Origin of the sequence: Cohnella hashimotonis, from assembly GCF_030014955.1 — a bacterium.
GTDB lineage: Bacteria > Bacillota > Bacilli > Paenibacillales > Paenibacillaceae > Cohnella > Cohnella hashimotonis.
Map to the genome: position 1 here is coordinate 1960200 of NZ_JAGRPV010000001.1, position 115343 is coordinate 2075542.

General features: G+C 59.5%; 105 protein-coding genes, 1 other RNA gene and 2 other annotated features (2 of these 108 cut by a window edge). Of the genes, 93 read left to right on the forward strand and 13 right to left on the reverse strand.

Annotated elements, in window-relative coordinates; genetic code table 11:
- From ispG to hemB, 13 genes are all read left to right on the forward strand, one after another.
- Window positions 1-855, forward strand: partial view of a flavodoxin-dependent (E)-4-hydroxy-3-methylbut-2-enyl-diphosphate synthase gene (gene ispG, locus KB449_RS07660; RefSeq protein ID WP_282907809.1) — the 3' portion only. Its footprint begins 285 nt before the window's first position; 855 of the gene's 1140 nt are visible here — the last part of the coding sequence; its start codon lies beyond the left edge, outside the window; it ends in the stop codon at window positions 853-855.
- A gap of 193 nt (window positions 856-1048) precedes the next feature.
- The gene (locus tag KB449_RS07665) at window positions 1049-1423 is read left to right on the forward strand and encodes a four-helix bundle copper-binding protein (protein ID WP_282907810.1); all 375 of its coding nucleotides are present in this window, start codon (window positions 1049-1051) and stop codon (window positions 1421-1423) included.
- Window positions 1424-1548: 125 nt separating this feature from the next.
- Window positions 1549-3336 (forward strand): ATP-dependent protease LonB, encoded by a 1788-nt coding sequence (lonB, locus tag KB449_RS07670; protein WP_282907811.1) that lies wholly within the window; start codon window positions 1549-1551, stop codon window positions 3334-3336.
- A 172-nt stretch (window positions 3337-3508) separates the two neighbouring features.
- Window positions 3509-5932, forward strand: a complete 2424-nt coding sequence (lon, locus tag KB449_RS07675; RefSeq protein ID WP_282907812.1) for an endopeptidase La — start codon at window positions 3509-3511, stop codon at window positions 5930-5932.
- Window positions 5933-5951: 19 nt separating this feature from the next.
- Window positions 5952-6596: a ribosome biogenesis GTP-binding protein YihA/YsxC gene (gene yihA / locus KB449_RS07680; protein WP_282907813.1), complete on the forward strand. Its 645-nt coding sequence runs from the start codon at window positions 5952-5954 to the stop codon at window positions 6594-6596.
- Window positions 6597-6749: 153 nt separating this feature from the next.
- Window positions 6750-7340: a non-ribosomal peptide synthetase module gene (locus tag KB449_RS07685; RefSeq protein WP_282907814.1), complete on the forward strand. Its 591-nt coding sequence runs from the start codon at window positions 6750-6752 to the stop codon at window positions 7338-7340.
- 289 nt (window positions 7341-7629) lie between these two features.
- A complete protein-coding gene (gene speD, locus KB449_RS07690) occupies window positions 7630-8028 on the forward strand; it encodes an adenosylmethionine decarboxylase (protein ID WP_282907815.1) in 399 nt (132 codons plus the stop codon).
- Between the two features lie 282 nt (window positions 8029-8310).
- The gene (gene hemA, locus KB449_RS07695; protein WP_282907816.1) at window positions 8311-9717 is read left to right on the forward strand and encodes a glutamyl-tRNA reductase; all 1407 of its coding nucleotides are present in this window, start codon (window positions 8311-8313) and stop codon (window positions 9715-9717) included.
- Between the two features lie 49 nt (window positions 9718-9766).
- Window positions 9767-10588, forward strand: coding sequence for a cytochrome C assembly family protein (locus KB449_RS07700; RefSeq protein ID WP_282907817.1), 822 nt, complete (start codon window positions 9767-9769; stop codon window positions 10586-10588).
- A gap of 15 nt (window positions 10589-10603) precedes the next feature.
- Window positions 10604-11254 carry a precorrin-2 dehydrogenase/sirohydrochlorin ferrochelatase family protein gene (locus KB449_RS07705; protein ID WP_282907818.1) on the forward strand — a complete coding sequence of 217 codons (651 nt, stop codon included), beginning with the start codon at window positions 10604-10606 and terminating at the stop codon, window positions 11252-11254.
- Between the two features lie 141 nt (window positions 11255-11395).
- Window positions 11396-12334: a hydroxymethylbilane synthase gene (gene hemC, locus KB449_RS07710; protein WP_282907819.1), complete on the forward strand. Its 939-nt coding sequence runs from the start codon at window positions 11396-11398 to the stop codon at window positions 12332-12334.
- 2 nt (window positions 12335-12336) lie between these two features.
- Entirely contained in the window at window positions 12337-13887 is a 1551-nt protein-coding gene (cobA, locus tag KB449_RS07715) for a uroporphyrinogen-III C-methyltransferase (RefSeq protein ID WP_282907820.1), read from the forward strand.
- A gap of 19 nt (window positions 13888-13906) precedes the next feature.
- Window positions 13907-14896, forward strand: coding sequence for a porphobilinogen synthase (gene hemB / locus KB449_RS07720; protein ID WP_282907821.1), 990 nt, complete (start codon window positions 13907-13909; stop codon window positions 14894-14896).
- Between the two features lie 719 nt (window positions 14897-15615).
- On the opposite strand, the gene KB449_RS07725 is transcribed toward hemB, so the two are convergent.
- The gene (locus tag KB449_RS07725) at window positions 15616-16278 is read right to left on the reverse strand and encodes a Crp/Fnr family transcriptional regulator (protein WP_282907822.1); all 663 of its coding nucleotides are present in this window, start codon (window positions 16276-16278) and stop codon (window positions 15616-15618) included.
- Between the two features lie 80 nt (window positions 16279-16358).
- Here KB449_RS07725 and hemL point away from each other — a divergent pair, with 80 nt between their 5' ends.
- The 40 genes from hemL (at window position 16359) to yajC (ending at window position 58363) form a co-directional block, all read left to right on the forward strand.
- A complete protein-coding gene (hemL, locus tag KB449_RS07730) occupies window positions 16359-17660 on the forward strand; it encodes a glutamate-1-semialdehyde 2,1-aminomutase (protein ID WP_282907823.1) in 1302 nt (433 codons plus the stop codon).
- Window positions 17661-17827: 167 nt separating this feature from the next.
- Window positions 17828-19504 carry a LysM peptidoglycan-binding domain-containing protein gene (locus KB449_RS36445; RefSeq protein WP_282907824.1) on the forward strand — a complete coding sequence of 559 codons (1677 nt, stop codon included), beginning with the start codon at window positions 17828-17830 and terminating at the stop codon, window positions 19502-19504.
- A gap of 154 nt (window positions 19505-19658) precedes the next feature.
- Window positions 19659-19905 (forward strand) — a binding site (T-box leader).
- A 145-nt stretch (window positions 19906-20050) separates the two neighbouring features.
- On the forward strand, window positions 20051-22702 hold the full coding sequence (locus KB449_RS07740) for a valine--tRNA ligase (protein WP_282907825.1): 2652 nt from the start codon (window positions 20051-20053) through the stop codon (window positions 22700-22702).
- A 17-nt stretch (window positions 22703-22719) separates the two neighbouring features.
- Complete coding sequence (locus KB449_RS07745) at window positions 22720-24156, forward strand: bifunctional folylpolyglutamate synthase/dihydrofolate synthase (RefSeq protein WP_282907826.1); 1437 nt, start codon at window positions 22720-22722, stop codon at window positions 24154-24156.
- Between the two features lie 7 nt (window positions 24157-24163).
- Window positions 24164-25552, forward strand: coding sequence for a UDP-N-acetylmuramate--L-alanine ligase (murC, locus tag KB449_RS07750; RefSeq protein WP_282907827.1), 1389 nt, complete (start codon window positions 24164-24166; stop codon window positions 25550-25552).
- A gap of 1133 nt (window positions 25553-26685) precedes the next feature.
- On the forward strand, window positions 26686-27576 hold the full coding sequence (locus KB449_RS07755; protein WP_282907828.1) for an SPOR domain-containing protein: 891 nt from the start codon (window positions 26686-26688) through the stop codon (window positions 27574-27576).
- A 209-nt stretch (window positions 27577-27785) separates the two neighbouring features.
- Window positions 27786-28028: a DUF4321 domain-containing protein gene (locus tag KB449_RS07760; RefSeq protein WP_217596194.1), complete on the forward strand. Its 243-nt coding sequence runs from the start codon at window positions 27786-27788 to the stop codon at window positions 28026-28028.
- Window positions 28029-28077: 49 nt separating this feature from the next.
- On the forward strand, window positions 28078-28689 hold the full coding sequence (locus KB449_RS07765) for a Maf family protein (protein WP_282907829.1): 612 nt from the start codon (window positions 28078-28080) through the stop codon (window positions 28687-28689).
- Between the two features lie 133 nt (window positions 28690-28822).
- Window positions 28823-29512 (forward strand): RadC family protein, encoded by a 690-nt coding sequence (gene radC / locus KB449_RS07770; protein ID WP_282907830.1) that lies wholly within the window; start codon window positions 28823-28825, stop codon window positions 29510-29512.
- Window positions 29513-29551: 39 nt separating this feature from the next.
- The gene (locus KB449_RS07775) at window positions 29552-30577 is read left to right on the forward strand and encodes a rod shape-determining protein (protein ID WP_282907831.1); all 1026 of its coding nucleotides are present in this window, start codon (window positions 29552-29554) and stop codon (window positions 30575-30577) included.
- An 87-nt stretch (window positions 30578-30664) separates the two neighbouring features.
- Window positions 30665-31489, forward strand: coding sequence for a rod shape-determining protein MreC (gene mreC / locus KB449_RS07780; RefSeq protein ID WP_282907832.1), 825 nt, complete (start codon window positions 30665-30667; stop codon window positions 31487-31489).
- Complete coding sequence (gene mreD, locus KB449_RS07785; protein WP_282907833.1) at window positions 31486-32022, forward strand: rod shape-determining protein MreD; 537 nt, start codon at window positions 31486-31488, stop codon at window positions 32020-32022. The genes mreC and mreD overlap by 4 nt, the downstream gene beginning before the upstream one ends.
- 85 nt (window positions 32023-32107) lie before the next feature.
- On the forward strand, window positions 32108-32770 hold the full coding sequence (locus KB449_RS07790) for a septum site-determining protein MinC (protein ID WP_282907834.1): 663 nt from the start codon (window positions 32108-32110) through the stop codon (window positions 32768-32770).
- Window positions 32771-32774: 4 nt separating this feature from the next.
- Window positions 32775-33569 carry a septum site-determining protein MinD gene (gene minD / locus KB449_RS07795; RefSeq protein ID WP_282907835.1) on the forward strand — a complete coding sequence of 265 codons (795 nt, stop codon included), beginning with the start codon at window positions 32775-32777 and terminating at the stop codon, window positions 33567-33569.
- A 6-nt stretch (window positions 33570-33575) separates the two neighbouring features.
- A complete protein-coding gene (locus tag KB449_RS07800) occupies window positions 33576-34724 on the forward strand; it encodes an FtsW/RodA/SpoVE family cell cycle protein (protein WP_282907836.1) in 1149 nt (382 codons plus the stop codon).
- A gap of 141 nt (window positions 34725-34865) precedes the next feature.
- Window positions 34866-36059 carry a M23 family metallopeptidase gene (locus KB449_RS07805; RefSeq protein WP_282907837.1) on the forward strand — a complete coding sequence of 398 codons (1194 nt, stop codon included), beginning with the start codon at window positions 34866-34868 and terminating at the stop codon, window positions 36057-36059.
- Window positions 36052-36927 carry a M50 family metallopeptidase gene (locus KB449_RS07810; RefSeq protein WP_282907838.1) on the forward strand — a complete coding sequence of 292 codons (876 nt, stop codon included), beginning with the start codon at window positions 36052-36054 and terminating at the stop codon, window positions 36925-36927. The genes KB449_RS07805 and KB449_RS07810 overlap by 8 nt, the downstream gene beginning before the upstream one ends.
- 81 nt (window positions 36928-37008) lie before the next feature.
- Window positions 37009-38244, forward strand: a complete 1236-nt coding sequence (locus KB449_RS07815) for an Rne/Rng family ribonuclease (protein ID WP_282907839.1) — start codon at window positions 37009-37011, stop codon at window positions 38242-38244.
- 77 nt (window positions 38245-38321) lie between these two features.
- Window positions 38322-38406, forward strand: a sequence feature (ribosomal protein L21 leader region).
- Between the two features lie 11 nt (window positions 38407-38417).
- The gene (rplU, locus tag KB449_RS07820) at window positions 38418-38729 is read left to right on the forward strand and encodes a 50S ribosomal protein L21 (protein ID WP_090115596.1); all 312 of its coding nucleotides are present in this window, start codon (window positions 38418-38420) and stop codon (window positions 38727-38729) included.
- A gap of 10 nt (window positions 38730-38739) precedes the next feature.
- Complete coding sequence (locus tag KB449_RS07825) at window positions 38740-39057, forward strand: ribosomal-processing cysteine protease Prp (RefSeq protein ID WP_282907840.1); 318 nt, start codon at window positions 38740-38742, stop codon at window positions 39055-39057.
- Window positions 39058-39082: 25 nt separating this feature from the next.
- Window positions 39083-39391: a 50S ribosomal protein L27 gene (gene rpmA / locus KB449_RS07830; protein WP_090115598.1), complete on the forward strand. Its 309-nt coding sequence runs from the start codon at window positions 39083-39085 to the stop codon at window positions 39389-39391.
- A 123-nt stretch (window positions 39392-39514) separates the two neighbouring features.
- On the forward strand, window positions 39515-40288 hold the full coding sequence (locus KB449_RS07835; protein ID WP_282907841.1) for a Spo0B domain-containing protein: 774 nt from the start codon (window positions 39515-39517) through the stop codon (window positions 40286-40288).
- Between the two features lie 52 nt (window positions 40289-40340).
- Window positions 40341-41684, forward strand: coding sequence for a GTPase ObgE (gene obgE, locus KB449_RS07840; RefSeq protein WP_282907842.1), 1344 nt, complete (start codon window positions 40341-40343; stop codon window positions 41682-41684).
- A gap of 169 nt (window positions 41685-41853) precedes the next feature.
- Window positions 41854-42291: an ACT domain-containing protein gene (locus tag KB449_RS07845; RefSeq protein WP_282907843.1), complete on the forward strand. Its 438-nt coding sequence runs from the start codon at window positions 41854-41856 to the stop codon at window positions 42289-42291.
- Between the two features lie 62 nt (window positions 42292-42353).
- Complete coding sequence (locus KB449_RS07850; RefSeq protein WP_282907844.1) at window positions 42354-43640, forward strand: homoserine dehydrogenase; 1287 nt, start codon at window positions 42354-42356, stop codon at window positions 43638-43640.
- 45 nt (window positions 43641-43685) lie between these two features.
- On the forward strand, window positions 43686-44696 hold the full coding sequence (gene thrB, locus KB449_RS07855; protein ID WP_282907845.1) for a homoserine kinase: 1011 nt from the start codon (window positions 43686-43688) through the stop codon (window positions 44694-44696).
- Complete coding sequence (pheA, locus tag KB449_RS07860; RefSeq protein WP_282907846.1) at window positions 44693-45589, forward strand: prephenate dehydratase; 897 nt, start codon at window positions 44693-44695, stop codon at window positions 45587-45589. The genes thrB and pheA overlap by 4 nt, the downstream gene beginning before the upstream one ends.
- A gap of 24 nt (window positions 45590-45613) precedes the next feature.
- Window positions 45614-46495: a branched-chain-amino-acid transaminase gene (gene ilvE / locus KB449_RS07865; RefSeq protein WP_282907847.1), complete on the forward strand. Its 882-nt coding sequence runs from the start codon at window positions 45614-45616 to the stop codon at window positions 46493-46495.
- A gap of 233 nt (window positions 46496-46728) precedes the next feature.
- A complete protein-coding gene (locus KB449_RS07870; RefSeq protein ID WP_282907848.1) occupies window positions 46729-47601 on the forward strand; it encodes an SPFH domain-containing protein in 873 nt (290 codons plus the stop codon).
- A gap of 12 nt (window positions 47602-47613) precedes the next feature.
- The gene (locus tag KB449_RS07875) at window positions 47614-47805 is read left to right on the forward strand and encodes a type II toxin-antitoxin system antitoxin (protein ID WP_282907849.1); all 192 of its coding nucleotides are present in this window, start codon (window positions 47614-47616) and stop codon (window positions 47803-47805) included.
- Window positions 47806-47982: 177 nt separating this feature from the next.
- A complete protein-coding gene (locus tag KB449_RS07880) occupies window positions 47983-50145 on the forward strand; it encodes a LysM peptidoglycan-binding domain-containing protein (protein WP_282907850.1) in 2163 nt (720 codons plus the stop codon).
- A gap of 66 nt (window positions 50146-50211) precedes the next feature.
- Window positions 50212-50919, forward strand: coding sequence for a BofC C-terminal domain-containing protein (locus KB449_RS36450; RefSeq protein WP_282907851.1), 708 nt, complete (start codon window positions 50212-50214; stop codon window positions 50917-50919).
- 160 nt (window positions 50920-51079) lie between these two features.
- Complete coding sequence (gene ruvC / locus KB449_RS07890) at window positions 51080-51583, forward strand: crossover junction endodeoxyribonuclease RuvC (protein WP_282907852.1); 504 nt, start codon at window positions 51080-51082, stop codon at window positions 51581-51583.
- Entirely contained in the window at window positions 51580-52197 is a 618-nt protein-coding gene (gene ruvA, locus KB449_RS07895) for a Holliday junction branch migration protein RuvA (RefSeq protein ID WP_282907853.1), read from the forward strand. The genes ruvC and ruvA overlap by 4 nt, the downstream gene beginning before the upstream one ends.
- A gap of 23 nt (window positions 52198-52220) precedes the next feature.
- Window positions 52221-53228 carry a Holliday junction branch migration DNA helicase RuvB gene (gene ruvB / locus KB449_RS07900; protein WP_282907854.1) on the forward strand — a complete coding sequence of 336 codons (1008 nt, stop codon included), beginning with the start codon at window positions 52221-52223 and terminating at the stop codon, window positions 53226-53228.
- Entirely contained in the window at window positions 53225-53689 is a 465-nt protein-coding gene (locus tag KB449_RS07905) for a thiol-disulfide oxidoreductase DCC family protein (protein ID WP_282907855.1), read from the forward strand. The genes ruvB and KB449_RS07905 overlap by 4 nt, the downstream gene beginning before the upstream one ends.
- On the forward strand, window positions 53686-55794 hold the full coding sequence (locus KB449_RS07910; RefSeq protein ID WP_282907856.1) for a SpoIID/LytB domain-containing protein: 2109 nt from the start codon (window positions 53686-53688) through the stop codon (window positions 55792-55794). Before KB449_RS07905 ends, KB449_RS07910 begins: the two co-directional genes overlap by 4 nt.
- Window positions 55791-56840 (forward strand): tRNA preQ1(34) S-adenosylmethionine ribosyltransferase-isomerase QueA, encoded by a 1050-nt coding sequence (gene queA, locus KB449_RS07915; RefSeq protein WP_282907857.1) that lies wholly within the window; start codon window positions 55791-55793, stop codon window positions 56838-56840. The genes KB449_RS07910 and queA overlap by 4 nt, the downstream gene beginning before the upstream one ends.
- Before the next feature lie 42 nt (window positions 56841-56882).
- Complete coding sequence (gene tgt, locus KB449_RS07920; protein WP_282907858.1) at window positions 56883-58019, forward strand: tRNA guanosine(34) transglycosylase Tgt; 1137 nt, start codon at window positions 56883-56885, stop codon at window positions 58017-58019.
- Window positions 58020-58048: 29 nt separating this feature from the next.
- Window positions 58049-58363, forward strand: a complete 315-nt coding sequence (gene yajC / locus KB449_RS07925) for a preprotein translocase subunit YajC (RefSeq protein WP_282907859.1) — start codon at window positions 58049-58051, stop codon at window positions 58361-58363.
- A gap of 598 nt (window positions 58364-58961) precedes the next feature.
- Here yajC and KB449_RS07930 read toward each other — a convergent pair.
- Window positions 58962-59834: a phosphatase PAP2 family protein gene (locus KB449_RS07930; RefSeq protein ID WP_282907860.1), complete on the reverse strand. Its 873-nt coding sequence runs from the start codon at window positions 59832-59834 to the stop codon at window positions 58962-58964.
- An 88-nt stretch (window positions 59835-59922) separates the two neighbouring features.
- Entirely contained in the window at window positions 59923-60330 is a 408-nt protein-coding gene (locus KB449_RS07935) for a TIGR04086 family membrane protein (RefSeq protein ID WP_282907861.1), read from the reverse strand.
- A gap of 173 nt (window positions 60331-60503) precedes the next feature.
- Here KB449_RS07935 and KB449_RS07940 point away from each other — a divergent pair, with 173 nt between their 5' ends.
- Window positions 60504-61190: a DUF421 domain-containing protein gene (locus KB449_RS07940; protein WP_282907862.1), complete on the forward strand. Its 687-nt coding sequence runs from the start codon at window positions 60504-60506 to the stop codon at window positions 61188-61190.
- Window positions 61191-61199: 9 nt separating this feature from the next.
- Here the strand turns inward: KB449_RS07940 and spoVB are convergent, their stop codons facing one another.
- On the reverse strand, window positions 61200-62798 hold the full coding sequence (gene spoVB / locus KB449_RS07945; protein ID WP_282907863.1) for a stage V sporulation protein B: 1599 nt from the start codon (window positions 62796-62798) through the stop codon (window positions 61200-61202).
- A 217-nt stretch (window positions 62799-63015) separates the two neighbouring features.
- On the opposite strand from spoVB, the gene KB449_RS07950 reads away from it, so the two are divergent.
- The 16 genes from KB449_RS07950 to KB449_RS08025 all read left to right on the forward strand — a co-directional run bounded on the left by KB449_RS07950 (window position 63016) and on the right by KB449_RS08025 (window position 81278).
- On the forward strand, window positions 63016-63285 hold the full coding sequence (locus tag KB449_RS07950; RefSeq protein ID WP_282907864.1) for a post-transcriptional regulator: 270 nt from the start codon (window positions 63016-63018) through the stop codon (window positions 63283-63285).
- A 167-nt stretch (window positions 63286-63452) separates the two neighbouring features.
- Window positions 63453-64703 (forward strand): protein translocase subunit SecD, encoded by a 1251-nt coding sequence (gene secD, locus KB449_RS07955; protein WP_282907865.1) that lies wholly within the window; start codon window positions 63453-63455, stop codon window positions 64701-64703.
- Window positions 64693-65601 carry a protein translocase subunit SecF gene (gene secF, locus KB449_RS07960; protein WP_282907866.1) on the forward strand — a complete coding sequence of 303 codons (909 nt, stop codon included), beginning with the start codon at window positions 64693-64695 and terminating at the stop codon, window positions 65599-65601. Before secD ends, secF begins: the two co-directional genes overlap by 11 nt.
- Window positions 65602-65632: 31 nt before the next feature.
- Window positions 65633-66562 carry a cation diffusion facilitator family transporter gene (locus KB449_RS07965; RefSeq protein ID WP_282907867.1) on the forward strand — a complete coding sequence of 310 codons (930 nt, stop codon included), beginning with the start codon at window positions 65633-65635 and terminating at the stop codon, window positions 66560-66562.
- 67 nt (window positions 66563-66629) lie between these two features.
- Window positions 66630-69056, forward strand: a complete 2427-nt coding sequence (gene recJ / locus KB449_RS07970; RefSeq protein ID WP_282907868.1) for a single-stranded-DNA-specific exonuclease RecJ — start codon at window positions 66630-66632, stop codon at window positions 69054-69056.
- A 38-nt stretch (window positions 69057-69094) separates the two neighbouring features.
- The gene (locus tag KB449_RS07975; RefSeq protein ID WP_282907869.1) at window positions 69095-69607 is read left to right on the forward strand and encodes an adenine phosphoribosyltransferase; all 513 of its coding nucleotides are present in this window, start codon (window positions 69095-69097) and stop codon (window positions 69605-69607) included.
- Window positions 69608-69816: 209 nt separating this feature from the next.
- Entirely contained in the window at window positions 69817-70500 is a 684-nt protein-coding gene (locus KB449_RS07980) for a response regulator transcription factor (protein ID WP_282907870.1), read from the forward strand.
- A complete protein-coding gene (locus KB449_RS07985; RefSeq protein WP_282907871.1) occupies window positions 70497-72074 on the forward strand; it encodes a sensor histidine kinase in 1578 nt (525 codons plus the stop codon). Before KB449_RS07980 ends, KB449_RS07985 begins: the two co-directional genes overlap by 4 nt.
- 338 nt (window positions 72075-72412) lie before the next feature.
- Window positions 72413-74125 (forward strand): efflux RND transporter periplasmic adaptor subunit, encoded by a 1713-nt coding sequence (locus KB449_RS07990; protein ID WP_282907872.1) that lies wholly within the window; start codon window positions 72413-72415, stop codon window positions 74123-74125.
- 1 nt (window position 74126) lies between these two features.
- A complete protein-coding gene (locus KB449_RS07995; RefSeq protein ID WP_282907873.1) occupies window positions 74127-74831 on the forward strand; it encodes an ABC transporter ATP-binding protein in 705 nt (234 codons plus the stop codon).
- Window positions 74828-75994 (forward strand): ABC transporter permease, encoded by a 1167-nt coding sequence (locus KB449_RS08000; RefSeq protein ID WP_282907874.1) that lies wholly within the window; start codon window positions 74828-74830, stop codon window positions 75992-75994. The genes KB449_RS07995 and KB449_RS08000 overlap by 4 nt, the downstream gene beginning before the upstream one ends.
- A 35-nt stretch (window positions 75995-76029) precedes the next feature.
- Window positions 76030-76710: a response regulator transcription factor gene (locus tag KB449_RS08005; RefSeq protein ID WP_282907875.1), complete on the forward strand. Its 681-nt coding sequence runs from the start codon at window positions 76030-76032 to the stop codon at window positions 76708-76710.
- Window positions 76707-78149 carry a sensor histidine kinase gene (locus tag KB449_RS08010; protein WP_282907876.1) on the forward strand — a complete coding sequence of 481 codons (1443 nt, stop codon included), beginning with the start codon at window positions 76707-76709 and terminating at the stop codon, window positions 78147-78149. The genes KB449_RS08005 and KB449_RS08010 overlap by 4 nt, the downstream gene beginning before the upstream one ends.
- Before the next feature lie 117 nt (window positions 78150-78266).
- Window positions 78267-80465 carry a RelA/SpoT family protein gene (locus KB449_RS08015; RefSeq protein ID WP_282907877.1) on the forward strand — a complete coding sequence of 733 codons (2199 nt, stop codon included), beginning with the start codon at window positions 78267-78269 and terminating at the stop codon, window positions 80463-80465.
- Between the two features lie 76 nt (window positions 80466-80541).
- On the forward strand, window positions 80542-80985 hold the full coding sequence (gene dtd, locus KB449_RS08020; protein WP_282907878.1) for a D-aminoacyl-tRNA deacylase: 444 nt from the start codon (window positions 80542-80544) through the stop codon (window positions 80983-80985).
- A 149-nt stretch (window positions 80986-81134) separates the two neighbouring features.
- On the forward strand, window positions 81135-81278 hold the full coding sequence (locus tag KB449_RS08025; protein ID WP_282907879.1) for a hypothetical protein: 144 nt from the start codon (window positions 81135-81137) through the stop codon (window positions 81276-81278).
- 218 nt (window positions 81279-81496) lie between these two features.
- Here the strand turns inward: KB449_RS08025 and KB449_RS08030 are convergent, their stop codons facing one another.
- A complete protein-coding gene (locus tag KB449_RS08030) occupies window positions 81497-82546 on the reverse strand; it encodes an NAD(P)/FAD-dependent oxidoreductase (RefSeq protein ID WP_282907880.1) in 1050 nt (349 codons plus the stop codon).
- 571 nt (window positions 82547-83117) lie between these two features.
- On the opposite strand from KB449_RS08030, the gene hisS reads away from it, so the two are divergent.
- The 7 genes from hisS (at window position 83118) to KB449_RS08065 (ending at window position 92126) form a co-directional block, all read left to right on the forward strand.
- The gene (gene hisS / locus KB449_RS08035; RefSeq protein WP_282907881.1) at window positions 83118-84398 is read left to right on the forward strand and encodes a histidine--tRNA ligase; all 1281 of its coding nucleotides are present in this window, start codon (window positions 83118-83120) and stop codon (window positions 84396-84398) included.
- Window positions 84399-84400: 2 nt separating this feature from the next.
- Complete coding sequence (gene aspS / locus KB449_RS08040) at window positions 84401-86248, forward strand: aspartate--tRNA ligase (RefSeq protein ID WP_282912759.1); 1848 nt, start codon at window positions 84401-84403, stop codon at window positions 86246-86248.
- Between the two features lie 32 nt (window positions 86249-86280).
- Complete coding sequence (locus tag KB449_RS08045) at window positions 86281-87039, forward strand: tRNA threonylcarbamoyladenosine dehydratase (protein WP_282907882.1); 759 nt, start codon at window positions 86281-86283, stop codon at window positions 87037-87039.
- A 222-nt stretch (window positions 87040-87261) separates the two neighbouring features.
- Window positions 87262-87732: a hypothetical protein gene (locus KB449_RS08050; RefSeq protein WP_282907883.1), complete on the forward strand. Its 471-nt coding sequence runs from the start codon at window positions 87262-87264 to the stop codon at window positions 87730-87732.
- A 308-nt stretch (window positions 87733-88040) separates the two neighbouring features.
- Complete coding sequence (locus tag KB449_RS08055) at window positions 88041-89084, forward strand: CotH kinase family protein (RefSeq protein WP_282907884.1); 1044 nt, start codon at window positions 88041-88043, stop codon at window positions 89082-89084.
- 101 nt (window positions 89085-89185) lie between these two features.
- Complete coding sequence (locus KB449_RS08060) at window positions 89186-90502, forward strand: replication-associated recombination protein A (protein WP_282907885.1); 1317 nt, start codon at window positions 89186-89188, stop codon at window positions 90500-90502.
- Between the two features lie 283 nt (window positions 90503-90785).
- A complete protein-coding gene (locus tag KB449_RS08065) occupies window positions 90786-92126 on the forward strand; it encodes a hemolysin family protein (RefSeq protein ID WP_282907886.1) in 1341 nt (446 codons plus the stop codon).
- Window positions 92127-92359: 233 nt separating this feature from the next.
- Here KB449_RS08065 and KB449_RS08070 read toward each other — a convergent pair whose 3' ends face one another.
- Window positions 92360-93520 carry an MFS transporter gene (locus KB449_RS08070; RefSeq protein ID WP_282907887.1) on the reverse strand — a complete coding sequence of 387 codons (1161 nt, stop codon included), beginning with the start codon at window positions 93518-93520 and terminating at the stop codon, window positions 92360-92362.
- Window positions 93517-94857, reverse strand: a complete 1341-nt coding sequence (locus KB449_RS08075) for a multi antimicrobial extrusion protein MatE (RefSeq protein WP_434082490.1) — start codon at window positions 94855-94857, stop codon at window positions 93517-93519. The genes KB449_RS08070 and KB449_RS08075 overlap by 4 nt, the downstream gene beginning before the upstream one ends.
- A gap of 167 nt (window positions 94858-95024) precedes the next feature.
- Here KB449_RS08075 and KB449_RS08080 point away from each other — a divergent pair, with 167 nt between their 5' ends.
- The 3 genes from KB449_RS08080 (at window position 95025) to pfkA (ending at window position 97446) form a co-directional block, all read left to right on the forward strand.
- Complete coding sequence (locus KB449_RS08080; RefSeq protein ID WP_282907889.1) at window positions 95025-95348, forward strand: hypothetical protein; 324 nt, start codon at window positions 95025-95027, stop codon at window positions 95346-95348.
- An 83-nt stretch (window positions 95349-95431) separates the two neighbouring features.
- Window positions 95432-96457, forward strand: a complete 1026-nt coding sequence (locus KB449_RS08085) for a tetraprenyl-beta-curcumene synthase family protein (RefSeq protein WP_282912760.1) — start codon at window positions 95432-95434, stop codon at window positions 96455-96457.
- Between the two features lie 20 nt (window positions 96458-96477).
- Window positions 96478-97446, forward strand: a complete 969-nt coding sequence (gene pfkA / locus KB449_RS08090; RefSeq protein ID WP_282907890.1) for a 6-phosphofructokinase — start codon at window positions 96478-96480, stop codon at window positions 97444-97446.
- A gap of 95 nt (window positions 97447-97541) precedes the next feature.
- On the opposite strand, the gene KB449_RS08095 is transcribed toward pfkA, so the two are convergent.
- Window positions 97542-98756, reverse strand: a complete 1215-nt coding sequence (locus KB449_RS08095; RefSeq protein ID WP_282907891.1) for a putative glycoside hydrolase — start codon at window positions 98754-98756, stop codon at window positions 97542-97544.
- 516 nt (window positions 98757-99272) lie between these two features.
- Between KB449_RS08095 and cshA the strand changes: the two genes are divergently transcribed.
- From cshA to KB449_RS08115, 4 genes are all read left to right on the forward strand, one after another.
- Window positions 99273-100928 carry a degradosome RNA helicase CshA gene (gene cshA, locus KB449_RS08100; RefSeq protein WP_282907892.1) on the forward strand — a complete coding sequence of 552 codons (1656 nt, stop codon included), beginning with the start codon at window positions 99273-99275 and terminating at the stop codon, window positions 100926-100928.
- Window positions 100929-101009: 81 nt separating this feature from the next.
- The gene (locus KB449_RS08105) at window positions 101010-101768 is read left to right on the forward strand and encodes a YesL family protein (protein WP_282907893.1); all 759 of its coding nucleotides are present in this window, start codon (window positions 101010-101012) and stop codon (window positions 101766-101768) included.
- A gap of 85 nt (window positions 101769-101853) precedes the next feature.
- A non-coding RNA gene (gene ssrS / locus KB449_RS08110) (6S RNA) lies at window positions 101854-102036 on the forward strand.
- Between the two features lie 78 nt (window positions 102037-102114).
- Window positions 102115-102498 carry a DUF1499 domain-containing protein gene (locus KB449_RS08115; protein WP_282907894.1) on the forward strand — a complete coding sequence of 128 codons (384 nt, stop codon included), beginning with the start codon at window positions 102115-102117 and terminating at the stop codon, window positions 102496-102498.
- A 93-nt stretch (window positions 102499-102591) separates the two neighbouring features.
- Here KB449_RS08115 and tpx read toward each other — a convergent pair whose 3' ends face one another.
- Window positions 102592-103110, reverse strand: a complete 519-nt coding sequence (gene tpx, locus KB449_RS08120; RefSeq protein WP_282907895.1) for a thiol peroxidase — start codon at window positions 103108-103110, stop codon at window positions 102592-102594.
- Between the two features lie 107 nt (window positions 103111-103217).
- Here tpx and KB449_RS08125 point away from each other — a divergent pair, with 107 nt between their 5' ends.
- Together KB449_RS08125 and gltC are read left to right on the forward strand one after the other, a co-directional pair.
- Window positions 103218-103820, forward strand: a complete 603-nt coding sequence (locus tag KB449_RS08125) for a rhomboid family intramembrane serine protease (RefSeq protein WP_282907896.1) — start codon at window positions 103218-103220, stop codon at window positions 103818-103820.
- 23 nt (window positions 103821-103843) lie between these two features.
- Window positions 103844-104746: a glutamate biosynthesis transcriptional regulator GltC gene (gltC, locus tag KB449_RS08130; protein WP_282907897.1), complete on the forward strand. Its 903-nt coding sequence runs from the start codon at window positions 103844-103846 to the stop codon at window positions 104744-104746.
- 79 nt (window positions 104747-104825) lie between these two features.
- Here the strand turns inward: gltC and KB449_RS08135 are convergent, their stop codons facing one another.
- Together KB449_RS08135 and KB449_RS08140 are read right to left on the reverse strand one after the other, a co-directional pair.
- Window positions 104826-105506: a zinc metallopeptidase gene (locus KB449_RS08135; protein WP_090115650.1), complete on the reverse strand. Its 681-nt coding sequence runs from the start codon at window positions 105504-105506 to the stop codon at window positions 104826-104828.
- A 50-nt stretch (window positions 105507-105556) separates the two neighbouring features.
- Window positions 105557-106015: a MerR family transcriptional regulator gene (locus KB449_RS08140; RefSeq protein ID WP_282907898.1), complete on the reverse strand. Its 459-nt coding sequence runs from the start codon at window positions 106013-106015 to the stop codon at window positions 105557-105559.
- Between the two features lie 398 nt (window positions 106016-106413).
- On the opposite strand from KB449_RS08140, the gene KB449_RS08145 reads away from it, so the two are divergent.
- The 3 genes from KB449_RS08145 to KB449_RS08155 all read left to right on the forward strand — a co-directional run bounded on the left by KB449_RS08145 (window position 106414) and on the right by KB449_RS08155 (window position 109672).
- On the forward strand, window positions 106414-107793 hold the full coding sequence (locus KB449_RS08145) for an ammonium transporter (RefSeq protein WP_434082491.1): 1380 nt from the start codon (window positions 106414-106416) through the stop codon (window positions 107791-107793).
- Window positions 107794-107855: 62 nt separating this feature from the next.
- Window positions 107856-108929, forward strand: coding sequence for a DUF294 nucleotidyltransferase-like domain-containing protein (locus tag KB449_RS08150; protein ID WP_282912762.1), 1074 nt, complete (start codon window positions 107856-107858; stop codon window positions 108927-108929).
- Between the two features lie 5 nt (window positions 108930-108934).
- Window positions 108935-109672, forward strand: a complete 738-nt coding sequence (locus KB449_RS08155) for an exonuclease domain-containing protein (protein WP_282907899.1) — start codon at window positions 108935-108937, stop codon at window positions 109670-109672.
- On the opposite strand, the gene KB449_RS08160 is transcribed toward KB449_RS08155, so the two are convergent.
- Window positions 109669-110088 carry a M67 family metallopeptidase gene (locus KB449_RS08160; protein ID WP_282907900.1) on the reverse strand — a complete coding sequence of 140 codons (420 nt, stop codon included), beginning with the start codon at window positions 110086-110088 and terminating at the stop codon, window positions 109669-109671. The two genes, KB449_RS08155 and KB449_RS08160, sit on opposite strands and share 4 nt — an antisense overlap.
- Before the next feature lie 146 nt (window positions 110089-110234).
- Between KB449_RS08160 and KB449_RS08165 the strand changes: the two genes are divergently transcribed.
- Window positions 110235-110825 (forward strand): TlpA family protein disulfide reductase, encoded by a 591-nt coding sequence (locus KB449_RS08165; protein ID WP_282907901.1) that lies wholly within the window; start codon window positions 110235-110237, stop codon window positions 110823-110825.
- Window positions 110826-111059: 234 nt separating this feature from the next.
- Here the strand turns inward: KB449_RS08165 and cimA are convergent, their stop codons facing one another.
- Window positions 111060-112673 (reverse strand): citramalate synthase, encoded by a 1614-nt coding sequence (gene cimA / locus KB449_RS08170; protein WP_282907902.1) that lies wholly within the window; start codon window positions 112671-112673, stop codon window positions 111060-111062.
- A gap of 189 nt (window positions 112674-112862) precedes the next feature.
- Between cimA and KB449_RS08175 the strand changes: the two genes are divergently transcribed.
- The 3 genes from KB449_RS08175 to KB449_RS08185 form a co-directional block, all read left to right on the forward strand.
- Window positions 112863-114146 carry a DNA polymerase IV gene (locus KB449_RS08175; RefSeq protein ID WP_282907903.1) on the forward strand — a complete coding sequence of 428 codons (1284 nt, stop codon included), beginning with the start codon at window positions 112863-112865 and terminating at the stop codon, window positions 114144-114146.
- A gap of 144 nt (window positions 114147-114290) precedes the next feature.
- Complete coding sequence (locus KB449_RS08180; protein ID WP_090115658.1) at window positions 114291-114527, forward strand: ferredoxin; 237 nt, start codon at window positions 114291-114293, stop codon at window positions 114525-114527.
- A 167-nt stretch (window positions 114528-114694) separates the two neighbouring features.
- Window positions 114695-115343, forward strand: partial view of a CHASE2 domain-containing protein gene (locus tag KB449_RS08185; protein WP_282907904.1) — the beginning only. Its footprint extends 1232 nt past the window's final position; only the first 649 of its 1881 coding nucleotides appear in the window; the start codon lies at window positions 114695-114697; its stop codon lies off the right edge, out of view.

The window sequence follows — 115343 nt, forward strand, 5'->3', positions numbered from 1 at the left end:
GGCATCGACAAGGTCCGGATCAACCCGGGCAACATCGGCCGCCGCGAGAAGGTCGAGGCCGTCGTCAAGGCGTGCAAGGAGCGGGGGATCCCGATCCGGATCGGCGTCAACGCCGGCTCGCTCGAGAATCATTTGCTGGAGAAGTACGGCTACCCGACAGCCGAGGCGATGGTCGAGAGCGCGTTGTTTCATATCGGCATTCTCGAAGAACTGGATTTCCACGATATTATCGTTTCTCTTAAGGCATCCGACGTTCCGATGGCGATCGAGGCTTATACCAAGGCGGCCCAGGTCATTAAATATCCGCTTCATCTGGGCATTACCGAAGCGGGCACGCTGTTCTCGGGCACGGTCAAGAGCGCGGCGGGGCTCGGCGTTCTGCTGAGCGCCGGCATCGGCAACACGATGCGTATCTCGCTCAGCGCAGATCCGGTCGAGGAGATTAAGGTAGCGCGCGAGCTGCTTAAGACCTTCGGTCTGATCACGGACGCGCCGACGCTGATTTCCTGTCCGACATGCGGGCGTCTGGACATCGATCTGTTCTCCGTCGCCAATGAGGTCGAGGAGTATTTGTCCAAGCTTAAGGTGCCGATCAAGGTATCCGTGCTCGGCTGTGCGGTCAACGGTCCGGGGGAAGCGCGCGAGGCCGATATCGGCATTGCGGGCGCCCGCGGCGAGGGCATGCTGTTCCGTTACGGCGAGATGATCCGCAAGGTCCCCGAGGCCGAGCTCGTAGGCGAGCTTAAGAAGGAAATCGACCATATCGCGGCCGTATATGCCGAGACGGGCGAGATTCCGGGCCGCAAACAGCATGCGCCGAAGCCTGGCGTCGCTGCCGGTACCGTCACCCTTTAAGGACGATTGGCCATGATTTGCGCATGAACGCTGCTGCCAGCCAGAGACGAGGGAGCCCCGCTTGCTTTTTGCGGGGCTTTTTTTGCATGCTGCTGACGATGTAAGCCGTTGCCAATCGATTCGGACGGTTTTGGGTAAAAAGGAGTAAGACATACCCTTCGACTTAAGTTTCGAAAAGGAGGAATGCGACATCATGAGTGAAGCGTCGATCGAAAGCATGTCATCCTGCATCGAAGACTGCCTGGCCTGCGTAATTGCGTGCAACGATTGCTACAGCGCATGTCTGGAGGAACCCGATATCGCTAAAATGCGTGATTGCATCCGTCTCGATCGGGAATGCGCGGACCTGTGCGCATTTACCGCGCAAGCGTTGACGATAGGCAGCAGCTATCGCGCGGAGCTCGTGCTGCTATGCGCGGAGGCTTGCCAACGCTGCGGCGAGGCTTGTGCCAAGCATGATCATGCCCATTGCAGGCGTTGTGCCGAAGCTTGCTTCAAATGCGCGGCGTCCTGCATCGGCCTGGCGCAAGAGCTTAGCATCCGCCAACGGGAAGCCTCGGGCGTATAAACTGCCATCCTCATCCTCGCATGACTATATCCGCCTACAACCGGGCAATACTAAGAATTATGCTGCCAGCTTGCCGGTTGGACGGACGTGGGAATCCACGACGCTAGTAGAGAGGATGAGGTTATATGGCACTGGGCACCGTTTTGATGCTCGTACAGGTGTTTTTCGCCGTCGTAATCGGGATTTACTTTTGGAATCTGCTTCGCAATCAGAAAACGAACAAGACAGCCGTCGATCGGGAGTCGCGCAAGGAGATGGATAAGCTGCGCAAGCTGAGATCCATCTCGCTGACGAAGCCGCTCTCCGAAAAGACGCGCCCCGTCTCGATGAACGATATCGTCGGGCAGCGCGAGGGATTGCGCGCGCTCAAGGCCGCGCTGTGCAGCGGCAATCCGCAGCACGTGATCGTGTACGGGCCTCCGGGCGTGGGCAAGACGGCCGCCGCGCGCGTCGTGCTAGAAGAGGCCAAGAAAAATCCTTCGTCGCCGTTCAGGCTCGAAGCGAAGTTCACGGAGATCGATGCGACGACCGCCCGCTTCGACGAGCGAGGCATTGCCGATCCATTGATCGGCTCTGTACACGATCCGATCTATCAGGGCGCAGGCGCCATGGGCGTAGCGGGCATTCCGCAGCCCAAGCCGGGCGCGGTCACCAAGGCTCACGGCGGCATTCTGTTCATCGACGAGATCGGCGAGCTGCATCCGATCCAGATCAACAAGCTGCTCAAGGTGCTCGAAGACCGCAAGGTGTTCCTCGAGAGCGCCTATTATCATGCGGAGGATCCGAATATTCCGCTCTATATCCATGACATCTTCCAGAACGGGCTGCCTGCCGACTTCAGGCTCGTCGGCGCGACGACAAGGTCGCCGAGCGAGCTGCCGCCCGCGCTGCGCAGCCGCTGCATGGAGATTTACTTCCGACCGCTGCTGCCGTCAGAGATCGGCGAGATCGCCCAGAACGCGGTCGCGAAGATCGGGCTGCCGGCCGATCCGGAAGCCGTCGAAGTCGTCAAGCATTATGCGACTAACGGCCGTGAAGCCGTGAATATGATCCAGCTGGCGGCGGGGCTTGCGCTGTCGGAGAATCGTCAGCGCATCTCGGCTGCCGACCTCGAATGGGTCGTCAACAGCAGCCAGCTGCCGCCGCGCCCGGACCGCAAGGTGCCCGACAAGCCTGCGGTAGGTTTCGTGAACGGCCTCGCGGTGTTCGGGCCGAGCATGGGCACGCTGCTTGAGATCGAAGTGACGGCCATCCCTGCGCTGCCGGGCAAAGGCGTCTATACAATCACCGGCGTCGTCGAGGAGGAAGAGATCGGAGGCGGGCAGCGCACGCTGCGGCGCAAGAGCATGGCTAAGGGCTCGGTCGAGAACGTGCTGACCGTGCTGCGCTCCTTTAATCTCAGGCCGGAAAATTACGACCTCCACATCAACTTCCCGGGCGGCACGCCGATCGACGGACCTTCGGCAGGGATTGCGATGGCTGTGGCGATCGCGTCGGCAATCACCGGCCAGCCGATCGACAACAAGCTTGCGCTCACCGGCGAGATCAGCATCCACGGACGCGTGAAGCCGGTCGGCGGCGTGCTTGCGAAGGTCGAGGCGGCCTTCCAGTCCGGCGCGGATACGGTGCTTATCCCGAAGGAAAACTGGCAGGCGATTTTCGAAGGTCTGCAAGGCGTCACAGTCGTTCCGGTCGAAACGGTGGAGGAAGTGTTCGTGCGCGTGTTCGGACCGGCGCCGCTCCGTCTTCCGGGCGAGCTCGAAGCCGCGGATCGGCCGATTCCGGCCGACGGCTATGCTGCCGCGCCTCTGTCGATCCTTCATGCCGGTTCGCCCGCGTCCGCGAACACGCAGGAGAGCGTGCGCGCGCCCCATCATGGAGACAGCCGTCCCGCACCAGGGGCAGGCGTCTAAGCCGCAATTCCGACTGCCGGTATAAGCGCCGTCCTTCGGGGCGGCGCCGCTCGTTTTTGCGGCGCGCAATTTCTTTTGATACAATAACTGAAGGGTTTGCCGCCGGCTACTGGCTACCCTAACCATACCGGGCCACGCCGATATCGGCTAGGCTTGAGGAGGTGCCGTCCTTATGGCTTCTAACAAGACGAAGAGCCGTTCACTGCCTTTGCTCCCTCTACGCGGGCTGCTCGTCTACCCCAGCATGGTGCTGCATCTGGACGTAGGCCGCGAGAAGTCGATCAAGGCGCTAGAGCAATGCATGATCGACGACCACATGATCCTGCTCTGCTCCCAGTCGGAGATCAATATCGAAGAACCGACGCAGGAGGACATTTACCGCGTGGGCACCATTGCCAAGGTCCGGCAGATGTTGAAGCTGCCGAACGGCACGATCCGCGTGCTGGTCGAAGGCGTCGTCCGCGCGGAGATCGAGCAATATTTGCCCAATGACGGCTTCTATGAAGTTGTCGCCCGGGAGCTCCCGGAGCCGGATTCGAACGATTCCGAACTGGATGCGCTCATGCGCGCGGTATTAAGCCAGTTTGAGCACTATATCAATCTCTCAAAGAAGGTCACGCCGGAGACGCTCGCCGCCGTATCCGACATCGACGAGCCTGGCCGCCTGGCCGACGTCATTACCAGCCATCTGTCGCTTAAGATCAAGGACAAGCAGGAGATTCTCGAGACGGTCGAAGTGCGCAGCCGTCTGGAGAAGCTGCTCGATTTCCTGAACAACGAACGCGAGGTGCTGGAGCTCGAACGCAAGATCAGCCAGCGCGTCAAGAAGCAGATGGAGAAGACGCAAAAGGAATACTATCTGCGCGAGCAAATGAAGGCGATCCAGAAGGAGCTCGGCGAGAAGGAAGGCCGGGCGGGCGAAGTCGAGGAGCTGCGGAACCAGCTTGAGGAGAAGAAGCTCCCCGAGAAGATCGCCGCCAAGGTGGAAAAGGAAATCGATCGCCTCGAAAAGATGCCGGCGTCGTCCGCGGAAGGCGCCGTCATCCGCAATTATATCGAGTGGCTGCTTGCTCTGCCGTGGAATAACTTCACGGAAGACCACCTGGATCTCTCGAAGGCCGAGCAGATCCTCGACGACGCGCATTCCGGCCTTGAAAAGCCGAAAGAACGCGTGCTCGAATATCTCGCCGTTCAGCAGCTCGTGAAGAAGCTGAAGGGACCGATTCTCTGCCTCGTAGGCCCGCCCGGCGTCGGCAAGACGTCGCTCGGCCGCTCAATCGCGGCTTCTCTCGGCCGCGAATTCGTGCGCATCTCGCTCGGCGGCGTACGCGACGAAGCCGAGATCCGCGGCCATCGGCGCACATACGTCGGCGCGATGCCCGGCCGCATCATTCAGGGGATGCGCACCGCAGGCTCGATGAACCCGGTCTTCCTGCTCGACGAGATCGACAAGATGGCGAGCGACTTCCGCGGCGATCCGTCGTCCGCGATGCTCGAGGTGCTCGATCCGGAGCAGAACGCGACGTTCAGCGATCACTACATCGAGACGCCGTTCGACCTGTCCAACGTCATGTTCGTGACGACGGCCAACGTCGCTCACCAGATTCCGCGTCCGCTGCTCGACCGGATGGAGGTCCTCTACATTCCGGGCTATACCGAGCTCGAGAAGCTGGAGATCGCCAAGCATCACCTGCTGCCGAAGCAGAAGCGCGATCACGGTCTCGAGGAGGATCAGCTTCAGATCGACGAAGAAGTACTGATGCAGCTCGTGCGCGGCTACACGCGCGAATCTGGCGTGCGCAACCTGGAGCAGCAGCTCGCCGCGATCTGCCGCAAGGCGGCCAAGATCATCGTCGGCGATTCGGAGGTCAAGTCCGTCGTGGTAGACGCCGCGAAGCTCAAGGAGTTTCTGGGCCCCTCCAAGTTCCGCTACGGGATGGCGGAGCTGGAGGACCAGATCGGCGCCGTTACGGGCCTGGCCTGGACGGAGGTGGGCGGGGATACGCTCGTCATCGAGGTGACGGTAATGCCCGGCTCGGGCAAGCTGACGCTGACCGGCAAGCTGGGCGACGTCATGAAGGAATCCGCGCAGGCCGCGTTCAGCTATACGCGCAGCCGGTCGATCGCCCTTGGCATCGATCCTCAGTTCCACGAGAAAAACGATATTCACATTCATATTCCCGAAGGCGCGATTCCGAAGGACGGACCGTCGGCCGGCATTACGATCGCCACGGCGTTGATCTCGGCGCTTACGAACCGGCCGGTCAACCGCGAGGTCGCCATGACGGGCGAGATCACGCTCCGCGGACGCGTGCTGCCGATCGGCGGCCTGAAGGAAAAGTCGCTCGCCGCCCACCGGGCCGGCATCAAGACGGTGCTGCTGCCCAAGGACAACGAGCGAGACCTTCGCGACATTCCGGACAGCGTGCGCAGCGAGATGACATTTATCCCGGTGGCGCATATGGACGAGGTGCTTGAGCACGCAATGGCGACCAAGCTTAGCGATCTGCCTAGCGGAGACGAGCCGATCACGGCCGAAGTAGCGATGTCGCGCGAAGGCGATAGGGAAGAGCTTCCCCCGATGGGGACGCATTGACGGGAGTGTACCGCTTCATATGAAGATCAAGTCCAGCGAATTTATTATCAGCGCAGTAGGACCCAAGCAATATCCCGTTGACGGCTTGCCGGAGATCGCTCTGGCAGGCCGTTCCAACGTCGGCAAGTCTTCGCTGATCAACCGCCTGCTGCTCCGGCGCAATCTGGCCCGTACGAGCTCGCAGCCCGGCAAGACGCAGCAATTGAATTATTATAAGATCAATGACGAAATGTACTTCGTGGACGTGCCGGGCTACGGTTATGCAAAAGTGTCCAAGTCCGAGCGCGAGGCGTGGGGCCGCATGATCGAAAATTATTTGCGTCAGCGGGAGGAACTTAAACTCGTGATCCAGCTGATCGACCTGCGCCATCCGCCTACCGCGCTAGACATTTCCATGTACGAGTGGCTGTCCCACTACGGCATTCCGCTATGCGTCGTCGGCACCAAAGCCGACAAGCTATCGCGCAATCAGGTGGCCAAGCACGGGCGTATCATGCGGGAGACGCTAGGCATGCCGAAGGGGGCGCCGCTCGTTTTGTTTTCATCGGAGACCGGAGAGGGTAGAGATGATTTATGGCGCATTATCGCCCACGCCGCTGATATTCCCACTGCTTCCCCTCCTGAATCGCAGCATGAACGGCAGGAAACCGAGGATAACGGTTAATTATGCGGTCCAATGCCGGGAGGAATCGATTTTTACGGCTTTTTTCGGCTAAATCGGGTTTTGTTGAGAAGATAAGATCGAGCCGAGTGTCGTATAATTAAAAAGGCAAGGAATCATCACCTTCGTGAACAAAATGGAATTGAGGAGATTTTTATGGCTAAGCGGGTAGCCACAGAGTATGTAAACGCCAGTCTGACATTGACAGAAGCCGAGATGCGAAGCTTAACCTCCCTGTGCGGAACGCAGCAGCTGCGCCAGCAGATTTTCGTGCTGGAGAACGGCAACCAAGAAATGGTTCTAGAAGACGAAGCTGGCGGCGAGACGATCCGCTTGACGTTCGAGCGTCGCGGCGGCCGCTACCGTTGCTCTTTATCCTGCAGAGTCGTCCAGCCCGGTCTTACCGACGCGCTGCGCAAGATGGTGTCCTCGTTCAAGGGGGATGCCGTCGTCAACCGTATTTATCCCGGTTTTACGATGGTTTATCATTACTTAGGCGGCAAGGTCGTGCGTATCGTCGAGTGCAAGGGCGACGCCATCCGCACCGTTTTCGAGCACGAGAGCGCTTTGTCGGCGATGGAGTCCCGTTACAAGCTGTGCGCGGTCGAAGAAGAGATTGCGATCGTACGCGGCGCCGTCAACGAACTGCTCGATCTGCGCAACGCCCTTACGGACGCAGACCGCATCGCGGAGATCGACGAGCGGCTGAGGCATCACAGCCGATTGCTGTTCGCGCTTGAAGCTTAATCTACCTATACGAATCCAGTGAGGAACCTGCCTTAGTCCAAGGCGGGTTTTTTATTATGACGGGCGTGCATGTACGAGGGCTCCTTTTCGTGATATTTTGCTTAAAAAAGTAGTTGCAATTCAACCCGATAGATGTTATTTTTAGTTTCGTTGACAAAACAATAGGAACCAGGATTCACTCAGGAATGGAATGCGATTGTTTTGCAGATTCCCTCGAGAAGTGAATGACGTAGGTCCTAGCGGATGAAATCAGCTTCACATTTTATTCCTAGGAAGGGGGAACCGAACAGTGGAATACTCTACTTTCGGACGGCACGTTGCGGTTGATACCTGGGGGGTCGATTTCGATCTTCTGAACAGCGCTGAACTTCTCCAATCGCACATGGTGGAGGCAGCCGAAGCTTGCGGAGCAACCGTTCTCTCGGTTCAAGCCAAACAATTCGAGCCGCAAGGCGCGACGGTTCTCGTTATGCTGTCGGAGAGCCATCTCTCCATTCACACGTATCCTGAGCGGGGTTTTGCCGCAATCGATTGCTACACCTGCGGCGAGACGGTCGATCCGCAGCTCGCGATCGACTACATGGTTAGTGTACTTAAGCCAAAGAACACATACGCCAAGAAGCTGATTCGCGGCGTCGGCGAGATGCAGGTCGAAGAGCCTGCTATCAAACAAGCCGAACTGGTGTAAGAGTAGTAGAGCCTACAGACGATGATGCATGTTAGCCATGGGGCCGCGTCCCCATGGCTTTTTAAATGCGATTTGCGGCAAATCGGCCGCCGAGAATAGAATGCGGTTCCGACGACGACAATAGGAAGAAACGGAATCGACTGGTTGTCGCAAAATATTCATCAAATCTTCAGGGCCGGCACGCCCGGCTATGCTATAATGAATGCTAGTTGGCGGGCAAGCCGGACGCGCTTTGCTTCGCATGAACGGCATCCAGACTCAGGAAAAGGCAGGTGAAGTCCCGTGCATCTTATAGTCGTCGGTTTGAATTACAAAACGGCACCGGTAGAAGTCCGGGAACGCTTCGCGATTCCGGACGAGGAACTGCCGCTGGCACTGGACGCGCTGAAGGCGACGACGGGCATTTTGGAGTGCGTCATCGTCGCCACCTGCAACCGCACCGAATTGTATGCTGTCGTCGATCGCCATACGCTGTGCGGGCATTATATTCGCGCTTTTATGGAGCAATGGTTCAACCTGCCCCGCGAGATGTTCAACCGTCATCTCTATATGTACGAGGACGACCTCGCGAACCGTCATCTGTTCCGCGTTGCCTGCGGTCTCGATTCGATGGTCATCGGCGAGACGCAGATTCTCGGACAGGTCCGCGACGCCTTCTTCCTCGCACGCGAGCGCAAAACGACCGGTACGTTGTTTAATCGTCTTTTCCAGCAGGCGATTACGGTCGCCAAGCGCGCGCATACCGAGACGTCGATCGGCGAGAGCGCCGTATCCGTCAGCTATGCGGCCGTGGAGCTCGGCAAGCGGATTTTCGGCCGCTTCGACGACAAAAAGGTGATGATTCTGGGCGCGGGCAAGATGAGCGAGCTTACGGCCCAGCATCTGACCGCAGGCGGGGCCAAGGAAGTGTTCGTCGTCAACCGCACGTTGTCGCGCGCAGAAGAGCTCGCGGACAAGATGGGCGGCAAGGCGATGGGGATGGACGAGGCGTTGCGCCGGATCGACGAAGCCGATATCGTCATCAGCAGCACCGGGGCGCAGCGGTTCGTGCTGGAGCGGGACGTCGTCGCACGCGCGATGAAGAGCCGCAAGAAGAGACCGCTGTTCCTGATCGATATCGCGGTTCCGAGAGACATCGATCCCGCATGCGGCGAGCTGCCCGGCGTTTACCTGTACGATATCGACGATCTCGAAGGCATCGTGGAGAACAATCTGGAGAAGCGCAGGCAGGAGACGGCTGCGATCGACGTCATGATCGACGCCGAGATGGAGTCTTACCGGCAGTGGTACGCGACGCTCGGCGTCAGCCCGCTGATCCGCGGCCTTCAGGAGAAGGCCGCGGCGATCCATGAAGAGACGCTGGACAGCCTGTTGCGCAAGCTTCCGGAGCTCGACGAGCGGCAGGTCAAGGTTATTCGCAAGCTGAGCAAGAGCATGCTGACGCAGATGATCCACGACCCGATCCTGCGGGTCAAGGAGCTGGCTGCGGAGAAGCGCAGCGAAGCTTCGCTGGATCTGTTCGTCCAGCTCTTTGCGCTCGAGGAGGAAGTCGCGCGCCTCAAGAACGAGGCGAAGGAGGCGGAGAAGGCGCGCACGGCCGGGCAAGCTGCTGCAGCGGGACCCGACAAGCAAGCCGCCTCCGCGGAGCCTCAGTCATTCCTGGCTCAGCTGGCCGGCGCGCTTCGCTGACCGGATCGCCGGCCTGGCCGGATTCGAGAGAAGCCGGAGGCGGTGCTGCATGTTAACGAACAATTGGCTGACGGATGCCATTATGTATATTTACGCCCTGAGTCTGCTGTTTTTCGTGTCGGACGCCGCCTACGGCAACCGAAACGGGAAACGGATCGGCACAGGGCTGCTTGTTTTTGTCTGGGTGCTGCAGACGGGCTTTCTCGTCGATTTGCTCCTTCGCCGCTTTGCGGTTCCCGATGTGACGCTGCACGATTACGTTTTTTTCGTATCGTGGCTGCTCGTCTCCGTGTCGTTCGCCGTGAATCGGATCGTCCGCGCCGAGCTGCTCGTCCTGCTCGTCAACGTCGTCGGGTTTGCAATACTCGGTCTTAATCTGATGGAGCGTTCCGGGCGGGAGATCGCCTTGGCCCCGTCGGAGGTGGCGAGGCGGCTGCTCGTGCTCCATGTGAGCCTGATTACCGTCGCCTTCGCCCTCCTTACCGTTTCCGCCGTGTGCGGCGCCATGTACCTTTTTCTAAACTACAGGTTAAAGAAGAAGAAGTGGGGCAGCGTGATGAACCGCATGCCAAGCCTCGAAGCGATCGACAAGTATGCGTTCAGATCGGGCTTGTTCGGCGTGCCCCTGCTGCTGCTCGCGTTGTCGACGGGAACGGCCGCTTTGCTCGTCGACGGTCATAATGCCAAGCTGCTTGACGAGAAAGTGCTTTTGTCTTTTGTCGCCGGCGCGGTTTATATAGTCTATCTGCTGCGCCGATGGATCGGAAGAGACGACGCCAGGCGATGCGCGATATGGAACTTGATCGGCTACATTCTGCTCGTTTTAGATTTTTTTGCGAATTCGCTATCGTCCTTTCATCGTTGGTTATAGAAAGGAGATTACGGCATGCAGCGCTATTATCCGATCATGTTATCCTTAGAGCATAGCCGATGCGTCGTAGTTGGCGGCGGCGCACTCGGCGAGCGCAGAACCGGCGGACTGCTGGAGGCGGGAGCGGAAGTCTTGCTCGTCTGCCCCGAGATCGTCTCGGCACGCCTGCGAGAATGGAAGGAAGCGGGGGCGATCCGTCACTTGCCGAAACCGTTCTCGCCGGACGATCTCACGGGCGCCGCGCTCGTCGTCGCGGCGACCGGCGCCGATGAGTTGAACGGCTGGATTTGCGACGAAGCGAAGCGTCGGGGCATCCCGGCGAACTCGGCTTCTGACGGCTCGCGGGGAAGCTTCATCGTGCCGGCCGTGGTCCGCAGAGGCGGATTGCTCTTGACCGTAAGCACCTCTGGCGCGGGACCGGCATGGTCGGCACGCATCGCAGGCGAGCTCAAGGCGCGATACGGGCCCGAGTATGCCGAGTTGACAAAGCGGCTTGGAGACGTGCGGCTGCGCGTGCTGGCGGAGGTTGACGAGGCATCCGAACGACGCAGGCTTATGCACGCGGCCGTTACGGATCAAGCTGTCGAGACTTGGTTATCGATGACTGAGCTGCCCGACACGGAAGCGCTAGTCGCGATGCTGCGCTGTTGGGCCGACGAAGCCTAACGATACTGACCGATTTCGACCGATGGAGGGCTCGCAGCGTTTGGGTCGGATGCCGGAATATGAGACAATAGGAATCAATTACAGCTTATTAGCCCAGATCATGTCCGATTTGAAAAGAAATACCGAGGAGTGTTACAGCGAATGCGCAAGATCAAGGTTGGAACAAGACAAAGCGCGCTGGCGATGACGCAGAGCGGACAAACGCTCGATGCGCTCAAGGCCATGGCCGCAGAGGCAGGGCTGCCGCTTGACTTCGAGGTCGTGCCGATCGTCACGCGGGGTGACCGGATTTTGGACGTGACGCTGTCCAAGGTTGGAGGCAAAGGCCTGTTTGTCAAAGAGATCGAAGAAGCGCTGCTTGGCGGCGAGATCGATATTGCAATCCACAGCATGAAGGATATGCCTTTCGAGCTGCCCGCGGGCCTCGTGATCGGATGCGTGCCGCAGCGCGAGGACCCGCGTGACGCGCTTGTGAATTTGACCTCCAGCACGCTGTCGGATCTGCCGCCGGGCGCCAGAATCGGCACGAGCAGCCTTCGCCGGTCCGCGCAGCTGCAGTCCCGGCGCCCCGATTTTCGAATCGAATCGCTCCGCGGCAATATCGATACTCGTCTTCGCAAGCTGGAATCCGAAGGGCTTGATGCGATCGTGTTGGCGGCGGCCGGCTTGAAGCGGATGGGGTGGAGCGACCGCATTACGACCTATATCGAGCCGGAGGATTGCCTGCCTGCCGTCGGACAAGGCGCGCTTGCCATTGAATGCCGGGCGTCGGACGAAGAGGTGCTGGCGCTGCTGGCAAGGCTGAACGATACAGCTGCCGAGCGCGCGGTAGCTGCCGAGCGCACATTTTTGGGATTGCTGAACGGCGGCTGTCAGGTGCCGATCGGCGCTTACGCGACCGCCGAGTCGGCGGCGCCCGATGCGGTCGTCTCCATGACGGGCATGGTCGCGGCACCCGACGGCAGACTCGTATTAAAAGCCTCGGCTTCCGGCAGCGATCCGGTCGAGGTCGGACGCCGTGTGGCGGAGGAGCTGCTGGCCAAGGGCGCGGATGCCTTGCTCGCGGAAGCGAGGGAATAGCGATGGCGCAGGGGAAAGTATATCTAATTGGCGCCGGGCCGGGAGATCCGAAGCTGATCACGGTGCGCGGACTGCGCGCGCTTCAACGCTGCGACGTCGTCGTTTACGATCGCTTGGCCGGTCCCCAGCTGCTGCAGGAGACGCGGCCCGGAACGGAGCGCATCTATGTCGGCAAGCGTCCGGACCGCCATACGATGAAGCAGGAGGAGATTAACCGGCTGCTGCTCGATCTGGCGCTCTCGGGCAAGGTCGTTTGCAGGCTCAAGGGCGGCGATCCGACCGTATTCGGACGCGTGGGCGAAGAGGCCGAGCTTCTCCGTCAGCATGAGGTGCCCTTTGAGATCGTTCCCGGCATTACGTCAGCGATCGCGGTGCCGGCCTATGCCGGCATCCCGGTGACCCACCGGGATCTGGCCTCGTCCTTTTCGATCGTGACCGGCCACGAGAGCCCGGACAAGCTGGACCGCATGATTCAATGGGATAAAGTAACAAATGCTACAGGTACGCTGCTATTTCTGATGGGCGTCGCCAAGATCGGCTATATTAGCGAACAGCTGATGAAGTTCGGTCGTTCGGCGGAGACGCCAGTGGCGCTTGTCCGCTGGGGCACGCGCGCGGAACAGGAGACGTTGACCGGTACGCTGGGCGACATCGAGCAAAAAGTGCGCGAGGCGGGCTTCCAGCCGCCGGCGGTCATCGTCGTCGGCGATGTCGTGCGGCAGCGCGAAAAATTAAAATGGATCGAAGCGAAGCCGCTGTTCGGCTGGCGCGTGCTCGTCACGCGGGCGCGTGCGCAAGCAAGCGAACTGGCCGAGCGGATCGACGACCTCGGCGGAGAGCCGTACGTTTTTCCCGTGATCGACACGGTCAAGCAGTCGAATCCGGACGAAACCCGGCGGATCGAAGCGGCGCTGAGGGATGCAGAGCGCTTTGACTGGGTCATGGTGACGAGCGCGGCTGGAGTCGAGTACTTTTTCTCCTGGCTGGCTGAAGCGCGCGTCGATATCCGCCGGTTTGCGCGGGCGCGCTTTGCCGCGGTCGGTCCGAAAACAGCCGAGGCGCTGGCGGCTCGCGGCGTCGTTGCGGACGTGATTCCTTCCGATTTCCAGGCCGAAGGCTTGCTCGACAGCTTGGCGGACAAGCTGGAGCCGGGTCAGCGGGCGCTGCTGCCAAGGGGCGACCTCGCTCGCGGCTTGCTGCCGGCAGAGCTCGCTAAAGCCGGTGTCGAAGCCGTAGAGCTCGACGTGTACGAAAACCGGCTAGTCGTTCATGAGGACGACACGATCGTCGAAATGCTGCAAGCCGGCGAGATCCACGCAGTGACTTTTACGAGCTCGTCGACGGTGGTCAACCTGCTCGAAGCACTGCGTCGGCTTGGCGCCGAGCGTCCGGTCGACCTGCTGCAGGGCTGCGTGATCGCTTGTATCGGACCGATTACCGCACGCACGGCGGAAACGCATGGTCTGCGCGTGACGCTGACGGCCGAACAATCGACGATCGAAGGCTTGCTGGCGGCGATGCTGAACCATCGCGGCGGCAACGAAATTCATTAAAGAAAGGTTCTGAAATGGAATGAATACTTCTATTGTGCGCCATCGAAGGCTCCGGCGGACAGCAGGCATCCGCAATCTGGTCAGGGAGACGCATCTGCACGTGTACGATCTGATCATGCCGATCTTTGTCGCTCATGGCGACAACGTCAAGACGGAAATTTCCTCCATGCCGGGCGTCTTTAATTTGTCGCTCGACCGTTTGGACGCGGAGATTGAAGAGATTGTGTCCCTGGGCATCCAGGCCGTCCTGCTGTTCGGCATACCGGCATCCAAGGACAGCGTCGGTACGGGCGCATATGCGGAAGACGGCATTGTGCAGCAGGCCACGCGCAGGATTAAAAAGCTGGCGCCGGATCTGGTCGTGATCGCGGATACTTGTCTGTGCGAGTTTACGGATCACGGGCACTGCGGCGTCGTACACGAAGGAGACTGCGGCGCGGTCGTGGACAACGACGAGTCGCTGGCGCTGCTGGTACGCACGGCCGTGTCCCAGGCGCAAGCGGGGGCTGACATTATCGCACCGTCGAATATGATGGACGGCTTCGTCGGCGCAATCCGGCAGGGGCTCGACGAGGCGGGGTTCGAGGACCTTCCGATTATGTCCTATGCGGTCAAATATTCCTCGGCCTATTACGGTCCGTTCCGCGAAGCCGCCCAGTCCGCGCCGAAGTTCGGCGACCGCAAGACGTACCAGATGGACTCCGCGAACGCGCGCGAGGCGCTCAGAGAAGCCGAGACGGACGTTCGCGAGGGAGCGGACATGCTGATGGTCAAGCCGGGGCTCGCGTATCTTGACATCGTGCGGCTGCTGAAGGAGCGCTACGATCTCCCGCTCGTCGTGTACAACGTGAGCGCCGAATATGCGATGGTGAAGGCTGCAGCGATGCAAGGCTGGATCGACGAGCGCGCGATCGTGCTGGAGACGCTGACCGGCATGAAACGTGCGGGCGCTGATTTGATTATTACGTATCATGCGAAGGACGCCGTGCGGTGGATGAACGGTCAGTAAAACGGTTGTGGGAGCTAGGCTTGGGTGGCATAGCGGCAAAAAGTGCCGCTAATGTGCACGGCGAGCGGTCGCGGAAGGTCATAGCGGCAAAAAGTGCCGCTAATGTGCGCGGCGAGCCGGTCGTGAGCGTCATAGCGGCAAAAAGTGCCGCTAATGTGCGTGGCGAGCCGGTCGTGAGCCTCATAGCGGCAAAAAGTGCCGCTAATGTGCGCGGCGAGCCGGTCGTGAGCCTCATAGCGGCAAAAAGTGCCGCTAATGTGCGTGGCGAGCCGGTCGTGAGCGTCATAGCGGCAAAAAGTGCCGCTAATATGCGTGGCGAGCCGGCCGTGAGCGGTCATAGCGGCAAAAAGTGCCGCTAATGTGCACGGCTAGCCGGTCGTGAGCGTCATAGCGGCAAAAAGTGCCGCTAATGTGCGCGGCGAGCCGGCCGTGAGCGGTCATAGCGGCAAAAAGTGCCGCTAATGTGCACGGCTAGCCGGTCGTGAGCGTCATAGCGGCAAAAAGTGCCGCTAATGTGCGCGGCGAGCCGGCCGTGAGCGGTCTTAGCGGCAAAAAGTGCCGCTAATGTGCGTGGCGAGCCGGCCGTGAGCGGTCTTAGCGGCAAAAAGTGCCGCTAATGTGCCCGGCGAGTGGGTCGCGGAAGGTCATAGCGGCAAAAAGTGCCGCTAATGTGCTTGGCGAGCCAGACGGCTTAGCCAGGATTAGCGGCACACCGCGCTTCAGCCCCGCAGCTTGGTCAAGTTAAGGGTGTACTGGTTCAACCCGAAGGCGAGCACGCCTTTGGCTTCGAGCTCTCGGAGCACCTCGGACAATACTTGCTTGGATACGCCGGCCATTTGCGAGAGCTCGTCGTAGTTGAGCGCGAGATGGATGCGGATGAAGATGCCGTCGCGCTTCCCGTGCTGGTTGGCGAGATTGATGAGGTTTTTCAGCACGCGCGTACGGTCGTCCAGGAAGGTGAGGTCGTTCACATGCTCGTTCGTTTGCCTGAGCCGCCGGCTTAATTCGGCAAGGATGCACTTGGTGATATCGAAGTGCGATTCCAGCAGCCGCATAAAATCGTCGCTCGCGATCTCCAGCACGAGCGACGGCTCGAGCGTGCGGGCGGATGCAGACCGCGGCAGCCCGTCGAGCAGGGCGAGTTCGCCGAAGCTGTCGCCTCCGGCTACGACGGACAATACCTTTTCGTCGCCGCCGGCGCTGCGCGTGAACAGCTTGATCGATCCGCTAAGCACGACGTAGAAGACGTTGCCCGGATCTTTTTCCTGGAAGAGGATGCTGCCCGCGGATATGCTGCGCCGCCTCGCGATGCGCGATATATGTTCAAGCTGCGAATCGCTGAGTTTGTCGAATAAAGACACCTTTTTCAGCCATTGAATCATGATGGAGCCCCCATTGCCGCGCATTTGTTGATTCAGTTTACCATAGACTTTTCCATTCCAGATAGCAGAGGTGTGCAAAAATGAGCGAATCGCGCCAAATCCGCTCGGACGCTAAGTCCAAAGCCGCATTCGAGCGGGCCAAAAGATCTATCCCCGGCGGCGTTAACAGCCCTGTCCGCGCGTTCAAGTCCGTTGGCTTGACGCCAGTCGTCATCGATCGCGGCCAAGGCAGCCGGATTACCGATATTGACGGTCAGAGCTACATCGACTACGTGTTGTCCTGGGGCCCGCTGATCGCCGGTCATGCCCATCCGGAAGTGGTCGAAGCGATCAAGCGGACTGCGGAAAAAGGAACGAGCTTCGGTGCGCCGACCGAGCTGGAGACGGAAATGGCAGAACTGGTTTGCGCCCGCGTGCCGTCAATCGAGGTCGTCCGCATGGTCAACTCGGGCACCGAGGCGACGATGAGCGCCATTCGGCTGGCACGCGGTTATACCGGCCGCAGCCGGATTTTGAAGTTCGAGGGCTCGTATCATGGCCACGCCGACAGCCTTCTGATCAAGGCGGGCTCCGGCGTAGCGACACTTGGACTGCCGGATAGCCCTGGCGTGCCGGAGAGCATCGCCTCTCATACGATTACGGTTCCGTACAACGATCTCGATTCGGTCAAGCTCGCATTCGAGCGATACGGCGAGGAGATCGCTGCGGTTATCGTGGAGCCTGTTGCCGGCAACATGGGCGTCGTCCCTCCGCTTCCCGGTTTTCTGCAGGGCTTGCGGGACGTAACGAAGCGGCATGGCAGCCTGCTCATTTTCGATGAGGTCATGACTGGCTTCCGCGTACACTTGAACTGCGCACAAGGATTGTATGGCATCACGCCAGATCTGACTTGCCTCGGCAAGGTCATCGGCGGCGGTCTTCCGGTCGGCGCCTATGGCGGCCGGCGAGAAATAATGGAGCGGATGGCGCCGGTCGGACCGATCTATCAGGCGGGAACGCTGTCGGGCAACCCGCTCGCTATGGCGGCGGGGCTTGCCACGCTCAAGCTGCTGGATACGTCCGCTTATCAGCGTTTGGAGCGTCTTGCGATGCGCCTGCAAGCGGGCCTCGACGCCAATGCGCGCGAATTCGGCATCGAAATGACGATCAACCGGGTCGGCTCGATGGTTTGCCCATTTCTGACGGGCAAGCAGGTCGTCAACTTCGAGACGGCGAAGCAGTCCAACACGGAGCGATTCCGGACGCTGTTCGGCAGAATGCTCGATTTGGGCGTCAACCTGCCGCCTTCCCAGTTCGAGGGCTGGTTCCTGTCCATCGCCCATAGCGAGGACGACATCGACGAGACGATCGCGGCCCATCGCGCTGCGCTTAGCAAGTTTTAAGCCGGATGCCACCAAAGTCCGTAGGCATGCCCACCTTTTTAGAGCATATAGATAGATAGGGAGTGAAGCCTGCCTCCGGGCGGTTCGGGCTGCGGATGATCCAGAGCATGCGGGAAAAGAGGCTTGAACCGGCCTCTCCGCGTCTGCGCCGGAGATCTTGGAATCGCGTGTCGGGCATTCGGCAGTTGCTGACCGTAGTGGCGGAGCAGTCGGTGCTGCCGGGGAGGCGGGGACTCTATGCCGAGAGGGGGAGACCTGTCGTGACGGAATCGTCGAACGGATTGAGATTCGATATTTATGAACGGGTGCAGCTGGCCAGCGACGCCTTGTCCATCGACACGCTCGAAGAGATCGAGCTGTCGCCGCACATCGAGGCGTTGGAACAGGAAGATAGCGTGCTGCTTAGGGGATATTTGTTGCTGAGCGGTACTTACCGGGCGATCGGCGAAACGGAGGCGGCCGGCACGCTGGAGCATCGCATCCCGGTCGAAATTTCTTTGCCGCAGAGCCGCGTGCGCCAATTGGAGGAGCTGGACGTCGAGATCGACCACTTCGACGTCGATCTGCTCACCGAGCGCTCGCTGAACGTGACGGGCGTATTAGGCTTGCGGGGCGTGCAGACAGAAGTCCGCGAAGCGCCGGTATGGCGCGAGGACGAGTTCACGGTCGCGCACGACGCGCCGGAGCTGATATCGGCACCGGAGGCGGAGCGGCGCGACGAAGTCAGCCAAGCCTTGGCGCTGCCGCCGCTTGGCACTGCCGCATTCGAACCGGCGAAGGAAGCCGGGGAGATCGATTATGGCAGAGCGCAGGAAACCGGACGGACGGACATCCCGTTTTCCGCCGGAAGTCAGCCTCAAGCGCCCGTCTATTCGCAGCCGGGGCCGGTTTATTTGCCGCCTGCCTGGACGGACCCGAACGCCGTTCAGGAAGCGGCCGCTTCGCCGGTCTGGTACGAGCAGCAGCGAGCGCGCGCCGAAGCGGAGGCGCGCGCTCGCGAAGAGGCGCTGCTCCGGCAGCAAGAGCTCGCCCAGGTCGCCGCCGAGGCATTGGAGCGGCAGCTCGCCGAAGCGACGAGGGCGGAGGCGGAGGCTCGCGCCGCCGAGGAAGCACGCGCGTTTGAACTGGCGGAGCGGGAAAAAGCCGAGCGTGAAGCGCTTGAGGCGTCTGCGTTGGCGGAACGCAACAGGCAGCTGGCGGAAGAACGCGACAGGCGGGAAGAGGCCGAAGCCTGGGAACGGCTGCTCGCCTATCAGCGTCTTGAGGAGGAGCCGGCGGAGTTCATCGAGCCAGCCGAGACCGTTCCTCCGAAGTCCGAAGCCCCTAGCTATCCGCAGGTGTTTGAGACGAACATCTCTGCACCGCCCCTGTGGCCGGGCGTGGAGAGCGACGCTGGTGCGCAAGATCAGACGGAAGCGGCCGAAGCCGACGATACGTCCAAGACCGAACAACGCCAGCCTGACCCGACCGGACCGAAGCTGGGATTGTCCAGCAAGGGATCGGGCGGAGCGGAGTCGTCTTTTGGCGTCGGCATCCTTTCTCAGCTGGGAGACAAAGGAGCGATCCGCGAGGCCGGTCTGAAGGCGGCCGAAGAGGCGAGGCTGGCCGCGCCGCCCGAGACGCCGCAAAACCGTGCCACAGGGGACGAGATCGAGTGGACGCGTCTCTTTCTCGCCAAAGATGCCGGCCAATCGTTTCGCAAGGTGAAAATGGTCATCGTGCAGCGGGAGGATACGCTCGACGGCATCGCGGGCAAGTACCAGCTCCAGTCCCGCGAGCTTCAGCTGTACAACAGGCTTCCCGATCCGCATCTGGCGGAAGGGCAAGTGCTCTATATCCCTTAAGCTATCAGCAGCTCGCCCTGCGGCCGCAACGGCCGCGGGCGTTTTTTGCGTTCCGCCGCCGATCTGCTCTCGTCCCTCCGGGGTCCCGCGCCTCCGGGTCCCCGACGCTGCCGCGGCAGGTTGACTGCATGTAGCCGTACGGGTATGATAGGGAAATAAGACATGGATAGGGATCAGTAAGCAGTCGTACCCTTCAGAGAGCGGAACCGCTGCCTTGCAGCGCTGCGAGGTTCCGCAGGAAGTAAGCTGCCGAAGTCGCCCTGGAGTTTCCCGTTCGAACCGAGCACGCCGTAGAACGGGACGGCCGCAGCCGTTATCTTGCGTTCGAGAGCCGCATGTCGTCCGAATGGAAGATGCGGAATGAAGGTGGTACCACGGAAGTTCAACCTTTCGTCCTTTGCGGCGGGAGGTTTTTGCTTTTTTTCGGGGTCTCGCCCTGAATCCGAGCGCGCTTCGGCAGCGCCGTCCCCGTGCGAACGGGGGGCGCGAAGAGCCGAAGGCGGATCGCCAATCGTCTGATCCACGTCCCTGGAGGTTGTGAACTTAATGAGCGACATCAATCAAAGCAAATCCCTTGAGCTGCCGACGACGTACGACCCGACCGGCGCCGAACAAAAATGGTACGAGGCCTGGCTTGAAGGCGGATATTTCAAAGCCGGATTGAGACCGGAAGCGCCCAAATACACGATCGTCATCCCGCCGCCCAACGTGACGGGCATGCTGCATATCGGCCATGCGCTCGATCTGACGCTGCAGGACATCCTGATCCGCTTCAAGCGGATGCAGGGCTTCGACGCGCTTTGGGTGCCGGGAACGGACCATGCGGGCATCGCCACGCAGACGAAGGTCGAGAGCACGCTTCGCGAGGAAGGCCTGTCCCGCTACGATCTCGGACGCGAGAAGTTCCTCGAGCGCGTTTGGGACTGGAAGGAGCAATATGCCGGTTCGATCCGCAAGCAGTGGTCGAAGATGGGGCTCAGCCTGGATTATTCCCGCGAGCGCTTCACGCTCGACGAAGGCTTGTCCAAGGCGGTTCGAGAGGTGTTCAAGCGCCTCTACGACAAGGGGCTTATCTATCGGGGCAAGCGCATCATCAACTGGGATCCGGCCGCCAAGACCGCGCTATCCGACATTGAAGTCGAATACAAAGAAGTGAACGGACATTTGTATCATCTGCAGTATCCGCTGTCCGACGGCAGCGGGCATCTGACGGTCGCGACGACGCGTCCCGAGACGATGCTCGGCGATACGGCGGTAGCCGTGCACCCCGAGGACGAACGCTACAAGCACTTGATCGGCAAGACGCTCCGGCTGCCGATCATCGGCCGCGAGATTCCGGTCATCGGCGATGAGTACGTCGACAAGGACTTCGGCAGCGGCGCGGTCAAGATCACGCCGGCTCACGATCCCAACGACTTCGAGGTCGGCGCCCGTCACGATCTGCCGCAGATCATCGTGATGGATGAGAGCGGTCGGATGAACGACCAAGCGGGCCCTTACGAAGGTATGGATCGCGCCGAATGCCGCAAGGCGATCGTCAAGGACCTGCAGGAGCAAGGCGTCCTGATCCGGATCGAAGATCACGTTCACCAGGTCGGCCACAGCGAGCGCAGCGGCGCCGTCGTCGAGCCTTACCTTTCGACGCAGTGGTTCGTCTCCATGAAGCCGCTCGCCGAAGCCGCGATCCATGCGCAGCGCTCCGGCAAGGGAGTCAATTTCGTGCCGGACCGTTTCGAGAAAATTTATCTGCACTGGATCGAGAACGTACGCGACTGGTGTATCTCCCGCCAATTGTGGTGGGGACACCGCATTCCGGCCTGGTACAAGGAAGGCACGGACGAGATTTACGTTGGCACGGAGGCGCCTGAAGGCGATGGCTGGATACAGGACGAAGACGTGCTGGACACATGGTTCAGCTCTGCGCTATGGCCGTTCTCCACGCTCGGCTGGCCGGACAATACCGAGGATCTCAAGCGCTATTATCCGACAGACGTACTCGTTACGGGCTACGACATCATCTACTTCTGGGTTGCCCGGATGATTTTCACCGCACTGGAGTTTACGGGAGAATCGCCGTTCAAGGACGTGCTTATCCACGGTCTCGTGCGCGACGCCGAGGGCCGCAAAATGTCCAAATCGCTCGGCAACGGCGTAGACCCGTTCGAGGTCATCGAGAAGTACGGCGCCGATGCCATGCGCTACATGCTGTCCACGGGCAACACGCCGGGACAGGATCTTCGTTTCCGCTGGGAGAAGGTCGAGCAGGCGCGCAACTTCGCCAACAAGATCTGGAACGCTTCGCGCTTCGCTTTGATGAATCTTGAAGGCTTCAAGGCCGAGGATATCGATCTGACCGGCAGCCTGTCCACGGCCGACCGTTGGATTTTGCACCGGTTCCACGAGACGGCGCGCGACGTGACGCGGCTTATGGAAACGTACGAATTCGGCGAAACGGGACGGCTGCTGTACAACTTCATCTGGGACGATCTGTGCGATTGGTACATCGAGTTCGCCAAGCTCACGCTGTACGGAGAAGACGCTGCCGCGAAGGCGAGCACGCAATCGGTCATCGCCTACGTCCTGGATCGTACGCTTCGTTTGCTCCATCCGTTCATGCCTTATCTGTCGGAAGAGATCTGGCAGCATCTGCCCCATGAAGCTGGCGAGACGATCACGCTGGCTGCCTGGCCGACCTACGACGCCGCGTTTGACGCGCCGGAAGCGGTCGCCGAGATGGGGCTGCTCATGGACGCGATCCGCGCGGTTCGCAACGTCCGCGCAGAGGTCGGCGTAACGCCGGGCAAAAAGATCGAGCTGCTCGCGAGGCCGACGACTGAAGCGTCCGCAGGCATACTGAAGCGCAACGAAGAGTACTTGAGAAGGTTCTGCAATACGTCGAGCTTGACGCTGGACGCGAGCCTTGCTGCGCCGGAGAAGGCCATGACCGCCATCGTGACGGGCGTCGAGCTGTATCTGCCGATCGCCGGCCTGATCGATATCGGACAGGAGATCGCGCGGCTGACCAAGGAGCTTGCTTCGCTGAACGCCGAAGTCGAGCGCGTGGAGAAGAAGCTGGCGAACGAAGGGTATATCGCGAAGGCGCCGGCCCATGTCGTCGAGCAGGAGCGCGCGAAGGGCGCCGACTATCGCGACAAGCGCGACAAGGTGCTGGCCCGGATCGAAGAGCTTAAAAACTAATGGAGGCGAGCGCAGGCATGACAACTTCGCAAGACGCGTCATCTCAGAACGCTCATGACCTGACATCCGCCAATGACGGCGGGGAAGCTTCCTTCCGTACCGCCGCCGAGGCCGTCGGCTGGATCTCCGGTCTCGCGCCGGTCGTCGGCATCAAGCCGGGTCTCGAGCGAATGGAGCTGCTGCTGGAAAGGCTGAACTATCCGCACCGCCGGCTCAGATTCATCCATGTGGCGGGCACGAACGGCAAGGGATCCGTATGCGCCATGCTGGCCTCTGTCCTGCGGCAGAGCGGCTACGATGTCGGTTTGTTCACGTCGCCCTACCTTACGTCGTTCGCGGATCGTATCGATTACAACGGCGAGGCGATGCCCGAAGAGGCTATCGTTCGCCTTGCGAACCGGTTGAAGCCGCTCTCCGACGAGCTGGCGGATTCCAAATGGGGCCCGCTGACGGCGTTCGAGCTGACGACGGCCATGGCGATTCTCTACTATGCGACGGTGACTTTTCCGGATTATGTCGTATGGGAAACGGGACTGGGCGGACGCCTTGACGTGACTAACGTCGTCACGCCGGTCGTCAGCATCATTACGAATGTCGGGCACGATCATATGGATCTTCTTGGCGATACCATCGCGGACATTGCCCGGGAAAAGGCGGGTATCGTCAAATCCGGCGTCCCCGTCGTATCCACCGTACTTCAGCCGGAGGCGGCTGCGATCGTCAAGGAAACCGCAGCATCGCGCCAAGCGACGCTCTATCAGCTGGGCGAGCAGTTTTCCTATGAAAGCCGAGGCGCGCAGGAAGAAAACGAGGCGCAAGCCTTCGATTTTCGGGATTTGTTCCGGGGACTCGACGATGTCCGGATCGGCTTGGCAGGCATGCATCAACAGACCAATGCCGCCGCCGCGATCATGGCGATCGACGTGCTGCGGACGTACTATGCGCTGATCGTCGACGAGGCGGACCTGAGAGAGGGGCTAGGCCGGGCCGCATGGCCGGGCAGGCTTGAACTTATCAGCCGCGAACCGCGCATTCTGCTTGACGGCGCGCATAATCCCGAAGGCATGGCCGCGCTCGCGGAGGCGCTTCGGCAGGGGTATCCCCGCGACAAGCTTAATGTGCTGCTCGCCATGATGCCCAACAAGAATCATGAAGGCGCCTTAAGGCATATACTACCAATGGTGAGTACGCTTGTCGTTACGGAACCGGACCATCATCGCAAGATGGGGGCTGAAGCGCTGGCGGATGTCGCCCGGCGTGCGGGGCGGGATGCGGTCGGCGCGGCATCCGTCATCGTCGAACCGGATTGGCGCAAAGCGCTCGAAAAAATACAAAGCCTCGCGGCCGCCGATCCCGAGGAAAATACGTTGACACTCGTGACGGGCACGCTCTATTTGATCGCGGATGTCCGTTCATGGCTGCTCGAACGCAAGACTTCTGACAAAGGCTGGTGAAGCGTCGTTGGCAACGGCTGAACACGTACATTTTATCGGTATCGGCGGCTATGGGATGAGCGCAATCGCCAGAGTTATGCTGGAGATGGGCTATCATGTGACCGGGTCTGACGTGGCCCGGCAAGAATTGACGGACAAACTGGCCAGCAAAGGGGCCGAGATCTACATCGGACACGAGCCAGGCAACGTCCGAGGCGCCAATCTTGTCGTCTACTCGACGGCACTGGCCCGGGACAACGTAGAGCGCGTGGAGGCAGAGAGCCTTAACATTCCGACGCTGCACCGCGCGCAGATGCTGGCCCGACTGCTTAACAGCCGTACCGGCATCGCGGTGGCAGGCGCGCACGGCAAGACGACGACCTCCTCGATGATCGCGCTCGTCATGGAGCTGTCCGGCCTGGATCCCACTTATATCATCGGGGGGGAGATCGTGAACGTCGGCACGAATGCGAAGGCCGGCAAAGGCGATCACGTCGTGGCCGAGGCGGACGAGAGCGACGGTTCGTTTCTCCAGTACGAGCCTGCGGTAGCCGTCGTCACGAACATCGAGGCGGATCATCTCGAGAACTACGACGGGGATTTTGGCAAGCTCAAGGCGGCTTACGTACAATTCCTTAAGCAGGTCCGTCCGGACGGCTGCGCCGTCGTATGCGCGGACGACGACAACGTCAGGGAGCTGCTCCCCCAGGTCGCGGGAACCAACGTGATCACCTACGGCATCGACCAGGAGGCGGATTATAAAGCGGTCTCCATCGAGTTGGGCGATCGCCAAGCTTCCTTTACTGTCGTTAAGGGCGGGGAGACGCTCGGTCTCGTTCGCCTGTCCGTGCCCGGATTGCATAACGTTTACAATGCGCTCGCCACGATCGTCGTTTGCCTGCACGCAGGCGCGCCGTTCGATCGGATCGCGTCGTCGATCGTTGAGTTCAGGGGCGCGAAGCGCCGGTTTCAGGTGCTCGGGGACGTGAACGACGTGCTCGTTATCGACGATTATGCGCACCATCCGACCGAGATCCAGGCGACGATCCTGGCGGCCAAGGCGACGGGCAAACGTATTTTGGCGGTATTCCAGCCTCAGCGGTACACGCGTACCTACTTCTTGCTGGATGCGTTCAGCCGGGCATTCGCCGAGGCGGACGAGGTGTATATTACCGATATTTACTCGCCGGCCGGCGAGAAGCGCATCGAGGGCGTCACGTCGTCGCGTCTCGTCCAGTTGATCGCCGAGAACAGCAACGCCAACGTCTCTTACGTCCCGACGCGGGAGCAGGTCCGCGACCTGCTCGCCGAGCGCGTGAAGCCCGGCGATCTCGTGCTGACGATGGGAGCCGGCGATATCTGGAAGTCGGCCGACGAGCTGGCCCGCATCCTGCGGGATCGGGCCGGGAAGCAATAGCATGACCGAAGCGCAGCGGGATCGCCCCGCTGCGCTTTTTTTTGGAATATCTCACGGAGTAGGCGGTTTTCTGGCAATCATATTCTCTCTCATTCGATCATAGACTAGGATTAATAGACGAAGCAGGGAGAGAAGCCAAGATGCAGCCAACTTCCAGAATGACCTTTAAATTCGACGGCAACCTGCCAAGGGAAGTCCGAAACGATAGCACCGATCAGCAAGCTTCCGATCTACGATTGTCGTCGCAGGGAGGCACCGGCGCCGCACTCGCGGATCCGACAGCTCCTGGCTTCAAGCCTCGCGGATTCTCGGCGCAGTCAGGCAGGCAGTCGCAGAATATCGGCAGCGGTTATCGCCTGCCGGGCAAAGGCGCGCATATCGGGCAAGGGCGACCGTCCCCGGAACCCGCGGTCGCGGCCCGTACGCAAGCCGTTTTGGCAGAGGAAAAAAAACTTGCGTCCGAAAGCGCGCAGCAGAATTCGTTCGTGGGCAATCATTCGTCCGGCGCTGCTCCGTCTGGCATTTATCCTCAAGGTGCGCTTTTCCACAACGAACATCCGCCAGGCGCACATCTGAAGCAAGCAAAATGGCCCCACAACTATCCAAACCGATCAAATTTGAACCCTACAGATTCGAAACCCGCAGATTCGAACCGCCCATATCGACCCGACACACAGCGGATCGAATCGAAAGCGCACAGCAAACCGGCTCTGCGCGACGTGCATACCGTCGCTTATCAGGACGACGTCGAAGGTCTGGAGCAGATGATCCGCGGAACAGACTGGGATCGCGACCTCCGGCAGACCGAGGGGCGTTCGGTGACTGCGAGCCGCCTGAAATCCGCGCAGCCCGGCCGCGTCGCCGGCTTTCGCAAGCCGTCTTCCGTCGAAGCGCCGCTTTCCCCTGCACTTCCTCATGGCGATGATCGTCGTGCAACGGCCGGGCCGCTAATACAAGCTGTTTATCCGCCTGCCGATGACCATGATCCATATGCGCTTAATCATACCGATGCGTATGGCGTTCGTTCGATACATGCTCACTCTGAACATGCTCACTCTGAAATGGATATGAATGCGGACGAGCGGTGGATGGATGGCGGGGAGACACGGAGATATCGCGGCGGGCCGTCATGGATGCGCATTTTCGCCTCGATCGCTGCGGCGATCTTGACGGGTGCGATATTCGGTTATATCGTGCTTGCGCTGTTCACGGGCGAGCCGATCTTGCCAACCGGAAGCGCCGCGGATCCGGCGTCCGCCGGTTTGCAGCCTGGCGCTTCGGGGGTGGCGGCAAGCGGCAGCAAGGCCGATCTTGCGGCGACAGGGAAGACGCCGACCGATAAATCTGAGGGCGCGGGCGCCGCAGGAGCAGCACACCCGGACAAGACCACGGGAGCTGCAGGCGATGCACAGGTACCGGCCTCGGTCAGCTACCTGCTGCAATACGGCGTTTTCCAGAGCGAGGCCAGCATGAACGAAGCCGTCCAGGCGTTGACGAGCCAGGGCATCGCGGCGGCTACGGATACGACGGACGGGTACCGCGTATATGCGGGAATCGCATCCGGCAAAAACGAGGCGGAGAAGCTGGCTGCGGTTTTGACGGACGAGGAACTGTACGCGAAGGCGCTGGATAACAGGGCGCTCTCGCTGCCGCAGACGCCCGCGGCGGTATCGTGGGCGGCATTTCTCGAGGAGAGCGATGCGCTCGGCCGCTTGCTGGCCGGGACTTCGGCAGAGCTGCTCGAAAAGGGAGGCAATGCGCCGCCGAGCGAGCAGTCCTCCGCCGATCTGCAAGCTGCCTGGAAACGCTGGAAGGCGACCACGGCAGATATGACCGTATGGTCCGGCAGCCGCAGCGACCCTGCGGGCGCCTTGGCCGCTCACCTCGAGGCGGCGTCCGGTCAATGGACCGCATACGTCAAGGAGCCGTCCGCAGCCCGCATGCGCGCCGTACAGGCTTCGACCATGAAAGCGGCATTGATCGCCCGCCAACTGCGCGAGGAGCTGGGCGAGGATGGCGACTAAGCTTCGACTTTAGTAACGTAACGGGCGACATCGCCCTGCGCAGAGCGCGCAAGCTGGACCACAAGACCTACTTCCGCCGTCGCTTGCCGCATTGCGCTCGCAGACAGCCCCGTCCCAGGGGCTGTCTTTGCGTTGTCCATTGTGCGTGCCGCCGCAGCCACGTATAATAATGAAGCAAGTGTCAAAAAATGGCGGGAGACGTAGATAGCGTGAAGAAAAACGGCTGGATTTTAATTTTATTCGTATTCCTCGGCATGCTGGCCGGCGCGCTTGTCGCGGACTGGCTGAAGCGCGTCCCGGGGCTCGACTTCCTCACGCGGACGGTGAAGGTACATTGGTCGCCTTCCGCCGATCTGCTGGTTCTCGTTTACAACATCAACATCTCGCTGAACGTGAGCCTGCTCAGTATGGTCGGCATCGCGGCGGCAATCTGGATTTACCGTAAGATGTAAATGAATGTCATAAGACAAAGCAAGCGATATTGAAAGGGAGATTTCCGATATGTCCCATATTGCAGCGCCGGATTCGCGCGTTACGCTCGTTCTCGCTTCCACCTCGCCTCGCAGGCAGCAATTGATCGGCTTGCTCGGTCTGCCTGTCGAGATTATTCCTAGTCATGCCGACGAGGATACGCCCGCGGACTGGAGTCCCGCCCGCATCGTCGAAGAACTCGCACACCGCAAAGCTTCCGCCGTACGGGAGCGCGCTGCGCAGACGCAGGGCGCGATCGTCGTAGGCAGCGATACGATCGTCGTGCTGGACGGGGACGTACTGGGCAAACCGAAGGACCGAGCGGACGCCGTGTCGATGCTGACGCGCCTCGCAGGCCGCGGCCACGAGGTATTCACAGGCCTATGCTGCATCGAAGCGGCGTCCGGACGTACCGTCGTGTCGCACAGCGTCACGCGCGTGTTCATGCGGCCGCTTGCCGAGAATCAGATCGTCCGTTACGTCGAATCGGGCGAGCCGATGGATAAAGCCGGCGCGTACGGCATTCAGGAAATCGGCGCGATGCTCGTCGACCGCATCGAAGGCGACTTTTTTACCGTCGTCGGCTTGCCTGTTTCCATGCTCGCGGCGCAGCTCGGCGAGTTCGGGCTTCAGCTTCCCTGACCGGGTCGGAAGAGGGATTTCGCATGGGCGACGCACGACGGCCGCGACCAGGCCGCGGGGTAGCGTCCCTCCGGAAGACCTTGAGCCGATATCCGCAGCCGATGCGGTCGATAGGGAAGAGGGTATGATCGATATGGAACAACGCGCTTACATGCTAAGGGAAATGCCGGAAAACGAAAGGCCCCGCGAACGCATGCAGAGTCGGGGGGCAGCGGCGCTCAGTCATGCCGAGCTGCTCGCCATTCTGCTGCGCACGGGCACGAAGAACGAGTCCGCGATTCATCTCGCGCAGCGCATTCTGAACGAGTGCGGCGGGCTTCGCAGACTGGCCGAGCGCGCATGGGACGAGCTTATTCATATCAAAGGCATCGGCCCGGCCAAGGCGCTGGAGCTGCAGGCTTCGATCGAGCTCGGCAGGCGCATGGCCCGCGCGCGGCTGCCCGAGATGCCGCGAATCCAGCGTCCCCAGGACGCTTCAGAGCTGCTCATGGAGGAAATGCGGCATTTGCGCGAAGAGCGCTTCGTCTGTCTGTTTCTCGATACGAAAAATCAGGTCATCGGGATGGACACGCTGTCCGTCGGCTCCTTGAGCGCTGCGATCGTGCATCCGCGCGAAGTTTTTCGTGCTGCCATCCGCCGCAGCAGCGCCTCCATTATCTGCGCGCACAACCATCCTAGCGGAGATCCGACGCCAAGCGCAGAAGATATAGCGCTTACCCGGAGGCTTGCCGAAGCCGGCCAGCTGGTCGGGATCGAATTGCTCGACCATTTGGTAATCGGTGACAATCGCTTTGTAAGTTTGAAGGAGCTAGGCTCCATGTAATATAATATACAGGATTGTCCCAACAGGAGGTTACAAAGCATGTTCGGAGGATTTACACGAGACCTGGGTATTGACCTGGGCACAGCTAACACACTTGTATACGTCAAAGGCAAAGGCATCGTCGTCAGGGAGCCCTCCGTGGTCGCCCTTCGTACCGATACAAAGAAGATCGAAGCCGTTGGCGAAGCAGCCAAGAAAATGATCGGACGGACCCCGGGCAACATCCGCGCCATTCGTCCGATGAAGGACGGCGTTATCGCCGACTTCGACACGACCGCTACCATGATCAAGTACTTTTTGAATCGCGCGCAGAAGCAGCGCTCCTTCCCTTCGCGTCATCCCAACGTGATGATCTGCGTGCCTTCCGGCATCACCGCCGTAGAGAAGCGCGCTGTCGAAGACGCCGCCAAGCAAGCAGGCGCACGTGAAGCCGTCACGATCGAGGAGCCGTTCGCGGCCGCCATCGGCGCCGATCTGCCCGTCTGGGAGCCGACCGGCAGCATGGTCGTCGACATCGGCGGCGGCACGACCGAAGTCGCGGTCATCTCGCTCGGCGGCATCGTCACGAGCCGTTCGATCCGGGTAGCCGGCGACGAGATGGACGAGTCTATCATGCAGTACATCAAGCGTCTCTACAATTTGATGATCGGCGAGCGCACGAGCGAGCAGCTCAAGATGGAGATCGGCTCGGCGATGCCGCTGGACAAGATGGAGTCGATCGAGATTCGCGGCCGCGACCTGGTCACCGGATTGCCGAAGACGCTCGCCATTACGTCCGACGAGATCACCGAAGCACTCGCCGACACGGTCAACGCGATCGTGGACGCCGTCAAGGTTACGCTGGAGAAGTGCCCGCCCGAGCTGTCGGCGGACATCATGGACCGCGGCATCGTGCTGACGGGCGGAGGCGGCCTGCTTCGCAACCTGGACAGGCTCCTCGCCAGAGAGACCGGCATGCCGGTCATCGTCGCCGAGAACCCGCTGGATTGCGTCGCGATCGGTACGGGCAGGGCGCTCGAAAATATCCATCTGTTCAAGTCCAAGGGCTCCTCGCGCGGCCGCTAATGCGCAAGGTACCGCCGTTCGGCGGCATGTCAGAAGCAGGTGATCGTTATTTTTAAATTATTCGGGACCAAACGTTTATTCATTCTCATGATCGGCTTGATCCTTTTTATCGCCGTCATGGGGTTCACCTTGCGCCGCAGCGGCCTGACGTGGCCCGAACGATTCGTTAACGATGCGTTCGGGACCGCGCAAAGCGTGCTGTATCGGCCGGTCGGAGCGGTCGCGGGCTTTTTCCGCGACCTCGGCCGGCTTTCCGACGTCTACAAGGAGAATGAGGAGCTGCGCCGTACGGTGGCGAAGTACATTCAGGATCAGATCCGGTACAATGACATCGCAAGCGTTAACGAGCGATACAAGCAGGAACTTGAGTTCAAACAGAGGCAAGAGCAATTATTCAGCTACAAGTATGTCATTTCGCAGGTCATCGCGAGTGGATCCAATCCGTACGACAAGACGATCAAGATCGATCAGGGCTCCCATGACGGCGTGAAGCCGAACATGGCGGTTGTCACTGTGGACGGTCTCGTCGGTCTCGTCAGCAAGGTGTCGGAGTTCACGTCGACGGTCATGCCGATCACCGAACTGGATTCCACGGCGCCGGATACGATCCAGATCTCCGCGACCGTATCGGGCAAGGAGCAGCAGGTATTCGGCATCGTCGATTACGACAAGGAAAACGGCGTCATGCGCATGAGCAAAATCGATGAAAACGCGAACGTGGCCGAGGGCGACACGGTCGTCACGTCGGGTCAAGGCGGCGTCCTGCCAAAAGGCCTTATTATCGGCAAAGTGCTGACCAATCAGGTCGGCGATTTTGGCCTCACGCATACGGCGACGATCCAGCCGGCTGCCAAGTTCGACCATCTATACGAAGTATTCGTCGTGATGACGCCGGATCCGGATCAGCCATGACAAAGATTCGTTTGAACCGGGCCATCGTGGTTACGCTCATTTTTCTGCTGATACAGACGTCGGTCCTGCCCTGGCTCGTTCCGTCCGCCTGGAGCGGCCGGCTGCTGCTGCATCTGCCGTTCGTCATGACGGTTTTCGTCGCACTGCTGGGCGGTCGTCATCGCGCTTTTTTGTTCGGCCTCGGGTTCGGTTTGCTCGAGGATATGCTGTTTTACGGCCATATGATCGGCGCATACGCCTTCGGCATGGCGCTGATCGGTTATCTGATCGGGCTTGCTTTCGAGCGCAAGCTGAGCACCTTGGCCTTCGTCCTCCTTTTGACCGGTATGGGCAGCGGTTTGTTGGACATGCTCGTCTATTTCGTTTACAAGCTGTTCTCCTTGACGCACCTTAGCGCAAGCTTTGTCTTCTTCTGGCAGGTGCTGCCGACGCTGCTGCTGCACATGCTGGTTGCTTTGGCGCTGTACCTGCCGTCGCGACGCTTCCTGGTTCGGCAAGTCGTATCGCAAACGGAGGCAGCCGAAGGCAATTGAGCTTCGCGCCGCACGCAGAGCGAGGCGGCCAGGCAGGAATTCGGACTTTCTTGCCCGAATTGGTTAGCAGTAGGAGGGACGAGGCGTGAATGTCAAATCGCTAGTGACGATCAAAGGGGTCAAGGACGGGCTTGTGTTTCTGCTCGACGACGCCTGCGAGCTCGAAGCGCTGATCGACGAGCTTGAAGCCAAGCTGGAGAAGCACGAGCAGCAGCTTGCCGGACCGATCGTACACATTCAGATCAAGCTCGGGGCCCGTCAGCTCCCGGAAGAGGACAAAGAGCGCATCCGCTCGATAATTCGCAAGCAGGGCAATTTCGTCGTTCAATCGATCGAGAGCGATCCGCTGCCCGTAGGACCTGCCGACTACAGTTCCTATAAGGTAGAGACGGTGACGGGCATGGTACGTTCCGGTCAGACGCTTGAGCACGAAGGACATCTGCTGCTGCTCGGAGACGTCAACCCCGGCGGGGCCGTCCGGAGCACGGGCGATATTTATATAATGGGCGCGCTGCGCGGCGTCGCGCATGCCGGCTGCGCAGGCCATGCGGAGGCGATCATCGCGGCTTCGCTCATGAAGCCGACGCAGCTTCGCATCGCCGACGTCATCAGCCGGCCGCCCGACGAATGGGCAAGCGGAGAATCGTGGATGGAGTACGCGTATCTAAAAGACGGCGCCATGCAGATCGACAAGATGGCGCATCTGCATCATATCCGCAATCGAGCCTTGCAGGCCAAAGGAGTGTAGTACGATGGGTGAAGCGATAGTCGTGACGTCGGGCAAGGGCGGCGTCGGCAAGACGACGACATCCGCAAATGTCGGCACGGCCCTGGCGCTCATGGGCAAGAAGGTATGCATGGTCGATACCGACATCGGCCTTCGCAATCTCGACGTCGTGATGGGTCTCGAAAACCGGATCATTTACGATTTGATCGATGTGGCGGAAGGGCGCTGCCGGCTGAACCAGGCACTCGTGAAGGACAAGCGTTTCGACGAGCTTTACATGCTGCCCGCCGCGCAGACGAAGGACAAAAACGACATTTCGCCCGATCAGGTACGCAAGATCGTAGAAGAACTGAAGCCCGATTTCGACTATGTCATCATCGATTGTCCGGCAGGGATCGAGCAGGGCTTCCGCAATGCGATCGCCGGCGCCGATCATGCCATCGTCGTAACGACGCCGGAAAACGCAGCCGTCCGCGACGCCGATCGCGTCATCGGACTGCTGGAGAAAACGAACATTTCGCAGCCCAAGCTTATCATCAACCGGATTCGGCCAAATCTGCTGAAGAGCGGGGACATGCTGGAGGTCGACGATATTATCCAGGTGCTGGCGATCGATCTGATCGGCATCGTGCCGGACGACGAGGATGTCATCAAGGCGGCCAACCAAGGCGAGCCGACGGTCATGAATCCGAACTCCCGCGCCGCGATGGCCTATCGCAACGTCGCGCGCCGCATTCTCGGCGAGACGGTGCCGCTCATGCATCTGGACGAAAAGGCCGGCGTGCTGCGGCGCATGCGCAAGTTTCTCGGAATGGGTTGATCTGAATTGCTTAACCGACTTAAAAAAATGGATCTGATCATGCTGCTGTGCCTGTTCGGCTTCATGGCGATCAGTGTGCTGCTCGTGCGCAGCGCGACGAGTATCGATGCCGGATATTCCGGCAAGCCGATGCAGCAACTTGTATTTTACGCTATCGGATTTGTTCTCATTTTGCTGACGACCTTGTTCAATTACCGGCTGCTCCTGAAGACGTGGTTCGTCTGGTACGGACTCGGACTCGTATTGCTGGTTGCCGTGTATTTGTTTGCGACTCCGGTCAACGGTGCTAAGAGCTGGTTTGAGCTGCCGGGCAACATTCAGTTCCAGCCCGCAGAGGTTGTGAAAATTTTCCTTATTCTCACCGTTGCTTGGCTCATGGGACGCAGGCAGGGCGATCCGTTATCGATGCGCAAGGACGTGCTGCTCATCGCGGCCGTCTCTTTTGTTCCGTTTCTGCTAGTCATGATTCAGCCCGATCTCGGCAACGCGACCATCTATATTTTTATCGTGCTCGGTATGCTCTGGATCGGCAACGTGCGTTATTCGTACGTCCTCATCGGCCTTGCCGCCGTCGTAGGCGGAGTTTTGCTATTTTATACGCTGTTTAATTCGTACAACCAAGAGATCAAGACCTACTTGGAAGGCCACGACAAAGGCCACTGGTATCAGCGGATCAACACGTACATCCATCCCGAAGAAGCGTCCGCGGACGCAAGGCGCCAGACCGAATACGCCAAAATCGCCATCGGTTCGGGCGGGCTGGCCGGGGACGGGTACATGCAGGGCGAGTCCAAAAACCGCAAATTTATCCCTTACACGTATTCGGACTCGATCTTCGTGGTCGTCGGGGAAGAATTCGGCTTTCAGGGCGCGGCGGTGCTGCTGCTCCTGTATTTCGTTTTTATCTATCGGATGATTATAATCGCATACCAGTGTATCGATATTAAAGGCTCGTTCGTCATTATCGGTATCGCCTCCATGCTGGTGTTCCAGATTTTCCAGAACGTCGGCATGATGATCGGGCTGATGCCACTGACGGGCATCACGCTTCCGTTCGTCAGTTACGGCGGCACGTCGCTCTTGCTCAACATGCTGTCCATCGGACTTGTATTCAGCATCAGGGCGCATCAAGAGAAATACACGCTCGAAGATTAAATATGTTTTGCCGTACAGCCGTCCCGTCGCGTCTTCTTCCAAGGCGCGGGGACGGCTGTTTGCGTCCGCAGAGGTCTATGAGGTCTATTCCTTGTCCTGCAGCCATAAGGTGTTAGAAGTAGAGGACAAGGAGGGCTCGGCATGGCGAAAAAACCGGACAAGCGGGAGGCGGGACGAGCGGGAATAGCCGCGGGGGACGCGGGTTCCGGAGGCGGCGCGCCGTCGGCGCCGTACGCGTACAGGCCGTATTCGCCGGAGGAGCTGGAGGCCGATCCCGAGCTGTGGTGGAAGGAAAGGCAGCGTCAGCTGCGGATGAGCGCGGCCTGGAGCCCGATCGTCAAGACGAGACGGCGCGCCGAAAACGACGGAATCGTCGCGGGCGCCGGCCCGATCGGCAGCTTGCGTTCGAGCGGAGAGAAGACGCTGGGGGATCTGCCCGCAGCGGGAGCCGGTATTCGTAACGAGCGCAACGCCGGAGCCTCCGTTTTCGCCGGGGGAGCCGCGGGCGCATCGGGGGTGTACGATAGCGGCGGAACCGCGGGGGGCCCTGCCGGCGGATCGGTTGGAGGATCTGCGAGCGGCACGGCCGGTGCTGCCGTCGGAGGCGGAGGTTTATACGGAGGGAGCGTACCGATCGCTCCCTGGTACAACGATGCGGCAGGTCCGGGCGCCGGAAGGCCTCCCGGCCGCGGCTACGAGAATCAAGGGATGCTTGCGCGACTGCGGCGGGGATTCGTCATGCGCGCGGCTGTTGCCCTTCTGTTATACGGTGCCGCCTGGGGCTGGCTAAAGTGGGATTTGCCGGGCCGCGGAGAAGCCGAAGCGTGGATGACGCTCGCGGTGACACAGGACATGAATTTCTCCGCCGCCGAAGCCTGGTACGGCCGCGCGTTCGGCGATTCGCCATCCTTCTTGCCGGTTTTCCGCCACGGCGCGAGCGACGCCGAGGAAGTGACGGCAGAGTGGGATGGCCAGGCGACGGTCGTACCCGTTCAAGGACGCGTTGCGGAGACTTTTAAGCAAAACGGCAGCGGCGTGAGGATCGAGGCGGATCCGGGCAGCGCGGTGAATGCGGTTCACAGCGGCAGGGTCATCCAGGTAACGACTTCCTCCCAGGGAGATGCGACTGTTCTCATACAGCATGCGGGACGGATCGTCACTGTCTACGGGGGCGTAAGTGCGGTGTCGGTGCGCGCAGACGACTGGGTCGAGGCGGGAGGCAAGCTCGGCGTATTGGGACAGGCGGCGGACGGCGCGGGCGCTCGTACCCTCTATTTTGCGATTCGCCTTGGCGACAGGTCGCTCGATCCGCAGGAAGTGATTCCTTTTGATTAAACTCGGGGGAATCGTCTTCAGGTTCCACCCGCTCTTCGTGCTTCTTATGCTGCTCTCCGTGCTCACCGGCCGCTTTCAGGAGATGATCGCGCTCTTTTTTATCGTCCTGCTGCACGAGCTTGCCCATCTTTGGACTGCGCTCCGTTTCAATTGGAAGGTGCGCGAGGTTAAGCTGCTGCCGTTCGGAGGCGTTGTCGAGACGGAGGAAGCGGGTTCGGTGCCGGTGCGGGAGGAGGCGCTTGTCGCTGCGGCGGGTCCCGCATACAACGCGCTGCTGTCGCTGGCGGCCTGGGGACTGGGACATTTCGGGCTGATCGATCAAGCCTGGGCCGATGATTTTGCCAGGGCGAGCGGATTGATCGCCGCGTTTAATCTGCTGCCGGTGCTGCCGCTGGATGGCGGCAGGCTGCTGCAGTGCTGGTTTTGCCTTCATTTTCCCTACCATCGCACGCTCGTATGGAGCGTCCGCATCAGCCTGCTTTTCAGCGCGGCCGTCATTCTCGGCGCTTTGTGCCCGCCGCTTTACGGCGGTCTTGTCCATCTTAATTTACTTGCGATCGGCTTGTTTCTGTTCGCCTCGAACTGGACTTATATGCGGAATCTGCCGTTCGTCTTTCTGCGCTTTCTCGTCCGGCGGGCGGAACGCTCCTCGAGCCGGATCGATTCGGGGACGCTGGCGCAGCCGATCGTCGTATCGCGTCACCGCCAGCTTTCCCACGTCGTCCGTTTGCTCATGAAGGAGCGCTATCATCTCGTCTATATGATGGATCACGGGAAAATCTCGCGCGTCCTGCCCGAGGGACAGGTCATCGACGGCTTTTTGGGCAGCTTGACGGAAGGGAATGCGGATTTTCGCTTTTTCATGTAGAATGGGTTAAAACGGCTATCGCTCGCAGCCCGGCAGCGCTCGCTCCGGGACAAGCGGGGACCGTTCGCCCAGGAGGTAGGCATGAAGCAGCTCTTCGTTCACTGCACGCGCAACGTGACTCAGTCCTCGCTTCTCGAAGACGGCGTGCTGACCGAATTCAGCGTCGAGCGCTCGGAAGGCACCTCTTTGGTCGGGAACATTTATTTGGGACGCATCGTTAATGTCCTGCCCGGCATGCAGGCTGCGTTCGTCGACATCGGGCTCCCCAAGAACGCCTTCCTGTACGTGGACGACGTGCTTCATCCTCATCTGGATCGCCAGCCGAAGACCAAGCCGTCCATCGCCGAGCTTCTGAAGCCGGGCGACAGGCGCGTCGTTCAGATTATGAAGGAGCCGCTCGGAGGCAAAGGCGCGCGGATCACGACGCACTACTCGCTGCCGGGGCGGTGCCTTGTCTATATGCCGTACGCCGACTACGTCGGCGTCTCCAAAAAGATCGAACAGGAACACGAGCGCGCCAGGCTCAAGGGACTCGCCGAGGAGCTGCGGGAGGCCGGAGAAGGCCTCATCCTGCGTACCAATGCGGAGGGCGAGTCCCGGGAATCGCTCGCGCGGGATCTGGAGGGACTTCGCAACGTGTGGCGCCATATATCGGAGCGGGGAGCGACGGCCGAGGCGCCGGCGGAGCTGCACCGGGATTTCGGGCTCGTGCAGCGGACGGTAAGAGATGTCTTCAAGCCCGATATGGAGGCGCTGATCGTCGATGACGAGCGCGCATACAGAGATGCGCGGGCGTATCTGCGCCAAGCGGCGCCGCATCTTGAGCAGCGCGTCAGGCTGCATGCCGAACCTCAGACGCTGTACGAGCATTTCGGGATCAAGGCGCAGATCGATCAGGCCTTCCAGCGACGCGTGGCGCTGCGCAGCGGCGGTTATCTGGTTATCGACCCTACGGAGGCATTGACCGTCATCGACGTCAACACCGGCAGGTACACGGGGGCGATCGACCTGGAGGAGACGGTCTTCCAGACGAATCTCGAGGCTGCCGCCGAGATCGCGAGACTGCTCCGCCTGAGGGACATCGGCGGCATCGTCATCGTCGATTTCATCGATATGACGGACGAGGAGCATCGCAAGCGGGTGGTCGACCGGATCGAGGAGACGATGCGGCTCGACCGGACCAAATGCCAGGTCGTTGGCTGGACAAGGCTTGGTTTGCTGGAGATTACGAGAAAGAAGACCCGCGCGGATCTGATGAGTTATTTTTACGAGACATGCATCGCCTGCAAAGGAACGGGCAGAACGTACGTGCGTTGAGGCGAACCATAAACAGGTTGCCACAGGCGTACGCTTGTGGTAGAATACTCTAGTGCGTGCAATGGGCTCCTGTCAATTGCAAGCTACAACCGCACTCCAAAGGGTATCGAAGACCGGACGCACGAGCGGCCGGCACCCCATGAGGCGAGTCTTAGAATGAGGGAGGTGCACACATGTACGCGATTATCGAGACTGGCGGCAAGCAATACAAGGTTCAAGCCGGCGACGTCATCTTCGTGGAGAAGCTCTCCGCAGGCGAAGGCGACAGCGTTACGTTTGACAAGGTTCTGGCCGTATCCAGCGACAAGGGCTTCGTTACCGGAGCTCCGCTTCTGTCCGGCGCAAGCGTGACGGGCAAGGTTGAGAAGCACGTCAAGGGCGAGAAGATCATCGTCTTCCACTATAAACCGAAGAAGAACGAACGCAAGAAGCAAGGCCATCGCCAACCGTACACCAAGGTGACGATCGAGAGCATTCAGGCTTAAGAGGCGCAGGATGATCAAGATCGACATTCGCCGCGACGAGCGGCAGCGGATCAAGTCCTTCGAAGTGTCCGGTCATGCGGGATACGACGATCCGGGTAAGGATATCGTATGCGCTGGCGTGTCGGCCGTTACGGTCGGGGCGGTCAACGCTATCGAGCGCCTGACCGGCATCGTGCCGAAGGCGAAGGTGAAGTCGGGCTTTCTCTCCGCGGATATGCCTCCCGAGGGCGTCGATTCCGAACGGGTCCAGCTTCTGCTGGAAGGGATGGTCGTCGCGCTCGAGGACATCGCCGAGGAATATGCGAAGCACGTTCGGCTCAAGCAATAATTAAGCACAGAAGGAGGTTGACACCATGTTGAAGCTCAATCTTCAGCTCTTCGCTTCGAAGAAGGGCGTAGGTTCCACGAAGAACGGACGCGATAGCCAATCCAAGCGTCTGGGCGCGAAGCGCGCTGACGGCCAAGCCGTTACGGGCGGCACGATCCTCGTACGCCAACGCGGCACGAAGATTCACCCGGGCAACAACGTCGGCATTGGCAAGGACGATACGCTGTTCGCTCTTGTCGAAGGCGTCGTGAAGTTCGAGCGCTGGGGACGCGATCGCAAGAAAGTTAGCGTCTATCCGGCTCCGGTGGCGCCTGTCGCCGCCGCACTTGAATAATCGACATCCAGAACCCCGGCCGCGCGTAGTGGCCGGGGTTTTTGCGTAGACGCACACGAATACATCTTCTGCCATTCAGAAGGCAGCCTGCGTCGGCTGTATCCAAAGCGGGGAAAAGTAATGATGCCCAGACAAAAAATCGACGGCTTAATGCTTGCGGCTGCGACGCTCCTGGTCCCGGCTTGTGCGGTCGTGGCGTGGCGGGATCAGTGGTGGCCGATCGTGCTCTTTCTCGTTTGGGCGTTCGCCGCTGCCTTGGTCGCAGGCATTGCCTGTCGGCGTGCCTACAGGCGGGAGACGGACAGACTGGCAGAGCGCGCCTCGAGAGACATCGTCAAGTCGCGCCAGGACCTTGTGGGTACGCTGAGCCACCATCGTCACGACTGGATGAACGAGCTGCAAATTTTATACGGATACCTGCGCATGCAAAAAATCGATAAGGCGATCGCGGTCGTGGACAGAATAAAGGAAGACATGGAGCGCGACAGCCGCATATCGCGTCTCGGAAGTCCGGAGCTGTCCGCGTACCTGCTCTCCTTTCGGACGTTCTGCGATACGATGACGCTGGATGCCCGCGTAGACGAGCATCTGCAGGCGTCCTGCGTCGTATCGGCGGGTCCGGAGCGCGTCATGCGGGCGGCGATCGGACTGATCAATGCCTACCGGGTCCGCGCGTCGGCCGCTACGGCCGAGGAGAACATGCTCCGCATCGTCTTCTTGGAGGCAAGCGGCGAGCTGCGTATCGCAACGATTTATGAAGGCGCCTGGTCCGCCTGGAGCAGCCTGCGCGAGGACGTATCGCAGTCGCTGCCGGACGGGGCGCGGCTGTCCGCGCCGGTTGAAGGGGACGAGGAAGACGATGCGCGCAAGCTGACGGTCGTCGTGCCGTTCGATTGAATGCTATTTCAGATTGCCTGCTCATCGAAGCGGAAACGAGAGTGATCACAACATGTTTGTAGACAAGGCGAAAATTTATGTCAAAGGCGGGGACGGCGGCGACGGGCTCGTCGCATTCCGCAGGGAGCTGTACGTGCCCGAAGGCGGGCCCGCGGGCGGGGACGGCGGGGACGGCGGCGACGTCGTGTTCCAGGTCGACGAAGGACTCCGTACGCTTATGGACTTCCGGTACCAAAAACACTTTAAGGCCACGCGCGGCGAAAAAGGCCGCAACAAGTCCCAGCACGGCGCCAACGCCGACGACATGATCGTGCGCGTGCCTCCGGGTACGGTCGTTTACGACGACGACACGGGCGAGATGATCGCCGACCTGACGCAGCACGGCCAGGCGGTTGTCATCGCCAAGGGCGGCCGTGGCGGCAGAGGCAATACGCGCTTCAAGAGTTCCGTCAACACGGCGCCGGCCATCGCCGAAAACGGCGAAGAAGGCAAGGAGCGTTGGGTGACGCTGGAACTGAAGGTCATGGCGGACGTCGGTCTCGTCGGATTTCCGAGCGTGGGCAAATCTACGCTCCTGTCGGTCGTATCGGGCGCGCGTCCGAAGATCGGCGCGTATCACTTCACGACGCTGACGCCGAACCTCGGCGTCGTCGAGCTTGGCGACGACAGCAGCTTCGTCATGGCCGATTTGCCCGGTCTGATCGAAGGCGCGCATGCGGGCGTCGGGCTCGGCCACGAGTTTCTGCGGCATGTGGAGCGGACTCGCGTTATCGTGCATGTCGTAGATATGTCCGGGCTCGAAGGGCGCGATCCTTTTGAAGACTGGGTCAAGATCAACGAAGAGCTCAAGCTTTACAATCTTAAGCTGACCGAGCGACCGCAGATCGTCGCGGCGAACAAGATGGACATGCCCGAATCCGAAGAGAACCTGGCGGCGTTCAAGGCCAAGCTCGCGGAAGTTCGTTCCGATATCGAAGTGTATCCGATCTCCTCGCTCACGCGAGCCGGCGTGCCGGAGCTTCTGTACAAGACGGCCGAAGTGCTGGCAACGGCACCGGATCCGGCGGAGTTGGCCGCGCAGGAGGCAAGAGAGGCAGAAGAGGCAGAAGGCGTCGTCTACCGGCTGGAACACCGGGAGGAAGTGCACGACTATACGATCTCCCGGGACAACGAGACGTTCGTCGTCGAAGGCGAATCGATCGAGCGCCTGCTAAGGCGGACGCAGTTCGGCTCGTACGAAGCGGTCATGCGCTTCGCGCGCATCATGCGCAAGATCGGACTGGACGCGGATCTGCGCAAGCGCGGAGCCAAAAACGGCAATATCATTCGGATCGGCGACTTCGAGTTCGAGTTTTTCGAAGGCGGCGAGGAAGAGTACTTGTACGAAGACGAATAAGCGCTTGGCGGCCGCTTGGAAGCGACTGGCACGGAGCCTTATCGCCAGCCGGCGTTAGCGCGGCGGGAGATAAGGCTTTTTTTATGCCATTCAACTATTGCCGCCCCGGTGCCGATCGGATATAATGTCCACTATACACAAACATGCGTCTTTCCTAGGAGGACGGGGAATGGCGGAGCAATATTACGCGGTTCGCGAGGATCTGCTGCCCGAAGGCATGCGCAAGGCCGAGCAGGCGAAGGCGATGCTGCGGCGCGGCGAAGCGGCGACGATTAATGAAGCGGCCGAGCGGGCTGGCATTAGCCGGAGTGCTTTTTACAAGTACAAAGACGGCGTATATCCGCTCGACCAGACTGCGCGGGAGTCGATCGCGACGCTGTCGATCGATCTGGAGCATCGGTCGGGGATTCTGTCCCGGATGCTGGCGCTGCTTGCGGACAGCGGGGGCAACGTGCTTACGATCACGCAGTCGATCCCGCTGCAAGGCTTGGCGAACGTCGTCGTAACGATCGATGCGGCGCAAATGACCGGCGGCATCGGCGAATTGGTCGAGCGGCTGAAGGCGCTGGACGGCGTTCGGCGCGCGTCCGTCGTCGGCCGCAGTTGACCAAAGCGGTGCAGCCTATGCGTAATAAGAACTCGCAGAGCATGAAGCGGAGGAGAAGAGCTATGAAGCCGGTAAAAGTTGGATTGATGGGATTGGGCACCGTAGGCACCGGCGTCGTCCGAATCGTGGAGGGCCATCAGGCGGATCTTCAGAGCCAGGTTGCCTCGCCGATCGAGATCGCGAAGATTCTGGTCAAGGATGCGTCCAAGTCGCGCAGCGTGGCCATCGATGCGTCGAAGCTGACCGAGGATCCGTGGGAGCTCGTACGCGACGAGGAGATCGACATCATCGTCGAAGTTATGGGCGGCGTTGGCGCCACCAAGGAGCTGCTGCTCGAGGCGCTGGAGCGGGGCAAGCATATCGTCACCGCCAACAAGGATCTGATGGCGCTTCACGGTCAGGAGATTCTGGCTAAGGCCAAGGAGAAGGGCTGCGACGTGTTTTACGAAGCGAGCGTGGCCGGCGGCATCCCGATTATCCGGACGCTCATCGAAGGCTTTTCTTCGGACCGGATTACGAAAATCATGGGCATCGTCAATGGGACGACCAATTATATTTTGACCAAGATGAGTCAAGAGGGCGCCGACTATCAGGACGTTCTGAAGGAAGCGCAGGCGCTCGGCTATGCGGAGGCCGATCCGACTTCCGACGTCGAAGGACTCGACGCCGCGCGCAAGATGACGATCTTGTCTACGCTCGGCTTCCGAGCGAACGTGGCGCTGGAGGACGTGGACGTGCGAGGCATCAGCGCCGTCACGCAGGAGGACATCCGTTACGCGCATCAGCTCGGCTGCGAGATCAAGCTGCTCGGCATCGCCGAGCGGCAGGACGATTATATCAGCGTCAGCGTGCAGCCGACGCTCGTGCGTCGCAGCCATCCGATCGCCTCCGTCAACGGCGTGTTCAACGCCGTCTACGTGCACGGCGAAGCGGTGGGCGAGACGATGTTCTACGGACCTGGCGCCGGCGAGATGCCGACCGCGACATCTATCGTGGCGGATCTCGTGGCCGTCGTCAAGAACATGAAGCTCGGCGTCAACGGACGGCAAGCCTCCCTTTCTTACAAGGAAAAGAAGCTTAAGACCGACGAGCAAATCGCTTCGAAGTACTTTATGCTGCTGCATGTCGAAGACCGGGCGGGCGTATTGATGCAGATCGCGCAGGTTTTCTCGAAGTTCGACGTCAGCATCGAATCCGTCATGCAGCCCGTCACGCCTGACCAGCAGGGCGCGCAGCTGATTATTTCTACGCACGCCGCAGACAAGGCTTCGATGAAGGCCGTGCAAAAGGCATTCGAAGAGCTGCCTGCGGTCAAGACGATCAAGAGCGTCTATCGCGTAGAGGGCTGATCAAGCGGCTGCGGCACTGAATCGGGGAGAGGGGAAAGAAGTACAATGACGGAAAAGGCAACACGTCCCGCGGCCGACCGCGTCGTCGTCCGCGTACCCGCAAGCACCGCGAATCTCGGACCGGGCTTCGACAGCTTGGGCATGGCGCTGTCGCTTTACGCCTGGGTCGATCTGGCGCCGGCGGAGCGGACTGTCGTGACGCTGCACGGCGATCATCTTGAAGGCGTCGCGCGGGACAAGAGCAATCTGATCTACGAGGTCGCGCAGTCTGTATTCGCCAAGGCGGGCGTCGAGCTTCCGGAGCTGGCGATCGGCATTCGCAGCGACATCCCGCTGACGCGCGGCCTTGGCAGCAGCGCGTCGGCAATCGTCGGCGCGCTGGTGGCGGCCAATGCACTGATCGGCGAGCGGCTGACGCAAGACGAGCTGTTCCAGATGGCGACGGCTCTCGAGAAGCATCCGGACAACGTCGGCGCTTCGATCTATGGAGGCATGATTGCAGCGGCATGGGACGGGCATCGGGCCGAAGCGGTTCGTTTCGACCCGCCCGCAGCTTTGCGCTTCCTGGCGGCGATTCCGGCATTCGAGCTGGCGACCAAGTCCGCTCGCGGCGTGCTGCCCCGGCAGGTGGCGCGGGAAGACGCGGTATTCAACGTGGCGCACAGTTCGCTGCTGACGGCGGCGCTCGCAACGGGCAGGCTCGACGTGCTGCGCCATGCCTTGCGGGACAAGCTGCACCAGCCATACCGTGCGCCGCTCATTCCGGGCATGGAGCGCGTGCTGCGCGAAGCGCCCGAGCATGGCGCGCTCGGCGCGGTGCTGTCAGGCGCGGGGCCGACGCTGCTCGCGCTTGCCGAAGCGAACGCGGACGTTCAGGGACTCGAGTCCTTCGTTCGCGAGGCGCTGGCGGAGGCCGGAGTTCAAGCGGAGCTTCGCTGGCTTATCCCCGATCTGACCGGACCGTTGGTTCGGCTTCTGCAAGCGGGCGATGCGGATTTCGCCTCGGCGCCTGACGCCGTATTGTCTTCCCGGATAGGAACGGAGGTGCGGCCTTGAATCGCGTACCGAGCGCAGCGGTGCTCCCGAAGGGGACGTTTTCCGACGAGGCGGCCCGCTACTTTTTCCGCGACCGCGAGGTCGAGCTTCGCTATCACAAGATGATCGCGGACGTCTTCAAGTCGACGGACGGCGGCACGACGGACTGGAGCGTCATCCCGATCGAGAATACGATCGACGGCTCCGTCAGCCTCCATACGGATTGGCTCGTGCACGAAGTCGAGCTGCCGATCCGGGCGGAGTGGGTATTTCCTGCCGTACAGAATCTGGTCGGGCGACTGGGCGAGCTGGCAGCGGACGGTCAAGGAGAGCAGGAACCGTCAGGCGCCTGGGATCCGGCCAAGATCGTCAAAATTTTCAGCCATCCGGTAGCGATGGCGCAATGCTACGAGTTTATTCGTGCGCACATCCCGCACGCGGAGCTGGAGACGCTCTCGAGCACGGCCGAAGCGATCCGCACCGTACACGACAATCCGGGGCGGGGCTGGGCTGCGATCGGTACGGGCACGGCTGCGGCTGATTACGGTTTGGACCTGCTGCAGGAGGCCGTGACCGACCACGACAACAATTACACGCGATTTCTACTCGTCGGTCATCGCGTATACGAACCGGTTGCAGAGCCGAAGTACAAGACGAGCATACTGATTACGCTGCCCGAAGATTATCCGGGCGCGCTGCATCAAGTGCTGTCGGCGTTTTCGTGGCGGAGGATCAACCTGTCGCGAATCGAGTCGCGTCCGACGAAGAAGAAGCTTGGCAGCTACTATTTCTGGATCGACATCGAAATGTCGCTCGACACGGTCCTGCTGCCGGCGGCCATCGCGGAGATCGAGGCGATCGGCTGCCAGGTGCGCATTCTTGGCTCTTATCCCAGTTTCCCATTCGAAGGTTGAACATTTTCGGAGGTGTCCCAAGGCATGTCTGAGCAATGGATTTATCTGAACGGGCAATATGTGAAAAAGGAAGATGCCAAGATTTCGGTCTATGATCACGGCTTCCTGTACGGGGACGGCATTTTCGAAGGAATCCGCATCTACGGAGGGAATATCTTCCGATGCCGGGAGCACCTGGACCGCCTATACGATTCGGCCAAATCGATCATGCTTAACATGCCGCTCAGCATGACGCAGATGGAAGACGCGCTATGCGAGACGATCCGGCGCAATGGTCTGCGCGACGGCTACATCAGGCTCATCGTCTCCCGCGGGCCGGGCAATCTCGGACTCGATCCGCTCCGTTGTCCGGAAGCGTTCGTCGTTATAATCGTGGAGCAGCTCGCGATCTATCCGGAGGAGGCGTACCGGGACGGACTGCGCTCGGTATCGGTCAGCCCGCGCCGCAATTTGCCGGATGCGCTTAATCCGAAGATCAAGTCGCTGAACTACTTGAACAACATTCTGGTGAAAATCCAGGCGAATCTGGCGGGCGTCGGCGAGGCGATCATGCTCAACTCGCAAGGATATGTGGCCGAGGGTTCGAGCGACAATATTTTTATCGTGAAAAGAGGCGTCGTCTATACGCCGCCTTGTTATATCGGCGCGCTCGAGGGCATTACACGGGGCGCGATCATCGAACTGTGCGCGAAGCTGGGTCTGCCGCTGCGGGAGGAGCCGTTCACGCTGCATGACGTATACACGGCCGACGAGGTCTTTTTCACTGGCACCGCTGCAGAAGTCATCGCCGTGCGCGAAGTGGACGGACGAATCATCGGCGAAGGCCGCGCAGGACCTCTGACCAGCCGGCTGCTGGACGAGTTCCGCAAGATCGTTACGGTCGAAGGCGTCAAAGTTTACGAATAATGGCATGAAAGAGGCGGCGCTCGCCATGCGGGCGGCGTCTTTTTTTTGCGAATCCGCGAAGGCGCTTATCAATGGACGCCTCTCGCAGCTCGTCTACGAAGCGGACAGCGGCGCGATCAACCAAGCGACTATTGGCATTTGTGTCCACGTGTGATTGCGACATTTACATAAGATTACAAAAGTGATATCATAATAATATAAAAATAAAATCAAATTGAATGGGAGAAGCCGCTATGAAGGAAAAACGCGCTTGGCATATGAATGGATTTTTGGCTTTGTTGTTATGTCTGGCCTCTCTTGCCGGCGGTATCGCGCTGATCGTGATCGGGGGCGATCAGGCGGAGCCGGAAGGCGGCCTAATCGGTCTTGGCGTCATACTGCTTCTGGTCGCAATGGTCGTGCTCAGTTCGCTTACGATCGTGCAGCCGAACCAGGCGAAGGTCATCACCTTTTTCGGAAGCTACATCGGCACGGTTTCCCGCAGCGGTCTGTGGATGGTGCTTCCGTTTACCGTTAAGAGACGGGTATCGCTCAAAGTTCGCAACTTCACGAGCAATACGCTGAAGGTGAACGATGCGGAGGGCAATCCGATCGAAATCGGGGCCGTCGTCGTATTCCGCGTCTCGGATACGGCCAGAGCGGTGTTCGATGTGGACGACTACGAACGGTTCGTGGAGCTGACGAGCGAGACGTCGATTCGGCATACGGCAGCCAAATACGCTTACGACACGTTTACCGACGAGCCGAGCCAGTCGCTGCGCGGCAATTCGGACGAGGTGGCTTCGGAACTGTCGGCGGAGCTGCAGAACAGGCTTCATGTCGCCGGCATCGAAGTGCTCGAGACGCGCTTGACCCATCTGGCTTACGCCCCAGAGATTGCGAGCGCCATGCTGCAACGACAGCAGGCGATCGCCATCATCGCAGCCCGGGCGAAGATCGTCGAAGGCGCCGTATTTATGGTGGATGCCGCACTGCGGCAGCTCGTACAAAACGGGATCGAGCTCGACGCGGAGCGGCGCGCGGCAATGATCAACAATCTGATGGTCGCGGTCGTGTCCGACCGTGCGGCGACGCCGGTCATCAACACGGGCACGCTCTACGGCTAAGGATGCGCGACGATGTCATCCAGACCGAAGAAGGCCTATCCCCTTCGACTCGATCCCGAGATCTACGCCGCGCTAGAGCGTTGGGCGGCGGATGAGTTCCGCAGCGTCAATGCGCATATGGAGTACCTGCTGCGGGAGGCGCTCCGCAAGTCGGGCCGACTCAAAGGCCAGCCCGAACCGCCGAATGAGGCGGACGAACGATAGAGATCCAGGCTGCCGGCGATTGCCGGCGCGTGCATAGGCGAACCGGAGCGCAACATTCCGGTTCGCCTATGTTTTTTTGCCGAAGGGATGTCAAATGCCCAGCTGCTGCATAGGATGTAAGGATTGCGCGGGGGCGGCAGCCTGCACGCGAGAGTTCAGCCACCGGGAGGGAACCGAGTGAAGATCCATATCGCCAAAAGCGGTGACACGCTGTACAACTTGGCTAAGAAATACGGCTTGTCTCTTGACGAGCTGATCGCTGCCAACACGGACATCGCGAATCCGGACGAGATCGAGGTAGGCGCCAAGATACGCATACCGAAGCCGGGCCAAAAACAGTACGAGATCGCTCAGGATTATACGATCCAGCAGGGCGATACGATGTGGAAGCTGTCCAAGACGTACCAAGTGCCACTCGCGGACCTGATTGCGGCCAATCCGCAGATTGTCAATCCGAGCGCGCTTATGACGGGCCAAGTCGTCCACATTCCGAAGCTGCCTGCGGAAGGCTCGGGCGCGTCGGAAGAAATGCAGCAACATCACCATCATCATGGCAAACCGGAAACAGGCGTCATGCCGGCTGCTGGAGAAAAGCCCAGCACCGCGGTCATGCCCGGCGCGACGGAAAAGCCGAGCACTGCAGTCATGCCGGCCGTAACGGAAAAGCCCAGCACGGCGCCTATGCCGATCGTGGAGCAGCCGCAAGTTACGGCGCCTGTCGAAGTGCAGATGCCTCCGCCTATGCCGCCCGCCCCTCCGGTGCAGCCGGTGCACGAGCAGTATCCGGTGTACATGACGACGTACCAGCAATCGACAGACCTGTTCCTGCAAATGCCCCAGCCTGCCGTCGAAGCTTCGACGGTGCCGGTCGGTTACGGTCACGCGGGTTACGGGCACGGGCAGGAAGCTGTGTCGCCAGTCTCGACGGGGCCGGCCGTGCTGCCGGCCGCCACCTATGGATACGGCTACGGTCAAAGCCAGCATACCTCCGTCAGTCCTGAGACCGCCATGCCCTATAATTATGGCGACGTCAGTCCGGCAGCTGCCAAAACGAATAGTTACAGCGCCGTCAGTCCTGCTACCGCCATGCCCAACAGCTATGGCGCAATCAGTCCCGCGACCGCCATGCCTAGCAGCTATGGCGCGGTTAGTCCTGCGACCGCCATGCCCAACAGCTATGGCGCGGTTAGTCCCGCCGCTGTCCACAGCTATAACGGTTACGGCACCGCAGTATCTCCCGCAGCGACGCAGCCTTATGGCGGCGTGCCTTGCGCGGAGGGCATCGGCCCGCTCGTCGGAGGCATACCCGCATATCCAGGATACATCGGCGGACTCGAAGGCGGCATTCCGGGGCATCTTGGAGGTCTTGAAGGCGGCATTCCCGGCCAAATCGGCGGCCTCACAGGCGGCATCCCCGGCAACCTCGGGAGCCTGAACGGGGGTATTCCGGGCCATCTCGGCGGACTTGAAGGGGGTATTCCAGGTCATCTGGGCGGTATCGAGGGAGGCATTCCCGGACAGCTTGGCGGCATCGAAGGCGGCATTCCGGGCCATCTGGGCGGCTTGAACGGCGGTCTCCCCGGTTATCTGGGCGGTCTCGAAGGCGGCATTCCGGGGCAGCTGGGCGGCCTTGGCGGCCTGCAGACCGGATGGGGCCAGGCGCCGTGCCATCCGTGCGCAGGTACCCCGGTCTCTCCAGCAGCCGCGGTAAACGCGGCGCAAACGTCCGGCTACGGCTATCCGAGCGGCGTCCTGCCGGTTCAAACGGCCGTTTCTCCCGCTTATTCCGGCTATGCTCCGAATGCCGTCTCTCCTGCATCGACGGGCTATGCTCCGAGTGCCGTCTCTCCTGCATCAACGGGCTATGTCGCGAATTCCTTCTCGCCCGGCGCCGTATCGCCGGCTGCCGTCGGTCCCGCTGCGGTTCCCTACGGCTATGGCTATGATTCGCGATTTCCGCTGACAGCGGGTTACGGTACGCAGCCGTTCGTATCCGAATATTCGCTGCCTTACCGGGACGGCTTCGGCTTCGTGCAGTATCCGTTGGCCGGCAGCGCCGTCGACACGTCCAACAAGGACCTGGCGTACGCATCGGCGGAAAACGAATCGGAACGCTTTTCGGAAGTCGATCGCTTCGGGGACGATGGCGAGAGCGAAGTAGCAGCCAAACCCAAGATCGGCGTCGCCAAGACCGCCCGTTCCTCCGCGCAGCGGCAAGGAGCCTCCGGTTCCGGCGCGGGATCGGCGAAGCGCGTAGCATCTTCCTCCGCAGGCAAAAATCAGGCGCGCGTCGCTTCCGCTCCAAAGAACGGAAAGAGCCTTCCTTGGATCAAATGGTAGGCTTTGATGAATAACCCGACGAGCCCGGGACCACAATAGGGTTAAAACGGAAAAGAAGGGATCCCGGTGCTCGGTAATCGGATTCGTCATTGGAAGAAGCGATTAAAGCGGAACAAGCGTCTGGCGTGGTCCCTCGGCATTTGGGCTGCCGCCGTATTGACGGCGGCAGCGGCGCTGGCCGTTATCCAGCCCCGCTTTGAGCGCGAGGAGCGTCAGAGCGGCGCCATGACGGACGCCGAGGCCGTATGGCTCGACAACCGGTCTTCGTACCTGTCTTTCGAAGGCCCCGACTCCGAGCGGGGGCGGGCGATCGCCGCACTTGCGGGCCTCGAGGGCAAAGTCGAGGTCGTGCTGCAGCGCATGTACGTATGCGGAGAGGAAATCCGGCGGCTCGGTTCGTTCTCCTCGACGGAAGCGATGGATTTGCTCAAGGCGCATCGCGAATGGACCGCGACGCTCCAGGACGCGGACAGGATTATCATGCGGGAGTCGGTGGACGACCTGTCGGCGTCCTGCAAAACATCGGCCAGAATCGGTCTGGACAGGGGCGGCAACCTATCTCTATTCGACGGACCCGTGAAAAAGGACAAGGTCATCCGCACCTTTTTCCACATGGATGTCAAGGCGCTGGAGAGCGGTTTGTCGCCCGAAGAACTGCGAAGACTGCGGGAAGGTTTGCCGTTGGGCGAAGGCAGCGACGACTATCATCAGGTGGTAAGCCGCCTTGGCGAGTACGCCGACAAATCCGGAGCGTCAGCAAGCGCGGCCGAATAGCCGCAGCGCGGCCGGCAAGCGGCATTCACGAAGCGCTGGAGCGTTCGCTCGAGCGCTTTTTTGGCGTGCAGGCAAGCTGTTCGGCTTTCTGTTCTCATCCCCGTCTGCAAATGGTATAATCAAGTAGTCTGTCAGTAGAAACAGGAAGCGGGGGGCCCTCATGCGGGTACTCGGAATCGACCCCGGCATTGCCATTATGGGATTCGGATTCATCGACAAGATCGGACATCGTCTCGTGCCGGTGCAGTACGGCAGCATCCAGACGACGCCGGATACGGCCCAGGAGGTCAGGCTTCAGCAGATCTACGAATCTTCCTGCAAGCTTCTGGACCAATACCAGCCGGAGACCGTTGCGGTCGAAAAGCTATTTTTCAACAAAAACGTGACAAATGCATTCAGCGTCGGCCAAGCGAGAGGCGTACTGATGCTGGCTGCCGCGCAGCGTGGCATTCCGATCGGCGAGTATACGCCGATGCAGGTCAAGCAATCGGTCGTCGGATACGGCGGTGCGGAGAAGAAGCAGGTGCAGGAAATGGTGAAGCGCCTGCTCGGTCTCGCGAGCGCGCCCAAGCCGGACGACGTTGCGGACGCGCTGGCCGTGGCGATTTGCCATGCGCATTCGAGCGGCATGAGTCAATTGATGAACGGAGCGACGCGGCGGTGATCGATTATTTAAAAGGTTTTGTAGCGCATATCGAGCTCGAGTACGTAGTTCTCGACGTGCGGGACGTTGGATACAGAGTGTTTACGCCCAATCCGTACGGTCTGGCGAGAAGCGAGGAGCAGGTACAGTTGTTCATCCATCATCACGTTCGCGAGGATGCGATCCAGCTGTTCGGCTTCACGACACGGGAGGAGCAGAGCCTCTTCCGCAAGCTGCTGGAGGTATCCGGCATTGGACCTCGCGTGGCGCTCGGGGTGCTGGCGGGCGGCAGGCCGGAGTCGGTCGTGGCTGCGATCCAGCAGGAGAATTTGACGTTTCTGACGAAGCTGCCGGGGATCGGGAAAAAGACGGCGCAGCGGATGGTTCTCGATTTGAAGGACAAGCTGGGCTCTTCTTACGATGCGGCGGGCCTCGGCTTGCCTGCGGCGGAGCGTCTATCGCTGCCTGACGACGGCCATGCGTCGTGGGTGGCGGCGAGAGAGGCGCTGGCGGGGCTCGGCTACCGGGATGCGGAGCTGGACAAGGCCTGGTCGGCGCTTAAGGACCGGATCAAGCCCGAGGACTCGCCGGACGCGCTTATGAAGCTCGCGCTTCAGCAGTTATTTACCGGTTGAGGAGCGGAAAGGGGGACGCGTAGGTGGAAGACCGCATCGTGACCGCTCATTTGATGATGGAGGACCGGCAGGCGGAGCTGAGCCTGCGTCCGCGGTATTTGAACGAATATATCGGCCAGTCGCAAGTGAAGGACAACATGAAAATTTACATCGAGGCCGCCAAGTTGAGGCAGGAGGCGCTCGATCACGTCCTGCTTTACGGACCGCCGGGGCTCGGCAAGACGACGCTCTCGAACATTATCGCCAACGAGCTTGGCGTCAGCATTCGGACGACGAGCGGTCCGGCGATCGAGCGCCCCGGCGACTTGGCCGCCATTCTGACGAATCTGCAGGAGAACGACGTCTTGTTTATCGACGAGATTCATAGATTGCACCGCACGGTCGAGGAAGTGCTGTACCCCGCGATGGAAGACTTTGCGCTCGACTTCGTCATCGGCAAAGGACCGAGCGCGAGGTCCGTGAGGCTGGATCTGCCCAAGTTTACGCTGATCGGCGCGACGACGCGCGCAGGATTGCTGTCCGCGCCGCTTCGCGACAGGTTCGGGGTCGTCAGCCGTCTCGAGTTTTACAACGAGGACGAGCTCGCCTTTATCGTATCGAGGACGAGCGATCTGCTCGGGGTGGACATCATCGGCGAGGCGTCCCGGGAGATCGCGCGCAGGGCGCGAGGCACGCCCCGTATCGCGAATCGGCTGCTCAAGCGCGTGCGCGATTATGCGCAGGTGCGCGGAGACGGCATCATCACCGAGCAGCTCGCGCATGAATCGCTCGAGCGCCTGCAGGTCGATCCGATGGGCCTGGACGCGATCGACCACAAGCTGCTCCACGCGATGATATCCCGGTACAAGGGCGGTCCGGTCGGCGTGGACACGATCGCCGCGTCGATCGGGGAAGAGAGTCAGACGATCGAAGACGTTTACGAGCCGTACCTGCTCCAGATCGGCTTTCTCCAACGCACGCCGCGCGGGCGGGTGGCGACGCCTGCCGCCTACCGGCATTTGGGACTGCCGATGCCAGAGCAGCGGACTTGAGCGCGCAGGTGGGCGCGGACGGCCGACGTGTTCTGACCGTATATTATGACGGTGAGTGCAGGCTTTGCCTGGCGGCCGTGGACCGGCTGCGCCGTTCGCGCACGAGGTCCGAGCTGCGTTTTGTGCCGCTTCAATCGCTGCCGGCAGGCAGCTTCGGAAGCGCTCCTGGCGCTCCCGAAGGCGAAGCGGGTCATCTGTCGCAAATACTCGTCAAGGATGGAGCCGCCGGCAAGGTGACCGGCGGAGCGGACGCTGTTATGCTTCTGCTGAAGGACATGCCGGGCCTGGCCTGGCTTGGTTGGTTAGGCGCACTGCCCGGACTAAGGCTTCTCAGCGCCGCCTTCTATCGACTCGTTGCAAAGTACAGATACCGATTGTTCGGAAGAAGCGACGCCTGCGAGGACGGCTCCTGCAGGACGATTGCCACAGACCAAGATGGAACACACGGAGGATCGACATGACTAAAATGAATCGCCGGGTCGCACTGGGCACTTCGGCCGCGGTCCTGCTCGCTTGGGCGGGAACGGACGGACAGGCTGCGAATGCCGCTCTCGTGCCCGATACGATACGCGTCGGCCTGTTTTTGGACCTGGGTTCCAAGTATCAATCCACGACACCCGTCGCGACGCTCGTATCCGCCGGAGGACTGGGTCTGTCATGGGTCGGCGGACAAGGGAATGCGGACTATCCCGCGCCGGGCGGAACCGTTCGGTTCGCTGTTGACGCTTACCGGGCGATGGTGCTCGAGACGGCGGATTTTTCTACAGCGCAGACGGTCCTGAAGAAAATTCAAGCTTCCTCCAAAGCAGGTTTTGTAACCAAGCTGACGAAAAAAGGAAAAACCGTTTATCAAGTGTCGGAGGGTGTGTACAGCACGGCGACCGCCGCGCAATCCGCCCTCGCCAAGTGGGCGGCGGCAACGGGCGGTCAGAGCTCGCTCACGCCGGCTTACGTGGCTGGTCCGCTTGCGCTCGAGGCCGGCCCCTACGCCGGTGCGGGCGAGGCTTCGGCAGCGGCTGTACAGCTGGGCAATGCGGGCTTCGATGCGTTCGTCGCCGTCAAGCCTTCGGCGGAAGGAACGGCGTACGTCTTGCGTATCGGATCGGCCTCCAGTCAGGCTGAGCTGACGAAGATCCAGGCCGCCGTCGCGGCAGCCGGATTTACGGCTAAGCTGCCTGCGACGAACTCCGCCTACGCCGTCATCCGGGACGACGTCACTTACACGGGCTCCGCCACGAATTCCGCCCCGCTGTATGCCCTGCCGGCCGCGGGCGGCGCTGCTTTGCAGGCGGATGTTCAGAGCGACGGCAGCATACAGGTCGTCGAGCGGAGCAAAAACAAATATCGAGGCAGCATGCAGATCAGCGTGCTGAACAACAACCTCGCCGTCGTCAACGTCGTCGGACTCGAGCCGTATCTATATTCGGTCGTCGGCGCCGAGGTCGGCTCCAGCTGGCCGGCGGAGGCGCAGAAGGCGCAGGCGGTCGCCGCCAGGTCCTACGCGCTCGCGGGCGGCGTAACCTATCAGATCGCCGACGTCGTCGACAATACCTACAGCCAAGCCTACAACGGGCTCGGTTCGGAGAACGCGAATTCTACCGCAGGCGTGCAGGCGACGGCCGGCGAAGTGATGACGTACGGCGGCAAGATCATAACCGCCATGTTCGGCGCGAGCGCGGGCGGAATGACGGCCGATCCGCTTGAGTATGCCGGCAACGCGATCCCTTATTATGCGGGAGCGGTCAAGAGTCCCGACGACGGCATCCAGAAGGGGAAGCTCGACTGGTACCGCGTCGCGCTCGATTCCGGCACGGTCGGCTATATCCGCAGCGACCTGCTCGCCGACAAGGGACAAAAAAACGAAGCGGGCCTCGCGATGCTCACCGTGACCGGGGACAACGTGCAGGTTCGCCCCAGTCCGCGCGTTCAGTCCGACGTTCAGCCGATCGCTTCCGTCAATGCAGGGACGCTCGTGCTGTCCCTCGGCAAGGCCCCGGAATATACCAACAACAGCTGGGTCGAAGGCCCGCTGACCGCGGACAAGCTGCTGGCAACGATCAATGCGAAGCTGTCCGACAAAAACAAGATTCAGGGGCCGCTCCGTACGCTTGAAGTATCCGAGACCGGCGCTTCCGGCCGGGCTGTCCGTCTCAAGGCGAACGGCACGACCGTTCAGCTGTACGGCGACAGCTGGCGCAGCGCGCTCGGCGGCGTCAAGAGCACGCTCTTCAAGATCGACGAGACCGCGCGCGCGACGATCGTCGGCGCGAACGGAACGAGCCGGGAGGTGCCGGACGGCGGGGGGACTCTTCAGGTACTCGGCGGCGACGGCACCGTGCGTTCGCTGGATTCGGCGGGCGGCAACGCCATCGTCCTGAACGGAACCGGTCAGGTCCGCGCCATAACCGCTTCGCCCCAATTCATCATAACGGGAACCGGCTACGGCCACGGTCTCGGGATGTCCCAATGGGGCGCACTCGGACTGGCGAATCAAGGGTATGACTACAAGAGTATCCTGCAATACTACTATAAGGATATTAAGATCGAGAAGGATGGCGCTTCATGAATGTCGGCGATTACGATTTTGAACTTCCCGAACGGCTGATCGCGCAGACGCCGCTGTCCGACCGGACTTCGTCCCGATTGCTCGTCCTGCACAAGGACGGCGGACGGGTCGAGCACCGTTCGTTCAAGGATCTCGCGGATTACCTCGTGCCGGGAGACACGCTCGTCCTGAACGATACGAAGGTCATTCCGGCGCGATTGTTCGGCCGCAAGGCGGACACGGGAGCGAAGGCCGAAGTGCTGCTGCTCAAGGCGCTGGGCGACGATCGCTGGGAAGCGCTCGTACGTCCGGGCAAGAAGCTTCATAAGGGCGCCTTGCTGCATTTCGGAGAAACGGAAGATTCGTTGAAACCGTTGCTGGCTGCCGTCGTAGAAGAAGAAGGCGAAATGGGTGCGAGAACGATCCGTTTTCAGTATGACGGCATTTTTAACGAAATTCTCGATCGGCTCGGCGAGATGCCGCTTCCTCCTTATATTAAGGAGCGGCTGGAAGACCGGGACCGCTATCAGACGGTCTATGCGCAGAACGAAGGCTCGGCCGCCGCGCCGACCGCCGGTCTCCATTTCACGGAGGCGTTTCTGCGGGAGCTTCAGGGCCGCGGAATCGCCGTATGCCGCGTGACGCTGCATGTCGGGCTCGGCACGTTCCGGCCGGTATCGGTCGACAACGTGCTCGAGCACAAGATGCACGAAGAATGGTACGGCGTGGACGAAGAAAACGCGACTTTGTTGAATCGGGCCCGACAAGCGGGGACGCGGATCGTGGCGGTGGGCACGACCTCGGCAAGGACGCTGGAGACGCTGGGACAACGTTTCGGAGACCAGCCGATCGAGGCGTGCAGCGGATGGACGGGCATTTTCATTTATCCCGGCTACCGATTCCGCCTTGTCTCCGCGCTGCTCACGAACTTCCACCTGCCCAAGTCGACGCTGGTGATGCTGGTTAGCGCTCTGGCAGGACGCGAAGCCGTCTTGACGGCTTACCGCGAAGCGGTCGCAGCCGAGTACCGTTTTTTCAGCTTCGGCGATGCGATGTTCATTACTTAGACGACTTCGGCGCACTAGACAAGAAGGGACCGATCGAGAACGATGCCGGCTATTACTTACGAACTGATCAAGACCTGCGCCCAGACGGGCGCAAGGCTCGGACGCGTCCACACGCCGCACGGCGTCATCGATACGCCGACCTTCATGCCGGTCGGGACGCAAGCGACCGTAAAGGGCATCAGCCCCGAGGAGCTTAAAGCGCTGAACGCCCAGATCATCCTTAGCAATACGTACCACCTGTTCGTCAGGCCGGGCCACGAGCTCGTCCGTGCGGCGGGCGGCCTGCACAAGATGATGAACTGGGACCGTCCGATCCTGACGGACAGCGGCGGCTTCCAGGTGTTCTCGCTGGCCCAGATGCGCAAGATTACCGAAGAAGGCGTCACCTTCCGTTCCCATCTGAACGGCGACAAGCTTTTTTTATCGCCGGAGGTGGCGACGGCGGTACAGAACGCGCTTGGGCCGGACATCATGATGGCGTTCGACGAATGTCCGCCTTACCCGGCCGAGTATGCTTACGTCAAGCAGTCGACGGAGCGTACGAGCCGGTGGGCCGAGCGATGTCTCAAGGCGCACGCCAGGCCGCACGACCAAGGGCTGTTCGCCATCGTGCAGGGCGGCATGCACAAGGACCTTCGCGCGCAGAGCGCGGCGGATTTGACTTCCCTGGATTTTCCGGGCTATGCTATTGGAGGTCTCAGCGTAGGCGAATCCAAGGAAATCATGTACGAGGTGCTCGACCATACGGTGCCGCTGCTACCTTCGAACAAGCCGCGCTACCTGATGGGGGTCGGCTCGCCGGATGCGCTCGTCGAGGGGAGTATCCGCGGCGTGGATATGTTCGATTGCGTGCTCCCGACCCGGATCGCCCGCAACGGCACGCTCATGACGAGCGAGGGCCGCGTCGTCGTCAAGAATGCCAAGTACGCGGAGGACTTCGGTCCGCTCGATCCAAAGTGCGACTGCTACGCTTGCAGGAATTACTCGCGGGCGTATGTCAGGCATTTGATCCGCGCGGACGAGATGTTCGGATTGCGCCTGACGACGATCCACAACCTGCATTTTCTGGTTAATCTCATGAGTCAGGTTCGCCAGGCGATCCGCGATGACCGTCTCGGCGATTTCCGCGACGAATTTTTCGAGGCGTACGGTATGGCGACCAACGAGAGCGGCTTTTGATTTTTTAAGAAGAGAGGGGAGGTATTTCCATGTGGTTAGCTGACAATTCCGCTGGCGGCAGCAATCTGCTGATGTCGCTGGCACCGTTTTTGCTCATGTTCGTCGTATTCTACTTCCTGCTTATCCGCCCGCAGCAGAAGAAATCGAAGAACCGCAACTCGATGCTCCGGGCGCTTGCCAAGGGCGACAAGGTGACGACGATCGGCGGACTGCACGGCACGATCGCCGAGATCACTGACGACACGATCGTGCTCAAGGTCAACGACGCGACGAAGCTTACGTTTGATCGTTCCGCGATTAACAACGTCGCGGCGCGCGCGATGGATTCGAAAAGCGAAAAGTAAGCTCTAAGCACACGGAGAAGCCCCCGGATCGCGAGATTCGGGGGCTTCTCTATTTGGCCTTGCCATGCTGATCCGATTTTTGTCGTCGATGAACTGCAGCATAGGGCCTGCCGATGAGCCGGCAATCGGAAACAGGATTTGCTTTCCTTCCTGATTCGGACGGAGGCAATTTGTGGATAGGCAGGCATGCATTCGGTGTATCGGCGCTTTTTCGAAAGTTTAACGGGGCGGGCCCAAAACCTACACTTATACATGTATTTTCTGCCGATTCACGACGCTTGAAGAAATACCTGCAAATGTGCAGGTAAATTCAAAGCACACGCCGGAAAGCGCAGCGATAGAGGGAAATAAATGCATATTAGCATCTTTTCTGTTGAAATGAGCATGCATCGAAGTAAAAAGATGTATATTTGCAGGCATTTGCAAAAAACGGCACAGACGACGATCGGCTGAGCCACCGGAACGGCTGTGGGCTGAACTAACGGAACAGCTGTCGGCTGAGCCATCGACTGTCGTTTCACACCAAATTGGGCTTCGGATATCCGCCAAACGTAAAATAACCGTCAGGGCGATTCCCTGACGGTTTCTTCTTATAAGTCTAAGAGTCCGTCAGCCGCGAAGGCGCCAGCTGTTTGAGCTCGTCTTTATGCAGCCGGGGTTGACGTCCGCGTCGAACCTGCGAGCGATCCACCCAGGCACCCGCTTTGAGGCCGATGGCGACTGCTAACGTCGCCAGGATGACGCCCGCGAACATGTCCGTCGCCCAGTGGATGCCGAGATAGAAGATCGAGAAAATGATAATGACTGCGTTCGCGATGCCGAACATCGCCCAGCGCTTGCTTCCGGAGCGCAGCGCCACCAGCGCCATCGTCACGGAAATGGACGTATGCAGGCTCGGAAAACAATTGTCTAACCCGGACAGGTGACGGTACTGCGTCTCGAAGGTCGGGAAAACGTCGAGCATCAAGAATCGAATATTAGACGAAGCATCCCATGCCTCGTGAACCGGAACGAACAAATAGAATGGGACCGCGATCAAGTAGTTCAGCAGCAAGGCGACGCATAGCGCATAGTATTGTTTATCCTTGCCGGCGCTGGCATAGAAGATGAGAGAAGCGACCATAAAACCCTGGAAAACGACCAAGTAGAAAAAGGCGCAAAAGTGCGTGAGCCAGGGGGACTCGAGCGCGCGCTGCAAAGTCCCTTGCCAGCTGCCCTCCCAGCCAACGAGTATCCGGGTAAGGTCTGGAGGGACAGGCAAGGCAGCCTCCAGGCTCAGTTCGAACTTGTTGAGCGCCATGATCAGAAGCAGCGACAAAAATAAAATCAAATGCCTGGGAGAAAGAAACAGCTTGCGAACGAAGACGGCCGCAGCGGCGAAAGGCTGCCGAGCCGTACCGTATCCTACGAGGAGCGCTACCGAAACGGCCGTAAGCGCGGATATCATTTTCATACTGCCGAATACGATCAATTCGTTCGCTCCTTACCGCTAGAAATCATTGTATCAGTATAACACAATTGCCATATTTCTAACGAAAGCGAACGTTTTTATTTTACATTTACAAGCGCCTTGCGCCCCCTCCGGAGCCCGCGTTCACGCCCAGCATGCCCCCGAAGGCGCCTGCAAGCGCAGCGATCAGACCCAGCAGACCCATCCGGGAATCGAAGCCGATATCCTGGGAAAGGAAACCGATAAGCACGACCGCAACCGCGTACAGCAAACCGGTGACGGCGCCGATGTACCAGCCGCGCTTCCCGGATCTTTTGGCTGCCGTAAACCCGCCCGCAAGGCTCGCCGCTCCGTGGACGCCGAATACCCAGGACAAAAGCTTCGTTTCCGGCATCGAGGAACTGTAAAGCAAGACCGATAACGCAAGCGTGCCCAGACCCAGCCAAATAAACGCCCAGACGAAGCCCGCGACCAGGGGGGATGCGATGCGAATGCCGGATACGCGTACGGGATTCATATCGATGCACTCCTTTAATTTCAAACGATTTGTATCATTGTATGGGCTTGTACCCGGCGCTAGTACTCGGAATGCCGATAATTTCCGCGAGAGGGACCGTATCGCGCGCAGGAAGCCCGGTGAGACTACAGTCGCGGGCCCTGATCCGATATCCGGCAAGGGAGGGACAGTTCTTGGAATTGACGGCGATAACGATTCGAACGTTGCTCATGTACTTATTCGTATTCCTTATCCTGCGGTTAATGGGCAAACGCGAGATCGGCAAGTTGTCGGTGTTCGATCTCGTCATCTCGATCATGATCGCGGAGATTGCCGTTATTGCGATCGAAGCGCCAAGCCGCCCGATCTTGTATGCAGCCGCGCCTATGGCCGTACTCGTCGTCGTGCAATTGATCGTGTCCAACCTCACGTTAAAAAACCGCAGGCTCCGCCTTTGGTTCGAAGGCAGGCCGAGCGTTATCATAAGCCAGGGCAATTTGAATTGGAAGGAAATGAAAAAGCAGCGCTATAGCCTGGACGATCTGATGATGCAGCTCCGGGAGAACAGAATCGACCATGTTGCGGACGTTGAGCTCGCGGTGCTTGAATCGTCAGGCAAGCTGTCTGTCATTATGGCCGACAAGCAAAAGCCTGATGTGCCGCCGCCGGTTGAAGGGACGAAACCTAAAATTCGATACGGCTTGCTCCCGCTCCCGCTTATTATGGACGGACTCGTGCAAGACGAGAGCCTCGAACGCATCGGCAAAAACCGGTTCTGGCTCAGGCAGGAGCTGCGACGGGAAGGCGTCAAGGAATTCAAGCAGGTGGCATTCTGCAGTTTGGATCACAAAGGACGGCTTTACATCAATCGCAGAACGTAAATGCCCGGATTATTTGAAAAAGCGGCGCAAGATGGGAATTCTCGCCGCGTCATGCCTGTCGATGAGCTTCATCGTCATGAGCAGAAGCAAGTAAACGACAATCGATATGATCCCGGCAGCCAGTAGATCCAGCCAGACGCCCGGCAGCTTGCCCATATTCCATATCCAGAGCGCAACGGCTCCCATAACGGTCATGGCCGCGCCAATCTTGAGAAAGTCGCCGGGAAGCAGCCGGACGCCCGTCAATCGGACGACACTGATCCAATGCAGCAGCGTAACAAGCGCCATATTGGCGCCGATGGCGATAACCGCGCCGCGGATGCCGAGCTCCGGCTTGGATGCCAGCTGTACGATCAGGACCAGCTTCACGAGCGCCCCCGCAAATGTGTTGAACAGTGCCGTGCCCGGGCGGTCGAGCGCCTGAAGCGCTGCCTGCAGCGGCGCTTGCATGTACAAAAAAACGGCGGCAGGTGCCAACAGGCTAAGCAGGGCGCCTGGCTCGGGGTCGCCGTAGATGAGCCCGCAGATCGGGCGGCCGAATAGCGCCATGAGGATGATAAAAGGCGCGCCGGTCACGACAGCCAGCCGCATCGATTGATGCAGCCGCTTCTGGATCGCGGGCCTGTCGCCTCTGGCGGCTGCCTCCGACAGCGAGGGCACCAGCGATGTGGCAAGCGAAAAGGTGAGCGAACCGGGCAGGAGCAGCAGCGGAATGACCATTCCCTGAAGAATGCCATACTGAGCAGTGGCGGCAGCGGTGACAAGGCCGGCCGCGATGAGCGCGCGAGCCGTCAGGATCGATTCGAACAAGTAGGACAAAGAGCCGATCATCCGGCTGCCCGTAACAGGTATCGCGATCCGCAGCAGGGCTCGCGTCCGGTTCTCCTTAGCCGAGGCTGGCGTTTGTGGTTTTTCGAGCGTGGCAGGTAAAGCTGAATTCGAAGGCTCCCCTTTGTCCGAGCCTCGTACGCGGAGTTCTCCTCGCAAGTGCAGCCAGAGCGCTGCAAGACCGGCCAGTTCGCCTGCGCCCGTTCCGATCATCGCGCCTGCCGCGGCCGCCTCGAGTCCCCAGGGCAGGAACAAAAATGCAAGCGTCAACGAAAGTACGATCCGGATCACCGTCTCCACCGTCTGCGAGACTGCAGTCGGCAGCATGTCCTGCTTGCCCTGGAAGTAGCCGCGCCAGATAGAGGAAACTGCTACGAGCGGAATGACTGGAATGATGGCCAAAAACGCGGTGTGAACTCGAGGGTCCGTCATCAGACTGGACGAGATCCAATCCGAAAGCGCAAAGCACAGACCGCACACGGCCAAGCTGGCCGTCAACGCGATCGTCAGCGCCGTGCGGCGGATACGGACGGCTTCCTCCGCGTCGCCGCGGGAATCGGCGGCAGCGACGAGTTTTGCGACCGCGAGCGGCAATCCCCCGGTAATAATGGTCAGCACGACGATAAAAAACGGAAAAACCAGCTGGACGAGCCCTACGCCTTCGGCGCCGATCAGCCGGGGCAATGCGATTCGCGGCACGAAGCCGAGCAATCGGTTGAGCAGACCGGCGGCGAGCAGGATCATGGCTCCTTGGATAAAGGTTTGTTTGCGCGGCGACAAGGTTCATCCCATCCTTCGCTCTTCGGTTCGACTCCTTCTCAAGCATATGCGGGGGCTGTCCGCAATCATGACAAGCCGTGCCGGATAGGGCGTGCAGGATTTCGGGAGGCGGCGGCGAAAGGTATAATAACTCACAGTACTGATTGAATGACAGGCTTGATAGACGGCACGCAGGACGGCAAGACAGCAGGCGAGAAGCGGGAAGGGGGAACTGCCGATGACGGACGAAATGCGCTTGGACGGCATGGACGAGGCGGAGTTGAATCGTACGATCAGAGAGCTTTGCGAGAGCAAGGCCGAAGAATTCCGGATGATCGGCTACGATCAGGCGACGGGACCCGAGATTTGGGAATGCGTGAGCGACAAATATCACAAAAAGGGAACGCCGGCGCTCCATGCGATCGTCAACGACATCCTGTCGCTGAAGGTGACGAACTTCATGAACTATATTACGCTGAGCATCTATCGGGGCGAAAAAAGACGATAGATTAAATAGGCGGATCGGGCGCGTTCGAGGCACAGGATGCCGGCCCGGAGGCTCCCTTTCCGGGAGCTTTTTTACGTGCGTGCCAGGACGTTTCGACAAATTGACTTCGCTTTGAACGCGTAGGTATAATAGGAACATTGAGAATCGAAAGGGGTCGGCAATACCATATGAACCGGATGCTCGCTTTCGTGCTCGTGGTTCTCGTTTCGTTCGGCGTTATCGCGGCTACCAGCCCGTATTTGCTGGACAAGACGAAGCTCGGGCTCGATTTGCAAGGCGGCTTTGAAATTTTGTACGAGGCATCCCCGCTCTCCGGATCGGGCGAAGTGACGAAGGACTCGCTCAACAAGACGGCAGAGAGTATTAAAAAGCGGATCGATGCCCGCGGCGTCGGCGAATCCGAAGTGACGCCGGAAGGCAAGAATCGGATCCGCGTCAAGATCGCGGGCGTCGCCGACGAGACCGAAGTCCGCAAAATGCTGCAGAAGCCGGCCGTGCTTACGTTCCGCAGCGCCGACGGCTGTGCCGCGGACGCCGGATACTGCAAGACCGAGCTGCAAGGCAGCGAGTTCAAGGAAGGCGCCGCCAAGGTCGTATACGACCAGTTGCGCAATCCGCTGGTAGAGATTCAAGTCAAGGACAAAAAGAAATTTGAAGAAATCTCTTCCCGCCTGACCGGCAAGAACCTTGCCATTTACTTGGATGAAGATATGCTTTCCGACCCGGTCGTCCAAGGGACGTTCACCGACGGCACGGCCACCATTTCCGGCCAGCCGACGCCTGCAGACGCCAAAGCGCTGGCCGATACGATCAATCTCGGGGCACTCCCGCTTAAGCTGACGGAGAAATACACCCAAAGCGTAGGCGCTACGCTCGGCAAGAAGTCGCTCGAAGAGACGCTGCTCGCCGGCATCATCGCGTCGGTCGCCATTTTCGTGTTCATGGTCGTATTCTACCGGCTGCCGGGCGTCATCGCGGGCTTCTGCTTGCTCGTATTCGTCTGGCTGCTTATCGCCGTCTTCTGGCTGATGGGCGCCACGCTGACGCTGCCCGGCATCGCCGCGTTCGTGCTCGGCATCGGCATCGCGGTGGACTCGAACATTATTACGGCCGAACGGATCAAGGACGAGATCCGCACCGGCAAGAGCATCGCGTCGTCGCTGCGGTCCGGCAACAAGAACAGCTTCCGCACAATCATCGACGCGCATATTACGAACATTATCGCCGGCGCCGTGCTTTACTTTATCGGCCAAGGCTCGGTCAAGGGCTTCGCGGTCGTGCTGCTCGCGTCGATCATCTGCAACATCGCGACCAACATCTTCCTGCCCCGCTACTTGATGCACCTGCTCGTGAAGAGCGGCAAATTCAACAAAGTCGGCTACTATGGCGTAAAGGAGAGTGAAATCCGTGCGCTATAAGTTTCACGACATCGATTGGATCAAATGGAGCAAGCCTTTCTTCATCGCTTCGCTCGTCATCGTGCTTATTGGCATTCTGTCGCTCTCCATCCGGGGGCTGAACTACGGCATCGATTTCCAATCGGGCACATCCGTGGATATTGCGATCACCAAGCCGGTAAGCGGCGACGACGTCAAGGCGTTTCTCGAAAAGGAAGAGCTAGGCGAGTATCACCTGACAACGGCCGCCGAGCGTTTATCGATCCGGTTCAAGGCTGCGCTGACGGAAGATCAGCAGAGCAAGCTCGAGTCGGACTTCAAGTCCAAGTTCGACGATAAGGCTTCGTTCGAGAAAAACATCGTCGACGTCGAGATCGCCAAGGAGCAGCAAACGAACGCCCTGCGCGGCATTCTGATCGCTTCGATCGGCATCATTATCTATATAGCGATCCGCTTTGAATGGCGGTACGCGATCTCATCGGTCATCGCGCTTCTCTATGACGCGTTTATCGTCATCACGCTGTTCTCGATCTTCCATCTGGAAGTCAACCTGCCGTTCATCGTGGCCGTGCTCACCATCATCGGTTACTCGATCAACGACACCGTCGTCATCTTCGACCGGATCCGTGAGAACATGCGCTTCGCGAAGGTGAAGTCGGAGGCCGATCTCGCGAAGGTCGTCAACGACAGCATCACGCAGACGCTGACCCGCTCGATCAACACGGTTATCACCGTCGCTTTCGCCGCGGTCTGCCTTTTCATATTCGGCAGCGAATCGATTAAGATGTTCTCGCTCGCCATGATCTTCGGTTTGATCAGCGGCGCCTATTCCTCCATCTTCATCGCCAGCCCGCTCTGGTTCTGGATGAAGCGCAAAGCGAAGCCTGCCAAGCCCGTCAAGGCGCAGCCGGCGCCTTGACGCAACAAGGGAATAGAGGTGTATCGATAAGATGACTCAAAAAAGGACCGGCAAAACGCTGCATGGCATCAAGGTTTCCCTGCTCGGGTTGCTCGTACTGTCGGTCTTCAAGGGTCTCGCGGGTTGGTTCACGGGCAGCAAAGCGCTGATGGCGGACGCGTGCCATTCAGCCGCCGACTTCGCCGCAGCCGTCAACTCGTATTTGCGGCATCGCCGGGCCATAGCGCCACGGGGCGCCGCCGAACGGCAGCGCGAAGCGGTGGCGGCGGTCATCTTCGCGGCGCTGCTGCTGCTCGCCGGCCTTGAGATGGCGATCTCCTCGCTGCGCGCGATCGCGTGGGGCCAGGATCGGGCGCCCGGTTGGGGCGCCGTCATCGTCATCGCGGCCAGCATGGTCGCCCGCGAAGCGTTGATCCTGTACCGGCGCAGCTACGAGCACCGCATGGGACTGCGTCCCGAAGCGTCTCGCACGGATCGCTCCGACGTGTTCGCTTCGCTGACCGCCCTGGTCGGCACGGCTGGCGCCATGACCGGCCGCATGCTCGACCTGCCCGTACTGTACGTGCTCGATCCGGCAGCGGGACTCGTGATCGGCGTGTTCGTGCTTCGGATGGGATATCGGCAAGCCGCTTCCGCGATCGGCGCGGTCGAACGCAGGCCGATGGACGAGGTGGATGCGCAGACGCTGCTTGAAGTGGTGCAACGTGTCGACGGCGTTGTTGCCGTCGATGAGATCAGAGCCAAAGAACACGGCCATTATGTAATCATTGATGTCCTTATTCGCGTGAATCCGCGCATATCGGTATTGGACGGACACGATGTCGCGCAGCGCGTTCGGCGGCAGCTGACCAAGCGGTTTCTGCACGTATCGGACGCTAGCGTGCGCGTCGAGCCGTACGATCCGGGTTATCCTTACAAATCGAATCACCAAGAGGAAGAAATGCCTACTTTAATTCAATAAATCGCTGTGGACTCCGCCGCCCAAGGCGGAGTCCACAGTGCTGTAAGGCAGAAAGGAGCGATCCCGGGTGAAATCCACCTATCGCTGGGTATTGGCGGAAGAAGACGACGAAGCGGCCGCAGCGCTCGGCGCGCAGCTTGGGCTGGCGCCGCTCGTCAGCCGTCTCCTCGTATCGCGGGGCTATCGGAACGCGGTGGACGCGGAGCGATTTTTGCATCCCGGACTCCGCGACCTGCACGATCCATTCCTACTGCTTGGCATGGACCGGGCCGTGGCGCGAATTCGGCAGGCGATCGACGGGGGAGAACGCATTCGCGTTTACGGCGATTACGACGCGGACGGCGTGACATCGACAGCGCTTATGCACAGACTGCTCAGCCGGCTCGGCGCCGAATTCGATACATACATTCCGCATCGCAGCAAGGAAGGGTACGGTCTTAACCTGCCGGCAATCGACCGGGCTGCGGAAGCGGGCGTAAAGCTCATCGTAACGGTGGATAACGGGATCAGCGCGATCGAGCAAATCGCCTACGCGGCAACGCTCGGCATCGACGTCGTCGTGACCGATCATCACGAGCCGCCCGCGGTCCTGCCGACAGCGGCGGTGGCCATCGTTAATCCGAAGCAGCCGGGCTGTCCATATCCGTTCAAGGAGCTCACGGGCTCGGCGGTTGCGTTCAAGCTGGCGCATGCGATGCTCGGCGAGCCGGATCTCGCGTTCGCGGATGTCGCCGCAATCGGCGTCGTAGCGGACCTGATGCCGCTCACCGGCGAAAATCGCGCGATCGTGAAGCTCGGGCTTGATGAGATGAATGCGCGGCCTTCTCCGGGCGTCAAAGCGCTTGCGCAAATCTCCGGCGCCGAGCCGGGGCGGCTCACGAGCGGGCGCATCGCGTTCGGACTCGCGCCCCGTTTGAACGCGGGCGGCCGCTTGGCGGAGGCGGACACTGCGCTGCGGCTCTTGATCACCGCCGAGCAGAGCGAAGCCGAGATGCTGTCGGCAGAGCTGGATATGCTCAACCAGGAGCGTCAGCAGCTCGTCGAAGATACGCTCGTACAGGCAGACACTGCCTGGCAGGCAATAGCGGCCTCCCACGGCGGGAGCGGCCCGGCGGTCATCGTCGTCGCCGGCGAGGGCTGGAACGCCGGCATTGCGGGCCTTGTCGCTTCGAAGCTCGTCGAGCGCTACTACAAGCCGACCGTCGTACTGGCGGCGGATGCTGCAACGGGGCTGTGCAAAGGCTCGGCGCGCTCGATCGAAGGCTTTGACCTTCATGCCGCGCTGACCGCCTGCTCGGAGGAGCTGGAGCACTTCGGCGGCCATAAGGCCGCAGCCGGCATGACGATGCGCACCGAACGGGTATCCGTGCTGGGCGAGAAGCTGTCCGCGCTAGCGGAGAGCTGGCTGTCTGCGGACGACTGGATTCCGCGCAAAAAAGCCGACCTCGTGTGCAGAGCTTCCGAGTTGACGCTCGAGGCTGCCGAGCAGCTGCGCGCGCTGGAGCCCTGCGGCATCGGCAACCCGTCGCCCCGCTTCGTGCTGCGCGGCGCGGAGGTCCTTGATGCCAAGGCGATGGGCAAAGAAAGCCGGCATCTGCGGGCGGTGCTGGGACAGGGCGGCCGCAAGCTGGAGGCCGTATGCTTCGGCAGGGGCGCCGACTGCGGCGCCATGCTGGGCTGCGGAACGGCGAACGTGCTGGGTGAGCTGTCCGTGAACGAATGGAACGGCAGCAAACGCGTGCAGCTCATGCTGCAGGATTGGCAGTCGGCCGCGCTGCCCGTGCACGACCGGCGGCACGAAGGCGACTGGCAGCGTATCTTGCAGACGCTGGCTGCGACGCAAGGAACGGCGGCGAGCCTGCTCGCGATTGTTGCAAGCGAGGCGGCGCTCTCCGAGCTGCGCGAGGCGCACGGAGACGCAGCGGGAGTGATAGTGGCATCCTACGCCGAAGCGGCCGCTGCCGCGACAGGCGTGGAGTCGCTGCGCCTCGCGCTTATCGATCTGCCGGAAGCGGGAGACGGCCTGGAGGGACTGCGCGGGCTGTTGACCGGCTGCGTCGTGGATGAGATCCATCTCCTCACGGCCGGACGCGTATCGGCGGGCTCCCGCAGCCGGCCGACGCAGGGCGGACGCATGCCAAGCAGAGAACAGTTCGGCGAAGTGTACGGCCTGCTCAAACGCAAAGCGAGCTGGATCGAGACGCCGGACGGATTTCTTCGCCAGGTGGCGGAGCGAACCGGACGAACGCTGGCGGACGTGGTCATGATGCAGGACGTATTTGAGGAGCTCGGCTTCCTGAGGCGGAGCCGGGCTTCGGTCGAGATCGTCGCCCAGCCCCCGAAGCGCCAGCTGGAGGAGTCACCGAGATACCGCAAGGCGCTGCTTCGGGCCGAGGTCGAGGCACTGGCAGCGATGTCTCCCGCAGAGCTGCGGAATTGGCTTCGCGCGCTCGCGGAAGGTAACGATGGCAAGCGGATAAGATCAAGTGTATAATGCAAGCTGGCGAACTTGTTTTGGAGGAGAGATTGAGCATGGATTTTAAACCATATATTCGCGTTATTCCCGATTTTCCCGTGCCCGGGATCCGTTTCAAGGATATTACGACCCTGCTTAACAACGGCGAAGTGTACCGCGCTGCGATCGACGAGCTCAAAGAACGCGTGAAGGATTGGGAGATCGACATCGTCGCCGGTCCGGAAGCGCGCGGCTTCGTCATCGGCGCGCCGCTCGCGCTGGCGCTCGGGGTCGGCTTCGTGCCCATCCGCAAGTCGGGCAAGCTTCCCGGCGAGACGGTAGAAGCAGGCTATGACCTGGAGTACGGCAAGGACACGCTGGCCGTACACAAGGACGCGATCAAGCCGGGACAGCGCGTGCTGATCGCGGACGATCTGCTGGCGACGGGCGGCACGATCGCCACGACGATCAAGCTTATCGAGCAGCTCGGCGGCGAGATTGTCGGCGCTTCCTTCCTGATCGAGCTGAGCTATCTCGACGGGCGGGACAAGCTTAAGGGCGCTCGCGTCGAGTCGCTCGTCCAATATTAACCGAATATCGCGGCGATTCGCGGCACAGCTGCCGCGGCCGGACGTTCCGCCTGACGGAGCGCCCGGCCTTTTTTGAATGGACCGTTCTTCCCGCTGGCCCAATTGCGTCATCTTCAGCCGATCTTCAGCATCGCCTCAGAGGCGCTTCAGCGCCTCGAAGGATAATGGGAATACACGAACAGCGGGCAACGCAGAGGAGCGACATCGCGATGAATCCATTAAAAGGCATTCGTATTCTCGCCGTAGACGACGAACCGAACATTTTGCAATTTCTGGAGCTGGGACTGATCAACGAAGGCTTCGAGGTACAGACCGCGCCCGACGGGATGACGGCGATCAATCTGGCCAAGAGCTTCAAGCCGCATGTCGCCGTTCTGGACGTCATGATGCCCGGCATGGACGGCTTCGAGGCGTGCAAGCTGCTGAAAAAGACGGAAAACGTAGCAGTCATCATGCTGACGGCCAAGGACGAGGTGGACGATCGGGTCAAAGGGCTTATGCTGGGCGCGGACGACTACATGGTGAAGCCGTTCAGCTTCGAGGAGCTGCTGGCTCGCATTCACGCGCGGGTGCGCAATCAATTTCCGCTTATGTCGGGTCAAGCCGTATTCGGTCCGATCAGCATCGACGACCGGCGCAAGGAGATCAGTCTGAGCGGCCGGGTGCTGGAGCTGTCGCCGACCGAATACGAGCTGCTCAAGTACATGGTCATCAACCATGGTATCGTGTTGAGCAAAGCGCTCATTCTCGACAAGGTCTGGGGCTACGACTTCGGCGGAGACGAAAATATCGTCGAGGTTTACATTCGCTCCCTGCGGGAGAAGCTCGGCGACAAGGAACATCAATTGATCCGCACGCTGCGCGGCGCGGGTTACAGGATCGATCTGCCGTGAGGCGGGCGTCGGGGAGCTCCCCGCGCACGCAGCTGAAGGGCTCGCTGCGCCTCCAACTGCTGTCGCGGTCGCTGCTCGTCGTGGCGGTGCTGCTGGTGTTCATCGGATTGTTCCAATACGTGCTCATGCGCAAGTTCACTTACGAGAACAAGGCTTCCGCGCTTCGCAGCCAGATTCTGTCGCTGCCGCCGGATATCTGGCGGGACCGTCAGGGGCATGGCGCCGGCGGGGCCGACCGCACGGTAAAATCCGGATTCGGGCCAGGCATCGGCAAGCCGCAGGATAACGGCGCGAACGGAGCGGAAGGGTGGACGAACGGAGAAGCGGAGCCAACGGACGATTCGGGCCAGATGCGGGGACGGTATTATGTTCCGGATGCGACCGTCGTATTGATAGGTACCGATCTGAGCTTTACGACGCTGTCCGAATGGACGGACCAGGCGGAGCCGCCGCGGCTCGCCGATGAGACGTACAAGGCGATCATGAACGGCGGCGAGGACGAATCGCGAAGCAAGGATTACCGGATTGCCAAGGACGCCGAAGGCCGCGAGCAGCTTGTGGTGCTTCGCTCGCTCGGCAAGGACGGCCAAGGCTCCGGCATCATCCAGTTCAGCACGGGAACGGAAGAGCTTAAGAAGACGCTGAACGGCCAGCTGCTGTTGTTCGGCGGACTTGCGCTTCTGGCGCTGTTCGCAGGGCTGTTCACGCTGCTGCCCGTGCTAAGGCGCACGCTGACGCCCCTCTCGGAGCTGGTCGACAAGGTTGAACGGATCGATGCCGGCAACCTGGACGAACGATTCCCGGCCGTCGCCAAGCCGGTGGAGATCGGGCGGTTGTCCGCGTCCTTCAACGGCATGCTGGCGCGGTTGAACGAGGCGTTCGAGACCGAAAAGGAAGCGAAGGAGCATATGCGGCAGTTCGTAGCGGATGCCTCGCATGAACTGCGTACGCCACTGACTTCGATTCACGGCTTCCTTGAAGTGCTGTTGCGGGGCGCATCAACAAATCCGGAACAGCTTGAACGCGCGCTTCGCAGCATGCACGGCGAATCGGAGCGGCTTCGCAAGCTGGTCGGGGATCTGCTGATGCTGGCGAAGCTTGACCAGCGCAGCGGCGTTCATGCCGTCCGCGGCAATCTGAGCGACACGCTGCGCGAGATGGAGCCTCAGCTGCGCATGCTGGCCGGCGCCCGCAAAGTCGACTTCGCGCTGCCGGAGGGCATGCACTGCTTGTACGATCCGGATAAAATCAAGCAGGTCGTGCTCAATTTGTTCCACAATGCCGTTCAGCATACGGACGCGGACGGAGGAGCGATCTCGCTTTCGATCCATCGCTCCGGCGGCTGCGTGAATCTCGAAGTCGAAGATAACGGTTCGGGGATCGATCCTGCTCACTTGCCGTACGTATTCGACCGTTTCTACCGCAGCGATTCCTCCCGTACGCGCAAGTACGGGGGCGCCGGCCTCGGCCTGTCGATCTCCAAGTCGATCGTCGACACCCTCGGCGGCGGCATAGCGGTATCGAGCGAGCCGGGCCGAGGCACCACCTTTACGATAAGCTTGCTCGAGGCTTGACTCCGACTTCGCCTCGGCGCCATTGACCAAAAAAGCAAATCAGGATGAAGCAGGAACGCCTCTGCTCCATCCTGATTTGTTTATTTGGGCTGCAATTGAACGCCACTCTTGCGCATGCCTCTGTACAGCAACCTTCAGCAATGGCACATGAAGCGCTCAGCTTGAGCTAAGGAGGCATTCATCACCGTTTTCTATAGTTTTAGGGGACGGCGCTTTCGTCGCGAAGGGGCGATAAAAGCGGAGGAAATGGCATTTTCACCTGGCTTTAAGCCCTTGTTCATCTTTAATTCACGCAAGTCTGCTAGTCTCCTCTTATCGTACATAGGAGGTCGTCTAGGATGAGGAAGAGCAGAAAATGGGTCGCCTGGATCGTGATCGTCTGCCTGATCGCGGCCGGCGGCGGGGGCTATTGGTGGTATACGTCCAAAGACACGAAGGCGGCGACGAACGGTCCGTCCTTCACCCAATCCCGCGTGACCAAAGGGACGATCACCAAGAGCGTCTCCGGCAGCGGCGCCGTCGAAGTGAGCGAATCGGAGACGGTGAAGCCATCCGAATCCGCGACGGTGGAGAAGGTCAAGGTAACCGAAGGCCAGACGGTCAAAAAGGGAGCCGTGCTCGCGACGTTCGAGGGCGAAGATGTCAGTCTGTCCCTGAGCAAGTCGGAGCTGAGCCTTGAGCAGCTTCAGATGCAGCTGGAGCAGGCCCAGGAAAAGTGGAAGTCGCTGCAAATATCCAGCGCCGAGCAGGCCGATATCGAATCGGCTGAGATGAACATCAAGTCGATTCAGCTGAACATCAAACAAACGAAGCTGGACATGCAGGATACGCAGGAAAAGGCGAAGGCGCCCGATCCGATCGTCGCGTCGATCGACGGCACGGTAACGGCCGTAAACATCAAGGACGGCGACACGGTAAACGGCCAGATCGAGGCGTTTACAATCGTGAATTACGACAAGCTGGATATTCAAATCTCGGCGGACGAGCTCGATATCTCGCAGTTGAAGCTTGGACAGGCCGCGAATATTACGATGGATGCGCTCAGCGGCCAGACGTTCACGGGCAAGGTGACCAAGATCGCCAAGGAAGGCACCTCCACGAACGGCGTCGCGACGTTCCCCGTCACGGTGAGCTTGGATAAGACGGACGGCGTCATGCCGGGCATGAACGGAAGCGTGGACGTCGTCATCGAGTCCAAGCAGGACGCGCTGCTCGTATCGGTCGAGGCGGTTACGCAGATGGGCACCAAGTATTTTGTGAGAGTGCCGGCAGACGGTACGACAACAGGGCAAGCGGCCGGCGGGCAATCTGTCGGCGGGCAGTCGGCGGGCGGTCAAGCGGCGGGCGGCCAGGCACAAGGCGGCCAGGCAGCGGGCGGTCAATCGGCCGGCGGCCAGGCACAAGGCGGGCAGTCACAAGGCGGCCAGGCACAAGGCGGCCAGGCACAAGGCGGCCAGGCACAAGGCGGCCAGGCACAAGGCGGCCAGGTACAAAGCGGCCAGTCACAAGGCGGTAACCAGTCGTCTGGCGGACAGGCAGCCGCAGGAGACCAGGCAGCAGACGGTCAAGCGGCAGGCGGCGTAATGCCCGAAGGGGCGCCCCGGTTCGACGGCGCCGCTCCCGGCGGCAACGGAGCGGGCGCGCAAAGCGGCCAGGGCAGGCAAGGCGGCTACGGAGGCGCAGGCCGTCAAGGCGGCTATGGCGCGGCAGGCGGCTTTACGAGAGGCGCTCAAGGCCAAACGGCCGCAGGAGCGGCGAGTACGAATTTTACGCTTAAAGAAATTACGGTCGGCATCACGACGGATTCGCAAGTCGAGGTATTGACCGGTCTGACCGAGGGACAAACGGTGCTGATCCCGGTCGTGGTATCTACGGGCTCCGGCAATCAGCAGCAAACGGGCTTTAGCTTGGGCGGCGGCTTCGGCGCAGGCGGCGGCGCGTTCCCGGCGGGCGGCGGCAACTTCGGAGGCGGAAATTTTGGCGGCAACGCCGGCAACCGTACCGGCGGCACAGGCGCCCGCACAGGCACAGGCACTGCGGGAGGTCGATGACATGAGCAAGTCCGCGCCCTCTCCTCTGATCACCATGGAGGACGTATTCAAGAAGTACACGCTGGCGGGAGAGACGCTGAACGCGCTCGACGGCATTACGCTTACGGTCAACAAAGGCGACTTCATGGCGATCATCGGGCCGTCCGGCTCGGGCAAGTCCACGCTAATGAACGTGCTCGGGTGTCTGGATACGCCGACCAGCGGCAAGTACATGCTGGACGGCGCTGAGGTCGGCAAGCTGAGCGACAATAAGCTGGCGAATATTCGCAACAACAAGATCGGCTTCATCTTTCAAAGCTTCCATCTGCTGCCGCGTCTCCGGGCGATCGAGAACGTCGAGCTGCCGCTAGTCTACCGTGGCATGTCCGGCCGCGAACGCCGGGCGCTCGCGAAGGAGGCGCTTGAGAAAGTAGGACTTGGCGAGCGTATGTACCACGTCCCGAATCAGCTGTCGGGCGGTCAGCAGCAGCGCGTCGCCATCGCCAGGGCGCTCGCGGGACGGCCGCCGCTATTGCTGGCGGACGAACCGACGGGCGCGCTCGACAGCAAGACGAGCCGGGACGTCATCGGTTTGCTCAAGGAGCTGAACGCCGAAGGCAATACGATCGTGCTCATCACGCACGATCCCAAGGTCGCGGAGCAGGCGCAGCGCGTCGTGCGCATTCAGGACGGCAAGCTGACCGAAGAGAGGAGCGTCGCTTCATGAAGCTGAGCCAAGGCATACGCATGGCTTGGGGGAGCGTCCGCGCCCAGCCCCTCCGCACGCTGCTCACCGTGCTCGGCATCCTGATCGGCGTCGCGTCCGTAACGATCATGGTCGCCATCGGCAACGGCACCTCGGAGCAGGTCAAGAGCCAGCTCCAGGGGCTCGGCACGAACATGCTGACGGTCAATGTCGTCGGCCGGGGCGCCGTCACCAGCATCAAGCAGACCGACGTGCAATCTTTGGCCGACGTGGACAACGTCGACAGCTATGCGCCGAACATCAGCGGAAACGTAACCGCGAAATCGGGTACGCTGACCTATTCCGCGTCCGTCAACGCGACCACCTCGGCTTTCGCCGACATACGCGATTACGAAGTGGCGCAGGGACGCTTCATCTTGGATATCGACGATTCGTTCAAGCAGAAGGTCGCTGTTGTCGGTTCCGAGGTCGTGACCGAGCTTAAGTTGAGCAACCCGGTCGGCAGCAAGGTTTCGTTAAACGGCATCCCTTACAAGATTGTCGGCGTCCTCGCTTCGAAGGGCAGCACGACGAACGGCTCGAGCGACAACGTCATCATCGTGCCCTTGTCCACGGCGCGCGTCGTGCTCCAGACCGACGCGATCCGCACGATCTACGTGCAGGTCGACAGCGAGAAAAACGTCGACAAGGTGCAGACCGCGCTCGAGAGCAACCTCAAGTCTTTTTTCCGCAATGACGAAGACAGCTATAATGTATTCAACCAGCAGGATCTGCTCGAGACGATTACGTCGGTATCGACTTCGGTCTCTACGCTGCTGACTTACGTGGCGGCCATCTCGCTGCTCGTCGGCGGCATCGGCGTCATGAATATGATGCTCGTCTCGGTGACGGAGCGCACACGGGAGATCGGAATCCGCAAGTCGCTCGGAGCGAAGCAGCGCGATATTCTGTTCCAGTTTCTCGTAGAAGCCTCGATGATCGGCTTGCTCGGAGGCATCGCCGGGGTGGCGGTGGGCGCGAGCGGCTCCAAATTCGTCGGCAAAATGATGGATTCGCCCGCGTCTCCATCCGTCGATATTATGGTGATCGCAGTCGTCTTTTCGATCGGCGTCGGCGTGCTGTTCGGGTTTCTCCCGGCAAGACGGGCCTCGCGGCTCAATCCGGTCGAGGCGCTGCGTCAATAACTTATCACCATCACAGGTAAAAGGAGGCAGGCCGGTTGTCCGCGCACATACTCGTCATCGAAGACGATCCGTACATCAGCGAGTTGATCGGCCTGTATCTGAAGCGAGAAGGCTTCGGGTACGACGTTGCGGGCGACGGGGAGGACGGTTGGGATTTGTATTCCTCCGGACCTCCCGATCTTGTCATTCTCGACTTGATGCTGCCCGGGCTGGACGGCTGGGCCGTCTGCCGCAAGATCCGCGCCGAGCGCTCGACGCCGATCATTATTCTGACGGGCAAGGGCGAGAGTTACGACAAGCTTAAGGGCTTTGAGCTTGGCGCGGACGATTACCTCGTGAAGCCGTTCGATCCGAAGGAGCTGATGGCGCGCGTGCGCGCCGTCCTCAGGCGGACGATGCCGGGGTTCGCGCGGGAGCCGATCCGGATCCCCGACCTGACGATCGACCTGGACCGCTATATCGTCGAGTGCTGCGGAGCGGAGCTGACGCTTCCGCCCAAGGAAATGGAGCTGCTTCATCTGCTCGCTTCGATTCCCGGCCGGGTTTTCACCAGGGACCAGCTCCTGGATCGGATATGGGGCTTCGAGTTCGACGGCGATCCACGCACGGTAGACGTGCACATCAAGAGAATCCGGGAGAAAATCGGCATGACGGAGCATTATCGAATCGAAACGATACGGGGCGTCGGCTACAAATTCGAGGTGAGCGGGGCATGAGGCGGTACAGCGGCATTACCGTCAAGCTGCTGCTCGCCTTTTTTGCCGTGCTGCTGATCTCCTTCGCCATTACGATGTTCGTCTCCGACCGCTTCGTTCGTTCGCAGCTGCGGGACCGCAACGACCAGATGGAAGCGCGGCAGCTCGACGTGACCGCAGCGCTCGTGCGCAGCGCCTACCGCGAGCAATGGAGCCGCGCGCAGCTGACGTCGGCGCTCCAGATGAGCGGCGGGCCGAACCGGACGATCGTCATTTTGAACAGTGCCGGAGAGGTCGTGCTCCAGTCGGGCAACCCGGGCGCAGGCGGGAGCGTCGAGCTCGACCCGCAAGCCTTGAAGGAGACGCTGGCTGCCCGGGACAAGCATTGGCGGCCCGGCGACGCATCCGGCGAAGGGAAGATCCGGATCGCGGCCGGACCGGTCGGCGGGGACGTCACTTGGAACGCACAGACGATTTTGGTCGTCTCGCAGGCGTTTCAGCAGGATTTCAACGTATTCAGCGGCCTGTTCCGCAATATCATGATCACGATGCTAGTCGTCTCTACGATCATGGTGCTTATCGTCTCGCGAAGCATGACGGCGAGACTCAGGCGCATGACGCAGGCGGCCAGAGACATCGCCAAAGGCAAGTTCGATATTCGTTTGCCGGACCGGCATCGCGACGAGATCGGCGAATTGGCTTCTTCGCTCAATCATATGTCCGCCGAGCTCGGGAGCCTCGACCGGATGCGCAGGGAGTTTCTCGCCAACGTCTCGCACGATCTCAGATCGCCGCTCACCTCGATTGGCGGCTTCGTCGAGGCGATGCTGGACGGCGCCGTTCCGCAGGAGAAGGAGATGCATTACCTGGGGCTCGTCCGCGAGCAGACGCAGCGGATGAACCGGCTCGTAAACGACCTGCTCGATGTCGCGCGCATGGAGGCGGGACAGCTTGAGATCTCGCCCGTGCCGTATAACCTCAGCAGCTGGATCCGGGGACTGCTCGCCCGCATGTCTCCCGATGCGGAACGCAGGGGCATCAAGCTCGAGCTGATCGGGGACGCGGAAGATCTATGGGTGACGGCGGATCCGGACCGGATCGACCAGGTGCTCGCGAACCTCGTGCTGAACGCGATTCAATTTTCGCCGAACGGACGGACCGTGCAGGTCGAAGCGGTTCGCGACGGAGAACGCGCGCGAATCAGCGTCCGGGACCGCGGTGTCGGGATTCCCGGCGGGGAGCTCGATAAAATCTGGCAGCGTTTCTATAAATCCGACAAAGCCCGCTCCGCTCGAACGGGCAGCGGACTGGGTCTGGCCATCGTCCAATTCGTGCTTGAGAAGCATGGCACCGCGGCTTCCGTAGACAGCGCCGAAGGGGTGGGCACGGTGTTCACCTTCTCGCTGCCGCTGGCGGAGCAGCCGTCCCATCCGCCTTATTCCGCCCGCGACGGCATCTGACGGCGCTCGCCGGCTGTTGACGGTTCCCTCCGCCAAGAGGCATAATGGAAGGAATACCTCACGATTCGCGGCGGCCCGCGTTTTTTCTCGCAGGCCCGGAGCGGAAAGGAACATGGCATGGGCATGGAGCAGCTGCTTGAAAAAGCGTCGACATACATGAAAGAGCAGGACTTAGAGCGCATCCGGGAGGCCTACGCGTACGCCGACGAGGCGCACCGGGGGCAGCTGCGCAAATCTGGCGAGCCCTATATTCTCCATCCTTTAGCGGTAGCGGAGATTATGGTGCAGATGCAGATGGACGTGGTCACCGTCGAAGCGGCGCTCTTGCACGATGTCGTCGAAGACACGACCGTCACGGTCGACGACGTGCGCGGCGAGTTCGGCGAGACGATCGCCGGACTCGTAGACGGGCTCACGAAGCTGGAGAAGATCCAGTTCCGGTCCAAGGAAGAACAGCAGAACGAGAATTACCGCAAGATGTTCGTCGCGATGGCGAACGACATCCGCGTCATCCTGATCAAGCTGGCGGATCGCCTGCACAATATGCGGACGCTCAAGTTTCAGTCCGAGGAGAGCCAGCGGCGCATCGCGCACGAGACGATGGAGATCTACTGCCCCATCGCGCACCGGCTCGGGATGAGCGCGATCAAGTGGGAGATGGAGGATATCGCGCTGCGCTATCTCAATCCGCAGCAATACTACCGGATCGCCAACTTGATGAAGAAAAAGCGCACGGAGCGCGAGCAGTACATCTCCGAGCTCGTCGACAAAATCCGCGAGAAGCTCGAAGAGATGGGCATCCAGGGGGATATCTCGGGGCGGCCCAAGCATATCTACAGCATTTACAAAAAAATGACGGAGCGCGGCAAGCAGTTCAACGAAATCTACGATCTGCTGGCGATTCGTATTCTCGTGGACAACGTCAAGGATTGCTACGCGACGCTGGGCATCATCCATACGCTGTGGAAGCCGATGCCGGGCCGCTTCAAGGATTATATCGCGATGCCCAAGGCGAACATGTACCAGTCGCTCCATACGACGGTCGTCGGTCCGACAGGCGAGCCGACCGAGGTGCAGATCCGTACCTGGGACATGCATCGCACGAGCGAATACGGGATCGCCGCCCACTGGGCCTATAAGGAAGGCAAGGATTCGGGCAACTTGGCGGGCAGCTTCGGAGACAAGATGAACTGGTTCCGCGAGATTATCGAGCTGCAGCAGGAGACGCGGGACGCCGCCGAGTTCATGGAGTCGCTGAAGATGGATTTCTTCACCGATCTCGTATTCGTGTTCACGCCCAAAGGCGAAGTGTACGAACTGCCCGCCGGCGCCGTGCCGCTCGACTTCGCGTACCGGATCCATACCGAGGTCGGCAACCGGACGATCGGGGCCAAGGTCAACGGACGGATCGTCCCGCTCGACCACAAGCTCAAGACCGGCGACATCGTCGAGATTCTCACGTCCAAGCATTCGTACGGACCGAGCCAGGATTGGCTGAAGGTGGCGCAGTCCTCGCATGCGCGCGCCAAGATTCGGGCGTGGTTCAAAAAGGAAAAGCGCGAGGAAAACGTCGCGAAGGGCCGGGACGCGATCGAGCGCGAGCTGAAGCGGCTCGGGCTCGAGCCCTCCGAGTGGATGTCCGACGACAAGCTGCTCGAAGCGGCGCGCAAGTTCACGTTTAACGATACCGAGGATATGATGTCGGCGATCGGCTTCAGCGGCATCACGGCCGCGCAGGTCGTCACCCGGCTGACGGAGAAGCTGCGCAGGGAAGCCGAGGAAGCGCAGCAGATCCAGCTGACGAGCGAGGTCAAGGAAGTGCGTGCGCCTTCCGCGGCTGCTGCCGCCAATCGATCGCGCACGTCAAGCGGGGTACGTGTCAAAGGCGTCGACAATCTGCTCGTCCGCTTCGCGCGCTGCTGCAACCCGGTGCCGGGCGACCCGATCATCGGCTACATTACGCGCGGGCGCGGCGTATCCGTACACCGCTCCGATTGTCAGAACCTGCCGACGGCAGCCGAGGGCGAGGAGGCGCAGCGCGTCATCGAGGTCGAATGGTGCGAGGAGGTCGAAGCGAGCTACAGCGTCGAGATCGAGATTCTCGGCCACGACCGCCGTGGCCTGCTCAACGAGGTGCTGCAGACCGTGTCGGAGAGCAAGACCAATATCGCGGCCGTCTCCGGCCGCTCGGACCGCAACAAGGTCGCGATCATGCACCTGACGATTTTGATCCGCAACAAAGAGCATCTGCAGAACGTGGTAGACAAGATCAAGCGGATCAAGGATATTTTCTCAGTGCAGCGGCTCATGCAGTAAGGAACACAGAAAGTTCAAGCGATGAATGCGGCGGCCGAATCGGCCGCCGTTTATGCGTGGAGGAGCGAATAAGACGATGAAAGTCGTATTGCAGCGGGTTTCGAATGCCCGTGTCGAGATAGACGGAAAAACGGTTGGAGAAATTGGAGCGGGCCTAGTGCTGCTCGTTGGCGTCAGTCAAGAGGATACCGAAGGGGACGCAGCATGGATGGCCGACAAGATCGCCGGCCTCCGTATTTTCGAGGACGAAGGCGGCAAGATGAACCTGTCGGTAAAGGAGACGGGCGGCGCGATCTTGTCCGTCTCCCAGTTTACGCTGTTTGGGGATACGCGCAAGGGGCGGCGACCGAATTTTATGGGGGCGGCCAGGCCGGAGGTTGCTTCGGCGCTTTATGACCGGTTTAACGAGCTGTTGCGCGAAACGGGTTTGATCGTCGCGACCGGATCATTCGGGGCGATGATGGACGTGACGCTGACGAACGACGGACCGGTGACGTTGGTTCTGGATACGAAGGAATAACAAGAGCGTTCACTTCGGGTTATGCATCTGCGATCTTCCGTCCGCCGCGGCTGAATGGAAAAAGAGGACGAGGGCAACACTACGTATCGTTACTCTTTTCAGCCTGGAAAGGAGCCGATCGTATTCGCCAGTCACCGAAGGAATCAAGGATGAATCGGGCGGCCGGCACGCTGCCGGGCGCGGACCGCCGGGAAGCGCAAGCGTTGATGGCCGAGGAATTCGCGGCCGAGCTCTCGCCTCGCAATACGTCCGCAGACGGCGGCATTCGGCCTCGCCGCCCGAAACGCGGCTGACGCGCGAGTAAGGACGTCCGATAGCGTCATTGCAAGCGCGCGGTCGAATAATTGGAAGCGACGGGTCGCTCGATTGATTTGCGTTTGTAACAAAGACGTAATGTTAGCTTCATCCGCCCTTAATGAATCCCGACTATTATAGTTGGTGACCCCCTTTTTCTATAAGCAACAAACTTAAGCCCGCTCGATCTTCGAGCGGGCTCTTTCTTTCTCTTATGCTACTTCGCGAACATTTGCTTTTTAAGCTCTGCGTTGCGTTTGGCGAACACGTCATTGTGCGAGGACACCATGCCGTAGGCATTCGCTTCGGGCGTGATGTATTGCTTCGCCTTGTTGACGGCGTTCGCTGCGTCCTGGAAGGCGCCCGCGATCAGGTGAAGCTTGCCGTCATGCGCGAGAATATCGCCTGCGGCGTAAAGGCCGGGCACGGACGTCTCGCTCATCGGCGTGCCGTCGATGCCCCAATCCGGCCGCATCCGAACGTCGATATCGCTCTTGTCGAGCATGTCGCTGTCGCGCTCGTAGCCGTGGTTGATGATCACTTCATCGACCTGAAGCTCAACGATGGAATCGTCTTCCATGTTCTTCAGCATAACGCTGCAGATCGCGTCATGGCTGTCCGAAGCGACGAGCTTGTCGATCGCCGTATTCAGCAGGCAGACGACAGTACCGCTGTTAAGCTTCGTAATCTCTGCTTCGTGGCCCTTCAGGGTTTCCTTGCGGTAGGTCAGATACACCTTGGCCGCGATCGGTTCAAGCTCGTTGGCCCAGTCGATCGCCGAATTGCCGCCGCCCGAGATCAGGACCGTTTTGTCCTTGAAGCGGGAGAGAGACTTGACGGTGTAATGGAGGTTGGACACCTCGAACCTGTCCGCGCCGTCGATATCGAGCTTGGTAGGCTTCAGTATGCCGCCGCCAACGGCGAGGATGACCGTTTTCGAATAGTGCTTGTCGCCGGAATCCGTGCACAGGACGAACAGACCGTCCTCGCCTTTGGAGATGGACGTGACCTTTTCGCCCAGGACGACTTCGGGACTGAAGGTGAGGCCCTGCTGGATCAGCTGCTTGATGAGCTGCTCGCCGGTAACCGGCGTGAGTCCCCCGACGTCCCAGATCATTTTCTCCGGATAAACGTTGACCTTGCCCCCGAGCATCGGCTGATACTCGATGAGCTTCGTCTTCATTTCCCGCAGACCGCTATAGAAGGTGGAGTATAGCCCGGCCGGGCCTCCGCCGATAATGGTGACGTCAAATACGTTCGGTTGCATAAGCGATCGATCGCTCCTTCATAGTCGCGTATTGAGCCGGCTGCAGTCGGCCTGCAGAACTCATTTCCAATATCGTACCACATTCTCATGAGAATGAGAATCGTTATTGATTCATTGCGCGTACTATTCTTTCGCAATTGAGGCCATTTCTTGACACGTCGACCCGACGAAGGGTAAAATGAAACTCAATTGTATCAAGCCATGGATTCAATGACGGGAACAAGTACTCCGGACCCACTTCTCCAGAGAGGATCGCCTTCAGGCTGCGAGCGATCCGCCGATGACCGGACGAACGACATCTCCGAGAACCTCCCGCGAACGGGTGGAAGAGAGGCGACACGCGCCGAAGCGCGAACGCCGGGATTCCGCGATCAGTAGCGAGCAGGCGTACGCCGGGCGTTAACCGGTTTTGAGAGCGATCGCGATCGCTTCCGCATCCGATGCGGAAGAGCGCGTTCGAACGACGGGTGGTACCGCGGGAGCATATAGGAGCTCTCGTCCCGGATGGCGCAGCGATGCGCAGTCCGGGACGAGAGCTTTTTTTGACGAATTTCGAGAGGGTGGTGCAGCAATGGCATTCCAAAAGCCGCCGGGCACGCAGGACTTCCTGCCGGGCGCGTCCGAGCTGTGGCAATACGTCGAGCGGACCGCGAGGGAAGTCGCCAGAAAGTACAGGTTCAGGGAGATCCGTACGCCCGTATTCGAAGCGACCGAGCTGTTCCAGCGAGGCGTCGGAGAGACGACGGACATCGTCGAGAAGGAAATGTATACGTTCGTCGACAAGGGCGACCGCAGCATGACGTTGCGGCCGGAAGGGACCGCAGGCGTCGTCCGCGCCTACGTGGAGAACAAGCTGTACGGCGAACCCGAGCTGTCCAAGCTCTACTACATCGGGCCGATGTTCAGGTACGAGCGGGCGCAAGCCGGCCGCTACCGTCAGTTCCACCAATTCGGGGTGGAGGCGATCGGATCCGAGGATCCGGCGCTCGACGCCGAGGTCGTGGCGCTTGGCTATTCCTTTTATAAGGAAGTGGGCTTGACCGGCGTGACGGTCGACATCAATTCCGTCGGCACGCCCGAGGTGCGCGCGGCGTACCGGGAGACGCTGCTCGGCTTCCTCCGTCCGATCAAGGACACGCTGTGCAAGGACTGCCAGTCGCGCATGGAGCGCAACCCGCTGCGCGTGCTCGACTGCAAGGTGGACCAGGACAAGTTCGAAGGCGCGCCATCGATCCTCGACAGCCTTGACGAGGCTTGCAGCGCGCACTTCGCGCTCGTGCGGCAGTACCTGGACGATATGGGCGTCCCGTATCGCGTCAATCCGCGGCTCGTGCGCGGGCTGGACTACTACACGCACACGGCGTTCGAGTACAAGGCGCAGGGCATCGGCGCGATCGACACGATCGGAGGCGGCGGGCGCTACAACGGCCTCGTCTCGCAGATCGGCGGCGAAGATCGTCCGGGCGTCGGCCTTGGCCTCGGACTCGAGCGCACCGTCATGCTGCTCGAGAGTCAGAACGCGAAGCCGGACTTCGGGCCGGCCGTCGACGTGTTCGTGATCGCGCTCGGCGAGCGGGCGGAGCGGGAGACGCCAGGCCTGCTCTACCGGCTGCGCGAAGCCGGCCTGTCGGTCGACAAGGACTACCAGGGTCGCAAGACGAAGACGCTGTTCAAGGCGGCCGACCGCATCGGCGCACGATATGCGGCCGTCATCGGCGACGACGAGCTCGAGCGCGGAGAGGTCGGGCTGAAAAACCTAAGGACGCAGGAGCAGCGGCAAGTGCCGCTCGCCAATCTGGCCGAAGCGGTACGCGAATGGAACCAACAAGACGAAGAGGGGTTAGCGCAATGACGATGCTTAAAACATTTGACGCAGGCAAGCTGACGAAAGAACACGTGGGACAGTCCGTCGTACTGAACGGGTGGGTACAGGGCTGGCGCGACTTCGGGGGCATTCTGTTCATCGACCTCCGCGACCGCAGCGGGATCGTGCAGATCGTATTCAATCCCGAATTTTCCGGCGACGCGCTGGAGCTGGGCGGACGCGCGCGCAACGAATACGTGCTCGCGGTGAAGGGCAAAGTCGTCGAACGCGATCCCGAGACGGTGAACGCGAACCTAGCGACCGGCGAGATCGAAGTGCAAGTGACCGAAGTCGAGATCATGAACAGCGCCAAGACGCCGCCGTTCCCGATCGAGGACGGCGTCGAGGTTGACGAGTCGCTGCGTCTGAAGTATCGCTACCTCGACCTGCGCCGTCCGGAGATGCAGCGTACGCTGTACCTGCGCTCCAAGGCGACCAAGGTATTCCGCGACTTCCTCGACGAGAACGGCTTCCTCGACGTCGAGACGCCGATCCTGACGCTGAGCACGCCGGAAGGCGCGCGCGACTACCTCGTGCCGAGCCGCGTGCATCCGGGCGAATTTTTCGCCTTGCCGCAGTCGCCGCAGCTGTTCAAGCAACTGCTCATGATCGGCGGCATCGAGCGCTATTACCAGGTCGCCCGCTGCTTCCGCGACGAAGATCTTCGCGCAGACCGCCAGCCGGAGTTCACGCAGGTCGACATCGAGACGTCGTTCCTGTCGCAGGACCAACTGCTTGGCATGATGGAAGAGCTGATGGCGCGCCTGTTCCGCGAAACGATCGGCGCCGAGATCGAGACGCCTTTCCAGCGTCTCACCTATCACGACGCCATCCACAAGTACGGCTCGGACAAGCCGGACCTGCGCTTCGGGCTCGAGATCGAGGACGTCACCGATATCGTCAAGACGAGCGAAGTCAAAGTATTCGCTTCGGTCGCTGCCGGCGGCGGCGTGGTCAAAGCGCTTAACGCCAAGGGCTGCGCGAGCTGGAGCCGCAAGGAGCTCGACGACCTGCAGCCGTTCGCCGCCCGCTACGGCGGCAAGGGCATCGCCTGGATCACGGTCAAGGACGGCGAATGGAAGGGGCCGATCGTCAAGTTCTTCAAGCCTGAAGAAATAGCCTCGCTGACCGAGCGTCTGGGCGTCGAAGACGGCGACCTGCTTTGCTTCTCCGCCGACAAGCTGAAGACGGCCGCCGACGTCATGGGCAACCTGCGTCTGAAAGTCGGCCGCGATCTCGGCCTGATCGACAACAAGAAGTTCAAGTTCCTGTGGGTCGTCGACTTTCCGCTTCTCGGCTGGGACGAAGAGGGCAAGCGCTTCGTCGCCGAGCATCATCCGTTCACCCGTCCGCGCGACGAGGACGTCGCGTTGTTCGATACCGATCCGGGCGCGATCCGCGCGCAGGCGTACGATATCGTTCTTAACGGCTATGAAGTCGGCGGCGGCTCGATGCGGATTTACCGCCGCGAAGTGCAAGAGAAGATGTTCTCGGCGCTTGGCTTCACGCTCGAAGAAGCGAAGGAACGCTTCGGCTTCTTCCTCGACGCGTTCGACTACGGCACGCCGCCGCACGGCGGCATCGCCTTCGGCCTCGACCGCCTGATCATGCTGCTGACCGGCCGCACGAACCTGCGCGAGACGATCGCCTTCCCGAAGACGGCGAGCGCGACGGATCTGCTGACGGACGCGCCTTCGGGCGTCGAGCACAAGCAGCTCGAGGACCTGCACATTCGCCTCTCGGCCAAAGCCCTCGCCGCCCAAGCGAAGGCAGCCGCGCCGGCCGAGCAGTCCGAATCCGAAGCCGGCGGCGAAGAGCCGGCTGCCGCCAAGGAATAACCGGATCTTAAGGCCAAGGGAGGAGCGATCCTATGCTGCACCAGTTCTCGCGCACGGAGCTAGCCATCGGACCCGAGGGACTCGAAACGCTTAAGGGGAGCACGGTCGCCGTGCTCGGGATCGGGGGCGTCGGCGGCATCGCCGCCGAGGCGCTCGCCCGGTCGGGTATCGGGCGTATCATCCTCATCGACAAGGACGTCGTGGACATCACCAACGTCAACCGGCAGATCCACGCGCTCACGACGACCGTCGGCCAGCCGAAGGCCGAGCTGATGCGCGACCGTATCAAGCTGATCAACCCCGAATGCGACGCGCTCGCGCTCAAGATGTTTTACACCGAGGAGACGTACGAAGAGCTGTTCAAGTATCCGCTCGACTATGTGGTCGACGCTTCCGACACGATCTCTTACAAGATTCACTTGATCAAGCAATGTCTTGAGCGGCGCATTCCGATCATCTCGAGTATGGGCGCGGCCAACAAAACGGATCCGAGCCGGTTCCAGGTCGCGGACATCTCCAAGACGACTGTCGATCCGATCGCGCGCGTCATCCGCACCAAGCTGCGCAAAGAGGGCATTAAAAAGGGCGTCAAGGTCGTCTTCTCCACGGAGGATCCGATCAAGCCGCGGGAAGACGTGACCCAGCGAATCGTGCCGGATACGGCGCCGAAGGAAATCCGCAAAGCGCAGCAGCCGCCGTCCAGCAACGCCTTCGTGCCGCCTGTCGCCGGGCTTATCATGGTGAGCGTCGTATTCCGCGAATTGGTAGAGGCGGGCAGAACCAAAGAATAGTTATTGTCATTCATTAACCAAACCGGAAAGCAGGAAGACCATAGCCTTTTGCGGACGCCTTGATTCGGCGGTTCGCAGAAGGCTTTTTGCTTTTCCGGTAAAAGAAAGGGATTGTCCGCAGCCGATTTTTCACGCCTGGCGCCCATTTGTGCCATTGTCCCTGTCACTCCGCAGTTGTCCTTCATACACTGGATCATCCTTGTCGCATGGAGGTGTAGAGTCATGAGCAAGCAATCGTCCGCCAACAAGAAAAACGTGCTGCTCTCATCCGGCTACGGCAAGCTGCATCCCAAAAAGCGCCGTAAGCACCCTAAAAAATGCGGCTGCAAGCCGCATCGGAAGCATCGCGACGACCACCACAGCCATCGCAGCCATCATAGTCACCGGAGCCACCGAAGCCAACACCATTCGCGCTCTGGCGCGGCACCTGTCCGTCCGGAGCCGATCGATCCGGTCGGGGAAGGGCTCGGCGGTCTCGGGGGCCTTGGCGGTCTCGGCGGGCTTGGCAGTCTTGAAGGCGGTCTCGGCTGGGGAGGAGAAAACGGTGGGAGTTCGCTCGGCGGACTCGGCGGAATCGGCGGTCTCGGCGAACCGGGATCCGGCCGCGACGGCGACCATCACTCGTATTCGGGCTCGCATTCGCACCGTTCCGCAAGGACGGCATCCGCAAAACGCGGACGAAAAAATCGCTAAAAGCAATATTAAGCGCGAATGTCACGAAGCTGTCGCACGGGGACTGTCTAAAACGTTCGCTGAAAACGATGCGAAAGCTGAATGAAGCCGGACTAGTCAAGCGGTACGCAGCAGAGGCCCCCTGCTGCGTACCGCTTGCGTTTTGGGCTATACAGCTCGCGATCCGGTAACGGTGCGTTCGCTTCTTTCCAACTTCCTCTCAATCGACGGATCCTTAATGACGGCAATGAACCGTCACGTTCGCCTGCCGCCCGAATAGGCTGTCGATAATCCTACAGGGCGTGCGGCCCGAAGCGGAGGCGAAGCCCGTGCCATTGCCCGTCAGAATGCTGCGCATCTCGGAACGTCATCTGAACGAAATGGAGAATAATCTATGGAACGGGCGCTTCGTTCCCGCTGCAATCGAGGGATGGCATGCCGGCGCCGCGTCTGTCGGCGTCCGCTACAGAGGCGGACATACGCGCGCCTATCCGAAGCGGTCGTTCGAAGTCGCCTCGTCCCAGGGAACTCGCCATTACAATGCCGAGCTCGACGATCCTTCAATGATCCGCAACGCGCTGTCGTTTTGGTTTCTGGAGCGCATCGGATTGCCCAGCCCTTCAGCCCGTCACGTGCTCCTTGCGCTTAACGGGGCACCGCTCGGCGTTTACTTGGAGATCGAAGCGGTGGACGACGACTTTTTTCGCAAAAGGGGGCTGCGTGCCTCGAGTTTGTTTTATGCGGTCAACGACCGCGCGGACTTTAGACCGGCTCCGCGAGCGTCGTTGCTGGACGGCTATGAATACCGTTTCGGCGGACGCGGCGGGCGGGAACGGCTGCGCGGGTTTATCGCCGGCCTTCACAGCCGGAGATCGGCTGCAAAGACAGCTGCTTACTTGTCGTCACGTCTTGATATCGACAATTACTTGCGATGGCTGGGCGGTGCCGTTCTCACTGGCAATTACGACGGCTTCGACCAGAACTACGCAATCTACCAGAACCGGGCAACCGGCCGTTGGTCGATGGTCCCGTGGGATTATGAGGGAACTTGGGGACGGAATTGCTTCGGAAAATCCATCGGCGCGGACCTTGTTGAGATCGGGGGCTACAATTCGCTGACGCGGAAGCTGCTGGGCCATCCGCCCTTTAAAAAGCGATATAAAGATTTACTTCGGGTGTTGCTTGGGAACGCCTTCACGGAGCGTTCGATCATGCCGCGAGCTGAGAAGCTGCACCGGGAGATCGCCCCTTATATGCGAGCGGAACGGCTTGCGCGCGGCGCTTATGCCGGCTTCTCCGGGGAATTGAAGACGATTCGTGAATACATTCGAGACAGGCGAGCCATATTGATTCGGGATTTGAAGAGACTGTAACTCTTATTCCGGCAGCATATTGCAGGAACGTTCGTTCCCCTGTCGCTTCCGATTACGCCTCGCGTCTGGTAAAATGAAGGCGTGGGAAAGGCGGGAATACGATGGATTTATTCAGCTACGGAGAAGAAAAGCGACCGACTGCCAGGCTGTTGGCCGATCGGATGCGGCCGGAGTCGCTCGACGAATATATCGGCCAGGAACATATCGTAGGGCCGGGCAAGCTGCTGCGCAGAGCGATCGAAGGAGACGCGGTCACGTCGATCTTGCTGTTCGGCCCGCCCGGATCGGGTAAGACGACGCTCGCGCATATTATCTCCAAGCGAACGGAAGGCGACTTTGTCCGTCTTAACGCGGTGGACGCTTCCGTGAAGGACGTGCGGGAGGTTATCGAGCAGGCGGAGCGCAACAAGAACATGTACGGCCGCAAGACGATCCTGTTCCTGGACGAGGTTCACCGGTTTAACAGCGCGCGGCAGGATGCCCTGCTGCCCGCCGTCGAGAAAGGCATTATCGTGTTCATCGGGGCAACGACGGAAAATCCGTATCATTCGGTCAACGGTGCCCTCTTGTCCCGCTCGACGCTGTTCCGGCTTGAGGCGCTTACGAAGGCGCACTCGCTTGCGGCGATGCGGCGGGCGATCGCCGATCCGGGCAAAGGGCTTGGCTTTATGAAGCTTCAGGTCGACGAGGAAGCGCTGGACCATATCGCGTCGATGGCGAACGGCGATATCCGGCGCGCGCTGACGGCGCTGGAGCTGGCGGCGGTGACGACGCCGTCCGAGCCCGACGGCTCCGTCCGCGTGACGCTCGAGGTGGCGGAAGAGTCGATTCGCCAGCCCACGATTCAGGCGGACGAGTCGACGCAGTACGACGTGCTCTCGGCCTTTCACAAGAGCGTACGCGGGTCGAGCGATGCGGCGCTGTATTGGTTTTTGTACGCGGTCGAGCGGCTCGGCATGGATCCGATGACGTTCCTGCGGCGTCTGACGGTCGCATGCAGCGAGGACATCGGCCTGGCCAACCCGCAGGCCATGGTACAGGCGGTAAGCGCGATGGAGGCGTATCACCGTATCGGATGGCCCGAATCGAAGTACATCGTCGCCCAGGCGATCCTGTTTGCGGTCGAGAGTCCGAAGTCCAATGCCATCGCAGTGACGATCGGCAAGATCGAAGCGTCGTTCGAGCTTACCAAGTCGGCCGAGGTGCCGATGCATCTGCGCGACGGCCATTACGGCGGGGCCAAGAAGCTCGGACATGTAGGGTATAAGTATCCGCACGATTTTCCCGGACACTACGTGGACCAGCAATATTTGCCCGAAAAGCTGAAAAAACGGGCATTTTACGAGGCGACCGCGCAAGGGATGGAAGAGCGAATCCGTACGAATCAATTGCGCCGAAGGAAGACGGAGCGAACATGAGATAGCTTGCTGCAACGAATTCGGACAAGCAGACAAGCCCGAACCGCTGCCAATCGGCCGCTATTCGGGATATGAGGCCTTTACGGGGCGTTCAAGCGGCATAGAAGCGGATTCAGAGCCGGGTGGACCGCTTCTTCTCCCGTTTTCGGCCCGATGCTGCGTTTGACTCGGCAACCGAACATCGACTAAGCTTAGAATATTAATTGGAACGTTGACTCGTTATCCATGTGTTTTGAATTTAAAGGAGGTGCACCTGTTCTCCGTCTCGGGGGGCAGGGACAATTTGGAAGGTGACCCTTTTCCGGTTGCGGTGAATTTAATTCTGATCCTCGTTTTGGTGTTCCTGAACGGCTTTTTCGTCGCGGCAGAGTTCGCGATGGTCAAAGTCCGCGGCTCCCGCATCGATACGCTCGTGCAGGAGGGGAACGCCCGCGCGCGCTTCGCTTCGCATTTGACCTCACATTTGGACGCTTATCTGTCCGCGTGCCAGCTCGGCATTACCTTGGCCTCCCTGGGTTTAGGCTGGATCGGCGAACCGGCGATTGCCGACACGATCGAGCCGCTATTCGTAGCGGTTGGTCTGCCCGAATCCTGGATCCATCCGATTTCCTTCGTCATTGCCTTTACGCTGATTACCGTGCTTCATATCGTGCTCGGCGAGCTTGCGCCCAAGACGCTGGCGATCCGCCAGGCGGAGAAAATTACGCTTTGGACCGCAGCCCCGCTCATTTTTTTCGCTCGTATCATGAATCCGTTCATTTGGCTGCTTAACGGGATGGCGGGCGGCCTGCTCCGCCTGTTCGGCATCGCGCCTGCGTCCGAATCTTCTTCCGCGCATACGGAAGAGGAGATTCGCATTCTCATGAAGGAAAGTCACGAGAGCGGCATTATCGACAAGACGGAGCTTGCGTTGATGGACAATATTTTCGACTTTGCGGATACGAACGCACGGGAGATCATGATACCCCGCACGGAGATGGTATGCTTGTACGCGAACCATCCGTTCGAGGCGAACAAGGCCATAGCGCTCAAGGAAATGCACACCCGTTATCCGCTGTGCGACGACGACAAGGACGATATTATCGGTTTTATTCATATCAAGGATCTGCTGAAGCTGCCTGACAACGCCGTGCACGATATCCGCGAACTGGTCCGTCCGATGACGACCGTGCCGGAGAGCATGCCGATCAGCACGCTGCTCAAGATGATGCAAAAGCGCAAGACCCAGATCGCGATTCTAATCGACGAGTATGGCGGCACGTCAGGGCTCGTCACGCTTGAGGACATCATGGAAGAACTGGTGGGCGAGATTCAGGATGAGTTCGACGAGGAGCGCCCGGAAATGGAGCGTCTTGACGAATATACCTACTCGGTGAGCGGCCTCGTTTTGATCGACGAGATCAACTCGGAGTTCCATCTCGATATTCCTTCGGACGATTACGATACGATCGGCGGCTGGATGTACTCCCAGATCGAGATTCCACCGCGCAAATACCAGACGATTGAGCTCGAATCCGGCTACCGTTTCGTCGTCACGGAGATCGACAATCTTCGGGTGTCGCGGATCTCGATCATTCGTCCCGAGGCGTATGAAGGCCATTCGCCGCTGCAGGCATCGGGTTAAAGCAGTCATTCTCAAGGGAATAGAGCCTTAACTATATATATTCGATAGTCGGTTGCAAAGCATGCGCCGCCGTTCGTTCCCCATAGCGGGAGCGAGCGGCTTTTTTGCATGCGGTCAGGTTAAGCAGCTTGGTGGTGCCGAATAACGGTTCCTGCGTCCACGCGCAAATCGGATTCGGCGAATTGTGCGCAAATAACCGCATCTGTGTCCGCCCGCTGGCTGCGTCCGCGGTCTCACACATTAGTTCTGCGCAAGTGCACGAGCATGAATCCCGCAGCCGCGATCAGGGCGGAGACGGCGCCGGTCCGGAACACGGTGGCAAGGCCGTACGCGTCAAACAGCGCGCCGCCGACGGTGCCGGCAATGAGCCCGGCGATTCCCGTCCACACGACGCTGAACAGCGCCTGGCCGGACGATCGATAGGCGTCGCTGACGATGGACTGCATGTAACGGAGCGCCGTGATGTAGTAAATGCCGAACGTCACGCTGTGCATGGCTTGGACAGCGATGAATCCAGCCGGTTCGTGGATGACGCTGATGAGAGCAAGCCTGACCGCGTAGAGCAGACTGGCGATCGCAAGCAGGGGAAGCTCCTTGAAGCGGTTGCCATAGCGAGCGAGCAGAAAAAAGATGGGGATCTCGCTGGCAGCCGACGCAAGCCAGGCGTACCCGATCAAGTCGTCGCTTGCCCCAAGATCGCGCATCGCTACGCCGAGGAAGCCCTCGTTCATCCGATGGGCGATCGATACGAATGCGACGAGCAGGAAAAACATCAGCGTGTCCCCGCGTTTGATGATGTCGACCAGTCCGCCGAAGCGGAATTTGCCGACCTTGGATTGAAAATCGGCGAGGCCCAGCGAAATGAGGAGAGACACGCACACAGTGCCTAGAGCGAGCCACAGGGTCCAGTCGGAGCCTGTCTGCTTGAGCACATAACCGAATACGAGCGAGCACACCGCAAAGCCGAGCGAGCCGAACATGCGGATCGAGGCGAAGCTGCGTTTCATCGTGCTCGCGGCAAGCAGGGACATGCTGTCCATCATCGCGTTCACCGGCGTCTGGAACAAATACATAAGTGCCATGATCAGCGAGATATGCACGAATTCTTTTTGCGGCAGCAGTAGGGCTAGAGCGACGATCTGACCGATGAAGATCAGGTTCAGCACGCGGCGCAGGCCTTGCGTCTTGTCGCTGATGATGCCGGCCAACAGATTGGCGAATATCGACATCATCGGTCCGACCGAATAGACGGCGCCGATCTGCAGCTTGGTGAAGCCGAGGTCGTAAAAATATAAGGGGAAAAACGTCGCGATAAGCGTCTGCGTGGCGTAGTTGAAAAAGTGAAGACTGCGCAGAACGGTAAGTTGGGATGAAAAAAAATTCGGTCGGTTCATCTGGCTGTATCCTCTCCCGGCATAGCCGTTAACGTGTCTAGAACTTCGGTTTTCATGGCGCGCCTGAACAACCAATAAAGCAGTCCGAGCTCAGCGATCATGCCCCCCGACTGGGCCAAGGCCCCGAGTATGCCTGTCCAGGCGGGAAGCGATATCGTCAGCACGACGATAAGCGCCGTTGTCACGACGGCATTGCCCGTCTGCGAACCGAACATCAGCTTCGTTTGGCCTTTGGAAAGGATAATGCCGTTCAGCGTGTCGAGCCAGGGGAAGATCAGCACGAAGGGAATAAAGCCGCGGAGCGCGACCATACTCTCGGTAAGCAGTCTGCCCTCAACGCCCAGCAAATGCGTCAGCATCCATTCGCCGGCAGGGGTAAAAGCGAATGTGGTCAGCAGAATGGCCGGCGTAAAGCCGATGAGCAGAACGAATCGTTTGACCTGACCCGGATCGGTCCGATAGAATTGCAGCGCGATCTGGTGGAAGTAAGTAAAAAAGCCCAGGCAAAGGTTGGTAAGGCTTCCCGCCACCGCGAACGATGAGATAGACAGCGTGCCGCGGTCCGTATTGCCCAGCAAGGCGTTCAATATGGGAGGCACCCACACGACAATAAAAGAGGAGAAGAGAAGCGGATTGTAAAAACGCAAAATCTGACGGGGGCTCTGCACCTCGCATTCGGGCGATTCCGGCGGCAGCTTGCGCGCGAGGTTTCTGCCTTCAAGCCAGCTGACGAAAGCCTCGATCATCATGCCGAACACGAAGATGACGGCGCCTTGCGTAGAACTGGTAACGCCGATATGCATAATATATTGCGCCATCAGGAACATGCCGCCTAGGCGGAACACCATGCCGATGGTCAGCCAACGCGTTCTCATTTTATAGATGATAACCCCTTGATACAGGCAGCGGATGCCCGAAAAAATGCTGAGAAACATCAGGACATGGTAGACGTTAACCGCCGCGTCGGCGACTTCCGGCTCGGCGCCGTAAGCGCCTGCGAAAACGAGCGTGCCGACGGGCGTATACCCGATCATCGCGCCGAAAACGAGCGAAGCGCCGAATACGATGAAGGCGACCTTCAGAATGGCCCGATAAGATACGCGGTCGCGAACGAGGGCGGAGCAGGTCTCGCGGAACAGCACGGCGGGCCGTTCGCTGACCGTAAGCAAGCTCATGGCCGTCGCATAACCGGCGATGACCAGCTCGGGGTCGTCGGCCCGCGCTAGCGTGCCGTTGATGATGACATGCGACAGGTTGATCAGCACGGCGGAAACGCCTAGCGGGATGAAAAATAAAAAGAGCGTTCTTAGCGATACGCGTTCAGGATGTTCAGGCAACGAGGTCATCTCCCATTCGACTTACTCGGCTATTATAGCAGTTTAGAGAGCTGGCGGGCCGTTTTCAATACTTTTTCACTGGATTTACCCCATGCGAAATGATAAATTATTAAATGATGCAAGGCAGGCTGAATGTGGTGATTCAAGTGTCGGCATACGAGGCATGGTTGGAAGCCCAATTTGCGCTGGACGGCCGGCTCGGAATCCCGCTGCCGCGTTTCGATATGCCGTGGGAGGAGATGAACGTCCTCGAACGGGCAGGTATCGTCGAGCGTTGGGAGCTGATCCGGGGACGCATACCGGATACGATTATGGCGCGGGAAGCCCAGATAAGGTGCCTGCTCGCCGAGTTGTTCGAAGAAGAAGACTTCGTCCGCTGCTGCTCGCTTAACGCAGAGATCGCCGAAGCCGCAAGCGTTATTCACGACTTGCAGATTTGGTATCGCACGCAGCAGGATCTTGAAGAAGAAAACATCAAGCGGCACGGTTAACGGACCGCGAGGATGCATGGAGGTACCGCGTGAGGGATGAACGATGGCTGGCGCGGACGTCTCCGCGCGGCCCGATCTCGCTGATGGTCCGCGTTTACAGGTATATCCTGCCCGAAGTGAAAATCGCGTTGGACGGTTGGAAGGACCGGGCGAATGGCATACCCGATCCGGAACTGCGCAAGCAAGCGCTCGCCAGCATCGCCTCCAAGAAGTTTCACTGTCAGGGCGGGGCCGTATACGCAGCGGCGAATCTCGGCAAGAGGGACGTGCTCATTCCTCTCATCGTCGCGCTGCAGACGATCAGCGATTACTTGGACAATTTATGCGACAGGAGCACTTCGCTCGACCCGGCGGACTTCAGGCTGCTGCACGAGAGCATGCTGGACGCCGTGACGCCAGGAGCGCCGATTCGCAATTATTACGCGCTGCGCAGGGAACAGGACGACGGCGGTTATCTGGCAGCGCTCGTGGAGCGCTGCCAGACATGCACGGCATCATTACCGGCTTACGGTTCGGTGCAAGCGCATGTGAGAGAGCTCGTCTCCTTGTACGGCGATCTGCAGGTGTACAAGCATATTGCGCACGACCGGAGGGAAGAGGCGCTGCTGACTTGGTGGGAGCTCCACGAATCTCGCCATCCGGGCCTTCTCTGGAACGAGTTCGCAGCCGCTACCGGCTCTACGCTGGGGATGTTCATGCTGTTCCTCGCCGCCAGCGAAGAAGAACAGTCGCCGGGCATGGGGCGCGAGATCGCGGAGAGCTATTTTCCATCGATCAACGGCCTTCATATTTTGCTCGACTATCTCATCGATCAGGCGGAGGACGAGCAAGGCGGCGATCTTAATTTTTGCAGCTATTACGACGATCAGCAGCAATTGAACGAGCGCCTGCTGCGCATGGTCAGAAGCGCGCGCGCCTCGGCGGACCGATTGCCCGCGTCACGCTTTCACCGGATGATCGTGGAAGGTCTGGTCGCGCTGTACTTGTCCGATCCGAAGGTCAAGGGCCAGGGCCGCGTGCGGCAGACAGCGAAGCAATTGATGAAGGGCAGTCCTTGGACGCGGTTGTTTTTCTGGCTCAACAGCCATCTCATACGCAAAGCGATGTAACAGCAAAGGGGTAGAAGACGATGGGAGCAGTTCAAAAAATCGCAGTATTAACGAGCGGTGGAGATTCTCAGGGGATGAATGCGGCCGTGCGGGCCGTCGTCCGCAGCGCGCTGTTCCGGGGACTTGAAGTGTACGGCGTTCAGCGCGGATACCAGGGACTTCTAAACGAAGATCTGCGCCAAATGGACCTTCGCAGCGTTGGCGATATCATCCAGCGCGGCGGTACGATTTTGCAGACGGCTCGCTGCAAGGAATTCCTGACGCCGGAAGGCCAGCAGCGCGGCGCAGACGTGCTGCGCAAGCACGGGATCGACGGCCTGGTCGTTATCGGCGGCGATGGCTCCTACCAAGGCGCCAACAAGCTGAGCAAGCTAGGCATCAAGACGATGGGGCTGCCGGGTACGATCGACAACGACATTCCGTTCACCGACGTCACGATCGGCTTCGATACGGCGACCAGCATCGTCGTAGATGCGATCAACAAGCTGCGTGACACGATGACCTCGCATGAGCGTTCGTCGGTCGTCGAGGTCATGGGCCGTCACTGCGGCGACATCGCCCTGTATGCCGGTCTTGCCAGCGGCGCCGAATCGATTCTCGTGCCGGAGGTGCCTTTCGACATTCGGGAGATCTCTCAGCGCATGCGGGAGAACTTTCAGAACGGCAAGCGCCATAGTATCGTCATCGTCGCGGAAGGCGTGTGCGGCGGCGACGAGATCGCTCGCCAGATCACCGAACACAGCGGCATCGAACCTCGCGTGACGGTCCTCGGCCACATTCAGCGCGGCGGATCCCCGACGCACAACGACCGGATCCTGGCCAGCCGGCTCGGCGACTTTGCGGTCGAACGGCTTGAAGCAGGCGATTCGGCCAAGGGGTGCGGCATCGTGAAGGGCCAACTCGTGACGACCGATATCGATACCGTCGTTTCCACGAAGAAATCGTTCGACATGGACTTGTATAATCTGGCGATCCGGCTCGCGCAATAAAACGGAAAGCATAAAAAGACCCTTTTGGCCGTGCCCGGCCAGAAGGGTCTTTTATTGTAGTTTAGAATGGCGGTAAACGCGCCTAACGATAAAACCTAGTATTGTACGCCCGACGTATAGCGATTGGTCGCGTTCCACAGAAGATACTCGTCTACGCCGCTCTCGTGCAGGGCTTTGATCTGCGCTTGCACTTCCGTTGCTCCGTACTTGATGTAATGTCCGCTCCCGAGCCAGCTGGCCGTGAAGTCCTGAATCCAGGGGCGAATGACGGGCTTGGCGTCCGCGAGCGGATCGAGCTTTTTGTGCGTATCGACCATCGCGCCTTTGATCGTGGCGTACGGCGCTTTGTCGGGATCGGTCTGCTTGAACCAGCCGGTACTGTAATGGCTCGGATAGATCATCGGGCTGATGACGTCTACGTGGGACGAGATCTTGCCGAAATCTTGGCCGATGCCATCGGCGGCCGGCACGGAGGCCGCATAGCCGAAAATATCGACCGATACGCGAACCCCGAGCGGTTCCAGCTGTTCTTTGGCATACTCGACGAAGCCGGATACGACGTCCGTGCGGGATTCGTCCGATTTCGTGAACTTGAGACTGTCCGCCTTTTTCTCGAAGCCTTCCGGGAATCGCACGTAATCGAACTGGATTTCCTTGAAGCCAAGTTTGGCGGCTTCTTTGGCGACGGCGATATTGTAGTCCCACACTTCTTTTCGGTACGGATTGACAAAGCTGTCTTTTTTCCCGTTCTGCCAGACGCTTCCGTTCGCCGTTACGAACGACAGCTCGGGATGCTTTTTCGCCAGCACCGAGTCTTTGAAGACAACGATCCGGGCGATCGGATACACCTCGTGTTTCTTAAGTGTGTCCATCAGAGCGCCGATATCCTTGATGAATCGCATCGGCGTGCCGAGCTTTTGCAATTCGGGGTTATCGGTCTTGTACGTGATGTACCCCAGGTCGTCCTTAATGTCGATGACCATGGCGTTTAACGCCGTTTTGTCGAGCAGATCGAGCAAAGTCGCCATTCGCTCGCCGCCGGCACTGTAGGCCGTGACGTATACGCCCTTTACCTTGGGTGCATCGGGCTGCGGATCCTTAGGAGGTTTGTCGGTTTCTCCTCCGCTTGGTTCGCCGTTTACCGGCGTTGTCGCCGGCGTCGTAACAGTGCCGCCGTTCGATTGCGACTTTCCCAAATTGCTCCATGCCACTTGCCACAAGCTGCTCAAACTGTTTGCGTTTTCCGGTTTTTGCTGCGGATGTCCCCACGCCGATTGGAGAAGCAGCAGCAGCGTCAATAGCACACTCATTTCACTCTCTCCTCGCTTGCTCTTCCCAACTGTAACCCGATTATAAACGAGTTCAAACAGTGGATACAGAGGTAATTTGTAGAATTTTAAATATATGAGAAGAGGACCGGAGAACTAAATACCGAGCGTTCTGCAGGAAGCGTCTGGATTAATGTGTCAACGGTTCGCCATCGCCTGCATATAGTGGTATGATCTAATGGTATGCTTTTGCCGTGGATCCTATAGGCGCTGTAACGACGGCTATTTTTGCCACTTCGCCCGCCTGCTTGAGATCGGGAATTTCGCGATAAAATAAGGATCCGCATTTCTGTTGCCGTTGGCGTGGGACGATGGTTGGAGCAAATGCAGCGCTTGCAAACGGACGGCCTGCCGGAGAGCTTGGCCTTTAGGTCGATAGCTGGAATTTGAAGGCCGTTTTGTGTTATAATGATCTGTATATTTTTTTGGCAGAGCCGTTAGTTGATGGACCGGCACCGTTAGTTGATGGCCCCATAACAGAAGGAGTATGAAACTAATTTGAGTAAATTTACGGATTTTGGTTTAGAAAGTGATGTCCTGCAAGCAATTTCCCAGCTCGGATACGAAGACGCTACGCCGATTCAGAGCCAGGCGATCCCTGTCGCCCTTAGCGGCCGCGACATGATCGGCCAGGCGCAGACGGGGACGGGCAAGACGGCCGCCTTCGGCATTCCGCTGGTCAGCAAGATCCAAGCTTCCGAAGACCGCATCGTGACGCTCGTCATGACGCCGACTCGCGAGCTCGCTATTCAGGTGGCCGAAGAGATCGAAAAGCTCGGCCGTTTCAAGGGGCTTCGCTCCCTCGCGATCTACGGCGGTCAGGATATCGGACGCCAGATTCGCGGCCTGAGACGCAAACCACAAATTATTATCGGCACGCCGGGCCGTTTGCTTGACCATATCAACCGCAAGACGATCAAGCTGGAGGACGTTCAGACAGTCGTTCTTGACGAAGCCGACGAAATGCTCGACATGGGCTTCATGGAAGATATTCAATCGATTCTGAGCCTTGTACCGGCCGAGCGCCAGACACTGCTCTTCTCCGCCACGATGCCCGCTAACATCCAGAGGCTGGCTCAGCAATTCCTTCGCACGCCCGAACATATCTCGGTCATTCCGAAGACGTCTACGACGGCCAGCTCCATCCAGCAGTTTTATGTCGAAGTGCAAGAGCGCATGAAGTTTGACGCATTGTGCCGCCTTCTCGACATGGAACCGCCGGAACTCGCGATCGTTTTCGGCCGCACCAAGCGCCGTGTTGCCGAGCTGTCCGAAGCGCTGATGAAGCGCGGATACGCGGCCGACGGGCTCCACGGCGACCTGTCGCAGAACCAGCGCGACGCGGTCATGCGCAAGTTCCGCGACGGCAGCATCGCTGTTCTGGTCGCGACTGATGTCGCGGCGCGCGGTCTCGACGTTTCCGGCGTCACTCACGTCATTAACTTCGACCTGCCGCAGGATCCGGAGAGCTATACGCACCGAATCGGCCGTACCGGCCGTGCCGGCAAGGAAGGCACGTCTTGGTCGTTCGTTACGTATCGCGAGATGGAACACCTGCACTTCATCGAGCGCGTCACGCGCTTCCGTATCGCGAAGAAGGCGCTGCCGACCGTAGCAGAAGCTGTTGAAGGCAAACAACGCGTCATCGCCGACCGCTTGATCGAAGCCGTGAGCGCGGAGGACGCGGATCTCGATTCCTTCAAGGGCATCGCGACCGAGCTGCTCGAGCGTCACGATTCGGTCGAATTATTGTCCGCAGCCATCAAGTTGCTGGCCGGCGACAAGAACGACGTGGCGGTTGAACTCACGCCGGAAGATCCGATTCGATCGAAGAAGCGCAAGTTTGGCGATCGCGGCGGCAGCGGCGGCGGTTACGGCGGTCAGCGTCGCAGCGGTTATGGCAGCGGCGGACAAAGCGGCGGCGGCTACAGAGGCGGCAGCAGCAGCGGCGGTGGCTATAGAGGCGGCAGCGGCGGCGGTTATGGCGGCGGCCAAGGCGGCCGCAGCAGCGGCAGCAGCAGCAGCTACGGCAATCGTAAGCCTTACAGCGGCGATTCCCGCCGCGAAGACAGCTACCGCGACGGCGGCCGTCAAGGCGGCGGACGCCGCGAAGATTCGCGCGGCAGCCGCAGCGAGGATTTCGTTAATATCTAACACCCGATTTATTTGAAGGGCGAGGTGCGCGGGCGGTGCGATCCGCATGCGCACCTTGCCGTATATCAGGAGGCGTTTCTCATGGAAATGCGCGGCATGATGGGCGGGTTCTACAAGATTTCCGAATGGATCATGCGCCTGTCCGTTACAAATGTGCTATGGGTGCTGACCTCGCTTCCTGTTTGGATCATTGCGTTTGGCGCTTTGAGAGCGTCTACAACGGACGAGCTGGTCTCTGTTTTTATTCCAATGGCCGTACTGATGCCGTTTACTTGGTTTCCTTCGACGTCGGCTATGTTCTCGGTCGCCCGTAAATGGGTGATGGGGGATACCGATGTGCCGTTGCTCAAGACCTTTTTTCGCAGCTATAAGCAAAACTATAAGCAGGCGATGCTCGGCGGTTTGCTGTATTCGCTGCTGTTTTTCATCTTGATCGTCGATTATCGAGTTTACTTGAGCAAGTTCGAAAATCTCGGCGTGCTGTCGATTTTGTTTCTTGCGCTGATGGTACTGCTGTTCGTATCCCTGTTCCAGTTTTTCTCGCTGCTGTCGCATTTTCATATGAAGACGTTCCAACTGCTCAAAAATGCCGTCGTACTCACCATTGGCAAACCGTTGCGTTCGCTCTCCACCGCGATCGGAAGTGGTGTGATTATCTATATCAGCCTCTTCAAGTTTACGTTTTTGATTCCGTTTTTCATGGGCAGCCTTATCGCAGTGTTCGCCTTCTACAACTTCTACCTGACCATTCAAAAAATGCAGGCGATGGCGAACAAAGAAGAGGATCCGCTTCCGATCGAGGAATCGCCTACCCGTGATGAGGACATGCCCAAGGTTTAGCTCCGGACAAGCGGTCCCGGCTGGGTAATGAAACCAACAGGCGTGTTGACGTTTACTTTTCTGGGCAGCCTGTATATAATGGGTATCAATCCTGCCTTGCACGTTACGGCGACACATGTTTTGAACCAATGCTGTTTCCTAGGGAGCTCTATATCGCCCTGCGGATGACACGCCCCCGAAAAGGGTAGTCAGCATGCAGCGCTGCGGGCACCCACCTGCGAGAGCGGGTTCAGAAACAAGCGCGTCGGACGGCAAAGGCGGGTTTTCCGTTATTTGGCTTTAAACCCCGGGACGGGCATGGTATGATTAGCTTTAGCGTAGGTCACCCGGAGGGAGAGAGTGGAATTTGCTGAAGAGAGTACTCGTCGGATTAATACGCAGCCAAGAACACACTGGCGACAAGGCGAAGGATCCGAAGCTGAAATCCCATTACTACCGATTATCAAAGGACAGGGCGTTCGAGGAAGTGGCTTCCGTCCTGAAGAAAATGCAGGGTTATAAAGTGCTTCATGAGGTACCAAATATCGGAGAGCTTGTGCTTGAAAAGCGGACGATGGCCGGACGCACGATGGATATTACCGTACAGATCGTGGGTACGGGGTTCGGCAACTCTGCTGTTGATATTTACTCCGCTTCCCGTGGGTCGCTCGGCGATCTTGGCGCGAATTACCGCGTTATCCAGGAGATTTACGGCGTTCTGGACAAGAAGCTATCCAATTACAAAAATTGAGATTTCAAACATAGATCTCGACGCAAAGAAGCGAGGTATAGGCTTGGGCCTTGCCTCGCTTCTGCATGTCGTATGAAGTCGATCGCTTCCGTATTAGAGCAGTTCGCGAACGGCGGCCACGGCTGCTTCGTAGTCCGGGTGCTCGGTCATTTCTTTAAGCACTTCGACATAGATGATTTTGTCGCTGGCGTCCAGCACGAAGATCGAACGCATGTCGAGGGCGAATTCCTTAATCAGGACGCCATAGGCTTTCCCGAAGCTGTTGTCCTTGTAATCCGACAGCAGGACGACGCGATCGATGCCTGCGGCGCCGCACCAGCGGGCTTGTGCGAAGGGGAGATCTGCGCTGACGGTAAGCACTTGCACTTGCTCGCCGAGCTTCGCCGCTTCTTCGTTAAATCTTCTCGTCTGGGCGTCGCATACGCCGGTGTCGATCGAAGGAACGACGCTGATCAGTTTGATTTTCCCTGCGTAATCCTTGAGGGAGACCGTCTCGACGAGACTTTTGCTCAGTTGAAAGTCAGGCGCTTGATCGCCGGCTTGGAGCTCGGGACCGATCAGCGTGATGGGATTGCCTTTGAACGTTGCTGCTTGATTCCGTTCTTGACTCATGGAATGTAGGGCCTCCTTCAGCGAATGGACTTGACGTAACCCATTATAAATGTCGGAATTGCCGTTGTCCAATGACGAATTGCAGCCAGACAAAGGAGCGATGGTCTTTGATTTTTATTCGTTACGAGAGCTTGAAGCAATACCTCCGGCTGTACCCCGTCAATTCGGCGATCATTGCTGCGAATCTGGTCATGTTCGTGATCATGCTGTTCAACGGCGATCCTACGCGAGGAGATACGTTGGTTAAATACGGCGCACTTACGAGTTTTCCGGGCTACGACCAGAATTGGCGATTCATTACATCGCTTTTTTTGCATGCCGGTCTTGCCCATCTTGCAATGAACATGTTTGCGATTTTCGTGTTCGCGGCGCCGCTTGAGAGACTGTTCGGACATTGGAGATATGCGTTCTTTTATTTAATCTCCGGCGTGCTCGGCAATGTGTTCGCAGCAGCCTTATCGGGACCGGAGTGGATCGCGGTCGGAGCGTCGACATCCATTTACGCCTTGTACGGCGCCTATTTGTTCATGGTGATGTTCCAACGTTTTGCGCTTGACCAAGGTTCCAGATCTACGATTCTGGGCATCCTTGTGATCGGGCTCGTCATGTCCTTTATTATCCCTGGCATCGGTTACTGGGCCCATGTGGGCGGATTGCTGTCGGGTTTTGTTCTGTACGCTTTGATGGGCAGCCGATTTTTGAATCGATAAGGAAGAGGGAAGGGGCTCTAGTCGTGGAGCTTAGGCAATTGCAATACTTTATCCAGGTGGCGCGCCTTCAGCATGTAACCAAGGCGTCAGAGGAGCTTCACGTGGCGCAGTCCGCGGTGAGCCGACAGATTCACCGACTGGAAGAGGAGCTTGGCGTTAGGCTGTTTATGCAGCGGGGGCGCAATGTGCAGTTGACTCCGGTGGGGCAGCTTTTTCTGAAGCGGGTGCAGAGCGTGCTGCAGGATCTGGATCGTGCAGTGAACGAAATCCACGAGTTCATGGATCCGGAGCTCGGCGAGATCAGGCTGGGGTTTCCGCACAGTCTGGGCACGCAGCTCATTCCGCAAGTGATCGCCTGCTTTCGCAAATTGCATCCAGGCGTCAAGTTCAGGTTTCGCCAAGGAATGTACCCTTCTTTGATTCGCGACATTGTAGAGGGAGAGATCGACCTGGCGTTCATTTCCCCGTTCCCCGAGCGCCATGAACAGGTTACTGGCGAAGTCGTTCTCACTGAAGATCTGTTTGCGATTCTGCCGCCGAGTCATCCGCTCGCTGGTGAAGAGTCGATTCATCTGGCCGAATTGAAAGACGATACGTTCGTTTTGTTCAGCAACGGGTATTCCCTGCGGCCGCTTGTGTGGGACGCTTGCCGGCTGGCCGGGTTTGTGCCTACAATCGGCTTCGAGGGAGAGGAGACGGATACGATACGCGGGTTGGTCGCAGCGGGGATGGGCGTGAGCCTGCTGCCGGAGATGGCGATCTACCAGACTGGAACGATGATGCCGGCTGTCGTGAAGGTTCGCGAGCCTCATGTAACCCGTACGATCGGTCTTATCAGGCGGGCTGGAGAAAAGCCACAGGCTGTGGTGAAGCTGTTTCACCATTTTTTGGTGGATTATTTTAACGGGCATTACAAACCTGTTTGAGCATAGACGCAAAAGAAAGGACCGGGCTTGCGCCCGGTCCTTTCTTTTGCGTCTACTGCTGTACAATTGGCCTGCATTATCAGTCGCGGCTGCTCGTATAGATCAGAACGAGGCGAATCAGCTCGAGCAGCGACATGAGGGCGGCGGCTACATAAGTTAAAGCTGCCGCATTCAGTACCTTGCCGACGCCGCGTTCTTCGTCCCTGGCGATGAAGCCTTCGGCAACCATCACTTGGCGTGCGCGGTTACTGGCATTAAATTCGACAGGCAGCGTCACCAGTTGGAAAGCGACTGCGGCGGAGAAGAAGATAACGCCCAACCCGATCAGGTTCGTAGCGGCAAAGATGATACCTGCGATGAACAGGAACGGCGCGAGGCCCGATGCGAAGCGTACGATCGGGAACATCCGGTGACGCAGCACAAGCGCCGGATAATGCTGCTGATGCTGGATGGCATGGCCGACCTCGTGGCAGGCGACGGACACTGCGGCGATAGAGCTTTCGTAATATACCGGCTCTGACAGCCTTACGACGCGATGCACGGGGTCGTAATGGTCGGAAAGCGTGCCCTGCACCGGTTCGATCGGCACGTCGTGAAGGCCGTTGCGGTCGAGCATCCGGCGTGCCGCCTCGTAACCGGTCAAGCCGGTCGACGTGCGAACCTCGGACCATTTATTGAAGGTGCCCTTCACGCGGAACTGCGCCCAGAGAGACAGTAGAAATGCGGGAATGATCAAGACGTACATCCAGTTGGCGTTCATATGCATCTACCTCCGTGACGTATTTTCCTATTAAGTGTACGAACGAGAGGCTACATAAAATTTCCCTTGTTCAGAAGAAGAAGGAGCGCTTCGATGACCGCGGCCGTCTGCGGCGTGATCGTCTTGAATAAGCGTTTGGCTTGACCCGGCTTCAACTGCTCGAGCACCGGTTCGAGCTCCTTCACTTCCCGCTCCAGTTGGGAGAGGTGGCTCGACAGGTCGGCAATCTTGCGATTCACCTGTTCGCTGGGCGATACGCGGCTTAAAGCGGTAAACATCTCCTTGATTTCTTCGAGGGAGTACTTTTGAGCCTTCAATTGTTCAATACGTTTTATTCGTTCAAGCGTTTCATCATTATATAGGCGATAATTGCCGTCCGAGCGCTTGGCGGCGGAGAGAAGGCCGAGGCCGGTGTAATAATCGATGGTTCGCGGGCTGACGCCCGATAATCGGGACAGTTCTCCGATCCGGTACAAATGGCGAGGCGGTTCCGCGGCTCCGTGTCGCATGAGCTTATCCCCTTCCTTAAGATCCTTATGCGCTTATCATACCCAATCCCAAACCGTACAGTCAAACGTTATGCTTGTGACGAATTTATGCAGGTCTGCTTACGGAGAATTCGCTCTGACAGAAATAATAACATCTTATTAAAAGATCCAAGCTTTTTATGAACTGTCAACAAAACCTGTGATGTCAGGTTATAAACGCACTACGACACGCATGAGTAGCGAGAAATTCGTGTAATCCTTAACATTCTGCTTCTATTTGAGGTTTTATGTCAGATATTTTAAGGATATTCCGAACTTTTATTCGAATTTCTTATTGTCAAATCGTAATCCTCTAACTATAATGACATTAAGGCTTTCTTAAAATGTTATGAAACATTACATGTCGGGGAGTGGTCGTATTGTTGAAGAAAAGTTTGCTTGGTCTAGGCGCATTGTTGCTGTTATTTCCTACGATGGCATTTGCGGCGGACGGTGATCCGTCTGCAGCGACGCTGAATATGGGACTTAATGCACTTTGGATCTTGGTTGCTGCCGTTCTGGTTTTGCTCATGCAAGGCGGCTTTATCCTGCTCGAGACCGGCTCCACCCGCATGAAGAATGCCGGCCACGTGGCAGGCAAAACCATTTTTACGGTAGGCCTGGCTTCTCTGATATACTGGGCGGTAGGGTACGGTATCACGTTCGGCGGCGATGCAAGCGAGAGTTTGAACAAGTTCATGGGCATCGGCAATTTCTTCTTCGATCCGTCGATTGTGGCAGGCGAAGGCGATTCCTATCCGTCGACGATCTTCTTCATTTTCCAGCTGGCGTTCGCGGCCGTGTCGCTCTCGATCGCATGGGGCGGCTTCGCGGAGCGCGCCAAGCTGTCCGTCTATCTCATCTTTACGATCGTTTTCGCAGCAGTCATTTATCCGATCATCGCGCACTGGATCTGGGGCGGCGGCTGGTTGGCTGCGGACGGCGCACAGGATTATGCGGGTTCCACCGTCGTTCACTTGACCGGTGCGATGGCCGCTCTCGCAGCGACCATTCTGCTCAAACCGCGGATCGGCAAGTTCAACAAAGATGGCTCCGCGAACGAAATTCTCGGTCACAACCAAGTATTCACATCCTTGTCCGTTTTGCTTCTGTGGGTCGGCTGGTTCGGCTTTAACGCAGGCAGCGCGGTGTCCGTAGGCGAAGGCTTCTTCGGATACGTTGCGTTCACGACCCAACTCGGCGCAGCGGGCGGCGCGGTATCCGCGCTGCTGATCTCCTGGCTCGTGAAGGGGAAGGCCGACATTCCGTCGATGTTGAACGGCGCGCTCGGCGGTCTGGTCGCCATCACCGCTTCGTGCGCATTCGTCGAACCTTGGGCGGCAGTGGTCATCGGTCTCATTGCGGGCGTGCTTGTATTCGTGAGTGCTCAATTTTTTGAAAAAATGCGCATCGACGATCCGATCTCCGCGATGTCCGTACACGGCGCAGCAGGCGTCTGGGGCACGCTAGCCAACGGATTGTTCGCAACCCAAAAGCTCGTCGATCAAGTCGGCGTCGGCAAGGCAGGTCTGTTCTATGGCGGCGGCGGCGAACAGCTGTGGGTACAATTCCTCTCCGTCGTCGTATGCGGCGCCTTCGCTTTCGCGGCATCGTTTATCGTACTGTGGGTTATTAAGCAAGTGAGCGGTCTGCGCGTCACCGAAGAGCAAGAGATCATCGGTCTGGACCTGAGCGAGCACGGCACCTATGGTTACCCGGAAGCGCTGAAGCGCGCAGGCACCAATTCGACCGCACTCTGATCGACAGCTTCAACAACTTTAGCATCGGCGTCCCGACAGGAGGTAGGACCGCATTGTACCGGATGGACTTGGCACAGCGGTTGCAAGAAATTAACGGCGCGGGCACGCTGCAACAATTGCGGATGATCCGGGAGGAGGTGCAGGAGCGCGTCAGCGCGCTCCTGCACGAAGAGCTACGGGTGGTCCCGGTCGTCGAAGCGCTGAACGAGCTGCACGACGCTTTAATCCGCCGGGTATTGACTTTGGCGGAGCAAGATACGGCACGGATGGGGCTAGTCGCCCCGCCCGTGCCGTATGCCTATTTCTTGTTCGGCAGCGGCGGAAGAGGGGAGCAGACGCTCGCGAGCGACCAAGACAGCGGCCTGGTCTACGGCGATTGCGAAAACTCCGAAGATGCCGAGCTTGCCGCGTCTTACTTCAGTGCGCTTGGGTCCCGAATTGTCGCTTCGTTATTCGAGATCGGCTATCCGCCCTGCGAAGGCAACGTCATCGTCTCGAATCCCGAATGGTGCCTTCCTATCTCGGCTTGGGAGGAAAAGGTCGATCGATGGTTCGCAGAACCAAGCTGGGAACACGTTCGATATTTGCTAATCCTTGCCGATGCGCGTCTTTTGGCGGGCGATGTCGAGCTCGGACGCAGATGGAAGGGCCGTTATATCGGTGACATGATGTCTCATGCCGACATCGCGAGGCGTATGCTTGAAAATACGCTAAGGCATAAAGTGCTGATCGGTGTGTTCGGTCAGCTTTTCGTGGAGAACTACGGGGAAAACGCAGGAAGTTTGGATATTAAGTACGGCGCTTATATTCCGATGGTCAATATATTTCGCTTGCTCGCCATGCGTGCCGATATTCCGGCGACCAGCACGCTCGGCCGCATTCAGTCGCTTCGGGAGATCGGAGCGATAAGCGGTGAAACGGCCGATGAAGCGGCTTGGGCGTTCGAGGTTTTCCTGCGTCTTCGGCTGCTTGCATCGGATCGGGATGACAGCGGACAATGGGCGGGCAGCGGCAAGCTCAGATCTGCGCTTTTAGAAAAGGAAGAGAAAGCTCCGCTCAAGAAGGCGCTGCGGATCAGCAGGCGGCTGCAGCGCCACTTGGAGAAGGAGATGCAACGCCGCTTCGGCGGGAGGTGAATGGCATGAAGGAGCCCAAAAGTCCAATGGGCCGCATGTGGCATTTATACAAGACGGGCGGCATCACGCCGGCGATCGCTTCGATGCTGGGTTCTTCCAATGCGCAGCAGATGGCATTCATCCGGCAATTGTCGCGCGACCAGCGCAAGGAATCGGCGCTGGATACGCCTTTGTCGGAAATGGAGGCGGTCGTATTCGATCTGGAGACGACCGGCTTCAATCCGTACAACGGCGACGAGATTCTCTCCATTGGAGGGGTCTTGATCAAGGGAGGCGAGCTTGAGGCCGCCGAGCCGTTCTACCGCCTTGTTAATCCGCGAAGGAAAATTCCGCCGCACATTACCGAGTTAACCGGAATCACGGACGCAATGGCGCAGGATGCCCCTGATCTGATGCAAGGTCTCCACGACTTCCTCGACTTCATAGGGAAGCGGGTGCTCATCGCCCACGGCAGCGGTCACGACAAGCAATTTCTGAACGCCGCGCTGTGGAAGACGTCCAAGGTCAATCTTTCCCATCGTGTCGTCGACACGATGATGGTCGCCAAGTGGCTGGAGCCGCGGCGCAAAAGCTACGGCCTGGACGAACTTCTCGAATCCTACGGTATCGAGATCACCTATCGTCATCATGCGCTCCACGACTCGTTGATGACGGCCAAGCTATGGTTTGCGTTCTTGGCGTTGATACAGGCCAAGCAGGTGTCGTCTCTTGGCGATTTGTACGCCTATCTCAGCAGACATTAACGAATGCACAGGCGGATTGGGGTCCATGTGCCTTCGTCATTTTGCTCATATGCGAGGGTCTCTGCCGAAGGCTGCAAGCTGACGATCAAGTGACATCCGAAGCCGTCCCATCCGCGAAGATCGCGATCGCTCGGCAGCGGCGGACCGGCCGGGTGGGAGTGGAAAAAGCCGACGACCTTTTGTCGGCTTTTTTGCGCTGCATATACGGCTTCGATCCACGCGCTCGGCTCGAAGGCGAATGTGTATGCGGGATCGGCGGCGGCATTGGGGATGAAGAGGATGTCCGATACCGCAATCATTGTCTCTTGGGAAGCTCCGAGTAAAATGCCGCAGGCTTCGAGCGGAAGCGTTTGGCGGCATCCGTCTACAAGTGTGTGCAGCAGCGTCTCGGTCATATGAACCGCTTTCGGCATCATTTCAGACTCAGCCTTTCTCCGGGTGCCATGTATTTAGTATGCGTGACCGAGAGGACCGTTGCAACGGCACAGGTTAAAGGGATGGCACGAAGCCTCTGAATCCGGTAAGATGGAGGGAGCGATCTTGGCAAAGCGAGGAGAAGGAATTGAAGCGTAACGTTATTATTATTGTCATTTTTATCGTTGCGATCGCCGGCGTGCTGGTCTATAATCTGGCCGGAAACGACAAAGGCACGCGTGAGGCCGGCAGCGGCGCTTCCGTGTCTGTGGACGGCGGTTCGCCAAAGAAGGAGGCACCGACCGTAGGGTCGTTAGCCCCTTCGTTAAAGCTGTCCTCCCTGGACGAAAGTACGACTTATGAGGTTGACCCGAAGACGCCCCGGGACAAGGTGCTGGTTATCAACTTTTGGGCGTCGTGGTGCGGGCCTTGCGATGTCGAAGCGCCGGACCTGGTCAAGCTCTACGAGGAGTACAAGGGGAAGATCGAGCTGTACGGCGTCAATGCGACCAAATACGATACGGTGAGAGGCGCGAAGGATTTCGTCAAAGAAAAGGCGATTTCGTTCCCCGTGCTGATGGACAAAGACGGCAAGGTAGGAGACGAATATAAAGTGTTCTCGTACCCGATCAGCTTTATCGTGGATCGTCAAGGCGTCGTTAGGCAGCGGATCGAAGGAGCCAAGAGCCTGAAGGAATGGAGAACGATGATTGACGCGGCGATGAAGGACGCGGCTTAGTGCGGATAACGCTGCTGCGAGCTGCAATCGCATGCGATACGAAATGCATATAAGAACCGTTCTTCCGTAAATGGTGCGCAACATCTCAAACTTATGGAAGGGCGGTTTTTATTTCGTTTGTTGCTGATGAAGTTGCGGCCTCTTGCGCTATAATTCTAAGGGCAGGCGAGGCGTTTTTGCAGATTGAAAAAAGGGATGAGGCGTACACGCCGCCTCATCCCTAATCGTGCAATATCAGTGGTTCACGAGGCCCAGCGTCTCTCGCGGCGCTTCGGGGGAGAAGTCGCTCTGCGTCATGCCGAGCAGCGCGTAGCGGATGCTGTCGATGAGCGCTTCCCAGCTAGCTTCGATGACGTTGGAGGAGACGCCGACGGTGCTCCAGCTGTCCTTGAAGTCGGACGATTCGATGAGCACGCGGACCTTCGCGGCGGTCGTTTCTTTTTCGTCCAGCACGCGGACCTTGTAGTCGGACAGATGGATCTCCTTAATGCCCGGGAAGTACTGGGAGAGCGCCTTGCGCAGCGCGTTGTCCAGCGCGTTGACCGGGCCGTTGCCCTCGGCGGCCGTGTATACTTGCTGTCCGCCTACGTTCAGCTTGACAATCGCTTCGGTTTGCGTGCCTGCTTTGGATTTTTCGACGAGAATCTTGAACGATTCGACGGAGAACACATCGACGATATCGGTATAGGCCTCCCGAAGCAGCAGCTCCAGGGACGCGTCGGCACCCTCGAATTGATAGCCTTCGTGCTCGAGCTGCTTGATTTTATCGATTACGCCTTTTGCTTTGGCGCTGTCCGTCGTAACGTCGAGTCCCATCTCCTGGGCTTTGGACAAGATGTTGCTCTGTCCGGCAAGCTCGGAGACGAGTACGCGCTGCTTGTTGCCGACAAGCTCGGGCGCGATATGCTCGTAGGTCTTGGAATCCTTCATAATCGCAGATACGTGGATGCCGCCCTTATGCGCGAATGCTGCCGTGCCGACATAAGGCTGGTTGACCGGAAGCATGACGTTGGCGATCTCGCCGACATAGCGCGCTACGGACGTGAGGGAGCGAAGCTGCTCCTCGGATACGACCGGATATCCCAGCTTGAGCTGAAGGGTCGGGATGATGGAACAAAGGTTGGCGTTGCCGCAGCGCTCGCCGTAGCCGTTGATCGTCCCTTGAATCTGGCGCGCGCCTGCGGCAACGGCAGCCAAGGTGTTGGCCACGGCGAGTTCGCAGTCATTGTGCGTATGGATGCCGATCGGCGCGTTGACTTGAGCCGTCACGCTCGACACGATCTCCGAGATCTCGCTCGGCAGCGTCCCGCCGTTCGTGTCGCACAGCACGATCCAGTCGGCGCCGGCTTCGCGGGCGCGCGTCAGCGCGGCCAATGCGTATTCGGGATTCGCCTTGTAGCCGTCGAAGAAATGCTCCGAATCGAAAACGGCTTCGAGCCCGTGACGCTTCAGGAACGCGATCGATTCGCCGATCATCGCCAGGTTCTCCTCGAGCGTCGTCTGCAGTGCCGTATGGACGTGGAAGTCCCAGGTCTTCCCGACCAGCGTCGCCGCCTTCGCGCCGGATTCGATCAGATTGCGCAGATTGCCGTCCTGCTCGCAGGAGCTGTTCTTGCGGCGCGTGCTGCCGAACGCGGTCAGCTTCGCGCGGAGATTCAGCTCGCGGGCGCGCTTGAAAAATTCGATGTCTTTGCTATTACTGCCAGGGTTGCCGCCTTCAATATAATGAATGCCCAGCGCGTCGAGCTTCAGGGCGATCTTGAGCTTGTCCTCGGCTGTAAGGCTGATGCCTTCCCCCTGGGTGCCGTCGCGAAGCGTCGTATCGAAAATGCTGATGGATTGGGTCATGGATGAGGGTACCTCCCAAGAACGTAAATAGCCAGTCGGCGAATATTCTAATTATTATAACATGCGATGTCCCAATTGTAGAGGGAGGAATGCCGTTGAGACCGGTTGTCGCATGGCCGCGGAGTGACCGCAGAGGCTTCAAGTATTATAATGAAGAAAGCCGAAAAAAGCACGAGGAGAATGAGCGAAATGGATGGCGGGGTTCGCGAGAAGCGCGGCAGGATCATATTGCATATGGACATGAACGCTTTTTATTGCTCCGTCCATGCCGCTGTACAACCCGAACTTTATAAAGGAAAGCCGACTGCCGTCGCCGGCAGCGTGGAGCTGCGCAAAGGGATTGTCGTTACGAGCTCCTACGAAGCGAGGGCTAGAGGCGTCAAGACGGGAATGACGGTCAGACAGGCTGAACGGGTATGTCCCGAGCTGATCCTGATCTCGCCGGACTTCGATCTCTACAGGCATTATTCCCGGGGCTTCCGGCGCATTGCGGGCGCCTACACGCCCCAGATCGAGTCGGTATCGATCGACGAGTGCTTCCTTGACATTACAGGCAGCTCCCAGTTCGGCACCGCGATCGAGATCGCCGAAGCGATCCGCCGCAGGGTAAAGGAGGAGCTTGGGCTGCCGTGCTCCATCGGCATCGGACCGAACAAGCTGCTTGCGAAGATGGGCTCCGATATGCGCAAGCCCGACGCGGTCACCGTCTTGCGGCGGCGGGACGTGCCCAAGCTGTTGTGGGGCAAGCCCTGCCAAACGTTGTATGGAATCGGCGGCAAAACGGCGGAGAAGCTATTAAGGATGAACATCCGTACGATCGGCGAGCTGGCCGCCGCGGACGAGAAGCTGCTGAAGGACAAATTCGGCGTCTATGGCTCCTGGATGAAGCGGGCCGCGCACGGGCAGGACGATTCGACGGTCGAACCAGTGCGCGAAGCGGCCAAGTCCGTCGGTCACACGACGACGCTTCCGGCCGATCTGACCAAGCGGGAGGAGTTCCGACGCGTTCTGCTGAATCTGGCCGACCAGACCGCTCGCCGGCTCAGGCGCGAAGGCATGATGTGCAGGGCCGTGCAAATCACGATCCGCGATCCCGACATGAAGACGATTACGCGTTCTCATACGGTCGACGTGCCGACCGAGAGCGCCGATGACGTTTACAAGGTCGCTTGCAAGCTTATGGATGCGAACTGGCGAGAAGGGGAGCCGGTCCGGCTGCTCGGCATCACGCTTCAGAGCCTGTCTCCAAAGACGGAGACGCCCGTCCAGCTCGATCTTTTCGAATACGAGGAGGCGCCGCGCAAGGCGGAGCTCGTCTCCGTGCTCGACCGGCTGCGGGATAAATTCGGCGAGAGCGCGGTGCTCACTGCAGGCATGCTGACCAACGATCCGTCGGCTTTGATCCGCAACAAAAAGATACGCGGAACGTCGCTGCAGACCGACTTTTTGCGGGAGAAGGAAGACGGCCAATAGCGTTGCTATAAGCCAAGGCTATAGCCCGGTATTCCTTATTTTTATTTGAAAGTCGCGGTCTTTTGTATTATATTTGGATTTAAACAATCGAACGTTTCCGCATATGGCAGGCGGGATTGACTTTTTTAGGAGGCTTATCATAATATGGCTAAATTTACGTATGTCGATAAGGACACTTGTATCGCTTGCGGCGCTTGCGGCGCCACAGCCCCGGATATTTACGATTACGACGACGAGGGTCTTGCGGAGGTCATCTATAAGGGCGACGCCAACCGCGGCACGACAGAGATTCCCGAGGAGTTGTACGACGATCTTCAGGACGCATCGGACGGCTGCCCGACGGATTCCATCCAGATCGCCGACGAGCCCTTTAATATGTAATTGCGCTCGATTCCGTTCGCGGATCGACAACATCAGCCTTCCCGACCGCCGCTTGGCAAGGGAAGGTTTTTTTGCGACCTTTTTTGACAAAATTTGAACAAACTTTTCCCGGATTCAAGTATACTAGCTATGGAATGTCGAACGAACGGAAAAGGGCAGGGGAACCCGTGAGAGAAAAGATTAAAAGATTGGCCATCGCGATGAACGTTTTGCTGTTGATTGCCTTATTTTTCGCGCACAACGAGCGCTGGTTAGGCCGTCTCGACAACATGCTTTACGACTACAATATGAAGCAGGCCGCGGGCAAGCCGCCCAAGGATGTCGTCGTCGTGGCGATCGATAACGATTCGTTGGCCGAGCTGGGCCGGTTTCCATGGGACCGGGCGGTCTATGCGCCCTTTCTTGACATGCTGAATCAGCCGGGCAGCGAACCGAAGGCGATCGGCTTCGATATTACGTTTAACGAAGAGACGAACGCGGACAGCGATCAAGCCTTCGCGGACGCGCTCGCGGCTTACGACAATGTCATTTTGCCCGTCATCGGACAGACGGAGGGCGACGTATTCGGCGAGACCGTAGCCAGGCCGGACGCGTTGCTGAAAGCTTATCGCATCGACGGTCCGCTGCCGCAATTCGCGGAGCATGCCAAGCTGGCGAACATCAACCGGGTCGCCAGTCCCGACGGCGTCATTCGCCAGACCTGGCTGAAGATCCAGGACGCGAACGGCGCGGTCTATCCGTCGCTCGCCTATATGGCTGCGGGGATGGCCGGCGCGGACCTGTCCGCTTACGACAAGATGACGGATCCGGGCAAAA

Bases quoted from the DNA above. Each gene is read 5' to 3' on its own strand.
- KB449_RS07850 (WP_282907844.1), top strand. From the start codon at position 42,354: ATGAAGCCGGTAAAAGTTGGATTGATGGGATTGGGCACCGTAGGCACC.
- KB449_RS07845 (WP_282907843.1), top strand. From the start codon at position 41,854: ATGGCGGAGCAATATTACGCGGTTCGCGAGGATCTGCTGCCCGAAGGC.
- KB449_RS07775 (WP_282907831.1), top strand. From the start codon at position 29,552: ATGTTCGGAGGATTTACACGAGACCTGGGTATTGACCTGGGCACAGCT.
- KB449_RS07910 (WP_282907856.1), top strand. From the start codon at position 53,686: ATGACTAAAATGAATCGCCGGGTCGCACTGGGCACTTCGGCCGCGGTC.
- KB449_RS08060 (WP_282907885.1), top strand. From the start codon at position 89,186: ATGGATTTATTCAGCTACGGAGAAGAAAAGCGACCGACTGCCAGGCTG.
- KB449_RS07725 (WP_282907822.1), bottom strand. From the start codon at position 16,278: ATGATTCAATGGCTGAAAAAGGTGTCTTTATTCGACAAACTCAGCGAT.
- aspS (WP_282912759.1), top strand. From the start codon at position 84,401: ATGCTTAAAACATTTGACGCAGGCAAGCTGACGAAAGAACACGTGGGA.
- tgt (WP_282907858.1), top strand. From the start codon at position 56,883: ATGCCGGCTATTACTTACGAACTGATCAAGACCTGCGCCCAGACGGGC.
- KB449_RS07980 (WP_282907870.1), top strand. From the start codon at position 69,817: ATGAATCCATTAAAAGGCATTCGTATTCTCGCCGTAGACGACGAACCG.
- KB449_RS08070 (WP_282907887.1), bottom strand. From the start codon at position 93,520: ATGAACCGACCGAATTTTTTTTCATCCCAACTTACCGTTCTGCGCAGT.
- KB449_RS08105 (WP_282907893.1), top strand. From the start codon at position 101,010: ATGGAAATGCGCGGCATGATGGGCGGGTTCTACAAGATTTCCGAATGG.
- minD (WP_282907835.1), top strand. From the start codon at position 32,775: ATGGGTGAAGCGATAGTCGTGACGTCGGGCAAGGGCGGCGTCGGCAAG.
- KB449_RS08015 (WP_282907877.1), top strand. From the start codon at position 78,267: ATGGGCATGGAGCAGCTGCTTGAAAAAGCGTCGACATACATGAAAGAG.
- secD (WP_282907865.1), top strand. From the start codon at position 63,453: ATGAACCGGATGCTCGCTTTCGTGCTCGTGGTTCTCGTTTCGTTCGGC.
- cobA (WP_282907820.1), top strand. From the start codon at position 12,337: ATGGCGCAGGGGAAAGTATATCTAATTGGCGCCGGGCCGGGAGATCCG.
- mreD (WP_282907833.1), top strand. From the start codon at position 31,486: ATGACAAAGATTCGTTTGAACCGGGCCATCGTGGTTACGCTCATTTTT.
- KB449_RS08045 (WP_282907882.1), top strand. From the start codon at position 86,281: ATGCTGCACCAGTTCTCGCGCACGGAGCTAGCCATCGGACCCGAGGGA.
- thrB (WP_282907845.1), top strand. From the start codon at position 43,686: ATGACGGAAAAGGCAACACGTCCCGCGGCCGACCGCGTCGTCGTCCGC.
- KB449_RS07745 (WP_282907826.1), top strand. From the start codon at position 22,720: ATGACAACTTCGCAAGACGCGTCATCTCAGAACGCTCATGACCTGACA.
- radC (WP_282907830.1), top strand. From the start codon at position 28,823: ATGGAACAACGCGCTTACATGCTAAGGGAAATGCCGGAAAACGAAAGG.
- KB449_RS08010 (WP_282907876.1), top strand. From the start codon at position 76,707: ATGAGGCGGTACAGCGGCATTACCGTCAAGCTGCTGCTCGCCTTTTTT.
- rpmA (WP_090115598.1), top strand. From the start codon at position 39,083: ATGTTGAAGCTCAATCTTCAGCTCTTCGCTTCGAAGAAGGGCGTAGGT.
- ilvE (WP_282907847.1), top strand. From the start codon at position 45,614: ATGTCTGAGCAATGGATTTATCTGAACGGGCAATATGTGAAAAAGGAA.
- KB449_RS07935 (WP_282907861.1), bottom strand. From the start codon at position 60,330: ATGAATCCCGTACGCGTATCCGGCATTCGCATCGCATCCCCCCTGGTC.
- KB449_RS08030 (WP_282907880.1), bottom strand. From the start codon at position 82,546: ATGCAACCGAACGTATTTGACGTCACCATTATCGGCGGAGGCCCGGCC.
- KB449_RS07665 (WP_282907810.1), top strand. From the start codon at position 1,049: ATGAGTGAAGCGTCGATCGAAAGCATGTCATCCTGCATCGAAGACTGC.
- KB449_RS07975 (WP_282907869.1), top strand. From the start codon at position 69,095: ATGGATTTTAAACCATATATTCGCGTTATTCCCGATTTTCCCGTGCCC.
- yihA (WP_282907813.1), top strand. From the start codon at position 5,952: ATGAAGATCAAGTCCAGCGAATTTATTATCAGCGCAGTAGGACCCAAG.
- dtd (WP_282907878.1), top strand. From the start codon at position 80,542: ATGAAAGTCGTATTGCAGCGGGTTTCGAATGCCCGTGTCGAGATAGAC.
- KB449_RS07990 (WP_282907872.1), top strand. From the start codon at position 72,413: ATGAGGAAGAGCAGAAAATGGGTCGCCTGGATCGTGATCGTCTGCCTG.
- lonB (WP_282907811.1), top strand. From the start codon at position 1,549: ATGGCACTGGGCACCGTTTTGATGCTCGTACAGGTGTTTTTCGCCGTC.
- KB449_RS08180 (WP_090115658.1), top strand. From the start codon at position 114,291: ATGGCTAAATTTACGTATGTCGATAAGGACACTTGTATCGCTTGCGGC.
- KB449_RS07805 (WP_282907837.1), top strand. From the start codon at position 34,866: ATGGCGAAAAAACCGGACAAGCGGGAGGCGGGACGAGCGGGAATAGCC.
- KB449_RS08025 (WP_282907879.1), top strand. From the start codon at position 81,135: ATGAATCGGGCGGCCGGCACGCTGCCGGGCGCGGACCGCCGGGAAGCG.
- KB449_RS07870 (WP_282907848.1), top strand. From the start codon at position 46,729: ATGAAGGAAAAACGCGCTTGGCATATGAATGGATTTTTGGCTTTGTTG.
- KB449_RS08095 (WP_282907891.1), bottom strand. From the start codon at position 98,756: ATGAGTGTGCTATTGACGCTGCTGCTGCTTCTCCAATCGGCGTGGGGA.
- KB449_RS07825 (WP_282907840.1), top strand. From the start codon at position 38,740: ATGATCAAGATCGACATTCGCCGCGACGAGCGGCAGCGGATCAAGTCC.
- KB449_RS08000 (WP_282907874.1), top strand. From the start codon at position 74,828: ATGAAGCTGAGCCAAGGCATACGCATGGCTTGGGGGAGCGTCCGCGCC.
- tpx (WP_282907895.1), bottom strand. From the start codon at position 103,110: ATGAGTCAAGAACGGAATCAAGCAGCAACGTTCAAAGGCAATCCCATC.
- obgE (WP_282907842.1), top strand. From the start codon at position 40,341: ATGTTTGTAGACAAGGCGAAAATTTATGTCAAAGGCGGGGACGGCGGC.
- KB449_RS07965 (WP_282907867.1), top strand. From the start codon at position 65,633: ATGACTCAAAAAAGGACCGGCAAAACGCTGCATGGCATCAAGGTTTCC.
- KB449_RS08140 (WP_282907898.1), bottom strand. From the start codon at position 106,015: ATGCGACACGGAGCCGCGGAACCGCCTCGCCATTTGTACCGGATCGGA.
- hemB (WP_282907821.1), top strand. From the start codon at position 13,907: ATGAATACTTCTATTGTGCGCCATCGAAGGCTCCGGCGGACAGCAGGC.
- KB449_RS07875 (WP_282907849.1), top strand. From the start codon at position 47,614: ATGTCATCCAGACCGAAGAAGGCCTATCCCCTTCGACTCGATCCCGAG.
- KB449_RS07765 (WP_282907829.1), top strand. From the start codon at position 28,078: ATGTCCCATATTGCAGCGCCGGATTCGCGCGTTACGCTCGTTCTCGCT.
- KB449_RS07995 (WP_282907873.1), top strand. From the start codon at position 74,127: ATGAGCAAGTCCGCGCCCTCTCCTCTGATCACCATGGAGGACGTATTC.
- KB449_RS08160 (WP_282907900.1), bottom strand. From the start codon at position 110,088: ATGATGCCGAAAGCGGTTCATATGACCGAGACGCTGCTGCACACACTT.
- KB449_RS08155 (WP_282907899.1), top strand. From the start codon at position 108,935: ATGAAGGAGCCCAAAAGTCCAATGGGCCGCATGTGGCATTTATACAAG.
- KB449_RS07740 (WP_282907825.1), top strand. From the start codon at position 20,051: ATGAGCGACATCAATCAAAGCAAATCCCTTGAGCTGCCGACGACGTAC.
- ruvC (WP_282907852.1), top strand. From the start codon at position 51,080: ATGCGGGTACTCGGAATCGACCCCGGCATTGCCATTATGGGATTCGGA.
- rplU (WP_090115596.1), top strand. From the start codon at position 38,418: ATGTACGCGATTATCGAGACTGGCGGCAAGCAATACAAGGTTCAAGCC.
- mreC (WP_282907832.1), top strand. From the start codon at position 30,665: ATGATCGGCTTGATCCTTTTTATCGCCGTCATGGGGTTCACCTTGCGC.
- yajC (WP_282907859.1), top strand. From the start codon at position 58,049: ATGTGGTTAGCTGACAATTCCGCTGGCGGCAGCAATCTGCTGATGTCG.
- KB449_RS07815 (WP_282907839.1), top strand. From the start codon at position 37,009: ATGAAGCAGCTCTTCGTTCACTGCACGCGCAACGTGACTCAGTCCTCG.
- hemC (WP_282907819.1), top strand. From the start codon at position 11,396: ATGCGCAAGATCAAGGTTGGAACAAGACAAAGCGCGCTGGCGATGACG.
- pfkA (WP_282907890.1), top strand. From the start codon at position 96,478: ATGGGAGCAGTTCAAAAAATCGCAGTATTAACGAGCGGTGGAGATTCT.
- KB449_RS07705 (WP_282907818.1), top strand. From the start codon at position 10,604: ATGCAGCGCTATTATCCGATCATGTTATCCTTAGAGCATAGCCGATGC.
- lon (WP_282907812.1), top strand. From the start codon at position 3,509: ATGGCTTCTAACAAGACGAAGAGCCGTTCACTGCCTTTGCTCCCTCTA.
- KB449_RS08175 (WP_282907903.1), top strand. From the start codon at position 112,863: ATGGATGGCGGGGTTCGCGAGAAGCGCGGCAGGATCATATTGCATATG.
- KB449_RS07755 (WP_282907828.1), top strand. From the start codon at position 26,686: ATGCGCATTTTCGCCTCGATCGCTGCGGCGATCTTGACGGGTGCGATA.
- hemL (WP_282907823.1), top strand. From the start codon at position 16,359: ATGAGCGAATCGCGCCAAATCCGCTCGGACGCTAAGTCCAAAGCCGCA.
- queA (WP_282907857.1), top strand. From the start codon at position 55,791: ATGAATGTCGGCGATTACGATTTTGAACTTCCCGAACGGCTGATCGCG.
- KB449_RS07950 (WP_282907864.1), top strand. From the start codon at position 63,016: ATGACGGACGAAATGCGCTTGGACGGCATGGACGAGGCGGAGTTGAAT.
- KB449_RS08150 (WP_282912762.1), top strand. From the start codon at position 107,856: ATGGACTTGGCACAGCGGTTGCAAGAAATTAACGGCGCGGGCACGCTG.
- KB449_RS08135 (WP_090115650.1), bottom strand. From the start codon at position 105,506: ATGAACGCCAACTGGATGTACGTCTTGATCATTCCCGCATTTCTACTG.
- KB449_RS07700 (WP_282907817.1), top strand. From the start codon at position 9,767: ATGTTAACGAACAATTGGCTGACGGATGCCATTATGTATATTTACGCC.
- KB449_RS08050 (WP_282907883.1), top strand. From the start codon at position 87,262: ATGAGCAAGCAATCGTCCGCCAACAAGAAAAACGTGCTGCTCTCATCC.
- KB449_RS07835 (WP_282907841.1), top strand. From the start codon at position 39,515: ATGCCCAGACAAAAAATCGACGGCTTAATGCTTGCGGCTGCGACGCTC.
- KB449_RS07685 (WP_282907814.1), top strand. From the start codon at position 6,750: ATGGCTAAGCGGGTAGCCACAGAGTATGTAAACGCCAGTCTGACATTG.
- hisS (WP_282907881.1), top strand. From the start codon at position 83,118: ATGGCATTCCAAAAGCCGCCGGGCACGCAGGACTTCCTGCCGGGCGCG.
- KB449_RS08085 (WP_282912760.1), top strand. From the start codon at position 95,432: ATGGTCCGCGTTTACAGGTATATCCTGCCCGAAGTGAAAATCGCGTTG.
- cimA (WP_282907902.1), bottom strand. From the start codon at position 112,673: ATGACCCAATCCATCAGCATTTTCGATACGACGCTTCGCGACGGCACC.